A 115343-nucleotide genomic window follows, 5' to 3' on the forward strand; every position below is an offset into this window, starting at 1 on the left:
CATTACAAACTAATTCGTCGACTATGACACACTGTTGAGTTCTCAAGAATCAGACGCACACCGTGATCCGGGCTTTTCGGCCCTTTTCTGCGGCGACTGGTCAAACTTAGCGGATTCCATTTCCCGGTGCAAACCCGGGGCTTTTCGTCCGGTTCTCGGCACGACAAAAGTTCCGCCGATTTCTGTGGCCGCTGTTGCGCACACACATGGATCGGGGAGATGACGTGCCGAGAGGTGGTCTGCCTGGGGCCGGTGGCCCGACCTCGCGGTCTTGCCTCCCGCCGCTCCCTGGCGACTCGGAGAACATTATGGGACTGGGGCGCAGAGTTCAAATCGACTAAACGTGACCCCGGCCACAACAGCGTTTGCGCAGGTCAGAGGCGGTTTGCCTGCGACACGGCGGTGAGCCCACGCGTGTCGGCGGCGGTCCGGCACCCGGCCAGCCGCAGCGCCTCGACGGTCTGGGCGAGCAGCGCGCCGTGCCAGCGCGTCACGCCCGGGGCGCCGTCCACGAGCGCGAGCAAGGGTGACCGGCCGAAGAAGACGGCGTCGGCGCCGAGCGCCAGCGCGGCCAGGACGTCGAGACCCGAGCGCACTCCCCCGTCGACGTACACCTGAGCCCGGTCGCCGACGGCGGCGGCGACCGACGGCAGGCACGACGCCGTGCTCGCGGCGCGGTCGAGCTGGCGGCCGCCGTGGTTCGAGACCCACACCGCGGCCGCGCCGGCCTGCACCGCGCGCAGGGCGTCCTCCGAGCGGAGCACCCCCTTCACCACCACCGGCAGGCCGGTGCGGTCGGCGAGCCAGCCGATGTCGTGCGGGCCGAGGTCGAGCGCCTTCTCGGCGCCGGGCTGGGCGTCGTACCCGGGATCGAAGTTCACACGGAGCAGCGCGGGGTCGACGGTGTCCCACACGACGTCGGTGCCGGGGGTGGCGTACTTCGTGCCGACGACGGGGGTGTCGACGGTGAGGACGACGGCGCCCGCACCGGCCGCGACAGCGCGCTCCAGCAGGGGCTCGGCCAGGGTGCGGTCCGCGGGGAGGTAGACCTGCAGCCACCAGTGGGCGCCGGTCTCGGCGATCTCCGAGAAGGGCGTGCCCGCGTTGCTCGAGACGACCATGACGGTGCCGGCATCCGCAACCGCCCGGGCCATGGCCACCTCGCCGTCGGGATGGACCGCGCGCTGCAGGGTGGTGGGCGCGATGCCCCAGGGGACCTCGACGGTGCGGCCGAGGAGGTCCAGCGAGAGGTCGACGTGGGTGACGTCGTGCAGGACGCGAGGCCGGAACCGGACCGAGCGCCAGGCGGCCGTCGCCTCGCCGGTGCTCACCGAGTCACGCGCACCCTGGACGAGGTACTCGAGGACCGGGGCGGGCAGGACGCCGCGCGCCCGCTCCTCGAGGGAGTCCAGCCAGCGTGCGTCGGCCCCGCTCATCGAGTCAGCGGACCTCGACGCCCGCGAAGTTCTTCTTGCCGCGGCGCAGCACGAGCCAGGAGCCACCGATCAGGTCATCCTCGGTGGGCACCTGCTCGGGGTCCTCGACCCGCACGTTGTTGAGGTAGGCGCCGCCTTCGGCGACCGTGCGCCGCGCCTCGCCCTTGCTCTTCGCCAGGCCGGTCGCGACCAGGAGGTCGACGACGCTCGGGAGGTCCTCGTCGCCGTCGACGACGGTCGAGCCGGCCTCGCGCAGCGCGGCGCCGAGCGTCGCGGTGCTCAGCCCGGTCAGGTCGCCGCCGCCGAACAGGGCCGCGGAGGCCTCCTTGATGCGCTCGGTCTCCTCCGCGCCGTGCACGAGCGTGGTCACCTGCTCGGCGAGGGCACGCTGGCCAGCCCGGAGGAACGGTTTCTCGGCGTGCTGCGCCTCGAGCTCCTCGATCTCCTCGCGGCTGAGGAACGTGAAGATGCGCAGCAGCTCGCCGACCTTCTCGTCCTCGACGTTCAGCCAGAACTGGAAGAAGGCGTACGGCGACATCATCTCGGGGTCGAGCCACAAGGCCCCTCCCTCGGTCTTGCCGTACTTGGTGCCGTCGGTCTTGGTGACCAGCGGGGTGGCGAACGCGTGCGCCTTGCCGCCGTCCGAGCGCCGGATCAGCTCGACGCCGCCGGTGAGGTTGCCCCACTGGTCGGAGCCGCCGAACTGCAGCGTGACGCCGTGGTCGCGGTAGAGGTTGAGGAAGTCCATCGACTGCAGCAGCACGTAGCTGAACTCGGTGTAGCTGATGCCGGCCTCGAGGCGGCTCTTCACCACGTCGCGCGCGAGCATCCGGTTGACCGGGAAGTGCTTGCCGATGTCGCGCAGGAAGTCGATCGTCGACAGGCTGGCGGTCCAGTCGTAGTTGTTGACCATGGTCGCGGCGTTCTCGCCCTCGAAGGACAGGAACGGCTCGATCTGGCGGCGTACCCGCTCGACCCAGTCCTTGACGGTGTCGAGGGTGTTGAGGCTGCGCTCCCCCGAGTCCTTCGGGTCACCGATCATGCCGGTCGCGCCACCCACCAGGGCGTACGGCGTGTGGCCGGCGTTCTGCAGCCGCTTGGCCGTGAGGATCTGGACCAGGTTGCCCATGTGCAGGCTGGGCGCGGTCGGGTCGAAGCCCACATAGAACCGGACGCTCCCCCCAGCCAGCGCCTCGCGCAGCGCGTCGAGGTCCGTCGAGTGCGCGATGAGGCCGCGCCACTCGAGGTCGTCGAGGAGGGTGGGGTCGACGGTCACGTTGTGCCTTTCGGGTACGGATGAGCGAGACCAAGCCTGCCATGGTGGTCACGGACTAGGCGCAGCGGATTGTGGGAAGAGACGAGAAGTGATCGGAGAGAGGTACACGCTCGACCGGGAGATCGGGCGTGGCGGGATGGGAGCCGTCTGGCTCGGCCACGACCAGGTGCTCGGTCGCGAGGTCGCGCTCAAGCAGGTCGGCATGACGCCGGGCGCCAGCACTCCCGACCTCGAGCGCGCCGAGCGGGAGGCCCGGCTCGCCGCCCGCCTCAACCATCCCCACGTGGTGGCGGTCTACGACCTGGTCACCGAGGGGACCGAGCAGTGGCTCGTCATGGAGTACGTCGAGGGCAGCACGCTGGCCGGGCTCGTGCGGGACCGCGGCCCGCTGGCGCCGGACCGGGCGTCGGCGATCCTGCTGCAGGTCGCCGACGCTCTCGCGGCCGCCCATGCGGCCGGGATCGTGCACCGTGACGTGAAGCCGTCGAACATCCTGGTCAGTCCTGCGGGGCAGGTGAAGCTGTCCGACTTCGGGATCGCCCGCGCGGAGGCGGACGCGTCACTGACCCAGACCGGGCTGGTGACCGGATCTCCGGCGTACCTCTCCCCCGAGGTCGCGTCGGGCCAGTTCGCGACCGACGCCAGCGACGTCTGGTCGCTCGGCGCCACCCTGTTCCACGCGCTGTCCGGCCACCCGCCGTACGAGGTCGGTGGGAACGTGCTCGGCGCGATGTACCGGATCGTGCACGAGGAGCCGCCGCGGCTGAGCACCGCCGGCTGGCTGGCGCCGCTGCTGGACGCGACGATGTGTCGGGAGCCGGAGGGGCGCTGGTCGATGGCGCAGGTCCGGGACTTCCTCGCGACCGGGCCGGTCGCGCCGGAACCGCGACCGGACCCGGAGCCGACCGAGCTGCTGGCGCCGGTCGCACCCGTCGCCGCGGATCCCGTCGGGCCGGTCGCACCGGTCGCACCGGCGGACCCGGCGGGGCCGGACCAGCCGCGCCGTGCGCTGCCGGTCGTCCTGGTCGTCGGCGCCGTGGTCCTCGTCGCCCTTCTCGGCTGGCTCGCGTACGACATCGGGCGGGGTGACGACGGCGAGCCGGCGGCCGACCCCCGGAACTCGCCGAGCCAGGACCGGTCGCCGTCCGGCCCCTCCACCTCGGCCTCGTCGGAGCCGGCCCCGGAGGTCACGGCGGCCGGCATGGAGCAGTTCATCCGCGACTACCTCGCGATGGTGACCTCGGACACCAGGGCGGCCTTCGAGGAGCTGACGCCGGAGTTCCAGGCGGCGAGCGGCAACTACGGCGGCTACCAGGGCTTCTGGCGGACCATCAAAAACGCTCAGGTTTTGTCCGTAAATGCCGATCCGGACACCAGGCAAGTCACGTACACCGTGGAGTACGTGCGCGACGACGGATCCTCCACGACCGACGAGGTCACGCTCCAGCTCGAGGGCACCGACGGGGCGTACCTCATCTCCGACGAGGCCTGACGGCCGGGCAAATTATCGTGGGGGCGGGAGGGTTGTTCCATGGAGCTGGCTGCTCTGTACCGGGACATCGTCGAGAAGTCCCCGGACGCGATGTGGGTCTACGACCACGACGGTCGCACCATCTACGCCAACCCCGCCCTGCGCCGCCTCTTCGGGGTCGACGACGAGGAGGAGATGAAGCACCTCACGGTCTTCGACTCCCTCGACGACGCCGGCAAGGTCCACTTCGCCGCGCACCTCGCCGACCTGCGGGAGGGCCGGATCAACGAGGGCGACGTCGAGACCCAGTTCGTGCGCCGCGACGGCTCGATCGTGTGGGTGCTCATCAGCGAGAGCGAGCTGCGCGGTCCGGACGGTGAGTTCATCGGCATCCTCAACCGGCTCAGCGACTACAGCGACCGGAGGGCCAACCTCGACAACCTGACCAGCGCCCGGCGCCGGCTCGACGAGGCGCAGCGGATCGCGCGCATCGGCAGCTGGGAGTGGGAGCTCGACCTCGACCGGATCTGGGGATCCAAGGGGCTGATGGCGCTCTACGGGCTCGGCCCGGAGTCGTTCCCGGTGACGTACGGCGAGTTCCTGGAGCTCGTGCACGAGGACGACCGCTCGACGATCGACACGGTCGTGCGCGAGGCGATCGCCGGCGCGCGCGAGTTCAAGGTGGCGGGCCGGATCCTGACCACGAGCGGCACCTGGGTCTGGACCCGGATCCGCGGGGAGTGCCAGACCGACGAGACCGGGCGGGTCGTGAGCCTGTCCGGGACCCACCAGGACATCACCGAGACGAAGCTCGCGGACCTCGCCCTCGAGGACCAGGTCCGGCAGAACGCGCTGCTGCAGGCGATCGCCAGCGCGGCGAACGAGGCGACCACCCTGAAGGAGGTGTTGAGCGCCGCCCGCGACCTCGCGCTGGTCCACGACGACTGGAGGCGTGCGCGCGGCTTCGTGCCGAACGACTCGCACGACGGCGTCGTGGCCCTCTACACGACCGAGACCGACCGGGCCGAGGACCTGGAGACGCCGGAGGAGACCGCGCGGGAGCACGCGCTCGCCGAACACGCCTACCGCACCGGTGACCTGGTCTGGGACGACGACAAGCTCACGATCGCGTTCCCGGTCACCTACGCCGGCCGGATCTACGGGGTCTGCACGATCACCTCCGCTCCCCCGCTGTACCGCTACGAGCTGATCGAGACGATGGTGCGCCAGGTCGCCGTCCAGCTCGGCCGGGTCGCCGAGCGCGAACAGGCGCAGCGCGAGCTCGCGGACGCCCGCGACGGAGCGATGGAGGCGTCGCGGCAGAAGTCGGAGTTCCTCGCGACCATGAGCCACGAGATCCGCACGCCGCTCAACGGCGTGATCGGCCTCAACGACCTGCTCCTGCGCAGCGACCTCGACCCCGACCAGTACCGCCTCGCCTCCGGGGTGCAGGTCGCCAGCCGCGCCCTGCTGAGCCTCATCAACGACGTCCTCGACTTCTCCAAGATCGAGGCCGGGAAGCTCGAGCTGGAGCGGCTGGACTTCGAGATTCGGCCGGTGTTCGACCAGGTCGCGAGCGTGCTCGCCGAGGCCGCCCGCGCCAAGGACATCGAGCTGATCGTCTCCTGCCACCCCGACGTGCCCGAGATGCTCGCCGGGGACCCGACGCGACTGGCCCAGGTGATCACCAACCTCGGCTCGAACGCCGTGAAGTTCACCCCGGAGGGCGAGGTCTTCATCCGCGCCACGGCCGACCGGGTCGAGGACGGCCGCACCCGCCTGCACGTGAGCGTCGCCGACACCGGCGTGGGCGTGCCCGAGGTCGACGTCGACCTGCTGTTCCAGGCGTTCACCCAGGCCGATGCCTCGACGACGCGCAAGTACGGCGGCACCGGCCTCGGGCTGGCGATCTGCCGTGAGATCGTCGAGGCCCTCGGCGGCGAGATCGGCCTCGAGCCGAACCCCGCCGGCGGCAGCGTCTTCTGGTTCACCGCCTGCTTCGACGCGCCGTCCGGGGTGGCCACCGACCCGGACGACGAGCACGCCCGTCAGCATCTCGCCGGGCGTCGACTGCTCGTGGTCGACGACAACGAGCACAACCGCCTGACCTTGCAGGAGCAGCTGGCGTGGTGGGGCGTGCGCTCGGAGGCGGTCGCGAGCGCCGACGCGGCCGAGGGCGCCCTGCTCGCCGCGACCGCCGCCGGCGACCCGTTCGACGCCGTCCTGCTCGACATGTCCATGCCCTACCGAGACGGCCTCCAACTCGCGCGGACGTTGCACGCGCAGCCGGCGTACGACGGCCTGACCCTGGTGATGCTGACCTCGGCGACCGTGCCCGACGCCGAGACCCTCCGCGCGGCGGGCGTCGCCGCGTGCGTCACGAAGCCGGTGCTCTCCGGCGACCTGCGCGGCGTGCTCCTGCGCCACGTCGCCGGGGTCGAGCCGCGCGCGGCGGTGCGGCCGGCGGCCGCGGAGCCCGACGTGGCCGGGCGGGTGCTGGTCGTCGAGGACAACCCGGTCAACCAGCTGGTCGCGGTCGGGCTCCTCGAGGCGATGGGGTACGACGCGACGACCGCGGACGACGGCGTCGAGGCGTTGGAGATCCTGGAGGAGGAGAGCTTCGACGTCGTGCTGATGGACGTGCAGATGCCGCGCCTGGACGGGTACGCCACCACCGAGGCGATCCGGGCGCGGGAGACCGACGACGTACGCCTTCCGGTGATCGCGATGACCGCGGCCGCCGTCGAGGGTGAGCGTGACCGCTGCCTGGCGGCGGGCATGGACGACTTCCTGACCAAACCGGTCAACCCCGGTGCGCTGGCCGCGATGGTCTCGCACTGGATCGGCGACGAAACCACCGAAGGAACCCGTAGCGTGATGACTGTGGACACCCCCAACAGCGGCGACGAGCGGCTGGCGCGCCTGGCCCTGGAGCGGCTCGACGAGCTGCGCGACCTCGACCCCGGCAACACGACCTACCTCGACCGGGCGATCGGCAACTTCCTCGCCAACACGCCCGGCACCCTCGAGTCGATCCGCGCCGCCGCCGCGTCCGGGGATGCCGAGACGCTCAAGCAGGTCGTCCACAAGCTCGCCGGTGGCGCGCTCAACCTCGGCGTCCAGGACGCCGGACGGACCGCCCAGGAGATCGAGCTGATCGCCGACACCGGCACGACGGAGGGCACCGCGGCGCTGCTCGACCAGCTCGAGTCCGAGCTCGAGCTGGGACGTGAGTCCCTGCGGGCCTACCAGGAGACGTACTCGTCCGGCTCACCGGGCTGAGGTTCCTCCGCCCCCGATGCGGGGTAAGGATCCCGGCATGAAGAGCATCCTCGCGATCATCGTCATCGCCTGGCTCGTGATCGGTGCGGCCGCTGCCTACCAGCGCGGCTACTTCGGCGACGACCGCGACGTGAACTGCAAGACCGCAGGCGACACCGTGCTGACGATCCTGGCCGGCCCGCTCAACTACGTCGGCGCGAACCCGAAGGTCGACTGCGAGGTGAACGTGCCCGAGCCGTCGAAGTAGGCCCGGCGGACCGGCGCGCGAACGCTGGTGGGGCGGGTGGGGCTCGAACCCACGACCCAAGGATTATGAGTCCTCTGCTCTGACCGACTGAGCTACCGCCCCTCGTGCGCGCCCGAGCCTACTGAGAGGACGCTCAGGTCCAGACCGAGGTGGCCGATCGGGGGGTCGATGAGCCCTCTGCTGCCGTTCCTGAGACGACGTCCCCTCCTCGCACCTACCCTCGCCAGAGTGGGGACGCGAGGGACCCGATCGCGCCTGGCCGTCGGTCTGACGGCCTGCGCCGCGCTGGTCGGCACGATGCTGGCGACGACCGCGCCCGGCGGCGCCGCTGCCGAGGACCGACGGGCACAGCGGGGGCTCGGCGACCTCCTGGTGACCCCCGGCTCGTCGTACGTCGCGGGGCAGCAGCTGACGTTCGAGGGCGACCTCGGCGTCAACGGCGTGCGCACCATCCACCTCGAGCAGAACATGGGCCGGATCGGCGACACCTGGGGTGTCATCGAGGGCTTCCGCGCCAAGACCAAGTCCGACGGCTCGTTCAGGTTCACCTACCCGGCGCCGTCGATGATCGACATCTCCATGCGCGTGGCCGCCCCGGGCGCCGTCACCTCGTCCTGGCGGTTCGAGCCGAAGGCGCAGGACCTCACGCTGGCGACGCCGAAGCTGCCCGGACTGGACCCGAACGAGGTCCTGATGGGTGTCCCGTTCACGATCCTCGTCGACACCACGCCCACCCTCGTCGGCAGGCCCGACCTCCCGCCCCCGCCCCTGCCCGGTCGCAAGCTCACCCTGCAGCGCCGCGTGAACGGCGATGCCTGGGAGACCCTGGCCACGTCGGTCACCGGCCTGCTCGGCAACGGCACGTTCCTGCAGACGGTCACCGAGCCGGGCCCGGTCACCTACCGGGTCCGCGAGGAGGACTGGAACCTCGGCGGCGACCGGATCGGCTGGTACCCGTCGTTCCCGTTCACGATCCGCGTCGTCGACCCGCTGGACCCCGACGCCGGGCGGCCCCGGATCGACACCGCTCCGTCGCACCCCGTCGGTCGCGACGGCCAGGCGCCGACGACCCGCGGCGGCCAGACCGCGGCGAAGATCAACAAGTGGGGCGTCTCGCTGTGGGACTTCGCCTGGGCCTACGGCGAGTCGCTGACCAGCAAGCCCGCCCGCGGCACCGACCGTCGGGGCTGGTGGCTCGACGCGTCCGACGGCACGGGGCGGACCGCCAAGCTCAACGGCCAGATCGTGCTCGACAGCGGCCGCAACTTCCGGGGAGACGGTGACTACGGCACCACCCGCGCCACGCTCCACGGGAATCCGGCGACGTACGGCCGCTGGGAGACGGCGTTCCGCATCAAGCGGTTCGAGACCGGGGCGGACGACTACCACGCGGTGCTCGAGCTGGTCCCCGACCGCGCGAGCGACTACCGCTGCGGCACCCGCAACATCACGGTCGCCGACATCGACGCCGGCGGCAAGACGCTCGACATCGGCGTCCGCACCGCCCAGGGCCTGCAGTGGAAGGCCACCCGCGGGATCGACATCGGCACCCGCTCCGCCGCCATCGGCATCGAGCTCGGCAAGCGGCACATCACCTGGTTCGTCGACGGCAAGACCGTCGGCGTGGTCCGCTCGCGCACGGCTGTCCCGCGGGTCCCGATGACCCTGCGCCTCAGCCTGGTCGGCAAGGGCACCCAGGAGATGAACCACACCCAGCTGCTCTCCGACTGGGAGCGCGGCTGGTCGCTGGACCGCGGCAAGCAGGTCACCAAGGGCGCCCCGCTCAAGAAGAGCTCGTACGACGCCGGCTGCTGAGAGCAGCCGACTCGGCTAGGCGGTCGGCGGCGCCAGCACCCGCAGCTGCAGCATCGCGACGAAGCGCGCCTCGGGGTCCCCGAGGTTGATCTCGCCGACCTCGGCGACCCGGCGCAGCCGGTAGCGGAACGTGTTCGGGTGGACGTAGAGCGCCTCGGCGGCCGCGATCACGTCGCCGAACGCGTCCAGCCAGGCCTGGAGGGTCTGCACGAGGAAGCTGTTGTGCTGGCGGTCGTACTCCATCAGCTTGGCCAGCGCGCCGGTCGGCTTGTCGCCGCGGGCGGCGACCATGTCGCGCAGCTCGAGCATCATCGCCTCGACCTGGATGTCGGAGAGACGCGCGACCCGGCGCTCGCCGCGGCCGCCGCGCAGCACCCGCAGCGCGCGGTCCGCGCTGGCCCGCGAGAACGCCAGTCCGGCGAGGTCGTGGGCGACCGGGCCGATCCCGAGCACCGGCCGGTGCCGGTCCCCCACCCGGTCGAGGAAGTCGTGGGCGATGCGGACCGCGCGCTCCTCGCCGTCCTCGGCGGGACCGCTGACCGGCACCAGGCCGTAGGTGACACCGCCGACCAGCGCGGCCGCCGACCGTGGGTGGACCGCACTGAGGTGCATGGCGAACGCGTCGCTGAGCCGCTGCCGCTCGTGCTCGGACGCGGCGCCGTCACCGCTCTCGTCGTCCGCGTCGGAGACCACCACGCCGAAGACCAGCAGCGGCTGCCCGGCGAGGCCGAGGCGCTCGAGCGCCTCGCGTCCTCCGGCGCCTCCCTCGAGCGCGGAGCTCAGCAGGTCGGCTCGGAGCCGGCGCTGGACGTCGGCGCCGGCGCGGACCCGGAGCAGGTGCAGGGCGACCAGCTTCGCGGCGTCGCACAGCGCCTCGGTCCGCTCGTCGCTGAGCGGGCCCGGAACGGCGGCCCAGATGGAGCCGAGCACCTCGTCACCGGCGCGGACGGCGACCGCGACCCGCGGCATCGAGAACGCGTCGGTCCCCTCGCCAGCCGGCTCGATGAAGATCGGGCGGTCGGTGCGGTGGAGGTCACGGAACACCCCACGCTCGTTGAGGATCCGGGAGTACCGCTCCGGCACCTGCCGGCCCAGGATCGTCTCGACCCGCGACGGGTCGGCCTCGTCCTGGCGGCCGGAGAAGGCGAGCACCCGCGAGCTGCGGTCCTCGATCGTGATCGGGGCGTCCAGCAGCGAGGCGATCGCGTTCGCGACCGCGAACAGGTCCCCCGAGGGCAGCCCGCCCAGGGACTCCGGCTCGGCCACACCGACGTCGCCCTCCGCGAGCAGCGAGCGCAGCATCGCGGCCAGGTGCGCCCACGGCGCCCCGCGGCTCAGCCCCAGCAGCGCCACCCGGGCGTGGTCGGCGGCGGCGCGGACCTCCGGGGTCAGCGGGACCGGCGCGCGCAGCACCAGACCGGCGGCGTGCTGCTGGCCGAGCTCCACGAGCAGCTCGACGACCCGCTCGGGGTCGTCGACGCCCACGCCGAGGACCAGCGCGTCCCGCGGCAGCACGGGCGCGTCGACGGGATCGTGGATGACCACGCCACCGATGTCCTCGACCCGGTCGGGGTCACCGTGCACCAGGTCGAGCAGGGTGGCCCCGAGGTCGTCGAGGACCCGGCCGAGGCTGGCGCGCGGCCGCGAGTTCGGGGCCTGGGTCATGGTGGTCAGCACGCTCCGACGGTAGGCGGGACGTCGCCAGCCTACTTCGTCCCGCACGACCAGTTCAGGACCGGCGTTCGTGCCGCACGACAGCGTCTACGCGAGGGGCAGCCACTCCGAGGAGGTGGTGACCGCGGCGAGCCGGTCCGGGTCCGGCAGCACGCCGAGGCCGGCGCCGGTCGGCACCGACAGGTGCCCGTCGACGACCACGAACGGCTCGGTGATGTCCTCCTGGTAGTACCGGCCCGAGCCCGACGTGTCGCCCGGCAGCGTGAAGCCCGGCAGGGCCGCGAGCGCGACGTTGGCGGCCCGCCCGAGGCCGGTCTCCAGCATGCCGCCGCACCACACCGGGACGCCGTTCGCGACACACACGTCGTGGATCCTGCGTGCCTCGAGGTAGCCACCGACGCGCCCGGGCTTGATGTTCACGATCGAGGTCGCGCCGAGCCGGATGGCGGCCGCCGCCGCCTGCGCCGAGACGATCGACTCGTCCAGGCAGACCGGCGTGCTGATCAGCTTCGCGAGGTCGGCGTGACCGAGCACGTCCTCCTCCTCGAGCGGCTGCTCGATCAGCAGGAGGTCGAAGGGGTCGAGCTTGGCGAGGTGCCGCGCGTCGGCGAGCGTGTACGCCGTGTTCGCGTCCACCTGGAGCAGCACGTCGTCGCCGTACGTCTCCCGGACCGCGCGGACCGGCTCGACGTCCCAGCCGGGCTCGATCTTGAGCTTGATCCGGACGTAGCCCTCGTCGAGGTAGCCCCCGACCGCGTCGAGCAGCGCCGGGATGCTGTCCATGATCCCGACCGAGACGCCGCACGGGACCCGGTCGTGCACCGCGCCCAGCTCGCGGGCGAACGAACGGCCCTGGGTGCGCAGCTCGGCGTCGAGGACGCCCATCTCGAGCGCGGACTTGGCCATCCGGTGGCCCTTGAACGGGTGCAGTACCTGGGCGACGGCGTTCGCGTCGATCGGACCCGCGGCGGCCAGCGCCGGCACGAGGAAGCGGCGCAGCACGTCGGCTGCGGCGTCGTTGTACTCCGAGGAGTACAACGGGTCGGCCATCGCGACGCACTCGCCCCAGCCCTCGGCCTCGTCGGTGACGATGCGCAGCAGCATCAGCTCGCGGGCGGTCTGGGTCCCGAACGACGTGCGGAACGGCGACACCAGCGGCATCGACACGCGGCGGAGCTCGACTCCGGTCAACTTCATGAAGGCACTCCACTCACAGGGGTCCGGCGGACGACGTACCAACCGTCGCGGTCGAACCCGCTGATCCGGGCGCCGTCGGCGACCAGCTCGGCGAGGACGTCGCGGACCGCGATGCGCCACTGCTGGGCGAGCGCGGGGTCGGAGAGGCGCAGCGCCGCGATGTCGGGCGGCACGGCGACGAGCGAGGTGGCGGCGTCCAGGCGCCCGGGCACCGGCCGGCCGTCGGCCGAGGCACCGAGCGCGACGGCTCCCCCGGCGGCCAGCTCGTCGGCGACGTGCGCCGCGGTGCCGCCGCCGTCGCAGGCCAGGACGACCGCGGGGTCCAGCAGCCGCCACTTGATCAGCAGCCGGTCCGAGTCGTCGTCACCGTTGATGGAGTCGAGCATCGGGCCGTAGAAGTTCGGCAGGTACTCCGCCGGACGCGCGCCGAGCTTCACGATGTTGAAGTAGGCGTTGCGGCTGACCAGCGGGTCGAAGGTCCAGGCGATCTCCGAGACGCCCCGCAGCAGCGCCCACGCGCGCTGGTGGAGCTTGAGCGCGAACCCGACGTGGCGGCCCATCCCGCGCGACGAGACGCCCGCGATGTGGCTGTGCAGCGCGTCCTCGGACGGAGCGTGGAAGAACCCGACGCACGCACCGACCATGGTGCCGTCCTCGTCGAACGCACCGCCGACGTAGTTGCCGGCCTTGGAGAACGCGCGCAGCAGCTCGATGCTGACCGGCGGGTTGCCGCCGCGACCCCAGATCGTCGCGTAGAGGTGGACCACGGCGTTCAGCTCGGCCAGGTCGGTGACCTCGCGCACCGAGACGCCGGCCGCGAGCGCGGCGGCGTCGGCGGCCTGGACGGCGCGGTCCAGGTCGCCGTCGAGGCGCGTGCTGGTCAGGTTGCTCACGACACCCATGCTGGTGCGGATCTCACGGCCCGTCATGGTCGGTGCGCACCAGTCGGCTGCGGGGTGTTCGTCCCCGGCAACGGGTCGGCCAGCAGGTCGGCGACGAGCGCCGCGAGCAGCAGCGTGCGGCCCGGGAGCTCCTCGACGAGGACGTGCTCGGTCGCGGCGTGGGCGCCGCCGCCGACGGCGCCGAGACCGTCCAGCGTCGGGGTGCCGACGCCGGCGGTGAAGTTGCCGTCCGACGCGCCACCGACGGCCGCGGAGCCCGGTACCTCCTGACCGAGGCGCACGGCGAGGCGGCCGACCCGCTCGTACAGCGCGGCCGAGGCCGCGGCCTCCAACGGCGGACGGTTGGGCCCGCCGTGGATCTCGACCTCGGCGCCCGGGAGCACCGGGCGCAGCGACCGCATCGCCGCATCCACCCGGTCCTGCTCGGCGATGCTGCGCACGCGCACGTCGACCGCGAACGAGCCGGAGGCCGGCACGGTGTTGGTGGTGGTGCCGGTGCCCGAGGCGGTCGGGGTCACGGTGGTGCCGAGGTCGTGCCGGCCGAGCGCCGCGACGTCCAGCACCTGGTGGGCGAGCTCGACGGTCGCGTTGACGCCGAGCTCGGGATCCAGCCCGGCGTGCGCGGCGCGGCCGACGAGCCGTACGTCGTACAGGGAGACGCCCTTGCGCTCGGTCTTGAGCAGCCCGCCGCCGGCGGACGCCTCGAGCACCAGCGCGGCCTCCAGGCCGCGAGCCTCGTCCTCGATCAGCCCGCGCGAGGTCGGCGAGCCGAGCTCCTCGTCACCGGTGACCAGGATCGTGACGCCGTCCGCGCTCTCCAGCGAGGCGATCGCGTGGAACGCCATCACCAGGCCGGCCTTCATGTCGAAGCAGCCCGGTCCCCGCAGCACGCCGCCGTCGACGGAGAACGGGTGCGTCTCCAGCGAGCCCAGCGGCCACACCGTGTCGTGGTGGCCGAGCACCAGGACCCGGGCGGGCCCGTGCCCGAGCCGCCACCGCAGGTGCGTGACGCCGTCGAGGACGATCCGCTCCGGCTCGGCACCGAGCCGGGCGGCGCCGATCCGGGCCACGACCTCGGCGGAGCGCGCCACCGCAGCGTGGTCGGACGACGGCGACTCGCACTCGACCAGCTCGCGCAGGTCGGCGAGCAGCAGGGTCAGGTCCATCAGTCCACCCGTGGAGTCGCGCGCACGCCGAAGTGCACGTAGCGCTCGCCGGTCGGCAGCTCGTAGAACGTGACGGGCGCCCAGGTCTCCGCCTCCGGCGGCTTCACCGCGAACAGCGCAGGTCCGACGGGGACCATCGGGTACTCGTCGACCGGGTCGGGGACCATCTCGGCGAGCGGGCCGAGGACCGTGGTCCGCAGCACGGGTCCCTCGTCGCCGGCGAGCACCTCCATGCGCACCGACGAGCGCGCGTAGGTGCCGAGGTACGGCGTCACGTCGACCTCGACGGGCTCGGCCGGCGGGGCGAACGGCGTGGACATCTCGATGCCGGCGACCTCCCAGAAGATCTCGCGGTAGAGGTCCTGGTAGAGGTCGCGGGTGTTGCCCCCGTTGCAGAGCAGGGCGACCGCGACGCCCTGGTCGGGTGCGATGCGCAGGAAGCCGGCCTGCCCCAGGGTGTTGCCGTCGTGGCCGATGAGCCGCGTGCCGTTCCAGCCGAAGCGGATCCAGCCCAGGCCCCAGGAGTCGCCGAGGATGTACTTGTCCGGGAGGTCGGCGTGGTGCTGTGCCATCGCCTCGACCGACTCGGCCGACAGGACCCGGATGCCGTCGGGCGCCAGCCCGCCGGAGAGGTGCAGCTTCGCGAAGCCGAGGACGTCGCGCGTCGTCGACTTGATCAGCCCGGCCGGGCCGGTCGAGCGCGGCAGGTCCCAGACCGGCGTGGGGACCTGCTCGCCGTTCGCCTCGACGTGGCCGACGGCGGCGCCGAACAGGATCGCCTCCTCGGCGAGCGTGCAGGTGCTGTCGAGACCGAGCGGCGTGAACAGCATGTCCTTCATCGCCTGGTCCCACGTCTTGTCGGTCAGCTTCTCGATCACCCGGCCGAGCAGCGACCAGCCCGAGTTGCAGTAGGACCAGGTGGCGCCCAGCGGGTGGTTCTGCGCGACGTCCGCGAGCAGCGCGGTGTACTTCTCCAGGTTGTCGTCGCCGCGGCCGGTGTCGGTGAAGACGTCGCCGTCGATGCCGCTGGTGTGCGTGAGCAGGTGCCAGATCGTCAGCTGCTTGGTGACGTCGGGGTCGGACAGCTGGAGCTCCGGGATCACCTCCACGACCGGCGTGTCCAACGCGACCTTGCCCTCGTCGACCAGCTGCATGACGACGGTCGCCGTCCAGACCTTGCTGATCGAGCCGATCTGGAACACAGACTCTGGGGTGGCCGGCTGGCCGGTGCGCTTGTTCAGCGTGCCGTACGCCGCCTCGACGATCTGGTCGCCGGCGAGGATGCCGAGCTGCGCTCCGGGAACCTTGTGCTTCTCGGCGAGCACCTCCAGGCGCTCCTGCCAGTGGGCGAGGTCGAGGGTGTTCTTGGCCATCAGATGCTCCTGTTTCCGGGTATGGCGGCGAGCAGAGTGCGGGTGTAGTCGTGGTCGGGTTCGGAGAGCACCTGCCCGGTCGGGCCCTGCTCGACGATCCGGCCGTGGTGCATCACCGCGACGTGGGATGCCACGTAGCGGACGACGGCGAGGTTGTGGGAGATGAAGAGGATCGTGAGGCCGAGCTCGCGCTGGAGCTCGCGCACCAGGTTGAGGACCGCGCCCTGGATGGAGACGTCGAGGGCGGAGGTGATCTCGTCGGCGACGATCACCTCCGGCTTCCCGGCGAGCGCCCGGGCGAGCGCGACCCGCTGGCGCTGACCGCCGGAGAGCCCGGCCGGGCGCATCGCGACGCGGTCGGGGTCGAGGTGCACGAGCTCGAGCAGCCGCTCGACCTCGGCGCGACGCTCCGCTCGGGACGAGCCCGGCGGGATGGCCTCGGCGACGCTCTCACCGATGCTCATCCGCGGGTCGAGAGAGGAGTACGGGTCCTGGAACACCATCTGCAGCGGGCGGCGGCGACCCCGGGTCGGGACCGGCTTGCCGTCGAGCAGGATCGTGCCGGAGTCGACCGGCGCGAGCCCGACGGCGGCGCGGGCGAGGGTGGACTTGCCGGAGCCCGACTCCCCCACCAGCCCGAGCACCTGGCCGGACGGGACGGTCAGGCTGACGTCGTCGACGGCGGTCGTGCTGCCGTAGCGGACGGTGACGTTGTCGAAACGGAGCTCGCTCACGAGGCCTCCACCTCCTCCAGCTCGCGGTCCACGACCTCGATGTCGATGGGCTCGCCGGCGTGCCAGCACGCGACGCCGTCCACCAGGGCCGGCTCCTCGGTGCGGCAGCGCGCCGAGGCCAGCGGGCACCGGGCGGCGTACGCGCAGCCCTGGGGCACGTCGGACGGGTCGACCGGCCGGCCCGGGATCACCGCGAGCGGCTCGTCGAGGTCGGTGTGCATGTCCGGGACGGCGGCCATCAGCGCCCGCGTGTACGGGTGCTGGGCGGCGGAGAGCTCACCTGCCGGGAGGTCCTCGACGATGCGGCCGGCGTACATCACCAGCACGCGGTCGCAGACCTCACCGACGACCGTGACGTCGTGGCTGATCAGGATCAGCGCGACGTCGTCGGCCTCACGGATCGACGCGAGCAGGTCGAGCACCTGCTGCTGGACCGTGACGTCGAGCGCGGTGGTCGGCTCGTCGGCCACGATCAGCGCCGGCGTCCCCATCAGGCCCATGCCGATCATGGCGCGCTGGCGCATGCCGCCCGAGAACTCGTGCGGGTACTGGTGCGCGCGCTTCTCGGGCTCGGTGATGCGGACGGAGCGGAGCCGGTCGACGGCCCGGGAGAGGGCGTCCTTCTTGCTCAGCCCCTGGTGGTGGCGCGCCGACTCGGCGAGCTGGCCACCCATCCGCTGGGTCGGGTTGAACGACGTCATCGGGTCCTGGAAGACCATGGCCATCGAGGTGCCGAGCAGCTGGCGCTGGGCCTTGGAGTCCGCGGCGCGCAGGTCGGTTCCGAGCAGGTCGAGCCGGTCGGCCTCGACGCGGCCGGAGTCGTCCACGAGCCGCGAGACCGCGAGCGCGGTCAGGGACTTGCCGGAGCCCGACTCCCCCACGACGCCGACCGCTTCGCCACGCCGTACGGCGAACGAGATGCCGCGGACCGGGCGGATCGGGCCGCGCGGGCCGGGGAACGTGACCCGCAGGTTGCGGACGTCGAGCACGACGTCGTCGACGTCCTCCGCCGGCCGGCGGGACGCGTCGACCGGCGCCACGTCCTCGAGGTGCGCCGACACCGACGGGAGCTCCGGGATGCCGCCGACCACACCGACGCCCAGCGCCTTGGCGACGGACTCGCCGAACAGGTTGAACGCCAGGCCGGCGACGATCACCGCGGTGCCCGGCACCAGCGCGGCCCAGGGGTTCACGTAGATCGAGCTGATGCCGTCGTACAGCAGCCGGCCCCAGTCGTACTTGGGCTGCTGGACGCCGAGGCCGAGGAACGACAGGCCCGCGAACGCGAGCAGCGCGCTGCCGGCGCTGATGGTGGCGTTGACGACCAGCGGCTCGGCGATGTTCGGCAGCACGTGGCGGAACAGCGAGCGGAACCGGCCGACGCCGGCAACGCGGGCCGCGGCGACGAAGTCACGGGAGGCGATGCCGGCGACCAGCGTCTGGGTGAGGCGGCCGAACGCCGGCGCCCCCGCCATGCCGATCGCCAGCACCGCACCCGTCGCCCCCACGCCGAAGATCACCGCGAAGAAGAGTGCGAGGAGGATGCCCGGGAACGCGACGGCGATGTTGATGCCGGCGTTCACGAACCGGCCGGCGCGCCGGCCGAGCAGGAACGACGCCGTCCCGAGGACCAGGCCGACGACGACCGCGATCACCGTCGCCGACAGCGCCAGCTCGACGGAGAGCCGGGTCGCGACCAGGGTCCGGTAGAAGATGTCGCGACCCAGGTTGTCCGTGCCCGCCCAGTGCTCGCTCGACGGCGGGGCGAGGATGTTGCTGGTGTCGATCGCGTCGGCGTCGTCGGTCCACAGGATCGGCGCGATCACAGCCATCACCAGCACACCGACGGTGAGCAGGGTCGCGGTCAGCCCGAGCGGCGTGCGCAGCACGCGCATCCAGCGACGCATCAGTCCTCCCGGATCATCGAGCGGGGGTCGAGCAGCGCGAGCGCCACGTCGACGGCGGTGTTCACGAGCAGGACGGCGACGCCGTACACGATCACGATGGCCTGCACGACCTGGTAGTCCTTGTTCAGGATCGACGACACGATCGTGCTGCCCAGGCCGGGCCAGGCGAAGACGTTCTCGACCAGGACGGTGCCGGCGACCATCGAGCCGAGGATCAGCCCACCCAGGGTCAGCGACGCGGTGAGCGCGTTCGGCAAGGCGTGACCGAGGTAGACCGAGCGGTTCGGGATCCGCTTGGCGCGGGCGGTGCGGACGAAGTCGGCCTCCAGCACCGCGACCATCTCGACCCGGATGATCCTGGACAGGATCGCGGCCGGGCCGACCATCAGCGCCAGCACCGGCAGGACGTACGACGACGGGGTGTCGTTGCCGGCCACCGGGAGCCAGCCCAGGTTGACGCCGAACACGTAGACGAGGCCGACCGCGATGAGGAAGTCGGGGATGATGCCGATGATCACGCTGGTGGTCGTGAAGGCCAGCTCGGTGCGGCGGCCGTGGCCGCGCCGGGTGAGCACGCCCATCGTGACGCCGAGCGGAACCGCGACCAGGACCGCGACCACGAAGGCGAGCACCGCGAGCTGGAGGGTCGCGGGGAGCCGCTGGGAGACGATGTCGGAGACCGGCAGCTGCGAGGTGATCGACGTGCCGAGGTCGCCGGTGAACAGGTTCTGCAGGTAGTGCCAGTACTGCACCAGGATCGGGTCGTCGAGGCCCATCTCCTCGCGCTTCGCCGCGACCAGGGCGGCCGGTGCGGTCGGCCCGAGGGCCGCCCGCACCGGGTCACCCGGGATCAGGTGGATCATCAGGAACGACGCGGTGATCAGCACCCAGAGGGACACCAGCAGGCGGCCGAGGCGTCGTACCCCGAACCGGACCCACGGGTGAGCGGTGACGCCCACCCGTGGAGCCGGGGCGACCGAGCTCGCCAAGGACATGCGCTACTCCGAATCCACTAGGGGTTTCACTCCGCCAGCATGCGGATGCTGGTGGGGGCGAAAGTGCCGGGGTACTCGAACTCCGCGCCGTTGCCGAACGTCTTCACGACGTTGTTGGCGAACGGGATGATGTCGGCGGCGGCCACCAGCGCCGACTCGGCCTCGAGCCACGTGTCGCAGCCCTCGGTGCCGTTCATGGCGTTGGCCGCTTCGACACCGGCGGCGTAGTCGGCGTTGTCGATGCCGGAGAAGTTCGTGCCACCGTCGGCCATGCCGGGACCGGACAGGAACGGGACCAGCTGGTCGGGGCTGCTGACGTTGAGCGGGACCCACGCGATGTCCCAGTCACCGGTGCCGAAGATCGCGCCCTGCAGCGCGGTCTCGTCGACGCCCTTGGCGGTCACCTCGGCGCCGGCCGCCTCCCACTGCTGAACGGCGAGCTCGGCGGCTGCGGACACCGCGGCGCCCGCGGCGCTGGAGTAGAGGAACGTGAACTTCTTGCCGTCGAGCACGGCGGAGGCCGCGTCGACGTCCTGGGCCGGGAGCGCGCCCGAGATCGAGTCACCCGGGCAGGAGGCCGGCGCCAGCGAGGCGAACGTCGTGGCGAGGTGGCCCTCACCGGCGGTCGACACCGAAGCCAGCTCGGTGAAGTCCAGCGCCTGCGTCAGCGCCATCCGCACCTCGGCGTCCGAGGTCTCGTGGCCCTCGTTGTGGTTGTACCACTGCTCCCCGACCATCGCCTCGGTCTCGGTGTGGAACAGGCCTTGCGCGTCGAGACGCTTGGCGTCGGGGCCCTGGATCATCGCGGCGTTGATGTCACCGGAGAGCAGCAGGTTCGCGGCCGTGCCCTCGTTCTCGACGATCTTCATCACGACGGTGTCGGGCATGCCCTCCTCGGCCGTGGTGGCGCCGTCCGGGCCCCAGGTGTACCCGTCGCGGATCTGGTACGTGTAATGGTCGCCGGGCGCCGCCTCGGTGAGCTCGTAGGGGCCGCTGCCGAGCGTGGAGTCGGCCAGCGAGGCGCGGTCCTTCATGCCGGCGTCGCAGACGATCGGGAGGCTGGCGAGACCGTTCAGCACGAACGGCGCGGGCGCGGCCAGCGTGATCGTGACGGTGCCGGCGGCGTCGTCGGCCTCGGCGGTCGCGCCGGCCGGGACGAACGTGCCGAGGTACGGGCTCTTGTTCTTCGGGTCGCCGACGTAGGCGAGGTTGTCCGCGACGGTCGTCGCCGTGAGCGGGCTGCCGTCGGAGCAGGTCACACCCTCGTTCAGGGTCACGTTGACCGTGGTGCCGTCGACGGTCCACTCCTTGGCCAGCTGGGGGCCGATCTCGCCGGACTCGCCGTCGACGAAGAACAGCGTGTCGTAGGCGAGCTGGTTCACGGCGAACAGCTGGCTGCTCGCCGACGACTGCGGGTCGAGCTTGCCGGGGTCCCCGGCCAGCGACATCGTGAACGTGCCGCCGTCGACGTACTGGCTGTCGCTGTCGCCGGTGGGATCGGAGTCGCTGTCACCGCCGCAGGCGGCGAGGAAGGCGGCGGTCACGCAGAGGACTGCTGCGGATCGACCGAGGACGGTCAACTTCATGGCGGTTCCTGTCTCGTCGCGTTGGTGTGGCTGGGTCGTGCTGGTGGTGCTGGGCGGTTCCGGTGGTGCAGGGAAGCTCAGGCGCCGGCGCGCCGGACGGCGCGGCCGACGTGGAGGTAGAGCGCGCGGCCCTCGCCGTCGTCGCCGAGGAACACGTGCGGCAGGTGCATGCCGTGCTCGGGCACGAGCGGGATCAGGCTCCCGTCGCGGAACGGCACCAGCTCCTTGCGGTCCGGCTTCTCCCCGAGCTCCTCGAACATGCCCTTCGGGACCTGCTCGATCCAGATCCGGCCGTCGTCGTCCTGGCTGATCGTCATGTCGGCGATCTCGGTGGAGTAGGTGCCGGCGTACCGGCTCGCGTCGATGCGCTCGGGGTCGGCCGGCGGCACCGGCAGCGCCGGCATCTCGATGCCGGTGAGCTTCTCGATGATCGGAGTGACCAGGTCCTCGTAGAAGGAGATGATGTCGCCGCCGTTGGTCAGCAGGACGATCGCGACGCCGGCTTCCGGGATGATCCGCAGGAACGCGTTCTGGCCGATGGTGCTGCCGTCGTGGCCGACGATCGCGCCACTTGGGAGGTCGAACCGCTCGAAGCCGAGACCCCACGAGGATCCCATGATCCCGAGGTACGGGACGTCGACGGCGTGCGCCTGCATCCGGGCGGCGGTGCCGGGAGCGAGCACCTGGGTGCCGTCCTCGGCCCTGCCGTCGGCCATGTGCATCGCGGCGAACTTCAGCAGGTCGCGCGGACGCATCGCGAGCATCGAGCCGGCCGGGGCGTTGGACCGGGCGAACGTCCAGACCGGTGCGGGCTGGTAGCCGGTCCCCGGCTCGAGCTGGACGTGGCCCATCGCGGCGCGGAACATGATCGCCTCGTACGGGTTGGTGGCCGCGTGGGTGAGGCCGAGCGGTGCGAACAGGTGGTCGCGCAGGCAGGCGTCGTAGTGCTTCTCGCGCAGCACCTCGACCAGGCGGCCGAGCACGCAGTAGCCCGCGTTGTTGTAGGAGAACATCTCCCCCGCCGGGAACAGCTGCGGGACCTCGCCGAGCACCCCGAGGTACTTCTCGACGCAGTCGTCGCCGACCCCGGTGTCGGTGAAGATGTCACCTTCGAAGCCGGCGGTGTGGTTGAGCAGCATCCGCGTGGTGATCCGGGAGGCCGCGGCCTCGTCCCCGATCACGAACTCGGGCAGGTACGTGCGGATCGGGACGTCGAGGTCGACCTTGCCCTCGTCGACCAGCTGCATGACCAGGGTGCTGGTCCAGAGCTTGGTGATGGACCCGATCTGGAAGAGCGAGTCCGTCGTGGACTCGACCCCCGTGTTCCGGTTCAGGACCCCGGCCGCGCTGTCGATCACCTCGCCGCCCGCCAGGACGCCCACGGCAGCGCCGGGAACGTCGTACTTCTCGATCAGGGCAGGGAGCTGCTCGGTGATCCAGGCCTCGACCTCGCGCAGGGTGCTCATGCCGACACGTTAGGAACGAGGGCGCGGTCGCAGTTCGTCGTCCCACACAAGGCGGACGGGGCGGGTCCGTTCGCACGGACAGTCCCAGATCACAGCCGGGTAACGGACGCTCCTCGACCGACCCCGCGCGGGCGCTCGGCCGTCAGGCCGTCTTTCCGTCAGGCCGTCTCCCCGTCGTGGTCGACCCGGACCACCAGCGCGTCCGGCTGCAGCACGAACCGGAGGCTCGACGCCTCGGTGAGGACGTCGCCGTCCACCTCGCACAGCTGCGGCGGGTCGACGGCGAGCCTGACGTCGCGGCCACTGGTCCGCTCGAGCGCCGGGCCGTCGTCGCGGTTGGCGAGGACCCGAGCCGCGACGCCGACCCACTGGGTCAGGCTCTCCGGGCTGACCGTGGCGACGTCCAGCTCCCCGTCGTCGAGGAGCGCGTCGGGCAGGAGCACCATCCCGCCGGTCAGCTCGCCGCAGTTGCCGACGACCACGGTGCGCGCCTTCTTGGAGTTGGTGGGCTCCCCGTCGACGACGAGGTCGAGCGCGAACGGCGGGTCGGTCAGGTGCTTGCCGCCGCTGGCGACGTACGCCGCCCAGCCCACCTTGCCCTTCACGCCTTCGGGAGCGTCGGCCATCATCTGGGCGTCGAACCCGACCCCGGCCATGACCGTGAAGCAGTGCACGTTCTCGGCGGCCGCAGGCAGCCCCTCCAGCTGGTCGGGCGTCGGGTCGAGGACCAGCCAGCCGACGTCGATGGTGCGGTCCCTCCCGGTGAAGGCCACCCGCGCGGCGTCCTCCATCGGGTCGACGTGACCGCCCACGTTGCGGGCCAGCAGGTTGCCGGTGCCACCGGGCAGGAGCCCGATCGGCACCCCGGTGCCGACCAGCTCCTGGGCGACGGCCCGGACCGTGCCGTCTCCCCCGAGCGCACACACCAGGCTCGCGCCACGGGCGACCGCGTCGCGGGTCTGGCCGAAGCCCGGGTCGTCCTCGGTGGTCTCGACGAAGGTCGGCTCGGGGAGGCCGGCGGCCCTGGCCACCTCCGACAGGGTCTCGCGGACGTCGTCGAGGTCGACCTTCGTCGGGTTGACGACGACCGTGATGCCCGCGGAGGCGTCAGAGCCGGGCATAGCGGGCCCGAGCGAAGGAGTAGACGCCGTACGCCGCGAAGCCGAGCGCGATGCCGATCAGCAGGACCGGGCCCGCGGGCAGGTCACGCAGGGACTTCAGGCCGCCGTCGAGGCCGGTGACCTCTCCGGCCGTCTGCTGGATGGCAGCGGTGATGAACAGCAGGCCGACCGCGACGAGCGCGATGCCCTTGCCGATGTAGCCGACCCGCGCGGCGACGACGGCCGCGCGTCCGGGGTGCTCCTCCAGGTCGTCGAGGAACTTCTGCTTCCAGCCCTTGTAGACGTGGTAGAGCGCGATGCCGATGATCGCGACACCGACCAGCCCGACGAGCACCCGGCCCGCGGGGGCCTCCATGAGCGTGCGGGTGAAGTCCTTGGTCTGCTTGTTGCTCGACGTGTGCCCGCCCATCGCGAACACACCCGCGGTCCAGGCGAGCGCGGCGTACATGACCGCCTTGCCACCCGCCTTCGCCTTGTCGAAGGCCTCGCTGGACGCGAACACCTCCGTCACCTGCCACAGCGCCAGCAGCGCGAACCCGACGACCAGCACCCAGAGCAGGAACTGCCCGAAGGGCTGCTTCGCGACCGCCGACACGGCGCCGGACTGGCTCGCGTGCGCTCCGGCGCCGATCGCGACCTGCACGATCAGCCAGGCGAGGACGAGGTGCAGCACACCACTGGCGGCATAGCCGAGACGAGCTCCCCACTCCACGACCGGGTGGTCCCCGGCCTTGCCCGCGGCTCCCTTGGCGGCCGTGGTCGCGCGTCCCACCGACATGTTCTGTTGTGACATGGTCTCCCTCATTTTCCGTCCCCGTAGTGACTTACCCGGCGCGGGGTGCCGCTAAGCGCGGGTCTGGTCCAAGGGCCGCTCTGCTGCGGTCGGCTCGTCCCCCGCCGGGTCGCGGCGGAGCCAGTTCCACGCGAGCAGGCAGGCGACCAGGCCGTTGACGATCGCCACGATCACGTCGCTGAGGTGGTGCATGCCGCGGTAGAGCCGGGCCGACGCCACGGCGAACGGCATCAGCACGCAGACCGTCATCACGGCCGCGCGCAGTCCGGGGTGCCGGATGCGCAGCGCCATCAGGGCGAGCGTGAAGTAGAGGCCGGTGGCCGCGCCGGTGTGACCGCTCGGGAAGCTGGACGTCGGCGGCGAGTCGTCGAGCTTCTCCACGTCGGGCCGCTCCCGGTCGATGAGCAGCGTGGTGAAGAAGAAGACCAGCGCCTGCGCCGAGATCGCGATCAGCGGGATCACGGCGTACCACCACTGCTTGGTGCGCCACCACACCAGGCCGACCACGACCAGGCAGATGCCGATGATGCTGACGGTCGCCCCAGCCCAGGAGAAGACCAACGTGATGTTGTCGAACAGCGTGGTGCGCGACGACTCGAGCGACCGGTTGAGCTTCTCCTCCGAGATCCCGTAGTCCTTCAGCGGGCCGTCGGCCAGGGACCAGCCGATCGCGAGGACGATGAGCCACCACGCGACGAGCGGGAGGAAGACCCGGACCGCGAGGTCGCGTCCGGCCTCCTTCAGCGTCGGTCGGGACTGGTCGTCATGCCACCTGGTGAGCATCGTCATCAGTGGACTCCTTCGAGGTGAGGTCGGACGGCTCCGGCGGGCTCCAGCCCACGTAGCCGGCGTACGACGCGACACACAGGCCGACCCCGAGCACAACACCCGCGGTCACGTCAGAGAGGTAGTGCGCGCCCATGAAGAGCCGGTCCGCACTGGTGAGGAGGATCCAGGCCGCCCCGATCGCCAGGAGCAGGCGCCGCGCCGTGACACCCAGGACCGGGCGCAGCAGCAACAGCACGACCGTCACGATGATCGCGTTGTTCGTGGCGTGCCCCGACGGGAACGAGTACCCGTGGTGCACGGCCAACGGCTCCTCGATCACCGGCCGCGACCGCTGCACCAGGAGCTTCAGCAGCACGGCCACGAGCCAGCCGGTGGCCATCGTGGCGACCGCCCACATCGCGCGGGTACGCAGGTTCAGGCGGAACCAGGCCAGCAGGCACAGCGGCACGCCGATCACGGCGTACACGACCCACGGCTGGGTGACCATCTCCCAGACCTCCGCTGTCGAGCGGATCCACTCGTGCGACCGGGCGGCGTCCGTCGCGGCAACGCTCAGCTCACGGTCGAGCGCGGTGAGCGGGCCGAAGTCGGTGCGGACCAGGAGCGCGAGCAGGGCGATCGGGATCGCCACGACCACCGCGTAGACGATCGCACGCGCCAGACGGCGCGCTCGACTCGGATGTACCTCCATCCCTCCCATGCAACGCATCCTGCGCCGTGGCCGTCGCGCCCAAACCCGCTCAACGGCTGAGGTTTGAGCGCAGCAGGTGTGAGAAGGATTGCTCCGTGGATGTGAGGGAGTGGCTGCTGGTCAGCGAGGAGAGGGAGAATCCGCACACCGCGATCGACGCGCTGCGCGAGGACGGGACGGCGTGGACCGCCGGCAACACCGTCCGGGCGCTGGTGCACGGGCGCGACTACTTCGCGGAGCTGTACGAACGGATCTGCGCGCTCGGGCCGGGCGACCGGTTCTACTTCGCGGACTGGCAGGGTGACCCCGACCAGCAGCTGACCGACGACCCCAGGACGACGCTCAACAACACGCTGGTCGACGCCGTTCGCCGTGGCGTGGACGTCCGCGGGCTGCTGTGGCGATCCCACTGGCACCGACTCGGCTTCAGTGCGCACCGGCACCGCCAGCTCGGCGAGGAGATCGGTGAGGCCGGCGGGCAGTGCCTGCGCGACATGCGGGTCCGCACCCGGGGGGCCCACCACCAGAAGTTCGTCGTGATCCGCCATGCCGACGACCCGAGCCGGGACGTCGCGTACGTCGGCGGCATCGACCTCTGCAACGGGCGCCGGGACGACGCCAAGCACCAGGGCGATCGGCAGCCGGTGGACCTGGCGCGGGCCTACGGGCCGACGCCCGCCTGGCACGACGTCCAGGTCGCCGTGCAGGGACCCGCGGTCCACGACGTCGAGACGACGTTCCGCGAGCGCTGGGAGGACAGCACCCCGCTGACCCTCAACCCCGGCCGGTTGATGTCGAGCTTCTTCCACCGCGAGGACCTCACGCCCGAGCCGCTCGGCGAGCAGGCACCGCCCCCGCCGCCGCGGCCCGACGGCAACGAGGTCGTGCAGATCATCCGCACGTTCCCGGTGATCTACCCCAAGTCCTACGACTTCGCGCCCGAGGGCGAGCGCTCCGTCATGCTCGGCAACACCAAGGCGATCGCCCATGCCGAGCGGCTCGTGTACGTCGAGGACCAGTACCTCTGGTCCGAGGAGGTCGGCGAGCACTTCGCCAGCGCCCTGCGCGCCAAGCCCGACCTCCGGCTGGTCGTGGTGCTGCCGATCGTGCCCGACCGCGAGGGCGCCGCCGCGGAGGTCCCGCAGCTGTACGGGCGGTCGCTGGCGATGAAGAAGATCCTGGAGGCCGGCGGCGACCGGGTGGCCGTGTTCGGGCTGACCAACGACAGCGGCCTGCCGGTGTACGTCCACTCCAAGACCTGCATCATCGACCACCGCTGGGCGAGCGTGGGGTCGGACAACCTCAACCGCCGTTCGTGGACCAGCGACAGCGAGATCGCCTGCGCGGTCGTCGACGGGCGGGGCGAGGCGGGCGCACCGGCTCCGGCGGACTCGTTTCCCCGGGTCCTGCTGCGGACCCTGGTCGCCGAGCACCTCGACTGCCACCCCGACGACGTGCCGGAGGACCCGCACGAGCTGTTCGACGCCATGGTGGCCAGCGCCGCCGCGCTCGACGCGTGGTACGCCGGCCGTCCCGGTGGGACCGGGCTTCGCGACCGGCTCGCCGGACACCTCCCGCGCCGCCCGGTCCCGGTCCCGACGTCGGTGAGTCGCCACCTCCCGGGACACGCGCACCGACGCCGCCGGGTGCAGGACCGCGCGGCGCACTACGCGCTCGCCGGCCCCGACCAGCGGCCTCCCGGCCGGTTGCGCCGGCTGGCCACCCCCGAGCTCACCGCCGCCCAGCTCCGCTGGGCGCCGCGGCTGTACCACCTGCTGTTCGACCCGGACGGCCGGCCACGACCCGGAGAGGGCGACTGACATGGCGAAGAACCACGGGTGGCGCGACGACCCGCGCGAGCTGCTCCGGGCGGGCGAGGACTTCGACCTCGAGGGGATGGACCGCGGCGCGAAGCCCGGCTGGAAGGCCGGCAAGAAGGCGGCGGGCCGGTTCTGCCACGAGCGCGGTGACCTGCTCAGCGAGCTGCAGGAGCGGCTGTTCGCCGAGGGGCGCGCCGGCGGCAAGCGCTCGCTGCTCGTGGTCGTCCAGGGCCTCGACACCGCGGGCAAGGGCGGCGTCGCCCGCCACGTGATGAGCAAGGTCGACCCGCAGGGGGTGGCGCTGCGCTCGTTCGGCGCCCCCACCGACGAGGAGAAGAAGCACCACTTCCTCTGGCGGATCAAGAAGGCGCTGCCGGGTCCGGGACTCATCGGGGTCTTCGACCGCTCCCACTACGAGGACGTGCTGGTCGCCCGCGTCGACGAGCTCGTCCCCCGAAAGACCTGGGAGCAGCGCTACGACGAGATCAACGCGTTCGAGGCCGACCTCGTCGCCTCCGGGACGACCGTCCTCAAGCTCGGGCTCATGGTGAGTCACGACGAGCAGGGCCTGCGGCTGATGAAGCGGCTCGACCGGCCCGACAAGCACTGGAAGTACAGCAAGAACGACGTACCCACCCGCGCCCAGTGGGACGACTACCAGGCCGCGTACGGCGACGTCTTCCGGCGCACGTCGACCGAGGAGGCGCCCTGGTACGTCGTACCGGCCGACCACAAGTGGTACGCCCGGCTCGCGATCACCGAGATCCTCACGCAGACGCTGATCGACATGGACCCGGAGTGGCCGCAGGTCCGGTGGGACCCGGAGGTGCAGCGACGCAAGCTGGCCGCCACGATGAGCACTGCCGCGCTGCGAGCCTCCCTGAAGGAGACCGAGCGCCAGGTCAAGAAGGCCGTGAAGGCCGACCGCGAGGTCCAGGAGGAGGCCGCCCGGGCGCGCGAGGAGGTCGCGGGTTCCGACCCGATCGCCGCGGCCGAGGCCGAGGCACGGGAGGCCGAGGCGGTGGCGTCAGCCGCGACCGCCATGCTCGACCTCAAGCGGACCCGGAGGCAGAAGGCCGAGCTGCTGGAGGAGCGTTCGTAGCCGTACCGCGTCGTGCGGGGCGAAGCCCTTGGCGTCGTTGTCGAAGTAGACGACCACGTCGGCGTCCTCGGACCAGTCGCGGCAGCGCTCCGCCCAGCGCTCGAGCGCGGCGTCGGAGTAGCCACTCGTGTACAGCTCGGTGTCACCGTGCAGGCGCACGTAGACCAGGTCGCTGGTGACGGCCTCCGCCATCGGCCAGCGCCCCGCGCTGTCGGCGACCACGCACGCGATGTCGTGCTCGCGCAGCAGCGCGAACGCCTCGTCGGTGCAGTACGTCGCGCTGCGGAACTCGAGCGCGTGTCGCACCCGCGCTCCCGCCAGCCCTCGCGGCGCGCGCGTGCTGGCGCGGTCCTCGGGCAGCTTCGTGTCGTGGCGGCGCGCGAGCGCGGCGACCTCACCCACGGTGCGCGGCAGCAGGTCGAAGAAGTCGGCGAGCAAGCGGGCGTCGTACTCGAGCCGCTCGGGGAGCTGCCACAGGAACGGTCCCAGCGTGGGGCCGAGCTCGAGCACACCGGAGGCGAAGAAGTTCGCCAGCGGCGCCTCGACGTCCCGCAACCGCTTGAGGTGGGTGACGTAGCGGCCGCCCTTCACCGCGAAGCAGAAGTCGTCAGGGACCTGCGCGCGCCAGGAGCGGTACGACGTCGGCCGCTGCAGCGAGTAGAACGACCCGTTGATCTCGACGCTGTCCAGCCGCTCGGCGGCGTAGGCCAGCTCACGCCGTTGCGGCAGCCCCTTCGGGTAGAAGTCGCCGCGCCAGCCGGCGTACGTCCACCCCGAGATGCCGACCCGGATCTCACCCATGCCAGGGCGGTACCCACCTACCCGTGGTCGACCGGGGGCGCGTCGCTCAGCGACCCGAGCCAGGCGCCGGCCGAGCTCCCCCACTGGTCGAGCTCGGCGTCGTTCATCGGCGCCGTGCAGCGGATCCACGACTCCACCCGGGCGAGGCGGGCGAGCTGGAGCGCTGCGGGGAGCGCCGCGCGGAGCTCGGCGGCCGGGGCGTAGTCGGTCCAGGTCTCGAGCGCGGCGTCGGCCACCCGGCGCCGGTCGCGCTCGTCGCCGTCGAGCAGGTGCAGCGGGATCAGCAGCGCGGCCAGCGGCTCGGTGACCATCGCGTCCGCGAAGTCGAAGAACCGCAGCTCGCCCCCGACGTCGAACACGTTGTGGCCGTGCAGGTCGTTGTGGCACAGCGTCAGCGGCAGCCCGAGCGCGCCGACCTGGTCGGCCCATCCGGCGATCTCCGGCAGCCGGGCCCGTACGCCGGCGAGCGCCGCGGGCGCGGGCGCCCGTGGGTCGCCGTCGGGAAGGGCGGCGAACTCGTCGAGCCGGCGCTCGACGTACTCGACCGCGTCACCCGGCGCGAGCACGGTCAGTCCCGCCTCGACCAGCCGGTCGGCGTACCGCGACACCTCGACCTGGAGCTGGGCTCCGGCCGCGGCGACCCGGCACCACGTGTCCACGTCGTCGACTCCGGCGTCGCCGAGCGTGCGGCCGAGGTCCGGGGTGAGGAACAGGCCACGCCCGATGTCGGCACCGGTGAGCGGGACGACATGGCGGTGGGCCAGGTCGTTGAGCGCGACGACCACGGCGGCCTCGTAGGCCTGGGTCGCGCAGTTCTGCTTCGCGAAGAACACGCCGCTGGCGGTCTCGGCCCGCCATACCGTCGCCCAGGCCCGGGTCTTCACCGGCTCGAGCGCGCTGGGCTCCCCCACCACCGAGGCCACCCAGCCGCGCAGCTCGTCGCGGAAGGCGCCGCTCGACCAGCGCTCGCTCGCCGACGGCAGCTGGAGCGTCAGGTCGGCCCACCGCGTCATGGGCGCCAGCCTGTCATGCTCAGGGAATGGAGATCGAGAAGCTGGAGCCGCTGCCGGAGGACTGGGACCGCGCACTGTGCGTCGTGGCGCACCCCGATGACCTGGAGTTCGGCGCCGCGGCCGCGATCGCGCGCTGGACCGGCCAGGGCAAGACCGTCACCTACTGCATGGTGACCAGCGGCGAGGCCGGCATCGACGGCCTCGCCCCCGACGAGTGCCGGACCGTCCGCGAGGCCGAGCAGGTGGAGTCCGCCCGGATCGTCGGCGTCTCCGAGGTCGAGTTCCTGCACCAGCCCGACGGGATCCTCGAGTACGGCGTCCCGCTGCGCCGCGAGATCGCTCACGTCGTACGCCGCCACCGCCCCGACATCGTGATCACCGGCAACTTCCGCGACACCTGGGGCGGGGTGAACCTCAACCAGGCCGACCACATCGCGACCGGCCGGGCCGTGGTGGACGCCGTCCGCGACGCGGGCAACCGCTGGGTGTTCGCCGAGCAGCTGACCGACGGGCTCGAGCCGTGGGGCGGGGTGCGCGCGGTCTGGGCGGCCGGCTCCCCCGTCGCGGGACACGCGGTCGACACCACCGACACGTTCGACGCCGGGGTCGCCTCCCTCGAGGCGCACCGCGCCTACATCGACGGGCTGGGCTGGGAGAACTGGGACCCCCGCGAGTTCCTCGAGGGATTCGCCCGGCAGACCGGCCAGCGGCTCGGCGTCGCGTTCGCCGCGGCGTTCGAGGTGTTCCCGATGGGCTGGGGCGAGTAGCTGCGCCACCAGGAAGACCAGAAGGGCCTGACGGTGATCGTCAGGCCCTTCTCTCTGCTCCCCCGGTTGGACTCGAACCAACAACCCTCCGGTTAACAGCCGAATGCTCTGCCAGTTGAGCTACAGGGGATCGGTGCAGCCCGCACAGATTAGCAATCGGCATCGCGGAGGAAAAATCGAGGTCCTCCCCGGCGTTTCTAGACGGTGCCGACCTCGAGCTGCGCCGCGGCCAGGGCCTCGGCGGCCGCGGCGCGGACGGCGGGGTCGTCCGGGTCGACGCCCTCGTCGTACTCGTAGATCCAGCGCACCGGGTCGCGCCCGTGGGGCGCGCGCCGTGCGATCACGCGCACGCCGCGCTTGCCGGCGATCGGGACGTGGCGCTGCAGCACGATGCTCGCGGTGACCCGCTCACGGACCAGCTGCAGCAGCAGTCCGGGCTCGGTGAGGGCGAAGATGTGGACCGGGCGGACCTCGCCCCAGGACCCGACCTCGCTGACCCGCAGGACGCCCTCGTCGGTGTCCCAGTCGGCGGCCTGGACATCCTCCCAGGGGATCCGGACGGTCTCCTCGAGCCCGAGCGAGCCGGCACCGAGGCCGCGGACGACGTACAGCGCGTCCCGGGTGCCGCCGACCATCGCATCCTCGGCGGCGGCGTGGGCCAGCAGCCGCTCACCGCGCTCGACGCGGATCGGCGGGCGCTCGCGCTTGAAGAGGCTCACTGCGCCGGCCCCGCCAGGCGGTCGCGCAGCATCCGGCGGTGCGCCTCGAGCGCCGCCAGCTCCCCGAACATCTTGTTGAACTCCTCGGCCTGCTCCACCGGGTTCGTGCGCTGGAGCTTGGACTTGATCGCGTTGATCCGGCGGGCGGTCGTCAGCTCCATCAGGGCGAAGACGTGCTGGGCGACGTAGGCCGCGTCCGGCTCCTTCTTCAGCGGCTCGACGGCGAGCTCGCTGACCGCCGAGGACACGGCCGGCTCCCCCGCGGCGTCGCGCAGCCGGGTGACCCAGCCCGGGTCGTTCGCGCCGGCACCGGGGCCACCGGCTCCGGCGACCAGCTCCCAGACGGCCCGGTAGGTCGGGTGGGTGAAGTCGTTCGGACCGATCTCGGACGTGGCGCGGCCGATGGTCATCGGGTGCTGGACGACGAGCTTCAGCGTCTCCCGCTCGAGCGAGAAGCGCGGGTCGCGCAGGTCGGGTACGGCGGACCGCGGCGCGGCGGGCTGCTCCGCGGCCGCCGCGCGCGGGTCCTGCCCGGGCTTCCGGTTGGCGGCCCGGCGGACCTCTGCTCGCGCCTCGTCGACGTCGACGCCGACCATCCCGGCGATCTCGCGCGCGAAGGCGTCGACCTTGGAGCGGTCCCGGATGCTCGAGACCAGGCGGGCGCTCTCGCGCAGCGCGTCGATGCGGCAGTCGGCCCGGTCGAGGTCGTACTTGCTGACGATGTTGGCGAGCACGAAGCGGTACAGCGGGACCCGGCGCGCGACCAGCTCGCGCACGGCGGCGTCGCCCTTCTTGATCCGCAGGTCGCACGGGTCCAGGCCGTCCGGCTCGACCGCGACGTAGGTCTGCGAGACGAAGTTCTGGTCGCCCCCGAACGCGCGGATCGCCGCCTTCTGCCCGGCGGCGTCCCCGTCGAAGGTGAAGATCACCTCGCCACGGAACTCCTCGTGGTCGTGCAGGAACCGGCGCAGCACCCGCGCGTGGTCGTCCCCGAACGCCGTGCCACAGGTGGCGACCGCCGTCCCGACGCCGGAGAGGTGGCACGCCATCACGTCGGTGTAGCCCTCGACGATCACCGCCTGGGAGGAGCGCGCGATCTCGCGGCGGGCCAGGTCGATGCCGTACAGGACCTGGCTCTTCTTGTAGATCTTGGTCTCGGGGGTGTTGAGGTACTTGGCCTCGATCCGGTCGTCCTCGAAGATCCGGCGCGCTCCGAAGCCGATCGTGTCGCCCGGCGCGTCCCGGATCGGCCACAGCAGCCGGCCGCGGAACCGGTCGTACGCCGAGCGCCCGATCGCCACCAGGCCGGCCTCGACGGTCTCCTCCTGGGTGAACCCGCGGCCCTTGAGGTGCTTGAACAGCGCCTCGCCGTCGCGCGGGGCGAAGCCGATGCCGAACGTCGCCGCCGCGGTCTGGTCGAACCCGCGCTCGGACAGGAACTGCCGCGCGGCCAGCGCTTCCGGGGTCGCGAGCTGCTCGGCGTAGAACTCCTGCGCGACCCGGTTGGCCTCGATGAGGCGCTGCCGCTGCGGCCCCTTCGGACGCTCGTCGCGGGCGTCGCCCTCCTCGCGGCGCAGCATCACCCCGGCCTTCTCGGCCAGCCGCTCGACGGTCTCGGTGAACGTGAGGCCGTCGATCTTCATCAGGAAGCTGATGACGTCGCCGCTCTCGCCGCAGCCGAAGCAGTGGAAGAAGCCGCGGGCCGGCGTGACGTGGAACGACGGCGACTTCTCGTCGTGGAACGGGCAGAGCCCCTTCTGCGAGCCGCCGCCGGCGTTGCGGAGCGTGACGTACTGCGAGACGACGTCGTCGATGCGCGTCTTCTCGCGCACCTCGGCGATGTCCTCCTCGCGGATCCGGCCTGCCACGTCGCGGAGTCTACGGTCCGCTCAGTAGGCGCCGGACATGACGTTCACAAGTTCCTCGCCGGCGGCGTAGCGGTGCAGCTGGTCACGCACCAGACGGTGCGCCCGCGGCCACATCGCGCTGCTCGCGCCCCCGACGTGCGGGGAGATCAGCAGGTTCGGCGCCTCCCACAGCGGGTGGTCCGCCGGGAGCGGCTCGACCTCGGCGACGTCGGTCGCCGCGGAGATCCGGCCGGCGTGCAGCGCGGCGACGAGGGCGTCGGTGTCCACGACGGCGCCCCGGGCGACGTTGACCAGCAGCGCGCCCTCCTTCATGGCGCCGAGGAACGCCGCGTCGACCAGGCCGCGGGTCTCGTCGGTGAGGGGCACGACGAGGACCACGACGTCCGCGTGCGGCAGCAGCGCGGGCAGCTCGCCGATCGGGTGCACGCCGTCACGGGCGCTGCGCGCGACCTTGACCACCTCGACCTCGAACGGCAGCAGCCGGCGCTCGATGGCCTCGCCGACCGCGCCGTACCCGACCAGGAGGACCCGCTTGTCGGCGAGCGCGGGGTGCCAGCCGGTGTTCCACGCGTGCCGGTCCTGGTCGCGCACGAACCCGGGGACACCGCGCAGGCTGGCGAGCGTCAGGGTGACCGCGAGCTCGGCGGTCGACGTGTCGTGGATGCCCCGGCCGTTGCACAGCAGCACGCCGTCGGGGACGTGGGCGCGGACGTTGTCGACGCCGGCGGTCAGCGTCTGCACGACCTCGAGGCTGCTCATCCGCGGCAGCACCTCCGCCACCCGCGGCCCGACCTGGTACGGCGGCACGTAGAACCGCACGTCGCCCACGCTGTCCGGCACGTGCTCGGTCGGGTCGACCACCTCGTAGCGCAGGCCCTCCGGCGGGTCGCCGAGCAGCGCGGGGTCGAACGGCAGCCAGACGAGACGGTCGGTCACGGGCAGAGCCTAGAGTGCCGCTCGACCGCACTCTGGTCGGTCAGCGACGCGACCTGGTCGAGGACGACCCGCAGCCGGGCGCTGTCGTCGGCCGCGGCGTGCCAGTCGTCGGCGAACTGGCGGTCCAGCGCGTCGGGGCCGCGGTCGGCGAGAACCGCCACCAGCTCGGCCAGCAGCTCGCGCTGCCGCTCCATCAGCGCGACGCGGTCGTCGGCCTGCATGACGTAGTGCGCGGCGATGCCTTTCAGCACGGCCATCTCGAGCCGGGTCTGCTCGGGCACCACGAGGTCGGCGGCGTACCGCACGAACGGGCCCTCGCTGGCCGCGAACGTCGCGTGCTGGACGGCCCCGCAGAACCGGCCGATCAGGTCGCTGGTGAGGTTCTTCAGCGCGGCCAGCGAGCGACGGGTGCCGTCGTACGACGCCTGCGGCCAGCTCTCGACGGCCCGCAGCCCGGCCAGGGTGGCGTCGAGCTGGTCGTCGGAGGCGGCCGGGAGGTACCACTCGCGCACGGTCTCCCAGACCGCGGCGGGGTCGAACGTCGTCAGGTCGACGCGGTGCGCGACCACGCCGTCCTCGACGTCGTGCACGGAGTAGGCGACGTCGTCGGCGAGGTCCATCACCTGCGCCTCGAGGCACTGCCGGGAGCCGATCGCGCCCTGCCGCATCCACGTGAAGACCGGCAGGTCGTCGACGTACACGCCGAACTTCGGCGTGACCTCGTTGCGCAGCCACGGGTACTTCGTGCAGGCGTCCAGCGTCGCGCGGGTGAGGTTCAGCCCGGCGCCCTCGGTCTTGGCCTCGAGACGGGTCAGGATCCGCAGGGTCTGTGCGTTGCCCTCGAAGCCGCCGCACGCGTCGCCGACCTCGGCCAGCACCCGCTCGCCGTTGTGGCCGAACGGCGGGTGTCCGAGGTCGTGCGCCAGCGCCGCCGTCTCGGCGATGTCGGGCTGGCTGCCGAGCGCGCGGGACAGGTCCCGCGCGACCTGGGCGACCTCGAGGCTGTGCGTGAGCCGGTTGCGCACGAAGTCGTCGCTCTGCGGGCCGACCACCTGGGTCTTCGCGGCCAGCCGCCGCGACGACGCGGCGTGCACCAGCCGGGCCCGGTCGCGCTCGAACGGCGTGCGCACGGGCGCGTCCACCCGCTTCGGCGGCTCGGGGACGAGGCGCTCGCGGGCGGCGTCGTCGTACAGGTCGTCCATCGGGGCAGACTCTAGGCGTGCGGATCGACACGGCAACCAGCGCCGGTCACCCCGGGCGGCCCAACGAGGACTTCGTGGGGTGCGCGCCGGGCGCCGTCGTGGTCCTCGACGGCGCCGGCATCCGCGGCGCCGAGCACCTCTGCCGCGGGACCGCCTGGTACGCCGAGACCCTGGGGACCGCCCTCCTCGCCCGGCTGGCGCCCGACTCCCCCGCCGATACCCCCGCCGATACCCCCGCTGCTGCCCTGGCCGACGCGATCGAGCACGTCGCCGGGCTCCACCGAGGCACCTGCGACCTGGCCGACCCGAGCAGCCCGCAGGCGACCGTCGCGGTCGCGCGGTTCAGCGACGAGCACGTCGACTACCTGGTCCTGGGCGACACGTACGTGCTCCTCGGTGAGCAGGTCGTCACGGACCCGCGCGAGGTCGACGTGCGCACTGAGTGTCTGACGTCGTACGACGACCGCGCCGACCAGGTCGCGGCGTTCCGGGCCCGCGGGCTCCGGACGACGCGACCGTGGCGTTCTGCGACCTTCTCGCCTGACCTCTCCGGCCCCGCCGGCGCTCACTGGTACGTCGGGTCCGCCCACGGGCCGAGGCTGCGCGAGCGCACCGGCTGGACCGGTCGCGGCGCGGCACTGTGCGGGTAGCCCTCGCCCCAGTTGGTGGGCGTGCCGAGCATCTCGATGCGCGCGTCGTCGGTGTACCAGTCGACGAGGTCGCTGTCGGAGCGCAGGATCCAGGTGCAGCCGAGCTCGGCGTCGGCGGTGAAGTCGCCGTGCCGGACCAGCGGCGGGCGCCAGAAGTAGGTGCCCGGCCACATCTTGCCGAAGCTGTAGTCGAAGCCGCCCTCGAGGCAGTACGCCTCCTCGCTGCACGGGTGGTGTGCGAGCGGGTGCTCGACCCAGCCCGGCTTGGCCTTGATCAGCCGCGTGTAGAACCCGGTCTTCTCGTCGCGGTGCAGCAGCTTGATGTAGAGACCGGGGACCGGCGTGCCGCCGAGGTCGAAGCGCATCGGGCTGCCGTCGACCACGTCGATCCACGGCATCGCCGCGACGTCGAGCACGATCAGCCTCTTGTCCTCGCGCACCACCGGAAGCTGCTCGTCGCCCTCGCCGCACGGCGTGAACGTCCAGTCGCCGTACTCGCGGAACAGCAGCACGACGGTGCCGTCGGCCACCTCGAGCTCCGGGGTCCAGACGCCGGCCGCTGCGTGCCAGTAGCCCTCCGCGCCGAGGACGGTGTCGCCGATGCGCACCTCGCCCTCGAGGACGTACCACTCCGTGTCCGCGGCGTGGAAGCCCGCGGGACGCGACCACGGGCTGGTGAAGTGCACCTTGAGCGAGGCCGAGCCGTCCTCCTCGTCGTAGCAGAGGTTGCGCTGCTTGGCGGTGCCGGTGGCGTGCTCGAACTCCGCGACGTGCCAGATCAGGTCACGCTCGTCGACGGTTTCGACATGGGGGCGCATGGGGCTCCTCGGGTAGTTGACTTACCGATACAAGATGTATTGCTATCACATTGCCGGTACATCTTGTATCGTTTTCAACGTGACGAGGACAGGACGGCCCGCGGGCCCGGCGAGCGACACCACCGCGACCGTGCTCACCGCCGCGCTCGACCTGCTCCTCGCCGAGGGGGCCGGGGCGCTGACCGCGCAGCGCCTCCACCAGGTCACCGGCGTCTCCCGCTCGACGATCTACCGGCACTGGCCGACGCCGAACGACGTCCTCGCCGCCCTCATCGACGTGGCGCCGAGCCCGCGGCGCCAGCCGTCCGGCGACCTCGCCCAGGACCTGCACGCCGAGATCGACGCGCTCTGCGACCGGCTGCGCGACAAGCCGGTGGCCGCGTTCCTCCGAGCCCTGGTCGCGGCCGACGCCGGGCTCCGCCACCGCTACGTCGAGGACCTCCTGGCGCCGGTGCAGGCCGTGCTCCGCGACGCCGGCACACCCCGGGCCGCGGCCGAGGACGCGGTCGCCGCGATCGTCTCCCCCCTGCTCGTCGACGCCCTGCTCCTCGACCGGCCGACGGCCCGCGCCCGCGCGCACCGCGCGGTCGACCTGTACCTGACGGAGGCCGCGCGATGACGAACGTCGTCGGACCCCGCGCCGTGTTCGGCGTGGTCGTGCCCAGCACCAACACCGTCGTCGAGCACGACTACTGGCGCGCCGGGATCGACGGCGTCGCGTTCCGGGCAGGATCGATGTACATCGAGAACCCGACGATGGACGGCGACGCCGGCTTCGAGGCGCTGCTCGTGCAGATCCGGGCGTCCATCGACGACGCCGTGCGCGACGTGCTGACCGCGGAGCCGGACCGGATGGTCATGGGCATGTCGGCGGAGACCTTCTGGGGCGGCGTCGAGGGCAATGCGGCGTTCGAGCGACGGCTCGAGGGGCGCACCGGCCTCCCGGTGACGACCGGCGCCAGCGCGTGCCGCGCCGCGCTGCAGACCCTGGGGGTACGGCGGATCGCGGTGTTCTCGCCGTACCAGCCCGTCGCCGACGTCGAGGTCGGCCGGTTCTTCACCGAGGCCGGGTTCGACGTCGCCGCGATCACCGGGCTGCGCTGCCCCACCGCCATGGACATCGCCCGGGTCGACGAGGCGCGACTGGACGCCCTGGTCGCCGAGCTCGACGGACCCGACGTCGAGGCGATCGTGCAGGTCGGCACGAACCTGTCCTTCGTCGGCCAGGCAGACCGGCTCGAGGCCGCCCTCGGCAAGCCGGTGGTCGCGATCAACGCGGCCACGCTCTGGCACGCCCTGCGCGAGCACGGCATCGCCGACCAGGTCGGCGGCGCGGGCTCACTGCTGCGCGACCACTGAGGACGCTGGGCGTCAGTACGTCGTGACGTGCACGTGGTCGTAGTGGTTGGCCGTCGCCGAGCCGCGGTCGGACATGCCCCGCCAGCCCTCGCCGCCGCGCTCCACCGACCAGATGCTCTGCGCGTAGATCAGGTACGAGACGCCGAGCTCCGCGTAGTTCGCACGGATGAACTCCGCGACCTCCCAGCCCCGGTCGCCGCTGACCATGATGTCGACCGCGATGCCCTGGGAGTGCTCGCCGTCCCCACGGAACGTGCCGTAGGTCGTGATCTCGGGGAACCGCGCGCAGACCGCCTCGTGCACCTTCACGATGTTGGGGCTCACGCCCGACGGCACGCTGGTGCCGTTGGTGCAGTCGCCACCGACCGGCTCGTCCTCGGACAGGTAGCCCTCGGTGACCCACCGGGACTCGCCGTCGACGACGATCTCGACCCGGCCGTCGGCCTTGCGGCCGGTGACGAGCACGGGCTTGCCGGCGGCGATCTCGCCGCGCTGGACGGCGTCCTTGCCCGAGTCGGACCAGAGGTTGAGCGGGGCCGTGGTCCAGAGCTTGGTCTCGGCCTTCTTCACCGCCGCGGCGGTGGCGGTGAGCTCGGCGTTCTCGTCGAAGGCCTTCTGCAGTGCCTTGCGCTCGACCCGGGAGTCGGAGCGGGAGACGGTGTCGCGGGCCATGAGGCCGGCGGAGAGGTCGGAGGCGGCGTCCTGGGCGACCAGGTCACGGGCCTCGGGGTCCGCGGCCAGGACACCGAGGGTCACGGCTGAGACGGTCGCCATCACGGCGAGCGGTCCGGCGACGAGTGCGGCGCGCGGCTTTCGGCGGGCAGTGGTTTCCCGCTTGTGGCGATGTTCTGCCACAGCGCTGATCCTTTGCTGTTGCGTACGGGGGTGCGCCGCCGCCGGATGACCTCCCGAAAGGTCACGAAATGGCAACGACCGGGCCGAGTCAACCACACCCAAAGTCGACGGGGAGAATCGACAATGGTTAAAAGGCTGTGGTTCCGCTCACCCGCCGGTGGTCTCGTCCGCGTCTTCCTGCAGGTGGGAGCCGCTGCCGTCGGCGTCGTCGAGCCAGCCCTCCGGGAGCACGACACGCGCGCGGGGCGAGCCCTGCCGGCCCCGGGGAGAGCCCAGCTCGCTGGCGGGGAACGGCTCGTCCGGATCGAGGTCGGCGAGCAACGCGTCGAGCGCCGCGAGGCTGTCGACCAGCCCGAGCGAACGACGCATCTCACCGCCGGCGGCGAAGCCCTTGAGGTACCAGGAGACGTGCTTGCGGAACTCCTTGCAGCCGCGCTCCTCCCCCATGTGCTGGCACAGCAGCTCGGCGTGTCGCCGCATCATCGCGGCCACCTCACCCAGCGTCGGCAGCGTGGCGACCTCCTCGCCGCGGAACGCGGCGGCCAGGTCGCGGAACAGCCAGGGGCGGCCCAGGCAGCCGCGGCCGACCACGACACCCGCGGCACCGGTCTGCTCGACCATCCGCAGCGCGTCCGCGGCCTCCCAGATGTCGCCGTTGCCGAGCACGGGGATGTCGACGTGCTCGACCAGCGCCGCGATCGCGTCCCAGTCGGCCTCACCGGAGTACGCCTGCGCGACCGTGCGGCCGTGCAGCGCGATCGCCGCACACCCCGACTCCTGCGCGATCCGGCCGGCGTCCAGGTAGGTCAGGTGGTCGTCGTCGATGCCCTTGCGGGTCTTCATCGTCACCGGCACGTCGTACGGCGTGGCCGCGGCCACCGCGTGCTCGAGGATCTCGCCGAGCAGCCCGCGCTTCCACGGCAGCGCGCCGCCCCCACCCTTGCGGGTCACCTTCGGGACCGGGCAGCCGAAGTTCAGGTCGATGTGCGCGACGCCGTACTCGGCGCAGAGGATCTCGGCCGCCTTGCCGACGTACACCGGGTCCGTGCCGTAGAGCTGGACCGAGCGGACGGTCTCGAGCTCGTCGAACACCAGCATGTCCTTGGTGTGCTGGTCACCCTCCACCAGGCCGCGGCTGGTGATCATCTCGCATACGTACAACCCGGCGCCCTGCTCGGCGCAGAGCCGGCGGTACGCCGCGTTGGTGATGCCGGCCATGGGGGCGAGCACCACCGGCACGTCGACCGTCAGGGGACCCAGCGTGAGCATGACCCCTATTGTCTAGGGCTTCTCCGACTTCTTCGAATCCTTGGACTTCTTCGGCTTGTCGGGCTTCGGCGCGACGTACTTCTCCACCTCGCCGGTCCAGGTGATCGGGTTGAACGTCTCCTCGGGGCGGAAGCTCACCGCCTCCAGCTCGCCCCGGTCGGGAGCGAGGTAGACCAGGCACACCTTCGCCGTGTCGCCCGGGGCGAACGGGTCCGGGAACGGCGTGCTCGGGCACGGCTTGAACGAGCTCGCGAACGGCGTGGCCTCGAGCAGGACGTCGTCCTCGTTCACGACGTACAGCGGGACCGGCCGGCCACCGAGGTCGGACTCGCCGACGTTCTCGATCGTGGCGCGCACGTAGTACGGCGTGGACGCCTTCTGCGCGTCGCTCAGCTGCCAGGCCGAGAACGCCTCGATCTTGGTCGTCTCGAGCTTCGTGACCGTGATGTCGAGCGCGCCGACCTGCTCCTGGCGCGGCTCGTAGGCGACCACGGCCGCGTCACCGACCGAGAGCTGGCTGCCCGGCGGGGTCAGGGTGACCCCCGCCGGGACCGGCAGGTACGGCGTCGCGCTGGTGGCGACCGTCGCCGAGGGCGACGGGTCGGCCGAGTCCGAGCCGCCGTCGTCCGTGCAGCCCCCGAGCACGAGGACCGCACAGACCGCCAGGCCGATCGCGGGCGCCTTCATCAGCAGCCGAGGAGGCGCTCGGCGAAGTACGACGTGACGCCGTCGAGCGAGATCCGCTCCTGCGCCATGGTGTCGCGCTCGCGGACCGTGACCGCGTTGTCCTCGAGCGTTTCGAAGTCGACGGTCACGCAGTACGGCGTGCCGATCTCGTCCTGGCGCCGGTAGCGGCGGCCGATCGCGCCGGAGTCGTCGAAGTCGACGTTCCAGCCGGCACTGCGCAGCGCCATCGAGAGGTCCTTGGCCTTGGGCGACAGGTCGGCGTTGCGCGAGAGCGGCAGCACCGCGACCTTGACCGGCGCGAGGCGCGGGTCGAGCCGCAGCACCGTGCGCTTGTCGACGCCGCCCTTGGTGTTGGGCGCCTCGTCCTCGGTGTAGGCGTCGACGAGGAACGTCATCAGGCTGCGCGAGAGCCCGGCGGCCGGCTCGATGACGTACGGCGTGTAACGCTCGTTGTTGGCCTGGTCGAAGTACGACAGGTCCTGGCCGGAGTGCTTGGCGTGCGTCGACAGGTCGAAGTCCGTGCGGTTCGCGATGCCCTCGAGCTCACCCCACTCGGAGCCGGCGAAGCGGAAGCGGTACTCGATGTCCACGGTGCGCTTGGAGTAGTGGCTGAGCTTCTCCTGGGCGTGCTCGTAGTGGCGCAGGTTGTCGGCGTCGATGCCGAGGTCGACGTACCACTTGGTCCGCTCGTCGATCCAGTACTGGTGCCACTCCTCGTCCTCACCCGGCTTGACGAAGAACTCCATCTCCATCTGCTCGAACTCGCGGGTGCGGAAGATGAAGTTGCCCGGCGTGATCTCGTTGCGGAAGCTCTTGCCGATCTGCGCGATGCCGAACGGCGGCTTCTGCCGGCTCGACGTCACGACGTTGGCGAAGTTGATGAAGATGCCCTGCGCGGTCTCGGGCCGCAGGTAGTGCAGGCCCTCCTCGTTCTCGATCACGCCGAGGTAGGTCTTGAGCAGGCCGGAGAACTGGCGCGGCTCGGTCCAGGCGCCGCGGGTGCCGCAGTTGGGACACGCGACGGTCGCCATGTCGACGTCGTCGGGGTTCGCGATGTCCTTCTTCTCCGCGACCTCCTCCTGGAGGTGGTCGGCGCGGAACCGCTTGTGGCAGGACTGGCACTCGGTCAGCGGGTCGGTGAACGTGTCGACGTGGCCGCTGGCCTCCCACACCTGGCGGGGCAGGATGATCGAGGAGTCGAGGCCGACCATGTCGTCGCGCATGGTGACCATGGACCGCCACCACTGGCGCTTGATGTTCTCCTTGAGCTCGACGCCCAGCGGACCGTAGTCCCAGGCGGAGCGGGTGCCCCCGTAGATCTCCCCGCACGGGTACACGAAGCCCCGGCGCTTGGCGAGGGAGACGACCTGGTCGACAGTGGACGGCGGCGGCTTGGCCACGGGTGAGCTCCTAGGTTCTCGGCCGGCTGGCTGCCGGTCGGTTCGAAGGTCTCAGCCTAACGAGCGGACGTCGGTGATGTTGAGATCGGCCCCCGGCTCGGCGGACTCGTACGCCGACGGCTCCTCGATCGCCCGGCTCAAGCAGGCCACGGCGCGCAGCTTCACGTCGTACGACGACAGGGCGCGCCGGTAGCTGCCGACGTTCTCCCACCGCGTGGTGAGCACCCACAGCTCCGGGTCGTCGATGTTGCGCCCGATCTCGCCGCCGACGTAGCCCCGGCACGCCGCCAGCGCCTCGCGCGCGGTCGTGAGGTCGGCGCGGAACGCCGCGCCGTCCGCCACCGCCACCCGGAACCTGTTCACGACGATCACGCCGCCCAGCGTAGTGAGGGGTGTGCCGCGGCCTGGCGGGGCGTGCCGCTGGTGCCCGCCCGAATTGACAATCGTTCTCAACTTCTCTGAGAATCGTTCTCATGAAGATCTACGCCGTCGCGGCCCTGGGGGCCGCCTTCTCCCTCAGTGCGACGTTGAGCGGCTGCTCGGCGTTCGACGACTCCGCCACCTCCGCCGACGGGGTCGAGGTCGCGACGGCGTTCTACCCGTTGCAGTACGTCGCGGAGCGGGTCGGCGGGGACCACGCGAGCGTCGAGAACCTCACCGCTCCCGGCGGCGAGCCGCACGACCTCGAGCTGACCGTGAAGGAGACCGCCCAGGTCGCCGAGGCCGACCTGGGCGTCTACCTGCACGGCTTCCAGCCCTCGGTCGACGACGCCGTCGACACCACCGCCGAGGGCGAGACGTTCGACGTCTCCGAGGCCGTCGAGCTGCGTCCGGCGGGCGAGTCCGACCACGAGCACGAGGACGAGGAGCACGCCGAGGAGGAGCACGCCGAGGAGGAGCACGACCACGGCGACACCGACCCGCACTTCTGGCAGGACCCGCTGCTGATGGCCGACCTCGCCGACGAGCTCGCCGAGCGGCTCGCCGAGATCGACCCGGACCACGCCGACGACTTCAGCGCCAACGCTGCCGACCTGCGCAGCGACCTCGAGACGCTCGACGCGGCGTACACCGACGGCCTGGCCGAGTGCGAGCGGCACACGGTCGTCGTGGCGCACGACGCGTTCGGCTACCTCGGCCGCTACGGCCTGGAGTTCGAGCCGATCGCCGGTCTCTCCCCCGACGCCGAGCCGACCCCGGCCGACCTGGCGCACCTCCAGGAGGTCATCGAGGAGGAGGGCGTGACGACCGTGTTCTACGAGTCGCTGGTCAGTCCCGCGATCGCCGAGCAGCTCGCCAACGACACCGGCGCGCAGGTCGCCGTGCTCGATCCGGTCGAGGGCCTGACCGACGAGACCATCGACGAGGACTACCTTTCCCTCATGGAGGCAAACCTCACCGCCCTGGAGGAGGCGAACGGCTGTTGAGCAGTGTCGTCGAGCTGGAGAACGGCGCCGTCTCGATCGCCGGCCGCCCGATCCTTCGGCACATCGACCTGACCGTGCGATCCGGTGAGTTCGTCGCGCTGATGGGCGCGAACGGCTCCGGGAAGTCCACGCTGGTGCGGGCGCTGACCGGGCTCTGGCCGCTGACGACCGGCTCGCTCAGCCTGTTCGGCACACCGTTCGGGTCGTTCCACGACTGGCAGCGCGTCGGCTTCGTGCCGCAGCGCGGCGGCGCCGCCTCCGGCGTACCGGCCTCGGTCTGGGAGGTCGTCGCCTCCGGCCGGCTGACCCGGCGCAAGCTGCTGCGCCCGCTCGGGCGCGCCGACCGGGCCGCGATCGCCGACGCCCTCGACGTGGTCGGGCTCGCCCACCGCGCACGGGAGAGCGTGTCCTCGCTGTCCGGCGGCCAGCAGCAGCGGGTGCTCATCGCCCGGGCGCTGGCCGGCGAGCCGGACCTGTTCTTCCTCGACGAGCCGACCGCCGGCGTCGACCTGCCGAACCAGCAGGTGCTCGCCGACACGCTGCGCACGATGTCCGGGCGCGGCGCCACGATCGTGCTGGTCGCCCACGAGCTCGGCCCGATGGCGCCGTTGATCGACCGCGCCGTGGTGATGCGTGACGGCCGGATCGCGTACGACGGCTCGCCGCTGGCCAGCGAGCAGGTCGCCACCGCCCACCTCGACGGGCACCACCACCATCACCACCACGAGCCGGACCACCACGACCACGCTCCGCACGTCTCGTCGCTGCTGGAGGGAGACCGGTGAGCGAGTACGTCGACCTCCTCTCGATGGCGTTCATGCAGCGCGCGCTGCTGGCCGCCGTCTTCACCGGCCTGGCCGCCCCGGCGATCGGGACGTACCTCGTCCAGCGCCGGATGGCGCTGATGGGTGACGGCATCGGCCACGTCGCCGTCACCGGTGTCGCCATCGGGCTGTTCACCGGCGCCTCCCCCACCTGGACCGCGGTGATCGTCGCGATCGCCGGAGCCATCGCGATCGAGGTGATCCGCGAGCGTGGGCACGCGAACGGCGACGTCGCGCTCGCGCTGCTCTTCTACGGCGGTCTGGCCGGCGGAGTGCTGATCACCGGTCTCGCGAACGAGAGCGGTGCCCGGCTCAACCAGTTCCTCTTCGGCTCGATCACCACGATCTCGGACACCGATGTGATCGTCACGATGGTCCTCGCGGCCGTGGTCGTGCTCATCTGTGTGGGTCTGGCGCCGCAGCTCTTCGCGGTGGCCCAGGACCAGGAGTTCGCCCGCGTCGCCGGGCTCAACATCCGCGCCTACAACCTGCTGGTCGCGGTGCTCGCGGCCGTGACCGTGACGGTCGCGATGCGCACGGTCGGGCTCCTGCTGGTCTCCGCCCTCATGGTCGTCCCCGTTGCCACCTCCCAGCAGCTGAGCCGCTCCTTCCGCACCACGCTGGGCGCGGCGATGGCACTCGGCACCGCGGCGTCCGTGGGCGGTCTGCTCCTCTCGGCGTACCTCTCCTTCGAGGCCCGCGTGGCGCCGGGCCCGACGATCGTGCTGCTCGCGCTGGCGGGCTTCGTCAGCGCCTGGCCGGTGGGGATCTGGCTGCGACGGCGACGCCGGCTCCGGCAGCCGTTCCCGGTCGTCCCGGTCGTCGCGCACCAGGAGACCGACGAGCACCCGCACCAGCACGGCGAGGACTGCGGCCACGTGGCCGTGCCCCACGGCGACCACGTCGACTACGTGCACGACGGGCACCGGCACGCACCCCATGGGAAGCACTATGACGAGCACTGACCAGACGCCACCGCTTCGGCCCACCAGGCAGCGCAAGGCCGTCGCCGAGGCGCTGGAGTCGTTCGCGGACTTCCGCTCCGCGCAGGAGATCCACGACCTGCTCGGGCAGCGCGGCGAGACCGTCGGGCTGGCCACCGTCTACCGCACCTTGCAACGGCTCGCGGAAGCCGGCGAGGTCGACCTGCTGCGCACCGAGGACGGCGAGGCGATCTACCGCCGCTGCTCCGACTCGCACCACCACCACCTGGTCTGCCGCACCTGCGGCGCGACCGTGGAGGTGGAGGGGCCCGCGGTCGAGCGGTGGACCCGCGCGATCGCGGCCGAGCACGGCTACGACGACGTCAGCCACACCCTGGAGATCTTCGGCACCTGCCGCAGCTGCAGCTAGGCGCCCGCCGGGAGCCGCACCCGGAACACGCTGCCCTGACCGAGCTCGCTCTCGACCTCGATCCGGCCGCCGTGGCCCTCCACGATGTCCTTGGCGATGGAGAGGCCCAGCCCGGCGCCGGCGATCGCCCGGCTCTCAGCCTCCCGGCTGCGGAAGAACCGGTTGAAGAGCTGCGCCACGTCGCTGGGGTGGATCCCCAGGCCGGTGTCGGCGACCTCGAGCACCGCCTGGCCGTCGTCAGCCGCCAACCGCACCTGGACCGCGCCGCCGGACAGGGTGTACTTCACGGCGTTCGACACCAGGTTGTCGACGACCTGGGCGATCCGCTGGCCGTCCCCCACGACCACCATCGTCTCCGGGAGGGCCGCGCTCATCGCCACGCCGGCCTCCTCGGCCGTGCGCTCCACGGCCTCGACGGTGTCGCGGACGACGGCGACCAGGTCGATCGGGTCCCGGGCGAACCCGACGGCTCCCGCGTCGTACTGGGCGACGTCGAGAAGGTCTGCCACGAGCCGGCGCAGCCGTTCGGCGTTGCGCTGGACCGCCGCGACCTGCCTGCGGGCGAGGTCCGACAGCTCCGCGTCGTCCTCGAGGAGCTGGGTGTAGCCGACGATCGAGGTGAGCGGGGTTCGCAGCTCGTGGGAGACCAGCGCGATGAACTCGTTCTTCACCTGGAGCGCGCGCATGAGGTCGGTGATGTCGGTGTAACCGAGCGCCGCTCCTCCGACCGCACCGCTCTCGGTGCGGACCGCCCGCGCGGAGACGGACAGGGCCCGCCGCGCCTCCGGGTCGCGGCCGATCCAGATCCGGAGGTCGTCGAACTCCTCCCCCAGCGAGGCACGATGGCTCGGCGACTGCTCGGGCGTGAGTCGGGTGCGGCCGTCGGCGCCGTACGCCTCGCCGACCTGGCCGGCCCGTCCGCTGTGCCCGTCGGGGAAGCCGATCTCCATGATCTCCTGGTGCCGGCGGTTCATGCCGGCGTACCGGCCGCGTGCGTCGAGGAGCAGCAGCCCGACGTCGACCGTGTCGAAGATGGCCTCGGACACGCGGCGCTGGTGGGCGATCCACTCCATGCTCTCCGCCATCACCAGGGCCGCGGCTCCCGCCACGACCGGGTAGAGGACCGCTCGTGCCGTCTCCACCGGCTCGAGACCGGAGTAGAGCATCGACGGGATCGACACGAGCAGCACGACCGACCCGACGCTGATCAGCACCCCGGTCCGCCCGGCGATGCGGCCCAGCCACAGCGCGGGCATCACGATGAGCAGACCGCTGCCGGGGTCGGGGTCGAGGCGGGCCATGCCGACCGCGGCGAGGTCGAGCACGGCCAGGACGATCGGGGCGTGGGCCGACCGGTCGGGACGCAGGAACGGGGTGAGGACCGCGAGGACCGCGAGGACCGCGAGGAGCAGCAGGGAGGCCATCGGCCAGGAGAGCCACGGCCACCGGGCCCCGAAGGCGAACCGCAGGCCCAGGTCGAGGAGGTACAGCGCGGTGAAGCCGAGCTGGAAGATCCGCGGATCGGTCATCGACGTCGACAGCCAGCGCTCCCTGGCGCTGCTGAGCGTGTCCATGCTCGCCTGTCCCACCTCAGACCAGTCGGCCGGCGAACGCGATGTCTTAGGTCTTCGCGTCAGCGTGGCAGCCGCACGCGAAAGACACTGCCCTGGCCGAGCTCGCTCTCGACCTCGATCCGGCCGCCGTGGCTCTCGACGATCGACTTCGTGATGCTCAGGCCGAGCCCCACGCCCTGGATCGAGCGCTCCTCGGCCTGGCGGGAGCGGAAGAACTGGTTGAACAGCCGGTCCCGGTCGGCCGACGAGATCCCGATCCCGCTGTCGATGACGCACAGCTCGACCCGGTCGACGTCGAGGCCGAGGGAGACCTGGACGAGACCACCGGGAAGGGAGTACTTCACGGCGTTCGAGACCAGGTTGTCGACGACCTGCGCCATCCGCTGCTGGTCGACCATCACCGTCAGCGTCTCCGGCACCGCCACCTGCACCGAGACACCGGCGCGGGCCGCCGCCGGCCCGGCCGCCTCCACGGAGTCGCGCACGACCGCGGCGAGGTCCGTGGGCGCCCGGACCACGTGCATGGGACCGGCTGCGGACTTCGCGGTGTGCAGCAGGTCGGCGACCAGCCGGTTGAGGCGGTCGGTGTTGCGCGCGACGACCTCGAGCTGCGCGACGACGTCGGGCGGCAGGTCCTCACGCTCGAGCAGGATGTTGACGTAGCCGACGATCGACGTGAGCGGCGTGCGCAGCTCGTGCGAGACCGATGCAACGAACTCGTCCTTGACCCGCAGCAGCCGCATGAAGTCGGTGACGTCGGTGTAGGCGAGCGCGGCGCCGGCGAACTCGCCGTGGGGCGAGGCCACCCGCCGCGCGGACACCGAGAGCGCCCGCCGGGTGAGCGGGTCTCCGCCGACCCACATCCGCACGTCGTCGTACTCCTCGCCCTGGCTGGCGCGGTACGTCGGCATCTGCTCGCGACCGAGCAGGGCGGTGCCGTTGGCGTCGTACACCTCGCCGGTCTGGCCGGCCCGGCCGAGGTGGCCGTCGGGGAACGCGAGCCGCATGAAGTCCTCGTGGCGACGGTTGATCCCGCGGTAGGTGCCGTCGGCGGCGAGCAGCACCAGGCCGACGTCGACGGTGTCGAGGATCGCGTCGGAGAACCGCCGTTCCGCCTCGAGGGTCGCGAGTGCGGCCTCGGCGGCGTCCCGGCTGGCCCGCAGCTTCTCCAGCGCGTAGGCGATCACCAGGGCAGCCCAGCCTGCGACCACGGCGATCAGCAGCGCACGCGACGCGGCCACGCCGCTCACGCCCTGGTAGACGATGTTCGGCACGGCCACCAGCACGGCCGCCCCGAGGACGGCGACCCCGGCCCCGCGGAGCCCGAACTGCCGGCCGAGCCACAGCGCGGGCACGACCGCGAGGATGCCGGCGCCACCGACGTCGTTCGACATCCGCGACATCCCGAGCGCGGCGAGATCGAGGACGGGGAGCACGCCGACCGCCCACGCCGGCAGCCGGTGCCAGGGCACGACCAGGGCGGCGACGCACGCGGCCAGGACCAGCCCGAGACCCGCCGCCGGCCACGACCCCGCGTCGACGGGCGTGCCACCGGCGGTGCGCAGCGTCAGGTCGAGCATGAACAGCAGGGCGAAGATGCCCTGCAGGATCGCGGTGTCCGGCTCGTCGGTGAACAGCAGCCGCTCGCGCAAGACCTGGATGCGCCGCCCGAGATGGCCCATGCGTGCGTCTCCTGTCAGCCCTCGGTCGGTACGGGGTTCGGCGCCGCACCGCCGTAGCGCCGGTCACGGCTGGCGAAGACCTCGATCGCGTGCCAGAGGTGGCGTCGGTCTACATCCGGCCACAGTATGTCGGTAAAGACCAGCTCCGAGTAGGCGGCTTGCCAGAGCATGAAGTTCGAGAGCCGCTGCTCCCCCGACGTGCGCCAGACCAGGTCGGCGTTCGCCTGCTCGGGGACGTACAGGTGCTTGGCGAAGGTCCGCTCGTCGATCCTCTCCGGATCGAGCCGGCCGGCCGCGACCTCACGGGCGATGCTGCGCGCGGTGTCGGCGAGCTCGGCGCGACCGCCGTAGTTCACGCACATCGTCAGCGTGAGCACGTCGTTGCCCCGGGTCAGCTCCTCGGCGACCTGCAGCTCCCGGATCACCGACTTCCAGAGCCGCGGCGCGCGGCCGGCCCACCGCACCCGAACGCCCAGCTCGTGCATCTCGTCGCGGCGGCGCCGGATCACGTCGCGGTTGAACCCCATCAGGAACTTCACCTCGTCGGGCGAGCGCGACCAGTTCTCGGTCGAGAACGCGTACGCCGAGACCGCCTTGACGCCGATCTCGATGGCACCCTCGACCACGTCGAACAGGGAGTGCTCGCCCTGCTCGTGGCCCTTGGTGCGGGGCAGCCCGCGCTCCTTGGCCCAACGGCCGTTGCCATCCATGACGATCGCGACGTGGCGCGGCACCAGCTCCTTCGGGATCGCCGGAGGGCGGGCACCGGACGGGTGCGGGGTCGGTGGACGGACGCTGCGCTTCACGGCGGCAGCCTACGGCCGGGTCAGGACGCGAGGCTGGCGGCAGGCAGGGGGAAGACGACCCGGAACTCGCTGCCGCGGCCGGGGGCGCTGTCGACCTCGATCCGTCCCTCGTGCCCCTCGACGATCGACTTGCTGAGCGAGAGGCCGAGCCCGGCGCCCTGGATCGCGCGCCGGTTCGCCTCGTAGGTGCGGAAGAACCGCGTGAAGAGGTGCGGCTGGTCCTCCGCCGAGATACCGATCCCGGTGTCGCAGACCCGGATCACGACCGCGCCGCCCTCGATGCCCGCGACCACGCGGGCCGTGCCGCCGGGCTCGTTGTACTTGAGCGCGTTGGACACCAGGTTGTCGACGAGCTGGGCGAGCCGCTGCGGGTCGCCGGTGAAGGCGAGCGTGTCCGGCAGGTCGGCGGCGAGCACGACGCCTGCCTCCTGGGCCTGGGTCCGGGCGGCGTCGACGCACTCACGGACGATCGACGCGAGGTCGGTGCCCTGCTTGCGCAGCGGCATCGGCCGACCGGAGTACTCGACCTCCTCGAGCAGGCCCTCGACCAGGCGCTCGAGCCGCTGGGCGTTGCGGAACACGATCTCGAGGTGCTTGCGCAGCATCGGCTGGAGGTCGTCCATCTCGAGGTCCATCGACACGTAGCCGATGATCGAGGTGAGGGGGGTGCGCAGCTCGTGGGAGACCAGCGCGATGAAGTCGTCCTTGACCTGCAGGGCGTTCATGAAGTCGGTGACGTCGGTGTAGGACACCGCGGCGCCCAGCCAGTTCCCGTCGGAGTCCTCGACGCGCCGCGACGAGACCGACATCGCGCGCCGGCAGCGCTCGTCCTCGCCGATCCACACGCGGACGTCGTCGAACTCCTCGCCACGCCGGGCCCGGGCGGTGGGGACCTCGTCGACGGACAGGTGGACCTGCCCGGTCTCGTCGTACACCCAGCTCTGCGCCAGGGCGGGGTCCGGGTAGGCGATCTTCGTGTACTCGATCAGCGGCTGGTTGATGAGGATGGCCTCGCCGTTGGTGTCCAGCAGGCACAGGCCGATGTCGACGGCCTCGAAGATCGCCTGCGCGGAGCGCCGGTTGCGCTCGATGGTCTTGAGGGCCAGCGCGAGCTCGGCCTCCCGCGCCTCCGCCCGCGTCTGCGCGGCCTGGGCCTTGGCGAGCGCGGCGCTGGTCGAGAACGCGCCGAAGGCGGCCAGGCCCACCAGGAGGAGAGCCCACTCGACGCTGAGCACGCTGACGCCGCGGTCGACGAGCATCGGAACGCTGACGAAGACGACGACCGAGCCGACCGCGACGGCGGCGCCGCGCATCCCCAGCTCGAGGCCGAGCCAGATCGACGGCAACAGGACCAGCATGGCCGCGAGACCGGCGTCCGACCCCGACACGATCATCCCGATCGCGGCGATGTGGACCACCGCGAGGGAGCGGGCCACGATCGTGATCCGGCGCGGGACCAGGAGGACGGCGATGCTGCCGGCCACACCGATGGCCAGGCCGGCCACGGGCCACGACACCCAGCCGATCGGCCCTTCGTCGATCCGGCGGACGACCAGGGCCGCGATCATCAGGAAGGCGAACGTCGACTGGAGGACGCGCGGATCGGGCTCACCACGGTTCCAGACCAGCTGGGTGACCAGCCATCTGGCGCGTTGAGTCCAGTCGGACACCGGGCCCTCCCTACGTCTCCTGTCGCAGACAGGATCGGCACCCTTTCGGGTGACCTGAGGGCGGGAGGAGAATTCAGCGTTCGACGTACTCGAGCGACTTGAGACCGCGCTCGAGGTGCCAGGCGAGGTACGCAGCGACGAGCGTGCTCGCCTCGCGCAGGTGCCGCGGCTCGGCGGCGTCGACGACGGCCCAGTCTCCCGCGAGCAGGGCACCGAGCAGCGTGAGGGTCTCGGCCGCCGGGCTCGCCGACCCGGGCACCCGGCAGGTGGCGCACAGCACGCCTCCCATCGACGGGTTGAACCAGCGGTGCTGCCCCTCGAGGCCGCACCGCGAGCAGCCCGCGAACGACGGGGCGTAGCCGGCCACCGACAGCGAGCGCAGCAGGTAGGAGTCCAGCACCTGGCCGGGACCGTGCTCCCCCGCCACCATCGCCCGGAGCCCACCGACCAGCAGCAGGAACTGCTGCACCGACGGCTGGCGCTCCTCCGCGACCAGCCGGTCGGCGGTCTCGAGCATCACCGTGCCGGCGGTGTAGCGGTCGTAGTCGAGCCCCAGGCCCTTGGAGTACGGCGTGAGCGTCTCCGCCTGGGTGACCGTGTCCAGGTTGCGGCCCTCGGCGAGCTGCAGGTCGACGTGCGTGAAGGGCTCGAGCCGCGAGCCGAAGCGCGACGTCGTGCGGCGGACCCCCTTCGCGACCGCCCGGACCCGGCCGTGGTTGCGGGTCAGCAGCGTGATGATGCGGTCGGCCTCACCCAGCTTGTGGGTGCGCAGCACGATCGCCTCGTCACGGTAGAGCACCCGCTCATTGTGCCTCGGTGGTCAGGCGCCGGTGCGTCGGCCGCGCCGGGGCGTCCTCCAGCAGCGCGTCGCGAGGTCGATCGCGGCCTGGTCGAGCCGGTCCGAGGCCAGTCGCCACTCCAGGACCGACCGCGCGCGCACCAGCGTGGCCTTCGGCAGCTCCTCGGCGACCATCTGGGCGTCGGCCATCGAGTGCAGCGGGTCGAACGGGTGGCCGACCACCAGCGCCGGGACCGCGATCCGGCGGCGCTCGCGCGCCGACGGGGCGGCCCGGCCGAAGAACAGCCCGTGCAGCAGCGCCGCGACCGATGCCGGTCGCTGGTCGAGCGCGTCGAGGGCGATCCCGGCCCAGAACGGCACGATGCCTCGCGGCACCGGCCTGGTGAGGCGGCGTACCGCCGTGATGCTCAGCGGGAGGAACCGGGCGGCGAGCAGCAGCGGGCCGAACGCCACCACGCCCGCCTCCACGCCGTTGTCGAGGATCGGCGCCTCCAGGATCAGCCCCCGGACCCGATCGGGCGCGATCGCGGCCGTCTCGAGGGCGACGTTGGCGCCCAGCGAGGTGCCACCGACCACCGCCTGGGCGGCCCCGAGGTGGTCGAGGAGCGCGACGACCTGCTCGGCAAATGCCGTGACTGAGTAAGCCTGGGGGTCTTCTGGCCGATCAGAACGTCCGTGACCCAGGAGATCGAGGCTGATCACGTGGAGCCCGGCGCTGGCCAGCACGCGCGCCAGCGGCTGTTGCGACCGCCGGGGCATCAGCTCGCCGGGGACCAGCACGACCCACGCGTCACCGGCGCCGTACTCGGTGAACTCGAGCCGGTCGCGGCTCGACTCGGTCTCGAAGAAGAACTGTCCGATCCGCTCCGACACCACCAACATGCCCACCAGCCTACGGCGACCGGCGGATCCCGCGTGGTGGCTCGCTCTGCGGGGGCAACCTGGCCCACACTGACCCGCATGTCGAGTTCGGGGCCGGGCAAGGTCGGGTGGCCGACCGCCGTCGGGGGCCTCCTGGCGGTCTACCTGGCCGGCGTGCTCGCGATCGCGATCCGGCCCGAGGACTCCAACATCGCCACCTGGTGGCCGGCGGCCGGCATCGGCGTGATCCTCCTGGCCCTGGCTCCGCGGCGGGCGTGGTGGCTCCTCGTCCCGGGCGTCGGCGTGGTGACGGCGGCTGCGAACCTCACCGGCGGCCAGGAGACCGACTTCTCGCTCTGGCTCGGTGTCGGCAACGCCGTCGAGGTGACGGTGGCGACGCTCGTGCTGATGCACGGCCGGACCCGCATCCCGCGCCTGGACTCGCTCCGGACGTTCGGCCGCCTGGTGGCCACTGCCCTCGCGGGCGGCGTCACCATCGCCATGTTCGTCTCGACCGGGTCCGCCCTGCTCGCCGGCGGGGACTGGGTGGTGACCTGGCGCACGGTCGTCACCTCCCACGCCTCCGCGATCTTGGTGGTCGTTCCCCTCGTGATGACCCCGCGGGCCGCGCGGAGCCGGGTCGCGGTCCGGGCCTGGGAGGTGCCGGCGCAGACGATCACGCTGACGCTGGCGACGTTCGCGGTGTTCTCACCCGACCAGACCCTGTCGATCGAGTTCCTCCCGCTGCCGTTCCTGGTCTGGGCGGCGCTGCGGTTCGACATGCGCACCGTCAGCTGGGAGCTCGTGGGCTTCAGCCTGGTCGCCACCTACCTGAGCACCCGTGGCCACGGCCCGATCGGCTACGACTTCAGCCGGGGTGGGCTCGACTCCGCCCAGCTGTCGAGCGTCGTCCACATCTACCTCCTGGCCGCCACGATGCTGACCCTGCCGTTGGCCATCGTCGTGGAGCAGCGCACCGCGGCGCTCGACCAGCTCAGCCGCAGCGAGCTGCTCTTCCGCCGCAACTTCACCGAGTCGCTGGTCGGCATGCTGCTGCTGCGCCGGGGCGAGGACACGCCGTTCGAGATCGTCGACCTCAACGACTCCGCCGCACGCCTGCTCGGCGGGCGCGGCTCCGCGGTCGGCCGTGGGCTGGCCGCGTACGTCGACGCCCGGGAGCCGCTCGACCTGATCCAGTCGCGCCTCGTCGACGGCCGCCTGGACGGCTGGAAGTCCCAGTGCGGCCTGAAGGACCGGCCCGGCGCTCGCCTGCACCTCGCGGTCTCCCTGCTCACCGCCGAGCCGGAGCCGACGTTCTCGGCCCAGCTCCAGGACATCAGCACGGAGTACGAGGCCCGCCGCCAGCTCGAGGCCGCGGAGAAGCTCACCAGCGCCACCCTCGACACCGTCGCCGCGATGGTGCTGGTGACCGACCTGTACGGCGAGGTGGTGCGGGTCAACGGCGCCACCACCGCACTGACCGGCTTCGACGAGTCCGAGTTGGTCGGCGTCGAGGTGTGGGACCTGCCGTTCGCGCCGCCCGGCGCCAGCGGCTACCCCGCTGGCCTGCCGGACGGTCCGTTCGCGCAGGTCGGTCGCGAGTCGGACGTCGTCACGAAGTCCGGCGTCCGATACCGCGTGCTGTGGAACACCGGCTACGTGCGCGACGAGCGCGACCGGCCGACGCACGTCGTGCTCACCGGCACGGACCTCACCGCCGAGCGGACCGCCGCGGGCCTCAACCGGCACATGCTCGAGGCCGCGGCCAGCACGGCGATGATCGGCATCGACCCGCACGGCTCGATCACGATCTTCAACACCGGCGCCGCGAACCTGCTCGGCCTCGACCAGCAGGACCAGATCGGTACGCCGTTCCTCGACCTGCTCGACCCCGCCCAGGTGGCCGAGCGCTGCCCGGGCGCCACCCCGGCCGAGCAGTTCGAGAAGCTGGTCGCCGGTCTCGAGACCGGCGGCGAGAGCAGCGCCCGCGACTGGACGTGGATCGGCGCCGACGGCCGGCCGCACACGGTCTCGATGACCCTCAGCGTCGCCGCCGACACGTTCGCGGCCCGGGTCGGCTACTTCTGCGTCGGTCGCGACGTCACCGAGGCGCGCGCGAGCCAGGAGATGCTGGTGTCCGCGCTGGAGAAGGAGCGGCTCGCCGTCGAGCGGATGCGCCGTCTCGACGAGGCCAAGAACGACTTCGTGTCGACCGTGAGCCACGAGCTGCGGACGCCGGTGACCAGCATCGTCGGGTACACCGAGATCCTCGAGGACGGCGACGTCGTCCGGCCGTCCCCCGAGCAGCTGCCGCTGCTCGAGAGCATCCAGCGCAACGGCCAGCGCCTGATCGCCCTCTGCGACGACCTGCTCACGCTCAGCGGCCTCGACTCCGGCGCGCTGCGGTTCGAGCGGGGTGCGATCGACCTGTCGGAGATCGTGCGGTCCACCGAGGAGGCGGTGCGTCCGCTGCTGCGCAACCGCGACCTCGAGGTCGGCTACCTCGGAAGTCCCGAGCCGGTCCTGGTCCTCGGCGACCGCGGCCAGCTCGAGCGGGTGCTGGTCAACCTGGTCGGCAACGCGATCAAGTTCACCGAGGACGGCGGGCGGGTCGACTGCCGGGTCAGCGTCCACGAGAACGAGGCCTGGCTGGAGGTCAGCGACACCGGCATCGGCATCCCGCTGGAGGAGCAGGCCGAGCTGTTCCAGCGCTTCTTCCGGTCCTCGACCGCCCAGCAGCGGGCGATCCAGGGCACCGGCCTGGGCCTGTCCATCGTGGCGGCGATCGTCGCGGCCCACGGTGGGCGGATCGACGTCCGCTCCGCCCACCTGGAAGGCACGACGTTCACGGTCAGGTTGCCACTGGCGCGCGGTTGACCGCGCTGATGACCGCCTTCAGCGAGGCGGTCACGATGTTCGCGTCGATGCCGACGCCCCAGTAGACCTGGTCGCGGACGAGGCACTCGACGTACGCCGCGGCGACCGCGTCACCGCCGGCCGACAGCGCGTGCTCGGCGTAGTCGAGGACACGGACGTCCCACGAGTGCGGGAGGTCGTTGATCGCGTTCACGAACGCCTCGATGGGGCCGTTGCCCTCGCCGTGCAGCGACTGCAGCGCGCCGTCGACGTAGACGTTCACGTCGAGGGCGTCCTTCTGGCCCGCCGCCGAGGAGGTGTGCACCGAGTTGAGCTTGAGCGGCGCCTCGCGGTCGAGGTACTCGCTGGAGAAGACGTTCCAGATCGCCTCCGGCGTCATCTCGCCGCCCTCGGCGTCGGTGCGCTCCTGGACCACGCGGCTGAACTCGATCTGCGCCCGCCGCGGCAGGTCGAGCTTGTGCTCGGCCTTGAGGATGTAGGCCACCCCGCCCTTGCCGGACTGGCTGTTGACCCGGATCACGGCCTCGTAGGAGCGGCCGACGTCCTTCGGGTCGATCGGCAGGTACGGCGCCTCCCAGGGCAGCTCCGAGACGGGGACACCCTGCTCGGCGGCCTGCCGGTCGAGGTCCTCGAGGCCCTTCTTGATCGCGTCCTGGTGCGAGCCGGAGAACGCCGTGTAGACGAGGTCGCCGGCGTACGGGTGCCGCGGGTGCACCGGCAGCTGGGTGCAGTACTCGACCGTGCGGCGGATCTCGTCGATGTCGGAGAAGTCGATCATCGGGTCGATGCCCTGGCTGAAGAGGTTCATCCCCAGCGTCACCAGGCACACGTTGCCGGTGCGCTCGCCGTGGCCGAACAGGCAGCCCTCGACGCGGTCGGCGCCGGCCATCATCGCGAGCTCGGTCGCGGCGACCGCCGTACCCCGGTCGTTGTGCGGGTGCAGGCTGATGACGGTGTTCTGCCGGCGCGTGAGCTGGCGGCTGAACCACTCGATCTGGTCGGCGTACACGTTCGGCGTCGCCGACTCGACGGTCGCCGGCAGGTTGAGGATGATCTCGCGGCCGTCCTCGGGCTGCCAGATGTCGGACACGGCCTCGCAGACCTCGAGGGAGTACGGCAGCTCGGTCGAGGTGAAGATCTCGGGGCTGTACTCGTAGCCGATCACGGTCGCGTCGAGGTAGCTCTCGACGTTCTTCATGACGATCTCGGTGCCGCGGGTCGCGATGTCCTTGATCTCGTCGTTGCTCGCGTGGAACACGACGCGGCGGAACAGTGGGGCGAGCGCGTTGTAGAGGTGGATGTTCGCGCGGGGCACGCCGACCAGCGACTGCACGCTGCGCTCGATGAGGTCCTCGCGGGCCTGCGTGAGCACCGAGATCGTGACGTCGTCGGGGATCCGGTCGCCCTCGATGAGCTGGCGGACGAAGGAGAAGTCGGTCTCGGAGGCGGCCGGGAAGCCGACCTCGATCTCCTTGTAGCCCATCTTCACGAGCAGGTCGAACATCTTCATCTTGCGGGCCGGGCTCATCGGGTCGATGAGGGCCTGGTTGCCGTCGCGCAGGTCGGTGGAGAGCCACCGCGGCGCCTGCGTGATCACGGCGTTCGGCCAGGTCCGGTCCGGCAGGTCGATCGGCGGGAAGGGGCGGTAGCGCTCGAAGGGCATCCCGCTGGGCTGCTGCTGGGGAATCGTCATGAGGTCCTCGCTGAGGTGGTCGGTGAGGTCCGGCGCACGCACTCACTCCGCAGCGAGGGGGTCCGGCTCTGGCTCAGACCTCGCTGCGGCAGCGAAGGAGGAGGCTGCGCATCATGATGGACTCACAGTAACGGATCCGCCGCGCGCCCGCAGGAAGCTGTCCGTTTGCGGAGACGCAGGCTCGGGTAGGCCCTGGGCGGAGGGCACATCGGAGGCACACCTCGGGATGGATCCGTACGACGAAGCGGCGCTCTCACGATGCGAGCGCGCCGAGCTCACCGCCCGGCTGCTGCGGGCCGCGTGGCACTGCGACGACCCCGAGGAGGCCGCCGACCTCCGCGAGCAGGTCGTCCTCGTCAACCGCGGAGTCGCCGAGGCGGTCGCGACGCGCTACCGCAACCGCGGCGTCGCGCAGGACGACCTGAACCAGGTCGCGTACGAAGGCCTCACCAAGGCGGTGCTCCGGTTCGACCCGACGCTGCGCAAGGACCTGCTGAGCTACGCCGTGCCCACCATCCGCGGCGAGCTGCAGCGCTACTTCCGCGACCTCGGGTGGGTGGTGCGCCCGCCGCGGCGCATCCAGGAGCAGCAGTGGCAGGTCAGCCAGCTGGTCGAGGACCTCGCCCAGCAGCTCGGGACCGAGCCGACGCCCGAGGACGTCGCCGAGGCGCTGGGCGTCCCGGTCGAGGAGTACCTCGAGACGCAGTCCGCGTTCGGCTGCTTCCAGCCCGCCTCGCTCGACCAGCCGACACCCGGCGGTGCGACGGTCGCGGACCTGCTCGTCGCCGACGACCGCGACGGCGAGGCCGCGGACGCCCGCATGGCGCTCGCCCCGGCGGTGCGCAACCTCTCCGAGCGGGACCGGCTGGTGCTGTACCTGCGCTACTTCGAGGACCGCACGCAGGAGGAGATCGGCCACGACCTCGGCGTGACGCAGATGCAGGTCTCGCGGCTGCTGACCCGGATCCACGAGACGCTGCGCGAGGAGCTGGTGGCAACCTGAGGCCATGGCTCGGCTCGTCATCGTCCACCACTCCCCGACCGACACCGTCCGCGCGCTGACCGGCGCCGTGGTCGCCGGGGCGCACGACGACGCCATCGAGGGCGTCGAGGTGGTGGTCCGCCCGGCGCTCGAGGCGAGCGCGGCGGACGTGCTCGCCGCGGACGGCGTGCTGCTCGGGACCACCGCGAACTTCGGCTACATGAGCGGTGCCCTCAAGCACTTCTTCGACACGATCTTCCTCGAGGCCGGCGGGGCGCTGGTCGAGGACGGCTCGGCCGCGTCGACCGGTGGCGGCCGGATCCCGTTCGGGCTCTGGGTGCACGGTCGCTACGACACGACGGGCGCGGTCCGCTCGGTGCTGTCGATCGTCGGGGCGCTGCCGTGGACGCGTGCGGCCGACGTGCTGGAGGTGCTCGGCGAGGTCGGCGACGAGGAGCGCGCCGCGGCGTACGAGCTCGGGGGCACGCTGGCCGCGCTGCTGTCCGCCTAGAGGTACGATCGCGCGGTCCGCGACGGCAACGAGGAGGCAGGGTGCAGCGCAAGGCCGGTGTCCTGGCGCTCGTGCTGGCTCTCGCGCTCGCCGGTTGCGGCGAGAAGACCGACGACAGCGAGCCGGAGCAGACCCCGACGCTCGGCGCCTGCCGGGTGCTGACGCCCGAGGACGTCGCCCAGCCGAGCAACAACACCTCGGTCGTCGAGTGCGCCGAGCCGCACACCGCGGAGACGTTCGCGATCGGCGAGCTGCCGGCGACGTTCGACGACGCCGACTACGACGACCCGGACCTCGGCGCCTGGGCGTACAAGACCTGCTCCCGGGCGTTCATGAGCTTCCTCGGCGCCGACGAGAGCCTGGTGATGCGCACGGTCGTGAGCTGGGCGTGGTTCCGCCCGTCCGAGAAGGCGTGGGACGACGGCGCGCGGTGGTACCGCTGCGACGTCGTCGGCGGGGGCGAGCAGACCAAGGAGTACGTCGAGCTCCCCGAGACCGCCAAGGGCCTGCTGACCGGCCGGATCGGCGACCAGTGGATGGTCTGCGCCGACGGGCCGACCGTCTCGGGGTCGGTGAAGGTGCCGTGCACCGAGCCGCACGAGTGGCGCGCGGTCACCACGATCTCCATCGGTGACGAGAAGGACACCTACCCCGGCGACCGGCTGGTCGAGGTCACCACCCGCGACTACTGCTCCAAGTCGGTCTGGGCCTGGCTGAACTACCCGGTCGACTACGACTACGGCTACACGTGGTTCCACGAGGCCGAGTGGGACGCGGGCAACCGCCGGTCCGTCTGCTGGGCGAAGACCGACCTGTGACCCGGCTCGTCGCGCTCCTGCTGGCGCTCCTGGTCCTCACCGGGTGCTCGGGCGGGAGCGAGCCGGGGTCCGCGCCCACGCCGTCCTCCTCTCCCAGCGCGAGCGAGTCGACCGCCGTACCTCCCCCTCCGCCTCCGGGCGAGCGGGCCTGCTACCTGCTGCGGTACGACGCCGCGGTCGCCGACCACAACCACGCGGACCCGGTGAGCTGCCGGCGCGAGCACACGGCGGCGACGTACTACGTCGGTGACGTCCGGATCCCCACCGAGCAGCGCGCGGCCCAGCAGTGCCCGGCGCGTCTCGACGGCTATCTCGGCGGCGACGCCGAGGCCCGCGCGCTGACGATGCTGCGCCCGGTGTGGTTCACACCGACCCCCGAGGAGGTCGAGGCGGGCGCCCGCTGGTTCCGGTGTGACGTCGTCGCCCTCGCCGCCGACGGGAGGCTGGCCCCGCTCACCGGTCCTGTCGAGGGCGCCCTCGACCGGCCCGAGACCCGTGATCAGTACGCGATGTGCGGCACCGCCGAGCCCGGGAGCCGCGACTTCCGCCGCGTCATCTGCGCGCGCACCCACACCTGGCGCGCGATCTCCGTCGTCCCGTTCTCCGCTCGCACCTACCCCGGCGAGGCCGCCGTGCGCGAAGCCGGCCAGGATCCCTGCCAGGCCGCCGGCGCCGCCGTCGCCGACGACTCGCTCGACTACCGCTGGGGCTACGAGTGGCCGACCCGCGACCAGTGGGACGCCGGCCAGCGCTACGGGCGGTGCTGGGCTCCGAACGCCTGATGGCCCGCGCGAGTGTCGGGAGGCTTGGCGGCCTGCGGGTCCGCCGTTGGTCCCGCTTCCTGGATCCTCGGCTAACGGGGTCACCGCAGTCTGTGGTCACCGGAAGGTGGTTGCGGCAGTCGCTCGGCTTGCGGGTCCGCTCGGGTCGACCGTCGTGGTCACCGTTGCCAGAAGAACACGACACATGCCCCGCCAGTCGAGACCGGCGGGGTGTGGGTCAGCGGATATGTCGGTCCGTCGTGACGACGTAGATCTGGCCCGTGGGGCTGGTCCAGGCGAAGGTCCGCGGACCGATCCGTTCGTAGGTCCAGGCGGTGAAGGTCTTGTAGCGGTGGTGTCCTCGGCACAAAGGGGCGAGGTTCCAGCTGTCGGTGTTCCCCCACGGCCATTCCTCGATGTGGTCAAGGTCCGCGCAGCGTGATCGGCGGGTGCAGTCGGGGAACACGCACTGCGGGAACGTCAGAACCGCTTGTTCCTGCTGCCGCTCGGTGGGGGCGTAGGAGTCGGTGGTGAGGTTCTCGTTGAGGTCGATCACCGGCTTCACGGTCACCTTCGTGCCGGCGGCTTCGCACCACTCCTGGATCTGCTCGGGTGTCACCACGGTGCGGGTGTTCTCGACCTCGACCATCGTCTGGTCGGCCTGGACGTGGGCGTAGATGACGACCTCGCGCTCGTTCCCTCCGCCGAGCATGCCGGCGGCGATGGAGCGGCGCACGTCGATGGGGAGTGCGGGATCGAGGGTGGCGGCCTTGGCCGTGAGGGTCTCGTCCAAGGCGACGGCGTCAGCGATGTCGAGCAGTCCGGCGACCGGGACCTGTCCATCACAGGTGAGGTGGTTCCAGTACAAGGTCAGGTGCCGCTTCTCCGCTGCCGCAACCCGACGCTCCTCAGCAACGACCGGGTCGAACTCCGCACGCGCGGCTTCGACGGTCCGCTCGATCTGCGCAAACGAACAACTCTGCAGCACCGGCGCCAACGCCCGGTCCACGAACGCCGCCGCATCCACCGGGAGGGACTTGGTCTGCTGGGCGAGCTTCCTCGCCTTCCACACCGGCACCTCGGCATCCATCATGCGAGCCCAGAGGCGCGGGAGCCGGTGGCACAGCTCGACCGCGTCCCCGATGTACACCCGACCGGCATCGGTCGACATCCCGACCGCGAGCGAGAACTCCGCGATGGAGAACTCCGCGACCGTCGGCGCACCGTCCCCAGCGACCTCGAGGTCGCGCTCCTCCCACGACCGGGTCTCGTCGACGACGTCGCCGGGGTTCAGCTCGGCCCACTCGACGGCGAGCTGGAGCTTGTCGATCTCCGCTTTCACCGCTGCCTCGTGACGATTGCGGGCAGCCTTCAGCACCTGCTCACGAGTGAGGGTGCTGGTCGTTGTCATGGTTCAACCCAATCACCGACCACCGACAGTCAAGGGCCCAGAACCCTTGTTTTGACCAGGATTCGGACACTTTCGCGAAGTAGTCCGGGAGATCTCTCGGTGGTGGCTTCGAGGCTCGCTAGCGCTCGCATCTCAACCACCGACGAATGCGGCCGGAAAGCCGGGAAGCAGCGCCAGCCCGAACCCGCCGTACCCGCGTAAATGCCCTATCGGCGACCGACCACCGCATGCCCGCAAGCTGCCGACGGTCCGGGTGGTTTCGAGGCTCGCTAGCGCTCGCACCTCGACCACCGACGAATGCGGCCGGAAAGCCGGGAAGCAGCGCCAGCCGAACCCGCCGTACCCGCGTAAATGCCCTGTCGGCGGCCAAACCGAGCGAACCCGCAGGCCACCCACAGTCGAGGGTGGTTTCGAGGCTCGCTCCGCTCGCACCTCAACCACCGGTCACCCCAGCTCCGCGGCCATCTTCTCCATCAACGTCGTGAGGCCCTTGAACGGGCGGACCATCACGGCGAAGTCGGTGAGCCGGTCGTCGGGGCCCCAGGTGAGCATGTCGACGCCGTGGATCGTCAGCCCTTCCAGGGTCGCCTCGAACTCGAGCACGGCCGAGTCCTCGCCGTACCACTCGCGGACATACGTGAGCGTGGGACCGAGCACCACCAGAGCGGCGGTGAGGTAGGCCGTGGTTATGGCCTTGCCCTCCTGGGGTGTGTGCACGGCCGGCGACCGGAACACGCACGAGTCGGCGAGGAGGCCGTCGAGGAGCGAGGCGTCGCGGCGCGCAGCGACCTCGTGCCAGGCGGCGACCGCAGCGGGAACGGACATCAGAAGCCGAGCTTCCGCAGCTGGCGCGGGTCGCGCTGCCAGTCCTTGGCGACCTTCACGTGGAGGTCGAGGTAGACCGGTGTGCCGAGCAGCGCCTCGATCTGCTGGCGCGAGCGCGAGCCGATCGACTTCAGGCGCGAGCCCTTGGGGCCGATGATGATGCCCTTCTGGGAGTCGCGCTCGACGTAGACGTTCGCGTGGATGTCGAGCAGCGGCTTGTCCTCGGGCCGGTCGGGGCGCAGGTTCATCTCCTCGACGACCACGGCGACCGAGTGCGGGAGCTCGTCGCGCAGACCGTCGAGCGCGGCCTCGCGGATCAGCTCGGCGGCGAGGATCTCCTCGGGGGCGTCGGTGAGGTCGCCGTCCGGGTAGAGCTGCGGCCCCTCGGGCAGCAGCCCGACGAGCAGGTCGGCCAGCAGCGCGATCTGGTCGCCGGCCTGGGCCGAGACCGGCACGATCTCCTGCCACTCCACGCCGATCTCCGCGCCGAGCGCCTGGATGTCCAGCAGGTGCGCGCCGATCTGCTCAGGAGTCGCGAGGTCGGTCTTGGTGGCGATCGCGACCTTCTTGGTGCGCTTGATCTTCGCCATCTCGGTGGCGATGAACTTGTCGCCCGGACCGATCTTCTCGTTCGCCGGGAAGCACACGGCGACCACGTCGACCTCGGCCAGCGTGGTGGCGACCAGGTCGTTGAGCCGCTCGCCGAGCAGCGTGCGCGGCCGGTGCAGCCCGGGGGTGTCGACGAGGATCAGCTGCGCGTCCTCGCGGTGCACGATGCCGCGCACGACGGTCCGCGTGGTCTGCGGCTTGTCGGAGGTGATCACGACCTTCTGACCGACCAGGGCGTTGGTCAGGGTGGACTTGCCGGCGTTCGGGCGCCCGACGAACGAGACGAACCCACTTCTGTGCTCGCTCATGTGTCCCTCGCTTCGTCGTACTCGGCCCAGATCTGCTCGTCGCTCTTGCCGGCCGCCTTGCCGGCCCGCCAGATCGGGCCGGGGTCGACAGCGCGCGGCTGGCGCTGGGCGACGCCGCGCCAGTAGCCCATCACGTCGTACGCCGTGCTCGGCAGCCTACGGTCTCGCATCAGGTGCTTGCGGATCGCCCGCATCTGCGCGGACTCCCCCGCCATCCAGAAGTAGCCCTCGCCCGCCGGCCAGTCGATCGACTCGACGACCTCCGCGAGCGCGCTCTGCCCCTCGCCCGGCGGGGTCAGCCAGGTGACGTCACCGGTGAGGTACGACGCCAGGTCGTCGGGCACCTCGGCCCAGATCCGGGTCGGCACGTCGACCTCGGAGGCGATCCGCGCCATCGCCGGCATCGCGGTCAGGTCCCCGACCAGCAGCAGCCACTGCGCACCGGCCGGCATCGCGAACGAGCCCTTCGGCTCGGTGATCGTCACGGTCTGGCCGACCACGTCGAGCTGGGCCCACTCGGTGACCAGGCCGACCTCGTGCACCACGACGTCGAGCACGAGCTCACCGCCGGACCACGAGCGCACCGTGTAGTAGCGGCTCTGGAACTGTCCGGGCACCACCAGCCCGACCCACTCGTCGGGGATGCCCGTGGACGCGAAGCCCGCGAGACCGGGGCCGCCGAGGGTGAGCCGGACCAGGTGCGCCGAGACCTGCTCTCGGCGGAGTACCTGTGCGTCGTACTGCTGGGCCCGCGTGCTCACCGGCCAAGGCTAGAACGTGTGACGCAGCGGGTAACCGCTGACCCCGTTCTCGTCGGTCCTGGTCGCGAGCACGTGGTGGAGCTGGATCTCGTTGCGCTCGAAGCCGATGCGCGAGCCGGCCATGTAGAGGCCCCAGATCCGCGCGGTGCCCTCCCCGACCTCCTCGACGCAGGCGTCCCAGTTCTCCACGAGGTTGCGGCACCAGCCGGCGAGCGTCTTGGCGTAGTGCACGCGGATGTTCTCCTCGTGCTGCACCTCGAGCCCGGCGTCCTGCACCTCGCTGATGATCGTGCCGGAGCCGATCAGCTCGCCGTCGGGGAAGACGTAGCGGTCGATGAACGCCCCGGTGCTGCGCGGCTTGTTGTCGTGGCGCGTGATGCAGTGGTTGAGCAGCCGGCCCTGCGGCTTGAGGTGGTCGCGGATCCAGCCGAAGTACGCCGGGTAGTTCTTCACGCCGATGTGCTCGGTGAGACCGATCGAGGAGATCGCGTCGAAGCCGGACTCCTCGACGTGGCGGTAGTCCATGAACCGCACCTCGGCGAGGTGGTCGAGGCCCTCCTCCTTGATCGCGCGCTGCGCCCACGACGCCTGCTCGCGCGACAGGGTCACGCCGAGCGCGTGCACGCCGTACTCGCGCGCCGCGTGCCGGACCATGCCGCCCCAGCCACAGCCGAGGTCGAGCAGGCGCTGCCCGGGCTGGAGGTCGAGCTTGCGCGCGACCAGGTCGTACTTGGCGCGCTGCGCCTCCTCGAGGGTGGCGTCCTCGGTCGGGAAGACCGCGCAGGTGTAGGTCATCGACGGCCCGAGGACGTATTCGTAGAACTCGTTGGACACGTCGTAGTGGTGGTGGATCACCTCGGCGTCGCGCGACTCGGAGTGCCGCAGGCCCTCGACCACCCGGCGCCAGCGCGGCAGGTGCTCCTGCGGGGGCGGCGGCGGGGGCTTGAGGTTCGCGATGCCCAGGCTGCGCACGATCGCGAGGACCTCGGAGGGCGACGGCCGGCGGAACTTCGTGTGGTTCTGCAGCAGCTGCATCACCGGGTACGGGTCGCCCGGGTGCACGCCGGTCAGCTCGAGGTCGCCGGCCGCGTAGGCGCGGGCGAGGCCGAGGTCGCCGGGCGCGGTCATGATGTAGGCCAGCCCGCGCTCGTTGAGCAGCGTCATCCCGTACGGCGCGTCGACCGGGCCGGCCGCGCTGCCGTCGTACGCCGTGAACCGCAGCGGCATGCCGTCCTTCAACAGCGACTCCATCGCCTCGCCGATGGTGTAGGTCCTGCTCATCGCCTCTTCACCGCCTTGTCGTACAGGCTTGTCAGCCGTTCCTGTGGGTCGTAGCGCCGCTTCACGGCGGCGAGGTTGGCGCCGTCGTAGAGCTCGTCGAAGGTCGCGCGGTCGTAGAACGCCTCGCTGTAGAGCGACTTGTGCCCGCCGAGCTCGTGCACCTTCGCCTCGATCGCGCGGTTGCGCGGGCCGTTCGGCGCGTCCGGGCCGACGTGCACCGTGCCCCAGAAGCCGACGTTGACGTAGGTCTCCCCCGGCTCCAGCGGGTAGGAGGGCCAGGCGCGCTTCGCCACGAGAGGGCACAGCCACACCGGTCGCATGCCGACCGCCTCGTCGAACCATTCGAGGAACTCCCCGAGCCGCTCCACCGGCACCTCGACGTCCTGGATCACCCGCTCGCGCAGGGGCCGGCCGGCACGCCGGTCGAGCCGGTCGGCGATCGAGAAGCGCCGGTCGAGGCCGAGCAGCCTCATGTACACGTCCGAGCGGCGCCAGCGTCGCGGCCACACCCGGCGCAGTGTCGGGTTCTGGGCGCCGAACGCGCCCGAGCACCAGAACCAGTCGGTGTCCCAGCGCCACAGGTAGTCGTACATCGTGAGCAGGTCGGTCTCGCGCTGCTCGATCGACCGGTAGTAGATCTGCTGGCCGGCGTAGTCGCTGGTCGCGCCGCCGGACTCGCTCCACGTCGCGAGCGTCAGGTAGTACTCCCCCGGTGCGAACGCCACCCCGTCGAGCCCGTCGACGCGGGTGCCGGCGTACGCCCCGGTCTCGGTGATGTCCGCGATCGACTTCGCGAGCAGGCCGAGGTCGTCGAAGCGCACGTGACGCAGCGCGACGTGGCCGGGCACGGGCTCGAGCTCGATCTTCAGCCGGGTGGCGTAGCCGAGGGAGCCGTAGGAGTTGGGGAACGTGTCGAACAGGTCCTCGCCCGGCACGGTCGTGACGACCTCACCGCCGCCGGTGAAGACGTCCATCTCCAGCACCGACTCGTGCGGCAGACCGTTGCGGAAGCTCGTGGACTCGATGCCGAGCCCGGTGACCGCGCCGCCGAGCGTGATCGTGCGCAGCTGCGGGACGACGTAAGGGATCAGGCCGTACGGCAGGGTCGCGTCGACGAGGTCCTCGTAGGTGCACATGCCCTGCACGTCCGCGGTGCGCGCCTCGGTGTCGACCGCGATCACGCCGTCGAGGCCCGAGACGTCCAGGCCGGGCGCGTTGGTCGCGGCGCGGGGACGGAACAGGTTGGACGTCTTCTTGGCCAGCCGCACCGGCGCACCGGGCGGGATCGCGGCGTAGGACGCTCGCAGCCGGCCCACCGCCTGCTCGTGCGCCGCCCAGCCTTTGGGACTCACGAGACCAAAGGTATCGGGCGAGCGGCGGCTCAGTCCACGAGGTTGCTGGCGAGCACGGTTCCCCGCGTGTCACCGCGGTGCACCACGACACCCGCTCCGCCGAGGTCGCGCAGGGCCGAGAGGTCGTCGGGGCTGACGGCGTCGGCGTCCGTGAGCACGACCGCGGCCTCCAGCCCCTTCGCGCCGGACGCGACGGCCATCGCGACGCAGACGCCGAGCGCCGAGACCTGCAGCGAGGGCAGCGCGACGGTCGCGCCGGCGTAGGTGCGGCCGTCGGCGTCGCGCACGGCGGCGCCCTCGGCCGCGTTGGTGCGGGCCCGCGTCGCGCGGGCCAGGGTCACGAGCTTCTGATCCTCCGCGGACAGGTCACTCATCGTCGTCCTCCCTCTCCTCGTCGTCGGCCGGGACCGGGGCGATCAGCACGGTGCCGATCCGGTTGCGGCGGCCGGTGGCGGCCTCGGCCTCGAAGCGCAGCCCGTGCGCCTCGACGACCGACCCGGGGATCGGCACCCGGCCGAGGTGCTTGGCCATCAGGCCGCCGACGCTGTCGACGTCCTCCTCCTCGACCTCGAAGCCGAACAGCTCGTCGAGGTCGTCGATCGGGTAGCGCGAGGACACCCGCAGCCGGCCATCCTCCAGCGTCTCGACCTCGACCTGCTCCTCGTCGTACTCGTCGGTGATCTCGCCGACGATCTCCTCGAGCACGTCCTCGATGGTGACGATGCCCGCCGTGCCGCCGTACTCGTCGACCACGACCGCGATGTGCTGACGGTTGGCCTGCATCTCCGACAGCAGTGCGTCGACGGGCTTGGACTCGGGGACCCAGTACGCCGGCCGCATCACCTCGTCGATGCGCTGGGTGAACTCCACGTCGGGAGCCTCGAAGTCGCGGCGGACGATGTCCTTGAGGTAGGCGAACCCGACGATCGTGTCGAGGTTGTCGTCGATCACCGGCACCCGCGAGAAGCCGCTGCGCAGGAACAGCGACATCGTCTGGCGCAGGTTCTTGTAGCGCTCGATGTAGACCACGTCGTTGCGCGGGACCATCACCTCGCGCGTGCTGGTGTCGCCGAGCTCGAAGACCGAGTGGATCATCTTGCGCTCGCCGGACTCGATGACCGCCGACGCCTCGGCCAGGTCGACCAGCTCGCGCAGCTCGGTCTCGGTCGAGAACGGGCCCTCGCGGAATCCCTTGCCCGGCGTCAGCGCGTTGCCGACCAGGATCAGCAGCCGCGGGATCGGGCCGAGCACCGCGGTCACGGTCGCGATCGGCGCGGCCGACAGCAGCGCGATCCGCTCGGAGTGCTGGCGGCCGACGGTCCGGGGGCCGACGCCGATCGCGACGAAGGAGATCACCAGCATCACGCCGATCGCGGTCAGCACGGCCGGCCAGAACGCGTCGTACGCGATCTGCAGCTGGACCGCGACGATCACGATCGCCGCGATCTCGCACAGCAGCCGCAGCAGCAGCGCGGTGTTCAGGTAGCGCGGCGGGTCGTCCAGCACGGCCAGCAGCCGCCGCGAGCCCGGCTTGCCCTCGGCCACCAGCTCCTCGGCGCGGGCGCGCGAGAAAGACCCGAGGGCGGCGTCGGCCGCGGAGAACAGCCCGGCGAGTACGACGAGTGCGGCCGCGACGAGCAGCAGCCAGACGTCGCCGCTAGTCACCGGCGGAGCCCGGCGACCGCCAGGCGGCGAGGAGCTCGTCCTGGAGACCGAACATCTCCTTGTGCTCCTCGGGCTCCGCGTGGTCGTAGCCGAGCAGGTGCAGGATGCCGTGCACGGTCAGCAGCTCGATCTCGGCCTCGGTCCCGTGGCCGGCGGTCTCGCCCTGGCGGGCGGCGACGTCGGGGCACAGCACCAGGTCGCCGAGCACGCCCTCCTCGGGCTCCTCGTTGACCAGGCCGGGACGCAGCTCGTCCATCGGGAAGGCCAGCACGTCGGTCGGGCCCTCCTTCTCCATCCACTGCTCGTTGAGCTGGGCGATGGTCGCCTCGTCGACGGCCTTGATGCACAGCTCCGCCTGCGGGTGCACGCGCATCCGGTCCATCACGAACCGGCTGAGCTCCGACAGCCGGCGCACGTCGAGCTCACGGCCGGACTCGTTGAGGATCTCGATCGTCACCGGGGTCCCCTCGAAGTTGCGCGCGGAGGGAGCGCAGCGGAAGGAGCGTGGAACTTCGTGGGGTGGTTCACGGGTTGCCGACCTGCTTGGGCCCGCGGTTCGTGCGCTCGTCGAACTCGTCGTACGCCGCGACGATCCGCCCGACCAGCTTGTGGCGTACGACGTCGTGGCTGGTGAGCCGGTTGAACGAGATGTCCTCGACGCCGGTGAGGATCTCCTCGATCACGCGCAGGCCGGACTTCGTGCCGCTGGGCAGGTCGACCTGGGTGACGTCACCGGTGACCACGATCTTGGAGCCGAAGCCGAGCCGGGTCAGGAACATCTTCATCTGCTCCGGCGAGGTGTTCTGCGCCTCGTCGAGGATGATGAAGGAGTCGTTGAGCGAGCGGCCGCGCATGTAGGCCAACGGCGCGACCTCGATGGTGCCGGCGGCCAGCAGCTTCGGGATCGAGTCGGGGTCGATCATGTCGTGCAGCGCGTCGTAGAGCGGGCGCAGGTACGGGTCGATCTTCTCGCTCAGGGTGCCGGGCAGGAAGCCGAGCCGCTCGCCCGCCTCGACGGCCGGGCGGGTCAGGATGATCCGGTTGACGTTCTTGGACTGCAGGGCCTGCACGGCCTTGGCCATCGCCAGGTACGTCTTGCCGGTGCCGGCCGGGCCGATGCCGAACGTGATCGTGTGCTTGTCGATGGAGTCGACGTAGCGCTTCTGGTTCAGCGTCTTCGGGCGGATGGAGCGGCCGCGGTTGCTCAGGATGTTGAGGCTCAGCACGTCGGCCGGACGCTCGGTGGTCTCCGCGCGCAGCATGGTGTGCACGCGCTCGACGGTCTCGGACGTGATGCCCTGGCCGGTGCGGATGATCGTCACCAGCTCGTCGAGCAGCCGCTCGGCCAGCGCGACCTCGCCGGGCTCGCCGTACAGCGTGATGCGGTTGCCTCGGACGTGGACCTCGGCGTCGAACGCGCCCTCGATGATCCCGAGGTACTCGTCGCCAGGACCCAGCAGGCTGACCATGTTGATGCTGTTGGGGACCACCACGGTGTGCCGGGTGGCGTGAGCGGTGCGGTCCCCTGTGTGGTTGCTGTCAGTCATGGATGCCCGGACGGGCTGCCTTTCGCGTGGGTGGAGGTGCCTCTCCATGCTACGGGAGCACCGGAGCGCGGCCCAGCGAGTAACGTGACGCCATGGAGAGGGAGTCGGAGCAGGTCGCCGCGCCGTACTGGTTCGCCGGAGCGCACCTCCCCGACGACGCCCGGAGCATGGGCCTCACCCATCACGTGCCGGACGGCGCGCTGCTGGACTTCGCGGGCTCCCTCGACCCGGCCAAGCCGCGGCACCTGATCACCGCTTGGGTGATGCTGCTGGTGTTCGGCCTGCCGGTCGTGCTGATGGCGCTGCGGGTCGCGTTCCTGCTCTAGCTCTCGTCGTCGAAGGCGACCGAGAGCGAGCCGAGGCACATCTCGTCGGTACTGCCCTCGGCCCAGAGGATGTAGCGGTCCTCGCGCTGCTCCTCGAACGCCGGCAGGACGTCGCGCAGCCACTGCACGTGGGTGCAGGTGACCTTGACCGTGTCACCCGCGTCGAGGTGCAGGGGCTCCTTCAGCGGCCTGGACCCCTGGTTGTCGAAGTCCCAGATGGGGACGTCGAGGATCGTCCTCGCCTCCGGCGTCCCCGGGTTCGTCTCGATCGAGATCTTGCGGCCCAGCAGGTGCATGTGGCCGGCGACGCCGAGGATCGTCATGCCGCGGTTGACGTTGCGCACGCAGCTCGTGGTCTGCACGGCCTCGATCGGGCTGTCGCACAGCAGGTGCAGCAGGTTGTGGGTGTTCTGGTCCTCGCCGAAGCGGGCGCGGATGTCGGCCTCGGCGTTGAAGCGGTTGCACAGCGGGCTGCCGCTGTGGTCGGGACGGCAGGGCAGCTCGACCGGCGCCGGCAGCTGGTAGGTGTGCAGCGGCGTCAGGCCGGCGTCGCCCGACATCCAGCGCAGCTGGGTGCTGGAGACGTCGGGGGCCGCACCCTGGAGCAGGTTGTAGTGGACCTGCATGACGATCTGGGAGCCGGCGCGCAGCGGAGTGCCGTAGCCGTCGCGGGTCATGGTCTCGTCGCCGCCGGGCGCCCAGGCGGCCAGCCAGTTCGCGTCGTCGACGTTCGCGAACTCGCCCTTCAGGCCGGTCCCGCCGAAGCAGGTCCAGCCCGGGTCCTGGGTCTCGGCGTCGAGCGCCTTCGCCTCACCGACCTGCTCGGGGTCGACGCGGAACAGGATCACGTGGTGCACGACCTGCGGGTTTCCCGGCAGCACCTGGTTGCCGGTGAGGAACACGTCCTTCTTCAGCTTCGGGTCGAGCAGGAAGCACCGGTAGTCGTCGGTCCCGACCCCGGTCGGCGCGGACGGGGTGTACGCCGCCGCCATCTTGACCGTCATCCGCTGCTCGCCGTCGCGCAGCGGGAGCTGCTTGCCGGGCTTGATCGCGGCGAGCTGGGAGGCCTGGACCTCCGGCGGGTCCTGCTGCTTCAGGACCTCCGCGGGAGGACCGGTGCGCCGGTCCTGGCCCTCGGTGACGCACCCCGCGAGCGGGCCGAGGGCCACCGCCACGAGAGCGGCGGCCAGGCCGAGGCGGCGCATCATCCGGGCGGCCAGGTCAGGGGGCGGCCCGCGAGCACGTGCAGGTGGGTGTGGAAGACGCTCTGTCCCGCACCCGCACCGGTGTTGTAGACGAGCCGGTAGTCGTCGTACCCCTCCGCGGTCGCGACCGCGGCAGCGGTGAGCACCAGCTCGGCCGAGGCCTGCGGGTCGGCGGCCGCGAGCTCGGCGGCGTTCGCGTGGTGGGCCTTGGGCACCACCAGCACGTGGGTGGGCGCCTGCGCGTTGATGTCGCGGAACGCGACCGTGCGCTCGGTGGTGTGCACGACCTCCCCGGGGATCTCCCCCGAGACGATCTTGCAGAACAAGCAGTCCTCCACGTGTGACCTCCTTCACCGAATCCTCGCACGGCCCAGGTCGACCGTCGGGTAAACCGGTCGGCCCACCTGGGCGTCCCACTAGCGTGACGACAATGACCGAGCGGGTGGTGTGGAGCGCCGACGAGGCGCTCGAGCAGCTCTACGCCGCGCACTGGAGGTCGCTGGTGCGCCTGTCGGTGCTGCTCGTCCGCGACCAGGGCGTCGCCGAGGAGGTCGTGCAGGACGCGTTCGTCGCGGTGCACGCCCGCTGGGCCCGGCTGCGCGACCCGGGCCGGGCGCTCGCCTACCTGCGCCAGACCGTGGTGAACCGCTCCCGCTCGGCGCTGCGGCACCGCGCCGTCGTCGAGCGGCACGCCGCCACGCTCCGCACCGTCGACTCCCCCGACTCCACGCCCGACTCCGACCGGCGCGAGGTCGTGCTCGACGCGCTGCGGGCGCTGCCCCAGCGGCAGCGCGAGGTGCTCGCGCTGCGCTACTACCTCGACCTGTCCGAGGCCGACATCGCCGACGCGCTCGGGATCAGTCGCGGCGCGGTGAAGAGCCACGCCTCGCGTGGCGCCGCCGCCCTGCGTGAGCTCCTCCAGGAGGACCAATGAACATCTCGGAGCTGCTGCACGACGCGGTCGACGGGATCGAGCCCGCCGACCGGCTCCAGGACATCCGGGAGCGCACGGCGAACCCGCAGCGGGCTGCCGCGCGCCCGTGGTTCTACGCCGCGGGGGCGACGGTGCTCGCCACCGCCGCGGCGGTGACTGCGTTCGCCGTGCTCGGCGACGACTCGGCGACCGACCCGGGACCGGCCCACGACGGCCACGGCCAGGAGACCTTCCTGGTGCCGGCGTACTTCGTCGGCGACACACCCCGGGGCGAGCGGCTGTACCGCGAGTTCGACGAGGCCGAGGGCCACGACGCGCTCGACGCCGCGCTCGACCGCATCCAGCAGCCGCCGTCCGACCCGGACTACACCACGCCATGGCCGGAGGGCTCGTTCGGCGACGTCACCGTCCGCGACGACGGGATCCATGTCGACCTGCTCGAGGGGGACCTGACCGACGAGCTCGCCGTGCAACAGGTCGTCTACACCCTCCAGGGCGCAGCTGGCGAACCGCTCCCCGTCTGGTTCTGGCGCGAGGGCCAGCGCGGGAGCTCACCGGTCAGCGCCCTGCCCCAGAACGACGTGCTGAGCCTGATGAGCATCAGCGACCCGGCGGAGGGCAACGCGTACGAGGGCTCGATGATCGCCCGCGGCCGGGCGAACGCCTACGAGGCCACGGTGGTGTGGGAGGTCCGGCGCCCGGACGGCGAGACCGTGCGCGAGGGGTACACGACCGCGACCGGCACCGGCGACAAGCTGTACGGCTGGGAGACCGAGGTCGACCTGAGCGGCCTCGCGCCCGGCGAGTACCTGTTCGTCGCCGTGAACCCCGACCCCTCCGGTGGCGCCGAGCAGAGCCTGCTGTTCACCGACACGCGAACGATCACCGTCCGATAGCCGATCCGGAACGGGAGGATGGACCCATGAAGCGCACGCGTCTCGCCGCCCTGCTGGTCACCACCGCCCTCGCGGCGACGGCGTGCGGCAACGACACCACCCCGACCGCAGCGGACCCGAAGCCCGGGAACGGGTCCGGCAAGCAGCAGGACGACAGCTCGTCGCCCGCCTCCGGCGAATCGGACTCGGGCAGTTCCGCGACGACGACGGTGCCGGTCTACTTCGTCGGCGACGCCCCGAACGGCGAGGTCCTGTTCCGCGAGTTCCGCAAGGTCGAGGCCGACAACCCGGCCGTCGAGGCGCTGGCGCTGATGACGGCCGGCGACGCGCTCGACCCCGACTACCGGACGGCGTACGCCGTCGACGGCTCGTTCACCGACGTGCAGGTCGACGACGACGCGATCGAGGTCAGCCTCCCCGACGAGTCCTGGACCACCCTGCCCGACGGCATGTCCGAGCAGGACGCCCGGCTGGCCGCCCAGCAGCTCGTCTACACGGTGCAGGGCATCGCGCAGTCCCGGCTCCCGGTCGAGATCGTGCTCGACGGCGAGCCCGCTGACCTGTTCGGCTTCGGCGGCCAGATCGGCAACGAGCCGGAGCTCCAGGTGCGCTCGATGGTGAACGTCACCTCGCCCGAGGAGGGCGCGAGCGTGTCCGGCACGTTCACGGCCAGTGGCGTCTCGAGCTCCTTCGAGGCGACCACGCCGTGGGAGATCCGCGACGCCTCGGGCGCCGTGGTGAAGGACGGGTTCGCGACCGCCGAGGGCTGGATGGACAAGCTCTACCCCTGGGAGACCGAGGTCGACGTGTCCGACCTGGAGCCAGGCACCTACACGTTCGTGGCGATGACCGACGACCCCTCCGGGGGCGCCGAGGGCAACGGCCCCGCCGAGGACTCCAAGACCATCGTCGTCGGCTGAGCCCCGCGGGATGAGGCTGACCGCCCGGCAGCTCAACCGCACGCTGCTGCACCGGCAGTACCTGCTCGAGCGGGTCGACGCGACGCCGGTCGCGATGTCCCGGCACCTGCTCGGGCTGCAGGCGCAGGAGACCCTGCCGCCGTACCTCTCGCTGCACGCGCGGCTCACCGCGTTCGACCCGGAGGACGTCACAAGCGCGCTCGAGGAGCGGACGCTGGTGCGACTGCTGACGATGCGCGGCACCATCCACCTGCTCACGCCCGAGGACGCCCTCGAGCTGCGGCCGTGGACCCAGGTGGTGATGGACAAGGTGCAGCGCAACCACGCCGAGCCGGTCCCCCAGTTCCAGCAGGCGCTGGTCCAGAAGCCGCCGCGCGGGACGTGGCGCGGATCGGGCAAGGTCGACTACGCGCCGCTCGAGGAGTGGGTCGGCGCCCCGCTGCGCGAGCCGGACGTGCCCGAGATCGTGCGCCGCTACCTGCGCGCGTTCGGCCCCGCCTCGACCGCCGACGTCACCGCCTGGTCCGGCGTCACCCGGCTCGGGCCCGTGCTCGCGGGGATGGCCGACCTGGTCCGTCACGAGGACGAGCACGGCAAGGTGCTGTACGACGTCCCGGGCGGCGAGATCGTCGAGGCGGACGCGCCGGCACCGGTGCGGCTGTTCGGCACCTACGACAACCTGTGGCTCGCGCACGCCGGCCGCGACCGGGTCACCTCCCCGGAGAACCGCCGCCGCTGGATGGGCCCGAACGGCGGCCTCGGCATGGTGGTGCTGGTCGACGGCATGCTGGAGGGGCTCTGGAGGGCCGACGGCGAGGTCGAGCTGTTCCGGGCGCTCACCAAGCGGGAGCGGTCCGAGCTCGACCAGGAGCTGGAGGTCGTCGCGGACCTGCTGAAGAGTCGCTGACCGAGGCAACCATCCGCGGGGCACTGGTCTCTGTACGGGTGTGAGATCGGAGAGCCATGGGACGACCTAGCCGCGAGGACGCCTTCACCGCTTGGGTGGGCGACACCCAGCACCAGCTCTACCGCAAGGCGTACCTGCTGACCGGCGAGCGCGAGAGCGCCCGTGACCTGGTGCAGCAGGTGCTGCTCAGCACCTACCTGGCCTGGAGGCGCGTCGACCACCCCACGGCGTACGCCACGACCTCCCTGGTGCGCGCGTTCTTCAAGGTCGCAGCCCATCGGCGCCGGGAGCTCCTGTCCGACGACGTCATCGACGTCGCCGCACCGCACCGCGCTCCCGACGACACGCTGACCCTGCTGGGGGCGCTCGCGGAGCTGCCACCGCGGATGCGAGCGACCGTGATGCTCAGGTTCTGGGACGACCTGTCGGTCCGGGACACCGCCGGCGTCCTGGGCTGCTCCGAGGGCACGGTCAAGTCCACCACCAGCAAGGCCCTCGCTCACCTCCGCGACCGACTCGGCGAGGAGTTCACCGGCCTCGACGCCACCACTGCCACAGGAGCCACCCGATGACGACGGACCTTCGAGACCGCCTGGCCACCGAGCTCGACCACCTCGAGCCGCTGGACGACCTCACCCACCACGTCCTCAGCCGCGGACGCGCCACCGTGCGGCGACGGCGGGCAGCCGCGGGCGCCCTCGTCGCTGCCGTCGTCGTCGCCGGAACCGCGTGGGCGAGCGCCGGCCACGGCGGGTCAGGCACTGTCGACGCCGCCGACCAGCGCCAGGCGTCCGTGCGCGCCGAGTGGTCCGAGCGGATGGCGCAGGTCTTCGCCGACCATCTTCCCGAGGGGTTCGCCCCGGGCGTGACCGCAACGGGTGGCGACGACCGGCAGGCGCTCGAGTTCGTCGCGTCCGGCCCCCAGGGCGAGGTCCGGCTCAACGCGACCGTCTACCTCGCCGAGGGCCTGCCGGTCCCCGCGTGCGCCGCGACCACGCCGCGGTGCCAGGTCCTCACCACGCCGTCCGGCCCGGCCACCGTGCTGACGAAGGTCTACCAGGATGACCGGTTGTCCCACGCCTCGCAGATCTGGATCCAGGGCGACGGCGTCCAGACGATCGTGAACGTCGTCGAGTCGGGCCCGCGGGCCGACCAGTTCTCGATGAGCGACCTCACCGGGCTCGCGTCCGACGTGGCGCTCCGCGACGCCATCCTCTTCGCGAGCGCCCACGACGGTGAGCTGCTGGGCTACGCCACCACCTAGGCCCAGCGTGCGGTGCGGGACAGCAGGGCGGAGACCGCCGCGACGCCCGCGGTCGAGGTGCGCAGCACCTCGGCGCCGAGGCGCACCGAGACCGCGCCGGCGGTGACGAACGCCGTCACCTCGTCCTCGGACAGTCCGCCCTCCGGGCCCACGACGACCACGATCCGGCCGGAGGCCGGGACGTCGAGCGCAGCCAGCGACGACGTCGCCTCCTCGTGCAGCACGACGGCGAGGTCGGCAGCGCCGACCAGCGCGGCCACGTCGGCGGTGCTCGCCATCTCGGCGACCTCCGGGTGCCAGGAGCGGCGCGCCTGCTTGGCCGCCTCGCGGGCCGTCGAGCGCCAGCGGGCGAGCGACTTCGCGGCGCGCTCGCCCTTCCAGACGGCGACGCTGCGCGCGGCGGCCCACGGCACGACCGACGCGACGCCGACCTCGGTCAGCACCTCCACGGCGAGCTCTCCGCGGTCGCCCTTCGGGATCGCCTGGACCACGACCACCTCGGGCTCGGGACGCTCGTGCCGGGTGACCTGCTCGGCCTCGACCGCGAACACCCGCTTGCCGGTCGACGTGACCGACCCGCGCAGCGACGTGCCGCGGCCGTCGGTCAGCACGACCTGCTCGCCGACGCGCAGGCGGCGTACGGCGACCGCGTGGTGCGCTTCGTCGCCCTCCACCGTGACCTCGTCCCCGACGGCGACCCCGTCGAGGCCGGGCACCAGGTGGACGGGCAGCGACATCAGTGGTTGAAGGCGTCGCGGAGGCGGCCGAAGACGCCCTTCTGGCCGGGACGCACCTGGCCGGAGGGGGCCTCCTCGTCGCGGATCGCCGCGAGCTCGCGGAGGAGCTCCTCCTGGCGCGCGTCGAGCTTGGTCGGCGTCTCGACGATGATCGTGACGACCAGGTCGCCGCGCCCGCCCCGCAGGCCGGGCACGCCGAGCCCCCGCAGGATCCGGTCGGCCCCGGACTGGGTGCCGGGACGGACCTCGAGCTCGAACGACGTCTGCAGCTCCGGGTCGCCGCCGTCCTCGCCGACGACGTCCGCCTCGAGGGTGGGCAGCGTGAGCGTGGTGCCGAGCGCGGCCGCGGTCATCGGCAGCGTCACCGTGCAGTGCAGGTCGTTGCCGTGCCGGGTGAAGGTGGGGTGCGGCGCGATGGTGATCTCGACGTACAGGTCACCGGCCGGGCCGCCGCCCGGGCCGACCTCGCCCTCGCCGGCGAGCTGGACGCGGGTGCCGGTGTCGACGCCCGCCGGGATCTTCACGGTGAGCGTGCGGCGCGAGCGGACCCGGCCGTCGCCGGAGCACTCGCGGCACGGCTCGGGGATGATGCTGCCGAAGCCGCGGCACGCCGCGCACGGGCGCAGGGTGCGGATCTCGCCGAGGAACGAGCGCTGCACGTGCGCGACCTCGCCGGCACCGTGACAGGTCTCGCACGGGATCGGGTGGGTGCCGGCCGCCGTCCCCTCACCGTGGCAGGTGCTGCAGAGCACCGCGGTGTCCACCTTGAGCTCGCGGGTGACACCGAACGCCGCCTCGGAGAGGTCCACCTCGAGCCGGATCAGGGCGTCCTGGCCGCGCCGCTCGCGCGGGCGCGGGCCGCGGCCGGCGGACGCCGCCCCGCCGCCGCCGAAGAACGCGTCCATGATGTCGGTGAACGAGAAGCCCGCGCCCTGGCCGAACCCGCCGGCGCCACCGAACGGGTCGCCGCCGCGGTCGTACGACGCGCGCTTCTGCGGGTCCGAGAGCACCTCGTAGGCGAGCGAGATCTCCTTGAACCGCTCTTGCGCCTCGGGGTCGGGGTTCACGTCGGGGTGGTACTGCCGGGCGAGCCGACGGTAGGCCTTCTTGATGGCGTCGCCGTCCGCGTCGCGGGCGACACCGAGGAGCTCGTACAGGTCCTGACTCAACTGCGTTCCTTGTATCTCTGGGGTTCTGGAGGCTCAGGCCTCGTCGAGGATGCGCGAGACGTAGCGCGCCACGGCACGCACCGCGGCCATCGAGCCTGGGTAGTCCATGCGGGTGGGGCCGACGATGCCGAGCCGGGCGAGCGACTCGTCGCCCGGGCCGTACCCGGTCGCGACCACGCTCGTGGACGCGAGCTCCTGGTAGGGGCCCTCGTGGCCGATGCGGACGGTCAGCAGCTCGCCGGTCGAGGCCTCGCCGAGCAGCTTGAGCAGCACGACGTGCTCCTCGAGCGCCTCGAGCAGCGGGCGGACGGCGGAGTCGAAGTTGTCGCCGTACCGCGCCAGGTTCGCCGCGCCACCGACCACGATCCGCTCGTCCGAGCGGTGGTCGGACATCGCGTCCACGAGGGTCTCGGCCACCGAGCCGAGCGGGGTGCTCTCCCCGGACGGCACGAGTGCGCGCAGGGACGTCACCGCCTCGGCGATGACCTCGCCGGTCGCGGCGCGGTTGACCTGCTGGCGCAGGTCGGCGAGGTCGTCCTCGGCGAGGTCGACGCCGAGCTCGACCAGCCGTTGCTCGACCCGGCCGGTGCTGAGGATCAGCACGACCAGCAGCCGGTTCGGCGCGAGCGCGACCAGCTCGACGTGGCGGACCGTCGAGCGCGAGAGCGTGGGGTACTGCACGACGGCGACCTGGCGGGTCAGCTGCGCGAGCAGCCGCACCGAGCGGTTCACGACGTCGTCGAGGTCGACCGCCCCGTCCAAGATGGTGGCGATCGCGCGCTTCTCGGCGGCGCTCATCGGCTTGACGGTGGTCAGGCGGTCGACGAACAGCCGGTAGCCCTTGTCGGTCGGCACGCGGCCCGCGCTGGTGTGCGGCTGGGTGATGTAGCCCTCGTCCTCGAGCGCGGCCATGTCGTTGCGGACGGTGGCCGGCGAGACGCCGAGGCCGTGCCGCTCGACGAGCGCCTTGGAGCCGACGGGTTCCTCGGTGGAGACGTAGTCCTCGACGATGGCGCGGAGCACGGCGAGCCGACGTTCCTCCTGCATCCCGCCTCCTCACTGGCACTCGAATGTCCGGAGTGCCAAGCCTACAGCGGGTGTCACGCGGGGGCGCACCCATCGACGCGTGGCGTCGACGTAGGTTAGGCTTACCTAACTTCTCTAACCTGATTGCCAGGAGGATCCGTGCTCCCGTCCGACTCGCGGCGGCTCGCCGCCGACGCCCGCAGCATCCTGGCCTGCCCCGCCTCCGCGAGCCTGGTGGTCGAGGGCGAGCCGAACGCCATCGAGGACCGGCTCGAGCTCTGCGACGACGGAGGTACGCCGGCGCTGTACTGCCCGCCGGACTCCCCCGTCGCCCGGGCCGCCGCCCGCCGCGCGAGCGCGCTGCTGACCCTCACCAGCGGGCTCGGCCCGCGCACCGGGCCCGACCGCGCCGACACGCTGACCCTGGGCGGCCGCCTCCAGCCCACGCACGGCGAGGCGATCGTGCTGCACCTGAACTTCGTGCTGCTGGCACGGGACGACCGGCAGCACAAGATCTCCCTGGAGGACTTCCGCAGCCCGGAGCACCGGATGAACCGGGGGCACCTGCAGCGCTCGACCGAGCACGCCAACGAGTGCCACCAGGACGAGCTGCGGCGTGCGGTCTCACTCGGCACCGGCACCCGGCCCACCGAGATCCTCGGCGTCCAGATCTCGCGGCTGTCGCCCGAGGGCGTCGAGGTGCAGTGGGTCGACGAGCAGGGTGCGCACCAGCAGGTGCTCCGGTTCCCCCGGCCCGCCCACGACATCGCCGACCTCGGCGAGCTGCTGCGCCGCGGGCTGTACGCGGGATTGCGCCTCTAGGGTGATCCGGTGGCTTTCACCGAGATCGCCGACCGGGTCTGGGTCGCGCGCTACGAGCAGTACGACGTCAACGTGACCCTGGTGGGCGGCTCCTCCGGGCTGCTCGTCGTCGACACGCACGGATCGGCCGCCGCGGCGCGGGAGGTGATCGAGGACGTCCGCGCGCTCGGCGCCGGCGACGTGACCGGGATCGTCAACACGCACTGGCACTTCGACCACACCTACGGCAACGGCGCGTTCCGCACGGCGTACGGCGACGTGCCGATCGTCGCGCACGAGATCGCGGTCGAGGAGCTCGAGCGGTGGGGCGACTCCGACGTGGTCGTGCTGCCCGACCGGACGTTCTCCAGCGCCCTGGTCCTCGACCTCGGGGACCGGCAGGTCGAGCTCGTGTACCCCGGGCGGGGGCACACCGCCGGAGACCTGGTGCTGCGCGTCCCCGACGCCGACGTGCTGCTCGCCGGCGACCTCGTCGAGGAGTCCGCTCCCCCGTCGTTCAACGACGACTCGTGGCCGATGGACTGGCCGCTGAGCCTCGACGTCGTGCTCGGCCTCAGCACGCCGGGCACGGTGGTCGTGCCCGGCCACGGCGCCCCGGTCGGCCGCGACTTCGTGGAGGAGCAGCGCAACACCATCGGCATCGTCGCCGAGACGATCCGCGACCTGGCGGGCCGCGGCGTGCCGGTGGACCAGGCGCTCGACGCCGGCGAGTGGCCGTGGGAGCGCGAGCGGCTCGCGGTCGCCGTCCGCCGCGGCTACGAGCAGCTCCCGAACAGCCAGAAGCGGTTGCCGCTGATCTGAGGCGGGTACGACTCGGCCATGAGCGAGAACACCGGCATCGAGGACGAGGACCTCCCCGAGGACCTGCAGCCGACCGAGGACAACCCGCTGGCGCAGGATCTCGACGAGGACGAGGCGAAGTCGCCCGACGAGCTCGACATGGGCGGCGGCAAGGCGCCGGTGGAGTCCGAGAAGTCCGACGAGACCGACGACACGGACGACTCCGAGGACTGACGGCGTGCCCTCCCCGGCACTGTCGGTGGCGCGACCTACGGTCGTCGGGTGAGCAGCGATCGTTACGGCACCGACGTCCTGGCCACCGACTGGCGCGCCCCGAAGCGCGGCCGCGCGACCGAGGCGCCGGCCGAGCTCGGCGCCGTGGTCGAGGAGGTGACGACGGACTGGTGCGGCGAGATCGTGGCAGTCGACCGCGACCTCCACACGCTGACGCTGGAGGACCGCCGCGGCAAGCGACGCACGTTCCCGCTCGGGCCAGGGTTCCTGCTCGAGGGCAGGCCGGTGATCCTGGTCGCGCCGCCCCGCGGCGGCGCCCCGGCCGCGCCGACGCGCACCGCCTCCGGGTCGATCGCGGTGGCCGGTGCGAAGGCGCGGGTCGCGCGGGCCAGCCGGATCTTCGTCGAGGGCCGGCACGACGCCGAGCTCGTCGAGAAGGTCTGGGGCGACGACCTGCGGATCGAGGGCGTGGTCGTCGAGTACCTCGGCGGCGTCGACGACCTCGCCGACCACCTGCGTGACTTCAAGCCCGGCCCGGAGCGGAAGGTCGGCGTGCTGGTCGACCACCTGGTGCGCGGCTCCAAGGAGAGCCGGATCGCCGACGCGATCGCGAAGTCGCCGGCCGGCAGGGACGTGCTGATCGTCGGGCACCCGTTCATCGACATCTGGGCGGCGGTGAAGCCCGAGCGGCTCGGCCTGCAGAAGTGGCCGGACGTCCCGCGCAGCATCGAGTGGAAGAAGGGCGTCTGCCAGCAGCTGGGCTGGCCGCACCGCGACCAGGCCGACATCGCCCGCGCCTGGAAGCACATCCTCGGCAAGGTCTCGTCGTACAACGACCTCGACCCGGCCCTGCTGGGCCGGGTCGAGGAGCTCATCGATTTCGTGACGGCTTGACCGCGAGCCGCGCCACCAGCAGCACGGCGACGGCCTGCAGCAGGCCACCGGCGACGCTGAAGGCGACCGGGAACTCGCCCGAGCCGAGGACGAACCCCACCAGGTAGAGCGGGCCGGCCCAGACGGTGACCTCGGACCGGGCCCGGATCAGCGCGACGCCCGCGAGCAGGCTGCCGAGGATCGTCATCGCCAGCAGCGGGGTGAGGACGTTGAACACCGGGCCGGTCTGGAGCCGCTCCCAGATCTCGACGGCGCCGGGGGTCACCTCGCCGTCGTCGACGAAGGAGCAGGCCGCGAGCCGGAGCCCGGCGAAGCCGGCGCCGCCGATCGCGGCGAGCGTGAGCATGGTCGCGGTGGTCGCGGCGAGCTTCGGCATCCGGTCTCGCAGCGCCGCGAACAGCGTCAGCGCCCAGGCGACGAGCGTGATGATGCCGAGCAGGAAGACCACGGTCGACGCCAGGTACTGACCGGGCTCGGCCGCGATCGCGGACAGCAGCGCCTCCGGGTTGTCGCGCGGCAGCATCCCCGTCGGATCGAGCGCGTACTGCGCCGACAGCGCGAGCGGGGACACGACGGCTGCCACCGCGAGCAGCCGGCGCCGGAGCGGGACCGCGCCGGACAGGACCGGGGCGGTGGGGGTGGGCTTCGGGTCCAGCACGCCGGCACCCAGACGGATCTCGTTCACTTCATCTCCTCAGTCGATCGGTTGATGACGAGAACCCTCCGGCGGCGGACGTCCCGCCGGCATCTGCTCGATGTCCCGACCACGACACGGGACATCGAACCCGCTCCCCCGGGACGCACTCGCTGCGAGGATGACCGCACCATGAGGACCCGGATGATCAGCGCAGGCGCCGCCGCCGGCGGGCTGCTGTGCGTCGCGCTCGCGGTGGCGGTCGCGGCCGACCTCGCCGTCAACGAGCACTACCGCCCCGAGGTCGACCAGCTGCTGCGCGGCGTGACCGCCGGCATCGCGTACGGCGGGCTCGGCGGCTTCCTCGCCGCCCGCCGCCCCCGGCTGCCGGTCGGCTGGGTGATGCTGCTGATCGGGTTCAGCAACGCCTTCTCGGCGGCGATGGGCGTGCTCGCCGACCGCAGTCTCGATGACGGCTCCTCGGTGACCGGCTGGGCGTTCTGGCTGTCCAGCTGGTCGTGGGTGCCGGGCTACGTGCTGGTGCCGACGGTGCTGCTGCTGATCCTCCCGAACGGCCGTCCCTACGGGCGGTACGGCCGCGCGCTGGTCGCGGTGGGCAGCGTCGGGACCGCGCTGGTCACGCTGGCGTGGGCGCTGACGCCGTACGACCAGCAGGACTACGCCCTGCCGGACCGGTACGCCCACCTGACGAACCCGATCGGCGTCGACGGCACCGGCGTGCTGCTGCCGATCTCGCTGGCCGCCGTCCTCGTCGGCATGGTGGCCGGCCTGGTGACCCTCGCGCTGCGGGTGCGCACCTCACGCGGCCGGGAGCGGGAGCAGGTCTACTGGGTGCTCGCGGGAGCCGTGCTCACCGCGGTGCTGCTCGTGGGCGCGTTCGGGTTCCCCGACAGCAGCGACACGATCATCGCGGTCGCGATGCTGCCGCTGCCGGCCGCGATCACCTGGTCGTCGGTACGCCGCCGCCTCTGGGACCTCGATCTCGTCGTCAACAAGACGCTGGTGCTGGGCGTCCTCGGCGCGGTCGGCGCCGTCCTCGGTGGGCTGCTCCCGGTGCCGGCCGGCCTGGCCGCAGCGATCGCCGTCGCGGTCGCGCTGCCGCTGCTCGGACCGGTGCAGCAGCTGGTCAACCGGTTCCTCTACCGCGACGCGACGGAGCCCGGTGAAGCCGTGCACCGGCTCGGTGAGCAGGTCGGCGCGGCCACCTCGCCGCTCGACGCGCTGCCGCACGTGCTCGCCGTGGTCGCGAGCACCCTCGGCACCGCGCACGCCGAGATCCGCCTGGCCGACGGCACGACCGTCCGCCAGGGCGGGCCGTCCGGGGCGCTCGAGACGGTGCCGCTGGTGCACCACCGGGTGCCGGTCGGCGAGCTCACGATCTCCGCGCCTCCCGGCGGGCTGGGCACGCGGGGCGAGGCCCTTCTCGCCGACCTGGCCCGGCACGCCGCGGTCGTGGCGCACGCGGTCGCGCTGCAGGACGCCGTCCAGCAGTCGCGCGAGCAGGTCGTCGTCGCGCGCGAGGAGGAGCGCCGGCGGATCCGCAACGACCTGCACGACGACCTCGGCCCGCGGCTGGCCGCGACCGCGCTCCAGCTCGAGAACGCCGTCGAGCTGGTCGCCGAGGAACCGGGCCGGGCGGTGCAGGTGCTCGAGCGCGCCACCGGCTACCTGCGCGAAGGCGTCGCGGACGTGCGCCGGATCGTCGACGACCTGCGGCCCGCGGCGCTCGACGACCTCGGGCTGGTGCAGGCGGTGCGCGAGCAGGCCGCGCGGCTCGGGGAACACGGCCTCGCGGTGTCCGTGTCGACCGACGGCGACCTGACCGCCCTGCCCGCCGCGGCCGAGGTGGCGGCATACCGGATCACGGCCGAGGCGATGACGAACGTCGCCCGGCACGCCGATGCCCGGCACCTGCGGGTGCGGCTGGCGCGCGGTGCCGACGGCATCGTCATCGAGGTCGCCGACGACGGCCGGGGGCTGCCCGACGACCTGGTGCCGGGCGTCGGGCTCGGCTCGATGCACCAGCGCGCGGCGGAGCTCGGCGGCACCTGCGTGGTGCGCGGCGAGCCCGGCTCGGGTACGAGAGTGGAGGCGACGATCCCGGTGGGAGCACGATGAGCGAGCAGGCGCAGCTGACGGTGCTGGTCGTCGACGACCACCCGATGTTCCGCGAGGGGCTGACCGCGGTCGTCGACAGCCTGCCGTGGGCGACGGTGGTGGGCGAGGCCGGCGATGGGGACGCCGCGGTCGCCGAGGCGCTGCGCACCCGCCCCGACGTCGTCCTCATGGACCTGCAGATGCCCGGCACGAACGGGCTGGAGGCGACCCGCCGGCTGACCGCCGAGCTGCCGGAGACCGCGGTCGTCGTGCTGACGATGGTCGAGAACGACGAGGCCGTCGCGGCCGCGCTGCGGGCCGGGGCGCGCGGCTACCTGGTGAAGGGCGCGAGCAAGCAGGAGATCACCCGGGCGCTCGAGGCCGCCGGGCACGGCGAGGTGATCCTCGGCGCCGGGGTCGGCGCCGGGGTGCTGTCGCGGCTGGTGACGCGGGGCGACGCGCTGGCGCCGTTCCAGCAGCTGAGCGACCGGGAGCGTGAGGTGCTCGACCTGGTCGCGCGGGGGCTCGGCAACGGCGACATTGCGCGGGAGCTCTACCTGTCGGAGAAGACCGTGCGCAACGTCGTCTCGTCGATCCTCACCAAGCTGCCAGCCGCATCCCGCGCCGAGGCGGTCGCCCGGGCGCGGGACGCGGGACTGGGTGGAGCGTCGGTCTAGCTGGTGCGCAGGGGTCGGCCCTGGGCGTCCTTGCTGTCGGTCGCGAGGATCATGATGCCGTCGATGAACGGCCACAGCGCGCCGATGCCGCAGGTGAGGATCGTGACGACGAGCTGCCACACGCCGGTCTTGGTGTCGCCGATGTAGAAGCGGCCGATGCCGAGCGGGATCAGGATCTGCAGCAGGCCCGCCACCAGCTTGGTCTTGTCGGAGTACGGGACGCCGGTGACCGGGTGCACGCCGTACGGCGCGGCCGGGTTCGGGGCGGCGAAGCCGCCGGCCGGCGGGGCGTAGCCGCCCTGCGGCTGGCCGTACGGCGGCGGGGTGGGCTGGGCGGGCTGCTCGTAGGGCGGCGGCGGGGGCGCCGAGCCCTCCGGCTGCTGGTTCGGGTCGGGAGTCTCAGGACCTTGGGTCATGGTCGACAGACTAGGGGTCCGCGATGGCCTATGGCAGCAGGTCGCGCACGATCGCGTCGGCCAGCAGCCGACCGGTGCGGGTCGGCACCAGCCGGGCGCCGTGCTCGATGAGCAGCCCGCGCTCGACCAAACCCGGGACCGCGGCGCGTCCGTGCGCGTCGAGGGCGTCGGCCGGCAGCCCGTCGCGCAGCCGCAGCTCCAGCAGCACCCGCTCGATGCGGCGGCTGTCCTCGTCGAGGAGCTCGCGGGCGTGCGCCGGGCTGCGATCGGCGCCGATCCGGTCGGCGTACGCCGCGGGGTGCTTGACGTTCCACCACCGCACGCCGCCGACGTGGCTGTGCGCGCCGGGGCCGACGCCCCACCAGTCGCCGCCGGTCCAGTAGAGGAGGTTGTGGCGGCACCGGCTGGCGTCGTCCTTGGCCCAGTTCGAGACCTCGTACCAGCTCAGCCCCGCAGCCTCGAGTCGCTCGTCGACCAGCACGTACTTGTCGGCGAGGTCGTCCTCGTCGGGCATCGGCAGCTCGCCACGCTTGACCCGTCGGGCGAGCGCGGTGCCCTCCTCGACGATGAGGGAGTACGCCGACACGTGGTCGGGGCTGCTCGCCAGCGCGGTGTCGACGCTGGTCGCCCAGTCCTCGATGCTCTCCCCCGGCGTGCCGTAGATGAGGTCGAGGCTGATGCTTCCGCCCCCGGCTTGCTCGAAGCCCGCCTGCCGCGCCCAGTCGACGACCTGCGGCACCCGCAGCGGGTCGTGGGTGCGGTCGAGGACGGCGAGCACGTGCGGCACCGCGGACTGCATCCCGAACGACAGCCGGTTGAACCCGCCCGCCCGCAAGGCCTCCAGCGCGACCAGGTCGACGCTGTCGGGGTTGGACTCCGTGGTGACCTCCGCGCCGGGGGCGAGCCCGAACTCGTGGTCGATCGCCCGCACGATGTTGCTCAGGTCGGCCGGGTCGAGCAGCGTCGGCGTACCGCCCCCGAAGAACACGGTGCTGACCGGCACGTCGACGTCGCCGAGCACCTGCCTGGCGCGTCGTACCTCCGCGATCGCGGTGTCGGCGTACGACGCCCGGCTCGCCCCGGGCCCGAGCTCGTCGGCGGTGTAGGTGTTGAAGTCGCAGTAGCCGCACCGCACCGTGCAGAACGGCACGTGCACGTAGAACCCGAACGGCCTGCTGCCCACCCCCGCCAGCGCGCTGTCCGGAAGGCCGCCGTCCTCGGGAACAGGATCACCAGCGGGCAGGGCAGACGGCATGCCCACCAGTCTCCCCCACCCCCCGCGTTGGCGGGTCGTCCGCCTCTCGGCTTGCTAGAGGCCCGTGTGGTGCGGACGACCCGATGCCCTGTGGAGAGCGAGCCCCGCGATTCGAGATACGGGGAACTCTGTCGCCCATGACAGGCAACGCTCCGCGATGGGTGCTGGTGGCACAGCGGCAGGCTGGGTTGGTCACCCGGCGCCAGCTCAGGCAGCTCGGTCTCACCAGCAACTACGTCGACGCCCAGCTCAGTGGACGTCGGTGGCAGGAGATCAGCAGCACCGTCCTCGCCACCACGACCGGTGCACTGACGCGACCACAGCTCATGTGGGCCGGGGTCCTGCATGCAGGACCGCGGAGCGCGATCGGTGGGCTGACCGCGCTGGAGGTGCACGGCCTCGACAACTGGCACCGCGACGAGATCACCGTGCTGATCCCGAAGTCCCACCACCTCGAGAGGATCAAGGGCATCAAGTTCGTCGAGACGCGGCGACCGATCCAGCTGATGACCTCCTCCAAGGCGCTGCCGACCTGGCGGGTCGAGCCTGCTGCCCTGCACTGGGCGGCGTACACCCCGGTCACGCGATCGGCCTACGGCGTGCTGGCAGCGTGTGTGCAGCAGTCGCTGACCTCGCCGTACCGGCTCGACGGCTGGATCACCCGGATGCGCCCGCTGCGTCGCGCGAAGCCGTTCCGGCGCGTGCTCGGCGAGATCGCGGAGGGGAGCCAGTCCGTGGCCGAGCTCGACGTCCTGAGGATGTGCGACCGGTTCGGGCTGCCGCGGCCGCGGCGGCAGACCAGGCGCCTGGACTCAGCGGGGCGGGCTCGGTACACGGACGCCGAATGGTCACTGACCGACGGTCGAACCCTCGTGCTGGAGGTCGACGGAGGCTTCCACATGACGGTCAAGCACTGGGGCGCCGACCTCGAACGTGAGCGTCAGCTCGTCGCCACCGGCCTTGTCGTCGTGCGCTGCACCGCGATCCAGCTCAGGGACGATCCCGAGCGCATCGTCCGGGACCTGCTGCGCATCGGCCTGCTCGGGTCGTCCGCCTGACGCCTTGCTATAGGCAGCCGAGAGGCGGACGACCCGGTCACACCGGCACGTTGAGGGTGATGGTGTAGCCGGTGTCGACGGAGCCGGTGACGGTGGCCATCTGGAGCGAGTGGCCGTCGGAGAAGACGCCGTCGCTGTCGAGGCTGACCGCGGCGAGGTTGGCGACCGAGGCGTCGTAGCCCTCGGTGGCGTAGACGGTCTCGCAGACGTCCTGCGGGAGCGCGAGCTGGGAGGTGCGCAGCTTGTTCGCGTACGACGTGGCGTCGTCCAGCGACTGGTAGACCTCGAAGTGCATGTGCGGCCAGCGGCCGTCGTAGCAGGCGGGGAAGATCGAGGTGAACTCCACGCGGCCGTCGGCACCGGTCTCCTGCACCCCGCGCAGGTAGTTCTCGTCGGCGATCTCCTCGTCGTACATCGAGTACCGACCCTCCCGGTCGCAGTGCCACAGGTAGACCGCCGCACCGGCCATCGCGGTGGCGTCCTCCCCGTTGAGGTCGAGGACCTTGAGCCGGATGGTGACCGGGATGCCCTCGGCGACCCCGGACGCCGAGCCGAACGACGTGGTGAGGTCGCTCCGGACGACCCCCGACTCCGTGAGCACGTTCACGCCGTTCGACCCGTCGCCCGGGTACGGGCCGGCGGTCTCCTCGGGGATCTCGCCGTCCGCGACCTGCACCGACGTCTCCCCGCCAGCAGGGGCGCCGCCGGGCGGGGTACCACCGGCGGGAGGACCGCCCTGGGTGCTGGAGGACGTGACGGTCTCGGGTTCGTCGGTCCCACAGCTCACTGCCAGAGCGGCCACTCCCGCGGCGCCGAAGACCGCGAGCATCCCTCGCCGGCCCATCCGCTTGTTGCGCTCGACGATGCGAGGCAGGTCGTGGGAGAGGCCGAGGTCGTGGTCTTCGCGTTCTTCCATGTCCCCAGAAGACCCCGCGTGCCTGTGTGATTGCTGTGCGACCGCAGTGAGCCGTCAGTGGAAGTCGCGCGACCGGTGCCGCGCCTGGAGCGCCTGACCGGCCTGCGCGTGCACGGTCTCGATCGCGGAGAGCCGGTCGGCGAGCAGGTTGGTGACGCCGTCGCGCCGCTCGAGGATGCCGCGGATCACCATGCCGGCGGCGCTGTTGGCGACGTTGCGGTAGCGCCGCCACACCCCGACCGTGCAGATCACGTTGAGCATCCCGGTCTCGTCCTCGAGGTTGAGGAACGTGACCCCCTGCGCGGTGCCCGGCCGCTGCCGGTGCGTGACCAGCCCCGCGACGTGCACCCGCCCGGGCTCGGTGACGAAGCAGTCGGCGACCGACTTGATCCCGACCGCGCGCAGCCGGTCCCGCAGGTGCTCGAACGGGTGCGCCCCGGGTGTGATGCCGGTCGCCCACATGTCCGCCATCGTGATCTCGACGTCGTCCATCTCCGGCAGCATCGGCGCCGCCCCGGAGACGCGGATCCCCTCGAGGTGCTCCTCGGTCTCGGTCCAGCCGGCGTTCCACAGCGCCTGCCGCCGGGTGAGACCGGTCCCCTCGAAGACCCCGGCGGTCGCCAGCGCCTCCAGCTGCCGCGCGTCGAGCCCGGCCCGCCGCGACAGGTCCGCCTGGTCGGCGAACGGCCGCTCCGCACGCGCCGCCACGATCCGCTCCGCGACGGTGGTGCTGATGCCGCGCACGGAGTCCAGCCCGAGACGTACGGCGTACGACGTGTCGCGCCGATGCTCGGGGGTCGGGTCGGGCGTGTTCGGGACCCACGGCGCCCACTCCCCGTCGGAGAGGCACGCGTCGAGTCCGGTGGGACCGGGAGGACCAGCGAGCTCGAGGTCGGCGGTCGCGCGGGACAGTGCGAGGTCGGGGCGGCGCACCTCCACGCCGTGCCGGCGCGCGTCGTGCACCAGGGACTGTGGCGAGTAGAACCCCATCGGCTGCGCACGCAGCAGTGCTGCGAGGAACGCGCCCGGGTAGTGCAGCTTGCACCACGAGCTGGCGTAGACGAGCTTCGCGAACGACAGTGCGTGGCTCTCGGCGAAGCCGAAGTTCGCGAACGACAGGATCTGCAGGTAGATCGCGTCCGCTTGCGCGCCGGTGATGCCCTTGTCGGCCATCCCGGACATCAACTTCGCCTTCACCGACTCGATCCGCTCGACGCCGCGCTTCGAGCCCATCGCCCGGCGCAGCAGGTCGGCCTCGTCGCGGTTGCAGTCGCCGAGGACCCGCGCCATGTCCATCAGCTGCTCCTGGAACAGCGGCACGCCCTTGGTGCGCTCGAGGACCGGGATCAGCAGCGGGTGGGCGAACTCGACCGGGTCGACGCCGGTCGCGCGGCGTACGTAGGGGTGCACTGCCCCGCCCTGGATCGGACCGGGCCGGATCAGCGCGATCTCGATCGCGAGGTCGTAGAACTCCCGCGGCTGCAGCCGCGGCAGCGTGCCGATCTGGGCGCGGCTCTCGACCTGGAAGACGCCCACCGAGTCGGCGCGGCAGAGCATGTCGTAGACCGCGGACTCCTCCTTGGGGATCGACGCGAGCGTCCAGTCCTCACGCAGGTGCTCGCGCACGATCACCATCATGTGGTCGAGCGCGCTGAGCATCCCGAGCCCGAGCAGGTCGAACTTCACCAGCCCCATGAACTCGCAGGCGTCCTTGTCCCACTGCAGCACGGTGCGCTTCTCCATCCGCGCCCGCTCGATCGGCACCACCTCACCGATCGGCCGCTCGGTGAGCACCATCCCGCCCGAGTGGATGCCGAGGTGGCGCGGCGCCCCGAGGAAGCCGTTGGCGAGGTCCACGACCGGAGGGGGTACGTCGTGCTCGCCACCCTCGCGCACGGCGACCTCGGTCCACGACGTGACCTGCTTCGACCAGGCGTCCTGCTGGCCCGGCGAGTGGCCGAGCGCCTTCGCGGCGTCACGGACGGCCATCTTGGGCCGGTAGCCGACGACGTTCGCCACCTGGGCGGCGTTGTGCCGGCCGTACTTCTCGTAGACCCACTGGATGACCTGCTCCCGCTTGTCGGAGTCGAAGTCGACGTCGATGTCGGGCTCCTCCTCGCGGTGCTGCGAGATGAACCGCTCGAACGGGAGCCGGTAGAAGACCGGGTCGATCGCGGTGATGCCGAGCGCGTAGCAGACCGCCGAGCTGGCCGCGGATCCCCTGCCCTGGCAGAGGATCCCGCGCTCGCGGGCGAACTCCACGATGTCGTGGACGATCACGAAGTAGCCGTCGAAGTCCTTCTCCGCGATCACCTTCAGCTCGTGCTCGACCCGCTCGCGGGCCTCGCGGGCATGGGGCTCGTGGGCGTAGCGGATCGCGAAGCCGCGCTCGGTCAGCTCGCGCAGCCAGCCCGCCGGTGTCCACCCGTCGGGGACGAACTTCGGCAGCCGCGGGCTGGCCTTCTGGAGGTCGAACGCGACCTCGTCGGCGAGCACGACGCTGCGCTCGACCGCGCCCGGGTAGCGCGCGAACCGGCGCGCCATCTCCGCACCCGAGCGCAGGCTGGCCAGCCCCGACGCCGGCAGCCAGCCGTCCATCTCGGCCAGGCTGCGACGGGCGCGGACGGCGGCCATCGCCCCGGCGAGCCGGTGCTGCTCGGGCCGGGCGTAGTGCACGTTGTTGGTGGCGACGTACGGCAGCCCGTGGTCGCGCGCCAGCCGGGCGAGCGCGTCGTTGTCGGCGCTGTCGGTCGGGTGCCCGTGATCGATCAGCTCGACGGCGACGTTCTCGTGACCGAACAGCGCAGTCAGCCGGTCCAGCTCGGTCGCGGCGTACGACGGGCCGCGGGTCAGTGCCTGACGCACGGCGCCCTTGCGGCAGCCGGTGAGCACCAGCCAGTGCCCGCGCCCGCGCTCGGCGAGCTCGCGCAGGTCGTAGACCGGCTTGCCCTTCTCGTCGCCGCGCAGCTGGGCGTCGGTGATCGCGCCGGCCAGCCGGTGGTAGCCCTCGACCCCGCGCGCGAGGACCAGCAGGTGACCACCCTCGGGGTCGGGCACGCCGTTCTGCGGCTTGGTCAGCCCCAGCGATAGCTCGGCGCCGTAGATCGTCTTCAGGCCACCGTGCAATTGCGCCGTTTCCGCAAGGAGCGGCGCGCCGTAGAACCCGTCGTGGTCGGTGATCGCCAGCGCGTGCAGCCCGAGCCGGAGCGCCTCGAGCACCAGGTGGTCGGGGCCGCTGGCGCCGTCGAGGAAGCTGAAGTTCGAGTGGCAGTGCAGCTCGGCGTACGGCGTGACCGGGCCGGTCGGCCGCTCGATGTCGACGCGCTGCTGCTTGCGCTTGCGCTGCGAGATCGGCGCCTCGGGGTCCTGGGGCGTGTTGACCCGCCCGGAGAGCCGCTTCTCCAGCTCGCCCCAGGAGATCGCGGGGTTGTTCCAGCCCATCAGTCGGCCCTGCTAGTCATAGGCGGCTTCCGTGAACCAGACCCCGGCGTCCCACGTCATCAGCCACGCGCGGCCGTCGACGCCGACCACCTGGAAGCGGGCGACGCGTCGTGGGCTCGACTCCCACCACAGCTCCTCCACCGGCCACGGTCCGGCCCACGCGGCGACCGGCTGCCAGTCGCCGGAGGGACCGGGACGGAACTGTTCGGGCTCGCACGTCACCCCGCCGCGCTCGTCGACGCCGACGGTGTGCCCACCAGCGCCGATCATCGCGGCCGCCCAGGGGCTGGCCAGCACGCGCGACGGCGCGGGCGGCGGGATGCTGCCCGGCCATGGCGGGCCGACCGGCCGCAGCCCGGTGGGCCGCTCGCCCCACGGCACCAGCACCTGCCGGTCCGCGGGCGCCCGGCCGCCCTGCAGCACCGGTCGCACCACGGCCTCGTGGCCGAGCATCCCCTGCACCCGCGCGATGCCGCGCTCGACCCGCTCGTCGGTGCCGCCCCAGAGCCCGTCCGCGTGCACGGCGTCGGGGACGACGGTGAGTGGTGTGATCAGCACCCGGTCGACCGGCGCGCGGATGTCGCCGGCCCGGAACCCACCCTGCAGCTGCCAGTGCAGCCGGTCGACGAGATCGGCGGCGGTGAACCAGCGCGGGTGCAGCCAGACCCGCGCGGACGCGGGCTCGGACGAGCCCTCGCAGCGCGCCTCGATGAGCACCTCGGTGCACACCAGCCCGAGGCGGGCCAGCTGGTCGACGACCCGGTCGGCGGTCTGGCGGACGCTGAAGCTGATCGTCTCGGCATTGTCGAGCGGCGGCTCGAAGTCGACGTGGCAGGCGAGGTCGGGCGGCGGGGTGCGCGGTGCGAGCGCCTCGGCGCCGTCGCCGCTGACCACCCGGTGCACCCACGCGACCTGCCGGCCGAACCGGTCGCGTACGTCGACGGCGGACAGGTCGGCCAGGTCGCCGAGCGTGCGCAGCCCGAGCCGCTTCATCAGGCTGACCGCGTCGAGGTCCTCGATCACCTGGATGGGCAGGCCGCGCAGGAACGGCACCGACTCCCCCGGCTCGACGACCAGGCAGTCCTGCCGCTCGGCGTGCCGTGCGGCGTGCTCGGCGGTGAACAGCTCGTCAGCGACGCCGAAGCGGCAGTCCCACACGCCGAGCCCGACCAGCCGCTCGGCGAGCAGCGCGGCGCCGGCCGGCTCGCCACCATGGAACCGGCCCGGCGCGCGCACCGCCAGCAGTCCCGGCCGCAGCGGCGTCACGCCCGGGCGGATCTCCTCGACCGCGGCGAGCACCGGCTCGAACGCGCGCACGTCGCGGTCCGGGGTGGCGGCGTACACCTTGAGCTCGGGGCAGCGGCCCTGGGCGTCACGGCGGCGCATCCCGCGGCGGACACCGGAGGTGCGGGCGGCGGCGTTGCTCGCGACCACCCGGTTGGCGTGGAAGACCGCGGCCGGGAGGTGGGTGGGCAGCCCGTCCTCGGCCAGGGCCGCGACCACCGGCCAGTCCGGGCACCAGGTGACCATGACGCGCACTAGCTCGCCGCCTCCACGGCGGGTACGGCGACCAGCTCGTCGGCACGTCGGTACGTCATGTCCTCGGCCGGGAACCACAGCGCCCCGCGCCGCGGCGGTGCCGAGCCGCGGTGCGCCTCGACCAGGATCCGGCGGGCGCGCAGGTGGCCGTGGCCGGCGCCGACGCCGCTCCAGGCGGGCGAGCGGGTGGTCAGCCGCACCTCGGCGCGGGGCCAGTCGCCGAGGACGACCAGCGCGGCGGACCGCTTGCGCAGCCGGGCGCCGAGCTTGGCCGCGACCTGCTCGGGGACCCGGCCGGGCGGCTTCACCAGCACCACGGTCACGACGTCGACCAGCGCGCCAACCACCTCGAGCCACTGCTCCCCCGGGTCGGGCACCAGCACCGTGCGGTCCAGGTCGACCCCCAGCGCGCGGGCGGCCTCAGCGCCGAAGTCGCTCACCCCGACCGCGGCCGCCCAGCTGCCGGCCCTGGACGGGCCGGCCACCAGCGCCAGCGCCAGGCTGGCGCTGTCGACCGCGTAGCTCCCGCCGGCGCGCAGCTGGACCAGCCCGGCCAGCGCCGGGTGGGTCTCCAGCGGGAGGCGGGGCATGCCGTCCTGCATGCCCGCCATCCGGCTGCGCAGCTGCGCGATGGTGTCGAGGGTGGCGGGTGCGGGAGTCACACCCCATCTTCGAACATCTGTTCGAATGAGTCAATCGGGTCGTCCGCCTCTCGGCTGCCTAGGACAAGCCGAGAGGCGGACGACCCGATCAGATCAGCTGTAGAACGCGTCGATGCGGGCCTTGTTGTTGCCCTCGACGACGTTGCGCTTGACCTTCATCGAGGGGGTCAGCTCGCCGGACTCGATGGTCAGGTCGTGGTCGAGGATCTCCCACTTCTTGATGGTCTCCCAGCGGTTCAGGCGGGAGTTCAGCTCGTCGACGTAGCCGCCGACCATCGTCTTGACCGCGTCCGAGGTGACGATCTCGGTGTACGACTTGCCGGCCATGCCGTTCTCCTCCGCCCAGGCCGCCATGGCGTCCGGGTCGAGGGTGATCAGCGCGACCACGAAGTTGCGCTCGCTGCCGAACACCAGGAACTGGCTGGTGTAGGGGCAGATCGCCTTGAACTTCGACTCGATCGCGGTCGGGGCGACGTACTTGCCGCCCGAGGTCTTGAAGAGGTCCTTGATCCGGCCGGTGATCGTGAGGAAGCCGTCGGCGTCGAGGCTGCCCTTGTCGCCCGTGTGCAGCCAGCCGTCGGAGGTCAGCGTCTTCGCGGTCTCCTCCGGCAGGTTGTGGTAGCCGGCCATGATGTGCGGCCCGCGGAGCATGACCTCGTCGTTCTCACCGATCTTCACCTCGCTGCCGGGCAGCGCGTGGCCGACGGAGCCGATCTTGTAGCGGCTCGGGTGGTTGACCGTGGCGCCGGCGGAGTTCTCGGTCATGCCGTAGCCCTCGAGGATGAGGATGCCGGCGGCGTGGAAGAACTCGGCGATCTCGGAGTTCAGCGCGGCGGAGCCGGAGATGAAGAACCGGACCCGGCCACCGAAGCGGGCGCGCACCTTGCTGAACACCAGCTTGTCGAAGAGGCCGTGCTGGAGGTTCAGCATGAACGGCACCGACTTGCCCTCGAGCTTGAGCTTGTCGACCTTGATGCCGACCTCGAAGGCCTTGTTGAAGATCTTCTCCTTGGCGCCGCCCTCGGCGGCCTGCATCATCACGATCCGGCTGTGCGCCTTCTCGAAGATGCGCGGCGCCGCACCCATGAACGTCGGCTTCACGATCGCGCAGTTGTCCACGATCTTCTCGACCCGGCCGTCCACGGCGGTCGCGAAGCCGCACGCGAGCTGGGCGGAGAGCAGCACCTTGCCGAACGAGTGCGCCATCGGCAGCCAGAGGAACTGCAGGTCGTCCTCGTGCAGGATGTCCTGCACCTGGATCGCGGTGCCCTCGTAGACCCACGAGCGGTGCAGCAGCCGCACGCCCTTCGGGCGACCGGTGGTCCCGGAGGTGTAGATCAGGGTGGCGAGCTGGTCCGGCGCGATCGAGCGCGCGGTCTCCTCGACGACGCCGGCGTGGTCGGCGAGGTAGGCCTCGCCGAGCTTGGCGAGGTCGTCGAGGCCGATCACCCAGTCACCGTCGACGGTGCCGTCGAACGTCACGACCTTGCCGACGTGCGGCAGCTCGGCCTTGTGCTCCTTGAGCTTGGCGATCTGCTCGTCGTCCTCGGCGAAGACGACCTTGCTCTCGGAGTCACCGAGGATGTACGCCGTGTCCTCGGAGTTCGTCGACGGGTAGACCGTGGTCGTCGCGCCGGCGGCGCACATGATCGCGAGGTCGGCGAGGATCCACTCGTAGCGGGTCCCGGACACGATGCCGACGCGCTGCTCCGACTGCAGCCCGAGCGACAGCAGGCCGGCCGCGAGCTTCTCCACCAGGTCGCCCACTTGGCTCCACGTGACCGACTCCCACGCCTCACCGCGCGGGTAGCGGAACGCCTCCTTGGAGCCGGAGGTGGCGACGCGGTCCAGGAACTGGACCGCGACGTTCGGGGTCAGGTTGTCCACGAAGGACGGGTCGAAGTTGGGCGCCTGGCTGGCCTGGGCGGTCATGGTCACTCCTGCGAGGTGGCCGAGAGGAACGGGGTTGCGGAGTAACCTAGATCACGAACCCAACTCACGGGTAGCAAGTCCCCCAGGTCAGCGTGCCGCCATCCGCTGGCGGAACATCGCGGTCACCGTGAGCCCGTGCCCAGGGCGGTGCAGGACCTCGATCCCGTCGCCGGCCGCGAGCTCCCCCTCACGCACGACGCGCAGGTAGGGACCGGGCCGACCGGCGGCCGTGAAGCGCGCGGCCCAGCCCCGGTTGTCGAGGCCCGAGACCCGCAGCCAGGAGCTGAACGTCTGGCACGGCGTGCGGATGCCGGCGACCTCGAGCTCCGCGGAGCCGATCCGCCAGCGCTCGCCGATCTCGGCCTCGTTGACGTCGATGCCGGCGGTCGTGAGGTTCTCGCCGAAGAACCCGTCGGGCAGGGTGCTGCCGAGCTCGTCACCCCAGCGGTCGAGGTCCTCGCGGGCGAAGGCGTAGACCGCCTTGTCCACTCCCCCGTGGTGCTTGCGGTTCGAGACCTGGTCGCCGTCGAGCCCGAGCGCGCGCACGGCCACCGGCCCGGTGACCGGGCGCTTCTCGATGGCGGTACGCCGACCGCGGGTCCAGGAAACCTGCTGCGGCGTACCGACGTTGACGGATGCGACGACGGGGGCGGACGCTGTCACGCCCCCATCGTCGCAGGCCGGTCAGGGCGCCGTGGTGACCGTGACGAGCGGGTCGGCGGCGTCGCCGGTGCTCGTGACGTACGTCGCCGCCGCCGCGTCACCGAGCTGGGCGCGCAGCCAGAGCGCGGCCCACCGGGCCGCCTCGTCGATCGACTGCGACTGCGACAGCGACTGCGGTCCGACCTCGGGGTCGGCGCCCGACGGGTTCTGGGTGTTGGTGATCCCGTAGTGGTTGGCGCCGCTCAGCCGCACGATCTGCTTCGGGCCGTTCTGGATCTTCGAGAACGTCGTCTCCGCCTGCGCGGGCTCGGCGACGCCGTCCTCCTGGCCCTGGACCAGCTGGACCGGGATCTTGTTGTTCACGTTCGCGTACGAGCCGAGGAACTCGTTGTGCGTGCCGTAGAACGAACCCGCCTTGACCTGGCTCGGGAGCGTGAACGTGAGCCCGGTGCAGAACGGGATGGAGCACTTGCTCTCGGCGATCGACAGGCCGGTCGCGCCCCCGAAGGAGTGGCCGAGCAGCACCAGCGTGCTCGTGTCGATGTGGCCCTTGAGCGGCGACGTGGCCAGCGCGTTCTCGGTGGACATCCAGCTGAGCGTCTCGCCGATCTGGCTGGTCGAGGTGTAGTAGTCGAGGCTGAAGAAGTTCAGGCGGCGGTGGTTCGGCGTCACGACGACGAAGCCGTACGACGCGACCTCCGCGGCGTACTCCGCGTAGTGCATCCGGTGCACCTTGCCGCCCTGGAGCAGCAGCGCGACCGGCAGCGTCCCGGTCGGGTTCGTCGGGTAGTAGACGTTGGTGCCGTCGTTGGTGATCTGCGAGTGGTACGTCGAGACCGCGACCTGCGAGACCGGCGAGACCGGGTCGGCCTGGGCGGCGAGCGGGGCGGCCACCGGCACGGCGAGGCCGGTGAACGCGAGGGCCAGGGCTGCGAGGAGCGAGCGTCGGCGGGGGGACCGAATCATGCTGTGCACCTTTCCTAGATGATATATCGTGCACAGATTGGCGAATGGGCCGGCCGACTGCCCAGCACCGGTCTCGCAGGCCGGACGGGTCAGTCCTGGACCGACTTCGCGATCGACACGTAGCGCGAGGTCCGATCCGCATCGCCGGCCGCGCGGACGACCGCTCGGAGGACCACCCAGTCGCGGGCCCGCTCCTCGTCGAGCCCGGCCGCGTCGATCGCGGCGTGGAAACGCGCCCGCACGCCCCGGCGGATGTCCCCCGCCAGCTCGTCCCAGCGGTTCCAGAGCAGCGGCGCGACCTCGTAGTGCGGGTCTCCGCTGAGCGGCTTCGGGCCGATCGCCAACCACGGCTCGCGGTCGCCGGCGAGCACGTTCGCGTAGTGCAGGTCGGTGTGGACCATCCGGCCGTCGGTGTCCGGGTCGGTCGCGAACGAGCGGCCGAGCGACACCGCCTGCTCCACCAGGCGACGCGGCAGCGGGGCGTCGGCGAGCCCGCCGACCCAGCCGAGCACCTCCTCCGAGAGGCGCGGCAGCTGCGGCGGCGCCGCGATGTGCAGGCGCGCGTAGAGACCGGCGACGACCTCGCACGCCTCGACGTCCCAATGGTCCGCGAGGTCCTCGCGGTGCAGTCGCTCGAGGAGCAGCGCGTACCGGTGCGGGTCGGCCCGCAGCAGCTGGACGGCGCCGCGCCCGTGCCAGTGCTGGAGCGCGAGGTGCTCGTGCTCGGTCGCCCTGTGCGGCCAGCCCACCTTGAGCGCCGCCGGGCGGCCGCTCCCGGTGCGCACCGGGACGACGACCGCGCAGGACCCGTGCGCCGGCTCACCGTCGACGGCCAGCTCCCACTCGTCGACGAGGTCGCGCAGCAGCGCCGGGAGCCGGTCGAGCCAGGCCGCGAACTCCGGGCCGCGTGCGGCGTACGCCAGGAACGACTCGGGCAGCTGCACTACTTCTTGGTCTTCTCCGTCGGCTGGGTGGTGGCGAGCGCGGCGACGAAGGCCTCCGGCGGCACCTCGACGGTCCCGATGTTCTTCATCCGCTTCTTGCCGGCCTTCTGCTTCTCGAGCAGCTTGCGCTTGCGGGTGATGTCGCCGCCGTAGCACTTGGCGAGCACGTCCTTGCGGATCGCGCGGATGTTCTCGCGGGCGATCACCCGGGCGCCGATGGCGGCCTGGATCGGCACCTCGAACTGCTGCCTCGGGATCAGCTCCTTGAGCTTCCCGGCCATCATCACGCCGTAGGCGTACGCCGCGTCCTTGTGCACGATCGCCGAGAAGGCGTCGACGGGCTCGCCCTGGAGCAGCACGTCGACCTTGACCAGGTCGGCGGCCTGCTCGCCGGAGCGCTCGTAGTCGAGGGAGGCGTAGCCCTTGGTGCGCGACTTCAGCTGGTCGAAGAAGTCGAAGACGATCTCGCCCATCGGCAGCGTGTAGCGCATCTCGACCCGGTCCTCGGACAGGTAGTCCATGCCCTGCAGGGTGCCGCGCTTGGTCTGGCAGAGCTCCATGATCGTGCCGATGTAGTCGGACGGGCTGAGGATCGTGGCGCGGACCACGGGCTCGCGCACCTCGGAGATCTTGCCGTCGGGGAACTCGCTCGGGTTGGTGACCTGCACCTCCGAGCCGTCCTCCATCGCGACCTCGTAGACGACGTTCGGCGCGGTCGAGATCAGGTCGAGGCCGAACTCGCGCTCGAGCCGGTCGCGGGTGATCTCCATGTGCAGCAGGCCGAGGAAGCCGCAGCGGAAGCCGAAGCCGAGCGCGCCGGAGGTCTCGGGCTCGTAGGTGAGCGCGGCGTCGTTGAGCTGGAGCTTCTCCAGGGCCTCGCGCAGGTCGCCGAACTGGTCGCCGTCGATCGGGTAGAGACCGGCGTAGACCATCGGGTTCGGGTGCTTGTAGCCGCCGAGCGCCTCGGTGGCGCCACCGTGCTGCACGGTGACGGTGTCACCGACCCGGGACTGGCGGACGTCCTTCACGCCGGTGATGAGGTAGCCGACCTCGCCCACGCCGATCTCGCCGGCCTTGACCTGCTCGGGGCTGATCACGCCGAGCTCGAGGAGCTCGTGGGTGGCGCCGGTCGACATCATCTTGATGCGGTCGCGGTGGGTGAGCTTGCCGTCGACGACCCGGACGTAGGTGATCACGCCCCGGTAGGTGTCGTAGACCGAGTCGAAGATCAGGGCCCGGGCCGGCTTGTCGGCCTCGCCGACCGGCGGCGGGGTCTCGTTGACGATGTGGTTGAGCAGCGCCTCCACACCGAGACCGGTCTTCGCGCTGACCTGGAGCACGTCGCTGGGGTCGCACCCGACCAGCCCGGCGAGCTCCGCGGCGTACTTCTCCGGGTTCGCGCTCGGCAGGTCGATCTTGTTGAGCACCGGGATGATGTGCAGGTCCGCGCCCATGGCGAGGTAGAGGTTCGCCAGCGTCTGCGCCTCGATGCCCTGGGCCGCGTCGACCAGCAGGATCGCGGCCTCGCAGGCCTCGAGCGACCGGGAGACCTCGTAGGTGAAGTCGACGTGCCCGGGGGTGTCGATCATGTTGAGCACGTAGGTGCCCGGCTCCGCGCCCTCGGCGTTGCCCTCCGGCACCGTCCAGGGCATCCGGACGGCCTGGCTCTTGATCGTGATGCCGCGCTCGCGCTCGATGTCCATCCGGTCGAGGTACTGCGCCCGCGCAGCCCGCTCGTCGACGACGCCGGTCAGCTGCAGCATCCGGTCGGCCAGGGTCGACTTGCCGTGGTCGATGTGGGCGATGATGCAGAAGTTCCGGATGATCGCCGGTTCGGTCTGCCCCGGCTGGGGGGCGCGTGGGTCAGGCATGGTGCCCCCATTGTCACCTGTCGGGGGTGGCCGCGACCAATCGGATGACAAGAGCCGACAACCGACTCGCCCTCGGGGCCGCGTGCAGGGAGGATGCTCGCGTGACCGCCGCCGTCCCCATCCCGACCACCATCCCGCACGGGAGGACCGCTCGTCGCCTCGAGTGGCCGCACCTGCCGCCCCAGATCCGCGCGGCCATCGAGCGCCGCTGCGGGTCGCCGGTGAGCGCGGCGGCGTCGCAGGGAGCGGGCTTCACGCCGGGGTTCGCGTCCGTGCTGACCTGCGAGGACGGGTCGCGGCACTTCGTGAAGGCGGCCTCGCTGAAGGCGCAGCGGGCGTTCGCCGAGGCCTACCGCGAGGAGGCCGCGAAGCTCGCGACCCTCCCCGAGGGCGCCCCGGCCCCGCGGCTGTTGTGGACCCACGACGCCGACGACTGGATGGTGCTCGCCACCGAGTACGTCGAGGCGACGCAGCCGCGGCGCCCGTGGCGCGCCGCCGACCTCGACCGCGCGGTCGCGATGACCACGGCGATGGCCGAGGTCCTCACCCCGGCGCCCGCGACGCTGGAGCTGCCGACCTTCGCCGAGGAGTACGGCGACTGGCCGGCGTTCTGGGACCGGCTGCGCGCGGACCCGCCCGCCCTGCCTGCGCTGGAGGAGCACCTGGACGAGGCGGCCGCCCTGGCCGGCCGGTTCGCCGAGGTCACCGCCGGGTCGACGGTCGTGCACATGGACATCCGCGACGACAACATCCTGCTGGCGGCCGACGGGCGGGTGCTGCTGTGTGACTGGAACTTCCCCGTGGCCGGCGCGGCCTGGCTCGACACCGCGTTCTTGATGATCGGGCCGCGCGGCGACGGACACGACGTGGACGCGCTGCTGGCCGCGTCGCCGCTCACCCGGGACCTGCCGGCCGAGTCCCTCGATGTCGTGATCGCGCTGGTCACGGGCTACTTTCTGTACTCGGCCACGCAGCCGGTGCCGCCCACCTCGCCGCACGTGCGGGACGCGCAGCGCTGGCAGGGCGAGGTGTGCTGGACCTGGCTGGCCGAGCGGCGCGGCTGGGCCTGAGGCTCGATTTGGGCGGCGCAGCGGGCCTGCGCTAACCTTTTACGTCGCGTGTCTGGCTGTCCGCACGCCGTACGCACCACAGACATTTCCCTAACCACACCGACGACGAAGGCTCATCAAGTGGCGAACATCAAGTCCCAGATCAAGCGGAACAAGCAGAACGAGAAGCGTCACGAGCGCAACAAGGCCGTCAAGACCGGCCTGAAGTCCGCCGTCCGCAAGTTCCGTGAGGCCGCGGAGGCCGGCGACAAGGAGGCCGCGGTCACCCTCGGTCGCGACGCCGCCAAGAAGCTCGACAAGGCCGCCTCGAAGGGCGTCATCCACAAGAACCAGGCCGCGAACCGCAAGTCCGCGATCGCCAAGAAGGCCGCCGCTCTCTGAGCCGGCCCTCCGATCGGCCCGTCAGGACACTCGTCCTGGCGGGCCGTTTCGTATGTCGGCCCTGCCGCTCTCGGCCGTGCTTCAGCGGGGGTCGCGCAGCTCGGTGATCGTGAGGACCAGCCGCTCCAGCGTGTACGCCGGGTCGCTGGCCGCGCCCTTGATGTCGGCGTCGGCCGCGGCGATCGCGCGGATCGCGCGGGCGATGCCGCCGTCAGACCAGCCCCGGGACTGGTCGCGGATCGTGCGCAGCTTCCACGGCGGCACCCCGACCTCGCGGGCGAGGTCCGCCTCGCGCATGCCCCGCGGCGCGGACTTGTAGCGAGCCACCCCGCGCGCGCCGCCGGCGAAGGCCGAGGTGACCAGCACCGGCGCCGTACCGCCGTCGAGCGCCCAGCGCAGCTCCTCGAGGGCGGCCGTGCGCCGGCCCCAGAACGCCGCGTCGGCGACCGCGAAGGACTTGGCCTCCGCGCGACCGCCGAAGTACTGCTTCACCCGCGCCTCGGTCAGCGGCTGGCCCGGGAAGTCGTTGGCGAGCTGGTGGGCCGCCGCGGCCAGCGAGCGGAGGTCCTGCCCGACCGCCTGCACGAGGGTGTCGGCCGCCTCCTGCTCGATCGTGGCGCCGTAGCGGCGCACCTCCGCGGCCACGAACCCGGGGAACTCCGAGGGCCGCAGCTCGCCCGACTTCGACTCGGTGACGGCCGGGAGCTTGCGGAGCTTGGTGAGCGTGCCGGAGCCCTTCTGACCACCGCCGTGCACGAGCACGAGCGCGACCTCCTCGGCGGGCGCGGCGGCGTAGCCGAGCAGCCCCTCGACGGACTCGTCGGGGAGGTTCTCCAGGTTGCGCACCACCACGCAGCGGATGCTCGAGAACAGCGACGGCGCCGAGAGCTCGCCGAGGGTGGCCAGCGAGAGCTCGGAGGCCGAGGTCTCCGAGAACTCCGACTCGGCATCGTGGTGCCGCACGGCGTCACGGACCGCCGCGACGGTGCGCTCGTTGAGGAACTCCTCCTTGCCGGTCACCAGGGTGACCCGGCCGAGGACGTCTGCCGCGCGGGGTGAGCCTGCCATGGTGCGGCAACCCTAACGGGTGCCCACCGACAGCCCGTCGCCGTCCTCGATGACCGCGACGTCGCCGTCCAGGTCGGTGCGCAGCACCCGGGCCCCGGTGTCCTCGAGCGGCTCCAGCGTGCTGGCCGCGGGGTGGCCGTAGTCGTTGTCCTCCCCCACCGAGACCAGCGCGATGCGGGCGCCGAGGGACAGCAGCCAGTCCTGGTCCTGGTAGCGGCTGCCGTGGTGGGGCACCTTCAGCACGTCGACGCTCAGGCCGGGGTACGCCCGCGCCAGCGCGGCCTGGCCCGCGGGCTCCAGGTCGCCGGTCAGCAGGATCCGCACCCCCTGGACCTCGACGAGCAGCACCACGCTCGCGTCGTTGGCGGTGCTGCCGTCGCCGGGACCTGTGGTCGGTGAGTCCGGCGGCGGCCAGAGCGCCTGGAGCGACACCTGGCCGACCTGCCGGACGCTGCCGTACGGCGCGGGCGCCGGGTCGGCGAGCGCCTCGACCCGGGCAACGCCCGCGGGCGGATCCTGCAACCGGGTGCTCTCGACCGTGCCGACCGTGCGGCCGTCGAGCACGCCGGCGGTCCCGTCGACGTGATCGGCGTGGAAGTGGGTGAGCACCAGCAGCGGCACCGTGGTGATCTCCAGCCGGTCCAGGCAGGCGTCCACCGCCGCGGGGTCGGGGCCGGCGTCGACCACGACCGCCGCGTGCGCCCCGGCGTTCAGCACCAGCGCGTCACCCTGCCCGACGTCGCACGCGACCAGCAGCCAGCCGTCCGGCGGCCAGCCCGGCGTGGGCGGGCGGACCAGGACGCCGACGACCAGCACCGCGCAGCAGGCCAGCCCGGTGGCGGGGCGGCGGAGCAGGTAGGGCCCGACGCCCGCGATCACCACGACCACGACGGTCAGGACCGCGAGCGCGGCGGCGCTCGTGCCCCACCCGATCGCCGCCGTCGGCAGGTCGGCGCACCGGGTCGCCACCGCGACGATCCAGGCGACGCACCAGCCCGCGAGCGTGCCGAGGAGGCGCCCGCCGCCCGGCCAGACCAGGCCGACCAGGCCGCCGGTGAGACCGAGGACCGTCGCCGGCGCGACCGCCGGCGCGGCCGCCAGGTTGGCGGCGACCGCCACCAGGCTGACCTGCCCGGAGATCGCGGCCACGACCGGCGTGCAGGCGAGCTGGGCGGCGGCCGGGATCGCGATCGCCTCGGCGGCCCAGCGCGGCAGCCACCGCGCCATCGCGTCGCGCCAGCCCGGGGCGAGCAGCAGGATGCCGGCGGTCGCGAGCACGGAGAGCGCGAACCCGGCCGAGGCCGCGAGCCCCGGCTGCACCAGCAGCAGCACGACCACGGCCACCCCGAGGGCGCGCGTCCCGCGCCGGCGGCCGTCGGTGCCCATCGCGAACAGCGCCACCGTGCCCATGACCGCCGCCCGCAGCACGCTCGGCTCCGTGCGGGCGAGCAGCACGAACCCGACGATGCCCGCCGCGCCGACGACGTACAGCCACCGGCCCCGGACCCGGCACCACCGCGCCAGGATCAGCAGGAAGCCGACCACCAGGGTGAGGTTCGTCCCCGAGACGGCGAGCAGGTGCGTGAGGCCGGCCGTCCTGAAGTCGTCGGCCAGCGCCGGGTCCAGCCCGGTGTCGTCACCGTCGACGAGAGCCGGGACCAGCGCTCGCTGGGCGTCCGGGCGGTGCTCGACCGAGGCGCGGACCGACGCCCGCACCGCGGCAGCGCCGCGCCACCACACGTCGGGCGCGGCCAGCTCCTCGGGCGGCCCGCGCGCGCTCAGCACGGCGCCCAGGTCGTCGCCGTCGGACGGGGACAGCCGGCCGGAGGCCGCCACCGTGGCGCCCAGCCGGGCCGACTCCCAGGCGGGGTCGGCGAGCACCAGCACCGGGGACGACAGCGCGTAGGTGGCGCCCCGCCCGGTGACCTCCGTGACGTCGAGCCGGACCACGACGACCGGACCGTAGCGGCCTTCCGTCCGGCGCGGGTCCGAGGAGACCGTGCCGACCAGCTGGACCGCGGCGCCCTCGGCGGCCAGCCCGGCGACCGGGCTGCGCTCGAGCTGCTCGGTCCGCAGCGTGGTCACGGCGGCGACCGCGGCCAGCACCAGCGCAGCACCGAGCGCCGTACGGAGCCGGTCCTCGCGCCGCGCCCCGGCGGCGGCCAGGACGAGCGCGACCCCGATCGCGAGGCCGGGCACCCACCAGCCGCCCCACCGCGCCCCGAGCGCGCCGGCCCAGGCCGCCACCGCCAGCAACGGCATCCGCAGGTCCGGCACCGGAGGTCACACCGTGACATGAGGAGCCACCTGCGCGAGGGTCGCGTCACCGATGCCGACCACCTCGAGCAGCTCGTCGACCGCGGTGAAGCCACCGTGCTCGTCTCGCCAGGCGAGGATCGCCTGGGCGGTCACCGGCCCCACCTCGGGCAGCGCCTCCAGGTCCTCCTGGGTCGCGGTGTTGAGGTTCACCAGCGTGCCGCCGGGGTCACCGGTGGCCGCGGCGGCCGCGACACCCGCCGGCGGCACCACCCCGACGAGCACCTGCTCGCCGTCCACCAGCAGCCGCGCCAGGTTGAGGCTGGACAGGTCGACGCCGGGTCGCGCTCCCCCGGCCGCCTCGATCGCGTCGACCACCCGCGCGCCGCTGTCGAGCACGACGATGCCGGGGCGGCGGACCTTCCCCGCGACGTCGACCGTGACGCCGGCGGGCGACGGACTCGCGGTCACCGCGCCGGCCGCCGCGGGGCTCGCCTCCGCGAGCGGGCCCCCGGCCGCGGCTGCCGTGACCGGGCTCAGCGCGGGCGCCTCGATCTGCTCGGCGTCGCCGCGCACGACCCACCAGCAGGTGATCGCGAGCCCGGCGGCCACCAGGACCGCGACCACGGCCAGCTGCGCCGGACCGAGCGCGACCCGGCCGGCGGCGTGCCGGCCGGGCACGGGGACCGGTGGAGGTGGCTCGTGCCCGAGCTCGGCGCTCAGCAGCGCGAGCCGGCGGGAGACGGCTTCCTGGTGCTCGGGATGAGGGCGACGAAGGGGCATGCGAGCGACGCTAGGCAGCGCCGCCGACCGGGGGCGGAGCGCGACGGGACGCCTGTGGAGACCGGCGCTCGGAGGTGCGTTGTGGAGGGATTCAGGTCCGCGGCGCGACGCAGACCGCGATCATGCCCGGCCCCACGTGGGCGCCGAGCACGGCACCGAGCTCGCCGCACCAGACCTCGCGTCCGTCGAGGTTCGCCTCCAGCCGCTGGGCGAGCCGCTCGGTGAGCGCCCCGGCCCGCTCCGGGTTCGCCAGGTGCGCGACGCACACGTCGACCTGCTGCTCCCCGGCCGCCTGCACGGCGAGCTCCTCCAGCCGGGCGAGCGCCCGCCCGGACGTCCGCACCCGCTCGAGCGAGGCGACCTTGCCGTCCTCGATCTTCAGCAGCGGCTTCACCGACAACGCCCCACCGAGCAGCGCGGCTGCTGCGCCGATCCGGCCACCGCGGCGCAGGTACTCCAGCGTGTCGACGTAGAACAGCGACGACGCCGCGTCCGCCCGCGCGCGCGCCGCCTCGGCGGCCTCCTCCGCGCTCCCGCCCGCCTCGATCACGTCGGCCGCAGCGAGCGCGGCGTACCCCGTCGCGACCCCCACCTGCCGGGTGTCGACGGGCAGCACCGGCACCGACGCGTCGCGGGCCGCGAGCTGCGCGGACTCGAACGTCCCGCTCATGTCGCCGGACAGGTGGACCGACACGATCGCGGTGGCGCCGTCGGCGGCGGCCTTCTCGTAGACCTCCAGCAGCGCTGCCGGGCCGGGTCGCGAGGTGCTGACCGGCCTCCACTCCTTGAGCGCGGCCGCCACCAGCTCCGGGGTCGCGCCGTCCGCGCCCTCGTCGTACACGGTCGCGCCGATGACGACCTGCAGCGGCACGACCACGATCCCGCGCTCGGCCGCCACCTCCGGAGGGAGGCTGGCGGTCGAGTCCGTGACGATCACCACCGGCATGCGCAGAGATTAGACGACGACGTTGACCAGCTTCGGCGCGCGGACGATCACCTTGCGGACCTCGCGGCCGTCGATCGCCTTGATCACGCCCTCGTCGGCCAGCGCCAGCTGCTCCAGGTCGGCCTCGGAGATGTCGGGGGCAACCTCCAGGCGGGCCTTGACCTTGCCCTGGATCTGCACCACCGCGGTCACCGACTCCTCGACCAGCAACGCGGGGTCCACCGCCGGCCAGCCGGCGCGGGCGACGGTCGGCTGGTGGCCCAGCCGCTCCCACATCTCCTCGGCGGTGTACGGCGCGACCAGCGACAGCAGGATCGCCACGGCCTCCGCGGCCTCGCGCACGGCGGGGTCCTCCGGGCCGCAGCCCGAGTCGATGGCCTTGCGGGTCGCGTTCACCAGCTCCATGACGCGGGCGATCATCACGTTGAAGCGGTACGCCTCGACCAGCTCGGCCGCGTCGTGCACGGTCCGCGCGGTGACCCGGCGCAGCGCGACGTCGCCGCCCTCGCCCGGCGTGCCCGCCGGCGAGGTGACGTCGCCGGACAGCCGCCAGGCGCGCTGCAGGAAGCGCAGCGAACCGGCCGGCGACATCTCGGCCCAGTCGATGTCGTCCTCGGGCGGCCCGGCGAAGACCAGGGTCAGACGTACGGCGTCCACTCCGAACTCCGCAAGTTGGTCCCCCAGACTGACGCCGTTGCCCAGCGACTTGCTCATCTTCTTGCCGCGGTTGATGACGAAGCCCTGGTTCAGCTGGGCGGCGAACGGCTCGCCGACCTCCAGCATCCCCATGTCGCGCAGCACCTTGGTGAAGAAGCGCGCGTACAGCAGGTGCAGCACCGCGTGCTCCACACCGCCGACGTAGATGTCGGCCGGCATCCACGTCTTGGCCTTCTCGACGTCGAACGGGCCCTCGGTGTAGCCCGGCGAGCAGTAGCGCAGGAAGTACCACGACGAGTCGACGAACGTGTCCATCGTGTCGCTGTCGCGCCTGGCGGGACCGCCGCAGGTGGGGCACTCCACGTTGACCCAGTCCTCGGCCGCGGCCAGCGGCGACACGCCCTTGGGCTTCAGGTCGGCCCCGCGCAGCTCCGGCAGCTCCAGCGGCAGCTGGTCGTAGGGAACCGGGACCTCGCCGTCCTTCTCGCAGTGGATCACCGGGATCGGCACGCCCCAGTAGCGCTGCCGGCTCAGCAGCCAGTCGCGCAGCCGGAAGTTGACCGTGCCCTCGCCGGCGCCGTCGGCCTGCAGCCGCTCGATGATCGCGTGGATCCCGGCGGCCTTGTCGGTCAGCCCGTCCAGCGGGCCGGAGTTCACGTAGACGCCGTTGCCGGTGGTGGCCTCGTAGGTCTCCTCCGGGTTCGGCTCGCCGGTGTCGACGACGCGGCGGACCGGCAGGTCGAACTTCTTGGCGAAGTCCAGGTCACGCTGGTCGTGCGCGGGCACCGCCATGATCGCGCCGGTGCCGTAGTCGGCCAGCACGTAGTCGGCCGCCCACACCGGGATCCGCTCGCCGTTGACCGGGTTCACCGCGTGCACGCCCAGGAACACACCGGTCTTGGGACGGTCGGTCGACAGCCGGTCGACCTCGGTCGACTTACGCACCTCGGTCAGGTACTCGTCCAGCGCCGCGCGCTGCTCGTCGCTGACCAGGTCCGCGGCCAGCTTCGCGTCGGCGGCGACGACCATGAAGGTCGCGCCGTACAGCGTGTCCGGGCGCGTCGTGTAGACGGTGATCGGCTCGTCGCGGCCCTCGACCGCGAAAGCGACGTGCGCGCCCTCCGAGCGGCCGATCCAGTTGCGCTGCGCGGTGACGACGCGCGCCGGCCAGGTGGCCTCCAGGTCGTCCAGGCAGTCCAGCAGCTCCTGGGCGTACTCGGTGATCTTGAAGTACCACTGGGTCAGCTCGCGCTTGGTGACCTCGGCGCCGCAGCGCTCGCACTTGCCGTCGACGACCTGCTCGTTGGCCAGCACGGTCTGGTCGTTGGGGCACCAGTTCACCGGGCTGTTCTTGCGGTAGGCCAGCCCGCGCTCGCGGAACTTCAGGAACAGCCACTGCGTCCAGCGGTAGTACTCCGGGTCGGAGGTGTGCAGCCGGCGCGACCAGTCGAACGAGATGCCGTACCGCTTGAAGGACTCGTACTGCGTCTCGATGTTCGCGTAGGTGTACGTCGCCGGGTGCTCGTTGTTGCGGATCGCGGCGTTCTCCGCGGGCAGGCCGAACGAGTCCCAGCCCATCGGGTTCAGGACCTCGAAGCCGCGCTGCCACCAGTAGCGCGCGATCACGTCGTGCAGCGCGGTCACCTCGGCGTGACCCATGTGCAGGTCACCGCTGGGGTACGGGAACATGGTCAGCGCGTACTTCTTCTCGCGGGGCGAGTCGTCGTCGGCGCGGAACGGCTGCAGCTCGTCCCACACGGGCAGCCACTTCTGCTGCACCTGCTCGACGTCGTACGTCTCCTGCTCGCTCATTCTCGTCTCTCTCGTCTGTGGCGGGTTCGGCTCTGCTGACCTGGAGGCACAAAAAAGCCCCTCGGGCACGAGGGGCAGCCGCGTCGAACGTGCGTCTCGACGCGGCTAGGTAAGGAGCGAGTTCAACCGCATACGCGTCATGCTACCTCTCATGACGCTCACAGACATGTTCCGCCTCGACGGCAAGGTCGCCGTCGTCACCGGCGCCTCGAGCGGCCTCGGTGTCGCGTTCGCCCAGGGCCTGGCCGAGGCGGGTGCCGACCTCGCGCTGGGCGCCCGCCGTGTCGACCGCCTGGCCGACACCGCCGCGCTCGTCGAGGGAGCCGGACGCCGGGCGCTCAACGTCGAGACCGACGTTGCCGACCCGGACGCGTGCACGAACCTGGTCGCGCTGGCGATGGAGGAGTTCGGGCGGGTCGACATCCTGGTCAACAACGCCGGCATCGGCACGGCGGTCCCGGCGACCCGCGAGACCCCGGAGCAGTTCCGGCAGGTCATCGACGTCAACCTCAACGGCTGCTACTGGATGGCGCAGGCGTGCGGCCGGGTCATGCAGCCCGGCTCGAGCATCATCAACATCAGCTCGGTGCTCGGCATCACCACGGCCGGGCTCCCCCAGGCGGCGTACGCCGCGTCGAAGGCCGGGCTGATCGGGCTGACCCGCGACCTCGCCCAGCAGTGGACCGGGCGCAAGGGCATCCGCGTGAACTCGATCGCGCCGGGGTTCTTCGACTCCGAGATGACCGACCAGTACCCGCCGGGCTACCTCGAGTCCCAGGCGCCGCGGATCCCCACCGGCCGCAAGGGCGACCCGGCCGAGCTCGCGGCCGCCGTCGTCTTCCTCGCCTCCGACGCCGCCGGGTACATCACCGGTCAGACGATCGCCGTCGACGGTGGGCTGACGATCACGTGAGGTCTGTTGACAGGTTCACCAGCGAGGGCGCCTCCGCCGAGGTCAGCGCTGGCGGTAGGCGACGACCACCGACGGGCGCGGGAAGTCGTCGGTGTGCGGCCAGGTGCTGGCCTGGTTCTCGAACGTCGCGCCGTCGATCTCACCGGGGTGCTGGACGGCGAAGAACAGCGACCGGCTGTCGTCGGCGATCAGCGGGCCGCAGGCCTCGGCGCCGCGCGGCATGGTGACGAACTGCAGCACCTGGCCGCGGTTCGGGCCGGCGACCGGCACCCGGAAGATGCCATCGTTGGAGCCGAGCACGTTGCCGTCGGTCGAGACCCACAGGTTGCCGTCGTCGTCGAACGCGACGTTGTCGGGGCAGCTGATCGGGCTGACCTTCGACTTGTCGAAGCCGCCGAAGTAGGTCTCGGCCGCGGCCGGGTCGCCACAGACGAGCATCAGGTCCCAGCCGAACGTGGTCCCGGCGTGGTCGTCCGGCGTGATCTCGAGGACGTAGCCGTTGCGGTTGCCGCTCGCCGAGGTCAGCGGGGCGCCGAGCTTCGAGCGCACCATCGACGACGCGACCGGGTTGGCCTCGTCGACCGGGAGGGACTGCGAGCCGCGGCTCGAGTTGTTGGTCAAGGCGGCGTACACCTTGCCGTTGACCGGGTTCACCTCGACGTCCTCGGGCCGGTCCATCTTGGTCGGGCCGACCTTGTCCGCCGCGAGGCGGGTGAAGATCAGCACGTCCGCGACCGACATGCCCTCGACGAACGACTCGGTGTCGGAGCACAGCGGGATCCACTCGCCGGTGCCGTCGTACACGTTGTCCTCGGAGCCGTCACCGGTGAACTTCGCGACGTACAGCGTGCCCTGGCTCAGCAGCTTCTTGTTCTTCGTGCGAGCCGCCCGGCTGCTGCCCTTGGCGACCTTGTTCTTCGACACGAACTTGTAGATGTAGTCGCCGCGCTCGTCGTCGCCCATGTAGGCCACGACCTGGCCGCTGTCGGCGATGGCGACGTTCGCGCCCTCGTGCTTGAAGCGGCCGAGCATCGTGTGCTTGACCGGCGCGGAGTCGGGCTCGAACGGGTCGACCTCGACGATCCACCCGAACCGGTGCGGCTCGTGCGGCTCCTGAGTGAGGTCGAAGCGGAAGTCGACGTCCTTCCAGCCCTTGGTGCCGGTGCCGGTGATGCCGTAGCGCGCGTACTGCGCGGTGTAGCGCGGGTCGAGCGCCCCGGACTTGTCGAAGTACTGGTTGAAGTTCTCCTCGCCCGACAGCACGGTTCCCCAGGGCGTCGTCCCGCCGGCGCAGTTGTTGAGGGTGCCGAGGACGCTCTTGCCGGTCGGGTCCGACGACGTCTTCAGGCGGTCGTCGCCCGCGGCGGGCCCGTCGAGCACGAAGCGGGTTCGGATGTGGATCCGGCGGTTGTACGGCGTCGCATCCAGCTTGGACTCCTGGTACCACGAGCCCGGCACCAGGCCACGCCGGATCGCCACGACCGACAGGCCGTGGTTGAACATCGCGATCGACTTGATCTCGTCCGCGCTGTAGCGGCTGGCCGGGAACATCAGGTTCTCGTCGGTGTACTCGTGGTTGACCACCAGCAGCGCGCGCTTCGGGTCGCCCTCGATCGGCAGCACGCCGACGTAGTCGCAGTTGTAGCCGAACTGCTTCATCGCAGCCTGCGCCGACTGGTTGTGGACGTCGAACGCCGGGGCGCCCGGGACCACGGGGTCGCCCCAGCGGATCACGACGCTGTGGTCGAAGCCGGCCGCCGTCGTCACGGCGTCGCGCTTGTTCGGCTGCACCGGGGAGAACGCCGCCCGGCCGAGGTGGCCGCTGGAGGCGCCGCCGCCCGGGCGGCCGGCGGGAGCGCCGGAGGCCGCCGCGGCCGGGGCCGCCGTACCAAGGACGCTGCCGACCAGCAGCGCGCCGGAGGTCGCGGCCGCGCCCTTCAGGACGGCGCGGCGCTGGACCGCCTTGGCCACCTGGTCCTGGATGTGACCGTGCTCGGTCGGGTTGGGCTCGGGGTGGTCGCAGGCGTTGCCGCAGCGGAAGAAGCAGGTCATGTAGCTGCGGGAGCCGTGCCGAGCTCCGGTCGACAGCAGCGGGAGTGGGGCACGGCCCTCGGGCGCAGGTGCGATCGTCATGGTCCGGAAGGTAGGGACGGCAGGTGGTGCGCAGGCGATCCCCACATGGCGGACACGTGAACGGCGGACGGCGTCGTACTCCCGGTATGTTCTGCCCATGGCAGTCCGTGTGGTCGTCATCGGTGCTGGGTTCGGCGGTCTCGGCGTGGCGCGCGCGCTGCGCGAGGCGGGGATCCGTGACATCACCATCCTCGAGCGCGCCGACGACGTCGGCGGGGTGTGGCGCGACAACACCTACCCCGGCGCCGCCTGCGACGTGCCGTCGCCGCTGTACTCCTGGTCCTGGGCCACCAACCCCAGCTGGGGACGGCGCTACTCCGGCCAGGCCGAGATCCTCGACTACATCCAGCGCACCGCGGAGGCCGAGGGGCTGCGCGAGCTCGTGCGCACCGGCACCACCGTCACCTCGCTGGAGTACGTCGACGACGCGTGGCGGGTCACCACCGACTCCGGCGTCCTCGAGGCCGACCTCGTCGTGTGCGCGACCGGGCAGCTCTCGAACCCCGTCGTGCCGGCGATACCGGGCGCGGACTC

At 71.9% G+C, this 115343-nt stretch carries 105 protein-coding genes and 2 tRNA genes (1 of these 107 running past the window's edge); 37 read left to right on the plus strand and 70 right to left on the minus strand.

From position 1 onward, the window contains the following. Positions 1–374 precede the first annotated feature (374 nt). Positions 375–1436, minus strand: coding sequence for an alpha-hydroxy acid oxidase (locus ABD875_RS08360; protein ID WP_345173294.1), 1062 nt, complete (start codon positions 1434–1436; stop codon positions 375–377). Between the two features lie 4 nt (positions 1437–1440). After that, positions 1441–2712, minus strand: coding sequence for a tyrosine--tRNA ligase (tyrS, locus tag ABD875_RS08365; RefSeq protein ID WP_345173297.1), 1272 nt, complete (start codon positions 2710–2712; stop codon positions 1441–1443). Between the two features lie 88 nt (positions 2713–2800). Between tyrS and ABD875_RS08370 the strand changes: the two genes are divergently transcribed. From ABD875_RS08370 to ABD875_RS08380, 3 genes are read left to right on the plus strand one after another with little or no spacing between them, the layout of a single operon-like run. Beyond that, positions 2801–4204: a serine/threonine-protein kinase gene (locus ABD875_RS08370; RefSeq protein ID WP_345173299.1), complete on the plus strand. Its 1404-nt coding sequence runs from the start codon at positions 2801–2803 to the stop codon at positions 4202–4204. Between the two features lie 39 nt (positions 4205–4243). Beyond that, positions 4244–7465, plus strand: coding sequence for a response regulator (locus ABD875_RS08375; RefSeq protein WP_345173301.1), 3222 nt, complete (start codon positions 4244–4246; stop codon positions 7463–7465). A gap of 37 nt (positions 7466–7502) precedes the next feature. Beyond that, a complete protein-coding gene (locus tag ABD875_RS08380; protein ID WP_345173304.1) occupies positions 7503–7712 on the plus strand; it encodes a hypothetical protein in 210 nt (69 codons plus the stop codon). A gap of 25 nt (positions 7713–7737) precedes the next feature. Here ABD875_RS08380 and ABD875_RS08385 read toward each other — a convergent pair. Then, positions 7738–7814: transfer RNA gene (locus ABD875_RS08385), tRNA-Ile, on the minus strand. A 126-nt stretch (positions 7815–7940) separates the two neighbouring features. Here ABD875_RS08385 and ABD875_RS08390 point away from each other — a divergent pair. Beyond that, a complete protein-coding gene (locus ABD875_RS08390) occupies positions 7941–9527 on the plus strand; it encodes a hypothetical protein (protein WP_345173306.1) in 1587 nt (528 codons plus the stop codon). Positions 9528–9542: 15 nt separating this feature from the next. Here ABD875_RS08390 and ABD875_RS08395 read toward each other — a convergent pair whose 3' ends face one another. The 14 genes from ABD875_RS08395 to ABD875_RS08460 form a co-directional block, all read right to left on the minus strand. Beyond that, positions 9543–11204: a PucR family transcriptional regulator gene (locus ABD875_RS08395; protein ID WP_345173309.1), complete on the minus strand. Its 1662-nt coding sequence runs from the start codon at positions 11202–11204 to the stop codon at positions 9543–9545. Positions 11205–11288: 84 nt separating this feature from the next. Continuing rightward, positions 11289–12398 carry an o-succinylbenzoate synthase gene (gene menC / locus ABD875_RS08400; RefSeq protein WP_345173311.1) on the minus strand — a complete coding sequence of 370 codons (1110 nt, stop codon included), beginning with the start codon at positions 12396–12398 and terminating at the stop codon, positions 11289–11291. Beyond that, the gene (locus ABD875_RS08405) at positions 12395–13291 is read right to left on the minus strand and encodes a GNAT family N-acetyltransferase (RefSeq protein WP_345173314.1); all 897 of its coding nucleotides are present in this window, start codon (positions 13289–13291) and stop codon (positions 12395–12397) included. Before ABD875_RS08405 ends, menC begins: the two co-directional genes overlap by 4 nt. Before the next feature lie 32 nt (positions 13292–13323). Next, entirely contained in the window at positions 13324–14466 is a 1143-nt protein-coding gene (locus ABD875_RS08410) for a M20/M25/M40 family metallo-hydrolase (protein WP_345173317.1), read from the minus strand. Next, positions 14466–15839 (minus strand): serine hydrolase domain-containing protein, encoded by a 1374-nt coding sequence (locus ABD875_RS08415; protein ID WP_345173320.1) that lies wholly within the window; start codon positions 15837–15839, stop codon positions 14466–14468. Before ABD875_RS08415 ends, ABD875_RS08410 begins: the two co-directional genes overlap by 1 nt. Then, positions 15839–16573, minus strand: coding sequence for an ABC transporter ATP-binding protein (locus ABD875_RS08420; RefSeq protein ID WP_345173323.1), 735 nt, complete (start codon positions 16571–16573; stop codon positions 15839–15841). The genes ABD875_RS08415 and ABD875_RS08420 overlap by 1 nt, the downstream gene beginning before the upstream one ends. Beyond that, positions 16570–18480, minus strand: coding sequence for a dipeptide/oligopeptide/nickel ABC transporter permease/ATP-binding protein (locus ABD875_RS08425; RefSeq protein WP_345173326.1), 1911 nt, complete (start codon positions 18478–18480; stop codon positions 16570–16572). Before ABD875_RS08425 ends, ABD875_RS08420 begins: the two co-directional genes overlap by 4 nt. Continuing rightward, positions 18480–19475, minus strand: a complete 996-nt coding sequence (locus tag ABD875_RS08430; protein WP_345173329.1) for an ABC transporter permease — start codon at positions 19473–19475, stop codon at positions 18480–18482. The genes ABD875_RS08425 and ABD875_RS08430 overlap by 1 nt, the downstream gene beginning before the upstream one ends. Before the next feature lie 26 nt (positions 19476–19501). Beyond that, entirely contained in the window at positions 19502–21061 is a 1560-nt protein-coding gene (locus ABD875_RS08435) for an ABC transporter substrate-binding protein (RefSeq protein ID WP_345173330.1), read from the minus strand. A 77-nt stretch (positions 21062–21138) separates the two neighbouring features. Next, entirely contained in the window at positions 21139–22527 is a 1389-nt protein-coding gene (locus ABD875_RS08440) for a serine hydrolase domain-containing protein (protein WP_345173332.1), read from the minus strand. A gap of 158 nt (positions 22528–22685) precedes the next feature. Then, complete coding sequence (locus tag ABD875_RS08445) at positions 22686–23648, minus strand: diacylglycerol/lipid kinase family protein (RefSeq protein WP_345173335.1); 963 nt, start codon at positions 23646–23648, stop codon at positions 22686–22688. Next, on the minus strand, positions 23635–24441 hold the full coding sequence (locus tag ABD875_RS08450; protein WP_345173338.1) for a DUF1206 domain-containing protein: 807 nt from the start codon (positions 24439–24441) through the stop codon (positions 23635–23637). Before ABD875_RS08450 ends, ABD875_RS08445 begins: the two co-directional genes overlap by 14 nt. 51 nt (positions 24442–24492) lie before the next feature. Next, on the minus strand, positions 24493–25230 hold the full coding sequence (locus ABD875_RS08455) for a phosphatase PAP2 family protein (protein WP_345173341.1): 738 nt from the start codon (positions 25228–25230) through the stop codon (positions 24493–24495). Continuing rightward, the gene (locus tag ABD875_RS08460; protein WP_345173343.1) at positions 25205–25921 is read right to left on the minus strand and encodes a phosphatase PAP2 family protein; all 717 of its coding nucleotides are present in this window, start codon (positions 25919–25921) and stop codon (positions 25205–25207) included. The genes ABD875_RS08455 and ABD875_RS08460 overlap by 26 nt, the downstream gene beginning before the upstream one ends. 95 nt (positions 25922–26016) lie before the next feature. On the opposite strand from ABD875_RS08460, the gene ABD875_RS08465 reads away from it, so the two are divergent. Then, positions 26017–27741: a phospholipase D family protein gene (locus ABD875_RS08465; RefSeq protein ID WP_345173346.1), complete on the plus strand. Its 1725-nt coding sequence runs from the start codon at positions 26017–26019 to the stop codon at positions 27739–27741. Position 27742: 1 nt separating this feature from the next. Then, the gene (locus ABD875_RS08470) at positions 27743–28843 is read left to right on the plus strand and encodes a PPK2 family polyphosphate kinase (protein ID WP_345173351.1); all 1101 of its coding nucleotides are present in this window, start codon (positions 27743–27745) and stop codon (positions 28841–28843) included. Here the strand turns inward: ABD875_RS08470 and ABD875_RS08475 are convergent. Further along, positions 28769–29644, minus strand: coding sequence for a DUF72 domain-containing protein (locus tag ABD875_RS08475; RefSeq protein WP_345173353.1), 876 nt, complete (start codon positions 29642–29644; stop codon positions 28769–28771). The genes ABD875_RS08470 and ABD875_RS08475 overlap by 75 nt on opposite strands. A 17-nt stretch (positions 29645–29661) precedes the next feature. After that, positions 29662–30657 (minus strand): phosphotransferase, encoded by a 996-nt coding sequence (locus ABD875_RS08480; RefSeq protein ID WP_345173356.1) that lies wholly within the window; start codon positions 30655–30657, stop codon positions 29662–29664. Positions 30658–30683: 26 nt separating this feature from the next. Between ABD875_RS08480 and ABD875_RS08485 the strand changes: the two genes are divergently transcribed. Continuing rightward, positions 30684–31424, plus strand: a complete 741-nt coding sequence (locus ABD875_RS08485) for a PIG-L deacetylase family protein (protein ID WP_345173359.1) — start codon at positions 30684–30686, stop codon at positions 31422–31424. Positions 31425–31481: 57 nt separating this feature from the next. On the opposite strand, the gene ABD875_RS08490 is transcribed toward ABD875_RS08485, so the two are convergent. The 5 genes from ABD875_RS08490 to ABD875_RS08510 all read right to left on the minus strand — a co-directional run bounded on the left by ABD875_RS08490 (position 31482) and on the right by ABD875_RS08510 (position 36149). Then, positions 31482–31554: transfer RNA gene (locus tag ABD875_RS08490), tRNA-Asn, on the minus strand. Between the two features lie 67 nt (positions 31555–31621). Further along, entirely contained in the window at positions 31622–32143 is a 522-nt protein-coding gene (locus tag ABD875_RS08495) for a hypothetical protein (RefSeq protein ID WP_345173362.1), read from the minus strand. Then, positions 32140–34011, minus strand: a complete 1872-nt coding sequence (gene dnaG / locus ABD875_RS08500; RefSeq protein ID WP_345173364.1) for a DNA primase — start codon at positions 34009–34011, stop codon at positions 32140–32142. Before dnaG ends, ABD875_RS08495 begins: the two co-directional genes overlap by 4 nt. A 21-nt stretch (positions 34012–34032) precedes the next feature. Then, complete coding sequence (locus tag ABD875_RS08505) at positions 34033–34947, minus strand: 2-hydroxyacid dehydrogenase (RefSeq protein ID WP_345173365.1); 915 nt, start codon at positions 34945–34947, stop codon at positions 34033–34035. Further along, positions 34944–36149, minus strand: a complete 1206-nt coding sequence (locus tag ABD875_RS08510; protein WP_345173368.1) for a deoxyguanosinetriphosphate triphosphohydrolase — start codon at positions 36147–36149, stop codon at positions 34944–34946. The genes ABD875_RS08505 and ABD875_RS08510 overlap by 4 nt, the downstream gene beginning before the upstream one ends. A 17-nt stretch (positions 36150–36166) precedes the next feature. Between ABD875_RS08510 and ABD875_RS08515 the strand changes: the two genes are divergently transcribed. Next, the gene (locus tag ABD875_RS08515) at positions 36167–36799 is read left to right on the plus strand and encodes a protein phosphatase 2C domain-containing protein (RefSeq protein WP_345173371.1); all 633 of its coding nucleotides are present in this window, start codon (positions 36167–36169) and stop codon (positions 36797–36799) included. Here ABD875_RS08515 and ABD875_RS08520 read toward each other — a convergent pair. Then, a complete protein-coding gene (locus tag ABD875_RS08520) occupies positions 36715–37617 on the minus strand; it encodes a DUF4437 domain-containing protein (protein ID WP_345173374.1) in 903 nt (300 codons plus the stop codon). The genes ABD875_RS08515 and ABD875_RS08520 overlap by 85 nt on opposite strands. Positions 37618–37696: 79 nt before the next feature. Between ABD875_RS08520 and ABD875_RS08525 the strand changes: the two genes are divergently transcribed. Together ABD875_RS08525 and ABD875_RS08530 are read left to right on the plus strand one after the other, a co-directional pair. Beyond that, positions 37697–38236 carry a TetR family transcriptional regulator gene (locus tag ABD875_RS08525; RefSeq protein ID WP_345173376.1) on the plus strand — a complete coding sequence of 180 codons (540 nt, stop codon included), beginning with the start codon at positions 37697–37699 and terminating at the stop codon, positions 38234–38236. Then, positions 38233–38976 carry a maleate cis-trans isomerase family protein gene (locus ABD875_RS08530; RefSeq protein WP_345173379.1) on the plus strand — a complete coding sequence of 248 codons (744 nt, stop codon included), beginning with the start codon at positions 38233–38235 and terminating at the stop codon, positions 38974–38976. The genes ABD875_RS08525 and ABD875_RS08530 overlap by 4 nt, the downstream gene beginning before the upstream one ends. Before the next feature lie 12 nt (positions 38977–38988). Here the strand turns inward: ABD875_RS08530 and ABD875_RS08535 are convergent, their stop codons facing one another. The 5 genes from ABD875_RS08535 to ABD875_RS08555 all read right to left on the minus strand — a co-directional run bounded on the left by ABD875_RS08535 (position 38989) and on the right by ABD875_RS08555 (position 43559). Further along, complete coding sequence (locus tag ABD875_RS08535; protein WP_345173382.1) at positions 38989–39831, minus strand: VldE C-terminal domain-containing protein; 843 nt, start codon at positions 39829–39831, stop codon at positions 38989–38991. Between the two features lie 147 nt (positions 39832–39978). Further along, entirely contained in the window at positions 39979–41100 is a 1122-nt protein-coding gene (gene dusB / locus ABD875_RS08540) for a tRNA dihydrouridine synthase DusB (RefSeq protein ID WP_345173385.1), read from the minus strand. Between the two features lie 12 nt (positions 41101–41112). Then, entirely contained in the window at positions 41113–41787 is a 675-nt protein-coding gene (locus ABD875_RS08545) for a DUF4352 domain-containing protein (RefSeq protein ID WP_345173387.1), read from the minus strand. Then, positions 41787–43187 (minus strand): glycine--tRNA ligase, encoded by a 1401-nt coding sequence (locus ABD875_RS08550; RefSeq protein WP_345173391.1) that lies wholly within the window; start codon positions 43185–43187, stop codon positions 41787–41789. The genes ABD875_RS08545 and ABD875_RS08550 overlap by 1 nt, the downstream gene beginning before the upstream one ends. A gap of 51 nt (positions 43188–43238) precedes the next feature. Then, positions 43239–43559, minus strand: coding sequence for an antibiotic biosynthesis monooxygenase family protein (locus tag ABD875_RS08555; RefSeq protein WP_345173393.1), 321 nt, complete (start codon positions 43557–43559; stop codon positions 43239–43241). Between the two features lie 101 nt (positions 43560–43660). Between ABD875_RS08555 and ABD875_RS08560 the strand changes: the two genes are divergently transcribed. The 4 genes from ABD875_RS08560 to ABD875_RS08575 are packed head-to-tail and all read left to right on the plus strand — an operon-like array spanning position 43661 to position 46791. Beyond that, on the plus strand, positions 43661–44614 hold the full coding sequence (locus ABD875_RS08560; protein ID WP_345173395.1) for a metal ABC transporter substrate-binding protein: 954 nt from the start codon (positions 43661–43663) through the stop codon (positions 44612–44614). Beyond that, on the plus strand, positions 44611–45399 hold the full coding sequence (locus ABD875_RS08565; RefSeq protein WP_345173398.1) for a metal ABC transporter ATP-binding protein: 789 nt from the start codon (positions 44611–44613) through the stop codon (positions 45397–45399). Before ABD875_RS08560 ends, ABD875_RS08565 begins: the two co-directional genes overlap by 4 nt. Continuing rightward, on the plus strand, positions 45396–46403 hold the full coding sequence (locus tag ABD875_RS08570; protein ID WP_345173401.1) for a metal ABC transporter permease: 1008 nt from the start codon (positions 45396–45398) through the stop codon (positions 46401–46403). The genes ABD875_RS08565 and ABD875_RS08570 overlap by 4 nt, the downstream gene beginning before the upstream one ends. Continuing rightward, a complete protein-coding gene (locus ABD875_RS08575) occupies positions 46390–46791 on the plus strand; it encodes a Fur family transcriptional regulator (RefSeq protein WP_345173404.1) in 402 nt (133 codons plus the stop codon). The genes ABD875_RS08570 and ABD875_RS08575 overlap by 14 nt, the downstream gene beginning before the upstream one ends. Here the strand turns inward: ABD875_RS08575 and ABD875_RS08580 are convergent. From ABD875_RS08580 to ABD875_RS08605, 6 genes are all read right to left on the minus strand, one after another. After that, the gene (locus ABD875_RS08580) at positions 46788–48365 is read right to left on the minus strand and encodes a sensor histidine kinase (RefSeq protein WP_345173407.1); all 1578 of its coding nucleotides are present in this window, start codon (positions 48363–48365) and stop codon (positions 46788–46790) included. The two genes, ABD875_RS08575 and ABD875_RS08580, sit on opposite strands and share 4 nt — an antisense overlap. Positions 48366–48424: 59 nt before the next feature. After that, on the minus strand, positions 48425–50047 hold the full coding sequence (locus ABD875_RS08585) for a sensor histidine kinase (protein ID WP_345173410.1): 1623 nt from the start codon (positions 50045–50047) through the stop codon (positions 48425–48427). A gap of 14 nt (positions 50048–50061) precedes the next feature. Beyond that, a complete protein-coding gene (locus ABD875_RS08590) occupies positions 50062–50853 on the minus strand; it encodes an isoprenyl transferase (protein ID WP_345173413.1) in 792 nt (263 codons plus the stop codon). A 20-nt stretch (positions 50854–50873) separates the two neighbouring features. Next, positions 50874–52523 (minus strand): sensor histidine kinase, encoded by a 1650-nt coding sequence (locus ABD875_RS08595; protein ID WP_345173416.1) that lies wholly within the window; start codon positions 52521–52523, stop codon positions 50874–50876. 73 nt (positions 52524–52596) lie between these two features. Next, a complete protein-coding gene (gene recO / locus ABD875_RS08600; RefSeq protein ID WP_345173419.1) occupies positions 52597–53322 on the minus strand; it encodes a DNA repair protein RecO in 726 nt (241 codons plus the stop codon). 21 nt (positions 53323–53343) lie between these two features. Continuing rightward, complete coding sequence (locus tag ABD875_RS08605; RefSeq protein ID WP_345173422.1) at positions 53344–54204, minus strand: alpha/beta fold hydrolase; 861 nt, start codon at positions 54202–54204, stop codon at positions 53344–53346. 78 nt (positions 54205–54282) lie between these two features. Here ABD875_RS08605 and ABD875_RS08610 point away from each other — a divergent pair, with 78 nt between their 5' ends. After that, entirely contained in the window at positions 54283–57060 is a 2778-nt protein-coding gene (locus ABD875_RS08610) for an ATP-binding protein (RefSeq protein WP_345173424.1), read from the plus strand. Here the strand turns inward: ABD875_RS08610 and leuA are convergent. After that, positions 57035–58753 (minus strand): 2-isopropylmalate synthase, encoded by a 1719-nt coding sequence (gene leuA / locus ABD875_RS08615; protein WP_345173427.1) that lies wholly within the window; start codon positions 58751–58753, stop codon positions 57035–57037. The two genes, ABD875_RS08610 and leuA, sit on opposite strands and share 26 nt — an antisense overlap. 226 nt (positions 58754–58979) lie before the next feature. Here leuA and ABD875_RS08620 point away from each other — a divergent pair, with 226 nt between their 5' ends. Genes ABD875_RS08620 through ABD875_RS08635 form a run of 4 tightly spaced genes read left to right on the plus strand, consistent with a single transcriptional unit; the run spans position 58980 to position 61846 of the window. Next, entirely contained in the window at positions 58980–59756 is a 777-nt protein-coding gene (locus ABD875_RS08620) for a sigma-70 family RNA polymerase sigma factor (protein ID WP_345173429.1), read from the plus strand. 4 nt (positions 59757–59760) lie between these two features. Next, complete coding sequence (locus tag ABD875_RS08625; RefSeq protein WP_345173431.1) at positions 59761–60246, plus strand: flavodoxin family protein; 486 nt, start codon at positions 59761–59763, stop codon at positions 60244–60246. Positions 60247–60287: 41 nt separating this feature from the next. Next, the gene (locus tag ABD875_RS08630) at positions 60288–61064 is read left to right on the plus strand and encodes a septum formation family protein (RefSeq protein WP_345173434.1); all 777 of its coding nucleotides are present in this window, start codon (positions 60288–60290) and stop codon (positions 61062–61064) included. Continuing rightward, positions 61061–61846 (plus strand): septum formation family protein, encoded by a 786-nt coding sequence (locus ABD875_RS08635; RefSeq protein ID WP_345173437.1) that lies wholly within the window; start codon positions 61061–61063, stop codon positions 61844–61846. The genes ABD875_RS08630 and ABD875_RS08635 overlap by 4 nt, the downstream gene beginning before the upstream one ends. Positions 61847–62063: 217 nt before the next feature. Here ABD875_RS08635 and ABD875_RS08640 read toward each other — a convergent pair whose 3' ends face one another. The 10 genes from ABD875_RS08640 to ABD875_RS08685 all read right to left on the minus strand — a co-directional run bounded on the left by ABD875_RS08640 (position 62064) and on the right by ABD875_RS08685 (position 71584). Next, positions 62064–63236, minus strand: coding sequence for an HNH endonuclease signature motif containing protein (locus tag ABD875_RS08640; protein ID WP_345173440.1), 1173 nt, complete (start codon positions 63234–63236; stop codon positions 62064–62066). A gap of 444 nt (positions 63237–63680) precedes the next feature. Next, complete coding sequence (locus ABD875_RS08645) at positions 63681–64061, minus strand: nuclear transport factor 2 family protein (protein ID WP_345173443.1); 381 nt, start codon at positions 64059–64061, stop codon at positions 63681–63683. Continuing rightward, positions 64061–64978: a GTPase Era gene (era, locus tag ABD875_RS08650; RefSeq protein WP_345173446.1), complete on the minus strand. Its 918-nt coding sequence runs from the start codon at positions 64976–64978 to the stop codon at positions 64061–64063. Before era ends, ABD875_RS08645 begins: the two co-directional genes overlap by 1 nt. Continuing rightward, a complete protein-coding gene (locus tag ABD875_RS08655; protein WP_345173449.1) occupies positions 64975–65739 on the minus strand; it encodes a siderophore-interacting protein in 765 nt (254 codons plus the stop codon). The genes era and ABD875_RS08655 overlap by 4 nt, the downstream gene beginning before the upstream one ends. Positions 65740–65748: 9 nt before the next feature. Continuing rightward, on the minus strand, positions 65749–67020 hold the full coding sequence (locus tag ABD875_RS08660; protein WP_345173451.1) for a class I SAM-dependent methyltransferase: 1272 nt from the start codon (positions 67018–67020) through the stop codon (positions 65749–65751). Then, the gene (locus ABD875_RS08665) at positions 67017–68372 is read right to left on the minus strand and encodes an FAD-binding oxidoreductase (protein ID WP_345173454.1); all 1356 of its coding nucleotides are present in this window, start codon (positions 68370–68372) and stop codon (positions 67017–67019) included. Before ABD875_RS08665 ends, ABD875_RS08660 begins: the two co-directional genes overlap by 4 nt. Before the next feature lie 29 nt (positions 68373–68401). Beyond that, a complete protein-coding gene (locus ABD875_RS08670) occupies positions 68402–68746 on the minus strand; it encodes a cytidine deaminase (protein ID WP_345173456.1) in 345 nt (114 codons plus the stop codon). Continuing rightward, positions 68739–70037, minus strand: a complete 1299-nt coding sequence (locus ABD875_RS08675) for a hemolysin family protein (RefSeq protein WP_345173457.1) — start codon at positions 70035–70037, stop codon at positions 68739–68741. Before ABD875_RS08675 ends, ABD875_RS08670 begins: the two co-directional genes overlap by 8 nt. Next, entirely contained in the window at positions 70030–70494 is a 465-nt protein-coding gene (gene ybeY, locus ABD875_RS08680) for an rRNA maturation RNase YbeY (RefSeq protein WP_345173459.1), read from the minus strand. Before ybeY ends, ABD875_RS08675 begins: the two co-directional genes overlap by 8 nt. Before the next feature lie 67 nt (positions 70495–70561). Then, entirely contained in the window at positions 70562–71584 is a 1023-nt protein-coding gene (locus ABD875_RS08685) for a PhoH family protein (RefSeq protein ID WP_345173461.1), read from the minus strand. A gap of 92 nt (positions 71585–71676) precedes the next feature. On the opposite strand from ABD875_RS08685, the gene ABD875_RS08690 reads away from it, so the two are divergent. After that, positions 71677–71910 (plus strand): hypothetical protein, encoded by a 234-nt coding sequence (locus ABD875_RS08690; RefSeq protein ID WP_345173464.1) that lies wholly within the window; start codon positions 71677–71679, stop codon positions 71908–71910. On the opposite strand, the gene ABD875_RS08695 is transcribed toward ABD875_RS08690, so the two are convergent. Both ABD875_RS08695 and ABD875_RS08700 read right to left on the minus strand, forming a co-directional pair. Continuing rightward, positions 71907–73118: a monooxygenase gene (locus ABD875_RS08695; protein ID WP_345173467.1), complete on the minus strand. Its 1212-nt coding sequence runs from the start codon at positions 73116–73118 to the stop codon at positions 71907–71909. The two genes, ABD875_RS08690 and ABD875_RS08695, sit on opposite strands and share 4 nt — an antisense overlap. Continuing rightward, positions 73115–73453 carry an HIT domain-containing protein gene (locus tag ABD875_RS08700; protein ID WP_345173470.1) on the minus strand — a complete coding sequence of 113 codons (339 nt, stop codon included), beginning with the start codon at positions 73451–73453 and terminating at the stop codon, positions 73115–73117. The genes ABD875_RS08695 and ABD875_RS08700 overlap by 4 nt, the downstream gene beginning before the upstream one ends. A gap of 92 nt (positions 73454–73545) precedes the next feature. On the opposite strand from ABD875_RS08700, the gene ABD875_RS08705 reads away from it, so the two are divergent. The 6 genes from ABD875_RS08705 to ABD875_RS08730 are packed head-to-tail and all read left to right on the plus strand — an operon-like array spanning position 73546 to position 78036. Then, positions 73546–74049 carry a SigE family RNA polymerase sigma factor gene (locus ABD875_RS08705; RefSeq protein WP_345173473.1) on the plus strand — a complete coding sequence of 168 codons (504 nt, stop codon included), beginning with the start codon at positions 73546–73548 and terminating at the stop codon, positions 74047–74049. Beyond that, positions 74046–74945, plus strand: a complete 900-nt coding sequence (locus ABD875_RS08710; RefSeq protein WP_345173476.1) for a Gmad2 immunoglobulin-like domain-containing protein — start codon at positions 74046–74048, stop codon at positions 74943–74945. The genes ABD875_RS08705 and ABD875_RS08710 overlap by 4 nt, the downstream gene beginning before the upstream one ends. Positions 74946–74971: 26 nt before the next feature. Next, entirely contained in the window at positions 74972–75865 is an 894-nt protein-coding gene (locus tag ABD875_RS08715; protein WP_345173478.1) for a Gmad2 immunoglobulin-like domain-containing protein, read from the plus strand. Positions 75866–75875: 10 nt separating this feature from the next. Next, positions 75876–76772 carry a winged helix DNA-binding domain-containing protein gene (locus ABD875_RS08720; protein ID WP_345173481.1) on the plus strand — a complete coding sequence of 299 codons (897 nt, stop codon included), beginning with the start codon at positions 75876–75878 and terminating at the stop codon, positions 76770–76772. Between the two features lie 56 nt (positions 76773–76828). Continuing rightward, the gene (locus ABD875_RS08725) at positions 76829–77344 is read left to right on the plus strand and encodes a SigE family RNA polymerase sigma factor (protein ID WP_345173484.1); all 516 of its coding nucleotides are present in this window, start codon (positions 76829–76831) and stop codon (positions 77342–77344) included. Further along, positions 77341–78036: a hypothetical protein gene (locus ABD875_RS08730; RefSeq protein ID WP_345173487.1), complete on the plus strand. Its 696-nt coding sequence runs from the start codon at positions 77341–77343 to the stop codon at positions 78034–78036. The genes ABD875_RS08725 and ABD875_RS08730 overlap by 4 nt, the downstream gene beginning before the upstream one ends. On the opposite strand, the gene ABD875_RS08735 is transcribed toward ABD875_RS08730, so the two are convergent. From ABD875_RS08735 to hrcA, 3 genes are read right to left on the minus strand one after another with little or no spacing between them, the layout of a single operon-like run. Next, positions 78033–78773: a 16S rRNA (uracil(1498)-N(3))-methyltransferase gene (locus tag ABD875_RS08735; protein WP_345173489.1), complete on the minus strand. Its 741-nt coding sequence runs from the start codon at positions 78771–78773 to the stop codon at positions 78033–78035. The two genes, ABD875_RS08730 and ABD875_RS08735, sit on opposite strands and share 4 nt — an antisense overlap. Beyond that, positions 78773–79942 carry a molecular chaperone DnaJ gene (dnaJ, locus tag ABD875_RS08740; protein ID WP_345173492.1) on the minus strand — a complete coding sequence of 390 codons (1170 nt, stop codon included), beginning with the start codon at positions 79940–79942 and terminating at the stop codon, positions 78773–78775. The genes ABD875_RS08735 and dnaJ overlap by 1 nt, the downstream gene beginning before the upstream one ends. A 33-nt stretch (positions 79943–79975) precedes the next feature. After that, a complete protein-coding gene (gene hrcA / locus ABD875_RS08745) occupies positions 79976–80989 on the minus strand; it encodes a heat-inducible transcriptional repressor HrcA (RefSeq protein WP_345173495.1) in 1014 nt (337 codons plus the stop codon). A gap of 138 nt (positions 80990–81127) precedes the next feature. On the opposite strand from hrcA, the gene ABD875_RS08750 reads away from it, so the two are divergent. The 4 genes from ABD875_RS08750 to ABD875_RS08765 are packed head-to-tail and all read left to right on the plus strand — an operon-like array spanning position 81128 to position 83698. Then, positions 81128–81790 (plus strand): hypothetical protein, encoded by a 663-nt coding sequence (locus tag ABD875_RS08750; RefSeq protein ID WP_345173496.1) that lies wholly within the window; start codon positions 81128–81130, stop codon positions 81788–81790. Between the two features lie 9 nt (positions 81791–81799). Further along, on the plus strand, positions 81800–82591 hold the full coding sequence (locus ABD875_RS08755; RefSeq protein ID WP_345173499.1) for an MBL fold metallo-hydrolase: 792 nt from the start codon (positions 81800–81802) through the stop codon (positions 82589–82591). Between the two features lie 18 nt (positions 82592–82609). Further along, positions 82610–82804, plus strand: a complete 195-nt coding sequence (locus tag ABD875_RS08760; protein ID WP_345173501.1) for a hypothetical protein — start codon at positions 82610–82612, stop codon at positions 82802–82804. A 48-nt stretch (positions 82805–82852) separates the two neighbouring features. After that, positions 82853–83698, plus strand: a complete 846-nt coding sequence (locus tag ABD875_RS08765; RefSeq protein ID WP_345173504.1) for a DUF3097 domain-containing protein — start codon at positions 82853–82855, stop codon at positions 83696–83698. On the opposite strand, the gene ABD875_RS08770 is transcribed toward ABD875_RS08765, so the two are convergent. Further along, positions 83676–84383: a hypothetical protein gene (locus tag ABD875_RS08770; protein WP_345173507.1), complete on the minus strand. Its 708-nt coding sequence runs from the start codon at positions 84381–84383 to the stop codon at positions 83676–83678. The two genes, ABD875_RS08765 and ABD875_RS08770, sit on opposite strands and share 23 nt — an antisense overlap. Before the next feature lie 141 nt (positions 84384–84524). On the opposite strand from ABD875_RS08770, the gene ABD875_RS08775 reads away from it, so the two are divergent. Beyond that, positions 84525–86471, plus strand: a complete 1947-nt coding sequence (locus tag ABD875_RS08775) for a sensor histidine kinase (RefSeq protein ID WP_345173509.1) — start codon at positions 84525–84527, stop codon at positions 86469–86471. Then, complete coding sequence (locus tag ABD875_RS08780; protein WP_345173511.1) at positions 86468–87127, plus strand: response regulator transcription factor; 660 nt, start codon at positions 86468–86470, stop codon at positions 87125–87127. Before ABD875_RS08775 ends, ABD875_RS08780 begins: the two co-directional genes overlap by 4 nt. Here ABD875_RS08780 and ABD875_RS08785 read toward each other — a convergent pair. Together ABD875_RS08785 and hemW are read right to left on the minus strand one after the other, a co-directional pair. Beyond that, positions 87124–87543, minus strand: coding sequence for a TM2 domain-containing protein (locus ABD875_RS08785; protein WP_345173514.1), 420 nt, complete (start codon positions 87541–87543; stop codon positions 87124–87126). The two genes, ABD875_RS08780 and ABD875_RS08785, sit on opposite strands and share 4 nt — an antisense overlap. Before the next feature lie 28 nt (positions 87544–87571). Then, positions 87572–88798, minus strand: a complete 1227-nt coding sequence (hemW, locus tag ABD875_RS08790) for a radical SAM family heme chaperone HemW (protein WP_345173517.1) — start codon at positions 88796–88798, stop codon at positions 87572–87574. Positions 88799–88935: 137 nt separating this feature from the next. Here hemW and ABD875_RS08795 point away from each other — a divergent pair, with 137 nt between their 5' ends. Continuing rightward, positions 88936–89856 carry a hypothetical protein gene (locus tag ABD875_RS08795; RefSeq protein WP_345173519.1) on the plus strand — a complete coding sequence of 307 codons (921 nt, stop codon included), beginning with the start codon at positions 88936–88938 and terminating at the stop codon, positions 89854–89856. Between the two features lie 37 nt (positions 89857–89893). On the opposite strand, the gene ABD875_RS08800 is transcribed toward ABD875_RS08795, so the two are convergent. The 9 genes from ABD875_RS08800 to lepA form a co-directional block, all read right to left on the minus strand. After that, a complete protein-coding gene (locus tag ABD875_RS08800; protein WP_345173521.1) occupies positions 89894–90772 on the minus strand; it encodes a dioxygenase family protein in 879 nt (292 codons plus the stop codon). A 54-nt stretch (positions 90773–90826) separates the two neighbouring features. Beyond that, complete coding sequence (locus ABD875_RS08805; RefSeq protein ID WP_345173524.1) at positions 90827–94213, minus strand: error-prone DNA polymerase; 3387 nt, start codon at positions 94211–94213, stop codon at positions 90827–90829. 12 nt (positions 94214–94225) lie between these two features. Next, a complete protein-coding gene (locus ABD875_RS08810; RefSeq protein WP_345176278.1) occupies positions 94226–95743 on the minus strand; it encodes a DNA polymerase Y family protein in 1518 nt (505 codons plus the stop codon). An 8-nt stretch (positions 95744–95751) separates the two neighbouring features. After that, positions 95752–96414, minus strand: coding sequence for a hypothetical protein (locus ABD875_RS08815; protein ID WP_345173527.1), 663 nt, complete (start codon positions 96412–96414; stop codon positions 95752–95754). 93 nt (positions 96415–96507) lie between these two features. Beyond that, positions 96508–98346: an AMP-dependent synthetase/ligase gene (locus ABD875_RS08820; RefSeq protein WP_345173530.1), complete on the minus strand. Its 1839-nt coding sequence runs from the start codon at positions 98344–98346 to the stop codon at positions 96508–96510. A gap of 87 nt (positions 98347–98433) precedes the next feature. Next, positions 98434–99009 (minus strand): MOSC domain-containing protein, encoded by a 576-nt coding sequence (locus tag ABD875_RS08825; protein WP_345173533.1) that lies wholly within the window; start codon positions 99007–99009, stop codon positions 98434–98436. Between the two features lie 21 nt (positions 99010–99030). Then, positions 99031–99975, minus strand: coding sequence for an alpha/beta hydrolase family protein (locus tag ABD875_RS08830; RefSeq protein ID WP_345173536.1), 945 nt, complete (start codon positions 99973–99975; stop codon positions 99031–99033). Between the two features lie 89 nt (positions 99976–100064). Continuing rightward, positions 100065–100919, minus strand: a complete 855-nt coding sequence (locus ABD875_RS08835; protein ID WP_345173539.1) for an aminoglycoside phosphotransferase family protein — start codon at positions 100917–100919, stop codon at positions 100065–100067. Next, complete coding sequence (gene lepA, locus ABD875_RS08840; protein ID WP_345173540.1) at positions 100919–102790, minus strand: translation elongation factor 4; 1872 nt, start codon at positions 102788–102790, stop codon at positions 100919–100921. The genes ABD875_RS08835 and lepA overlap by 1 nt, the downstream gene beginning before the upstream one ends. Positions 102791–102891: 101 nt before the next feature. Here lepA and ABD875_RS08845 point away from each other — a divergent pair, with 101 nt between their 5' ends. Then, positions 102892–103860 (plus strand): phosphotransferase family protein, encoded by a 969-nt coding sequence (locus ABD875_RS08845; protein ID WP_345173542.1) that lies wholly within the window; start codon positions 102892–102894, stop codon positions 103858–103860. A gap of 120 nt (positions 103861–103980) precedes the next feature. Then, positions 103981–104241: a 30S ribosomal protein S20 gene (gene rpsT, locus ABD875_RS08850; RefSeq protein ID WP_243060806.1), complete on the plus strand. Its 261-nt coding sequence runs from the start codon at positions 103981–103983 to the stop codon at positions 104239–104241. A gap of 81 nt (positions 104242–104322) precedes the next feature. Here the strand turns inward: rpsT and holA are convergent, their stop codons facing one another. The 5 genes from holA to leuS form a co-directional block, all read right to left on the minus strand. Then, complete coding sequence (holA, locus tag ABD875_RS08855) at positions 104323–105309, minus strand: DNA polymerase III subunit delta (protein WP_345173545.1); 987 nt, start codon at positions 105307–105309, stop codon at positions 104323–104325. 12 nt (positions 105310–105321) lie between these two features. After that, a complete protein-coding gene (locus ABD875_RS08860) occupies positions 105322–107586 on the minus strand; it encodes a ComEC/Rec2 family competence protein (protein WP_345173547.1) in 2265 nt (754 codons plus the stop codon). Positions 107587–107592: 6 nt separating this feature from the next. Beyond that, positions 107593–108348 (minus strand): helix-hairpin-helix domain-containing protein, encoded by a 756-nt coding sequence (locus ABD875_RS08865; protein WP_345173549.1) that lies wholly within the window; start codon positions 108346–108348, stop codon positions 107593–107595. 91 nt (positions 108349–108439) lie between these two features. Continuing rightward, a complete protein-coding gene (locus ABD875_RS08870; RefSeq protein ID WP_345173551.1) occupies positions 108440–109294 on the minus strand; it encodes a DegV family protein in 855 nt (284 codons plus the stop codon). A 9-nt stretch (positions 109295–109303) separates the two neighbouring features. After that, positions 109304–111763: a leucine--tRNA ligase gene (gene leuS / locus ABD875_RS08875; protein ID WP_345173552.1), complete on the minus strand. Its 2460-nt coding sequence runs from the start codon at positions 111761–111763 to the stop codon at positions 109304–109306. A 151-nt stretch (positions 111764–111914) separates the two neighbouring features. Here leuS and ABD875_RS08880 point away from each other — a divergent pair, with 151 nt between their 5' ends. Next, the gene (locus tag ABD875_RS08880; protein WP_345173554.1) at positions 111915–112676 is read left to right on the plus strand and encodes an SDR family NAD(P)-dependent oxidoreductase; all 762 of its coding nucleotides are present in this window, start codon (positions 111915–111917) and stop codon (positions 112674–112676) included. A 42-nt stretch (positions 112677–112718) separates the two neighbouring features. Here the strand turns inward: ABD875_RS08880 and ABD875_RS08885 are convergent, their stop codons facing one another. After that, positions 112719–114809: a PhoX family protein gene (locus tag ABD875_RS08885; protein ID WP_345173555.1), complete on the minus strand. Its 2091-nt coding sequence runs from the start codon at positions 114807–114809 to the stop codon at positions 112719–112721. A gap of 97 nt (positions 114810–114906) precedes the next feature. Here ABD875_RS08885 and ABD875_RS08890 point away from each other — a divergent pair, with 97 nt between their 5' ends. Then, positions 114907–115343, plus strand: the 5' end (the start) of a protein-coding gene (locus ABD875_RS08890) for a flavin-containing monooxygenase (RefSeq protein ID WP_345173557.1). The gene runs 1018 nt beyond the window's last position; 437 of the gene's 1455 nt are visible here — the first part of the coding sequence; it begins with the start codon at positions 114907–114909; its stop codon lies off the right edge, out of view.

The sequence above is a fragment of the Nocardioides caricicola genome (assembly GCF_039541135.1).
GTDB lineage: Bacteria > Actinomycetota > Actinomycetes > Propionibacteriales > Nocardioidaceae > Nocardioides > Nocardioides caricicola.

Bases quoted from the DNA above. Each gene is read 5' to 3' on its own strand.
- ABD875_RS08360 (WP_345173294.1), bottom strand. From the start codon at position 1,436: ATGAGCGGGGCCGACGCACGCTGGCTGGACTCCCTCGAGGAGCGGGCG.
- ABD875_RS08375 (WP_345173301.1), top strand. From the start codon at position 4,244: ATGGAGCTGGCTGCTCTGTACCGGGACATCGTCGAGAAGTCCCCGGAC.
- ABD875_RS08380 (WP_345173304.1), top strand. From the start codon at position 7,503: ATGAAGAGCATCCTCGCGATCATCGTCATCGCCTGGCTCGTGATCGGT.
- menC (WP_345173311.1), bottom strand. From the start codon at position 12,398: ATGAAGTTGACCGGAGTCGAGCTCCGCCGCGTGTCGATGCCGCTGGTG.
- ABD875_RS08410 (WP_345173317.1), bottom strand. From the start codon at position 14,466: ATGGACCTGACCCTGCTGCTCGCCGACCTGCGCGAGCTGGTCGAGTGC.
- ABD875_RS08415 (WP_345173320.1), bottom strand. From the start codon at position 15,839: ATGGCCAAGAACACCCTCGACCTCGCCCACTGGCAGGAGCGCCTGGAG.
- ABD875_RS08425 (WP_345173326.1), bottom strand. From the start codon at position 18,480: ATGCGTCGCTGGATGCGCGTGCTGCGCACGCCGCTCGGGCTGACCGCG.
- ABD875_RS08430 (WP_345173329.1), bottom strand. From the start codon at position 19,475: ATGTCCTTGGCGAGCTCGGTCGCCCCGGCTCCACGGGTGGGCGTCACC.
- ABD875_RS08435 (WP_345173330.1), bottom strand. From the start codon at position 21,061: ATGAAGTTGACCGTCCTCGGTCGATCCGCAGCAGTCCTCTGCGTGACC.
- ABD875_RS08440 (WP_345173332.1), bottom strand. From the start codon at position 22,527: ATGAGCACCCTGCGCGAGGTCGAGGCCTGGATCACCGAGCAGCTCCCT.
- ABD875_RS08445 (WP_345173335.1), bottom strand. From the start codon at position 23,648: ATGCCCGGCTCTGACGCCTCCGCGGGCATCACGGTCGTCGTCAACCCG.
- ABD875_RS08450 (WP_345173338.1), bottom strand. From the start codon at position 24,441: ATGTCACAACAGAACATGTCGGTGGGACGCGCGACCACGGCCGCCAAG.
- ABD875_RS08455 (WP_345173341.1), bottom strand. From the start codon at position 25,230: ATGACGATGCTCACCAGGTGGCATGACGACCAGTCCCGACCGACGCTG.
- ABD875_RS08460 (WP_345173343.1), bottom strand. From the start codon at position 25,921: ATGGAGGTACATCCGAGTCGAGCGCGCCGTCTGGCGCGTGCGATCGTC.
- ABD875_RS08470 (WP_345173351.1), top strand. From the start codon at position 27,743: ATGGCGAAGAACCACGGGTGGCGCGACGACCCGCGCGAGCTGCTCCGG.
- ABD875_RS08475 (WP_345173353.1), bottom strand. From the start codon at position 29,644: ATGGGTGAGATCCGGGTCGGCATCTCGGGGTGGACGTACGCCGGCTGG.
- ABD875_RS08480 (WP_345173356.1), bottom strand. From the start codon at position 30,657: ATGACGCGGTGGGCCGACCTGACGCTCCAGCTGCCGTCGGCGAGCGAG.
- ABD875_RS08485 (WP_345173359.1), top strand. From the start codon at position 30,684: ATGGAGATCGAGAAGCTGGAGCCGCTGCCGGAGGACTGGGACCGCGCA.
- ABD875_RS08510 (WP_345173368.1), bottom strand. From the start codon at position 36,149: ATGGACGACCTGTACGACGACGCCGCCCGCGAGCGCCTCGTCCCCGAG.
- ABD875_RS08520 (WP_345173374.1), bottom strand. From the start codon at position 37,617: ATGCGCCCCCATGTCGAAACCGTCGACGAGCGTGACCTGATCTGGCAC.
- ABD875_RS08530 (WP_345173379.1), top strand. From the start codon at position 38,233: ATGACGAACGTCGTCGGACCCCGCGCCGTGTTCGGCGTGGTCGTGCCC.
- dusB (WP_345173385.1), bottom strand. From the start codon at position 41,100: ATGCTCACGCTGGGTCCCCTGACGGTCGACGTGCCGGTGGTGCTCGCC.
- ABD875_RS08545 (WP_345173387.1), bottom strand. From the start codon at position 41,787: ATGAAGGCGCCCGCGATCGGCCTGGCGGTCTGTGCGGTCCTCGTGCTC.
- ABD875_RS08560 (WP_345173395.1), top strand. From the start codon at position 43,661: ATGAAGATCTACGCCGTCGCGGCCCTGGGGGCCGCCTTCTCCCTCAGT.
- ABD875_RS08575 (WP_345173404.1), top strand. From the start codon at position 46,390: ATGACGAGCACTGACCAGACGCCACCGCTTCGGCCCACCAGGCAGCGC.
- ABD875_RS08580 (WP_345173407.1), bottom strand. From the start codon at position 48,365: ATGGACACGCTCAGCAGCGCCAGGGAGCGCTGGCTGTCGACGTCGATG.
- ABD875_RS08585 (WP_345173410.1), bottom strand. From the start codon at position 50,047: ATGGGCCATCTCGGGCGGCGCATCCAGGTCTTGCGCGAGCGGCTGCTG.
- ABD875_RS08605 (WP_345173422.1), bottom strand. From the start codon at position 54,204: ATGTTGGTGGTGTCGGAGCGGATCGGACAGTTCTTCTTCGAGACCGAG.
- ABD875_RS08610 (WP_345173424.1), top strand. From the start codon at position 54,283: ATGTCGAGTTCGGGGCCGGGCAAGGTCGGGTGGCCGACCGCCGTCGGG.
- leuA (WP_345173427.1), bottom strand. From the start codon at position 58,753: ATGACGATTCCCCAGCAGCAGCCCAGCGGGATGCCCTTCGAGCGCTAC.
- ABD875_RS08620 (WP_345173429.1), top strand. From the start codon at position 58,980: ATGGATCCGTACGACGAAGCGGCGCTCTCACGATGCGAGCGCGCCGAG.
- ABD875_RS08625 (WP_345173431.1), top strand. From the start codon at position 59,761: ATGGCTCGGCTCGTCATCGTCCACCACTCCCCGACCGACACCGTCCGC.
- ABD875_RS08640 (WP_345173440.1), bottom strand. From the start codon at position 63,236: ATGACAACGACCAGCACCCTCACTCGTGAGCAGGTGCTGAAGGCTGCC.
- ABD875_RS08645 (WP_345173443.1), bottom strand. From the start codon at position 64,061: ATGTCCGTTCCCGCTGCGGTCGCCGCCTGGCACGAGGTCGCTGCGCGC.
- era (WP_345173446.1), bottom strand. From the start codon at position 64,978: ATGAGCGAGCACAGAAGTGGGTTCGTCTCGTTCGTCGGGCGCCCGAAC.
- ABD875_RS08660 (WP_345173451.1), bottom strand. From the start codon at position 67,020: ATGAGCAGGACCTACACCATCGGCGAGGCGATGGAGTCGCTGTTGAAG.
- ABD875_RS08670 (WP_345173456.1), bottom strand. From the start codon at position 68,746: ATGAGTGACCTGTCCGCGGAGGATCAGAAGCTCGTGACCCTGGCCCGC.
- ABD875_RS08685 (WP_345173461.1), bottom strand. From the start codon at position 71,584: ATGACTGACAGCAACCACACAGGGGACCGCACCGCTCACGCCACCCGG.
- ABD875_RS08690 (WP_345173464.1), top strand. From the start codon at position 71,677: ATGGAGAGGGAGTCGGAGCAGGTCGCCGCGCCGTACTGGTTCGCCGGA.
- ABD875_RS08695 (WP_345173467.1), bottom strand. From the start codon at position 73,118: ATGATGCGCCGCCTCGGCCTGGCCGCCGCTCTCGTGGCGGTGGCCCTC.
- ABD875_RS08705 (WP_345173473.1), top strand. From the start codon at position 73,546: ATGACCGAGCGGGTGGTGTGGAGCGCCGACGAGGCGCTCGAGCAGCTC.
- ABD875_RS08710 (WP_345173476.1), top strand. From the start codon at position 74,046: ATGAACATCTCGGAGCTGCTGCACGACGCGGTCGACGGGATCGAGCCC.
- ABD875_RS08715 (WP_345173478.1), top strand. From the start codon at position 74,972: ATGAAGCGCACGCGTCTCGCCGCCCTGCTGGTCACCACCGCCCTCGCG.
- ABD875_RS08720 (WP_345173481.1), top strand. From the start codon at position 75,876: ATGAGGCTGACCGCCCGGCAGCTCAACCGCACGCTGCTGCACCGGCAG.
- ABD875_RS08725 (WP_345173484.1), top strand. From the start codon at position 76,829: ATGGGACGACCTAGCCGCGAGGACGCCTTCACCGCTTGGGTGGGCGAC.
- ABD875_RS08730 (WP_345173487.1), top strand. From the start codon at position 77,341: ATGACGACGGACCTTCGAGACCGCCTGGCCACCGAGCTCGACCACCTC.
- ABD875_RS08735 (WP_345173489.1), bottom strand. From the start codon at position 78,773: ATGTCGCTGCCCGTCCACCTGGTGCCCGGCCTCGACGGGGTCGCCGTC.
- hrcA (WP_345173495.1), bottom strand. From the start codon at position 80,989: ATGCAGGAGGAACGTCGGCTCGCCGTGCTCCGCGCCATCGTCGAGGAC.
- ABD875_RS08760 (WP_345173501.1), top strand. From the start codon at position 82,610: ATGAGCGAGAACACCGGCATCGAGGACGAGGACCTCCCCGAGGACCTG.
- ABD875_RS08775 (WP_345173509.1), top strand. From the start codon at position 84,525: ATGAGGACCCGGATGATCAGCGCAGGCGCCGCCGCCGGCGGGCTGCTG.
- ABD875_RS08780 (WP_345173511.1), top strand. From the start codon at position 86,468: ATGAGCGAGCAGGCGCAGCTGACGGTGCTGGTCGTCGACGACCACCCG.
- ABD875_RS08785 (WP_345173514.1), bottom strand. From the start codon at position 87,543: ATGACCCAAGGTCCTGAGACTCCCGACCCGAACCAGCAGCCGGAGGGC.
- hemW (WP_345173517.1), bottom strand. From the start codon at position 88,798: ATGCCGTCTGCCCTGCCCGCTGGTGATCCTGTTCCCGAGGACGGCGGC.
- ABD875_RS08795 (WP_345173519.1), top strand. From the start codon at position 88,936: ATGACAGGCAACGCTCCGCGATGGGTGCTGGTGGCACAGCGGCAGGCT.
- ABD875_RS08800 (WP_345173521.1), bottom strand. From the start codon at position 90,772: ATGGAAGAACGCGAAGACCACGACCTCGGCCTCTCCCACGACCTGCCT.
- ABD875_RS08805 (WP_345173524.1), bottom strand. From the start codon at position 94,213: ATGGGCTGGAACAACCCCGCGATCTCCTGGGGCGAGCTGGAGAAGCGG.
- ABD875_RS08810 (WP_345176278.1), bottom strand. From the start codon at position 95,743: ATGGTCACCTGGTGCCCGGACTGGCCGGTGGTCGCGGCCCTGGCCGAG.
- ABD875_RS08820 (WP_345173530.1), bottom strand. From the start codon at position 98,346: ATGACCGCCCAGGCCAGCCAGGCGCCCAACTTCGACCCGTCCTTCGTG.
- ABD875_RS08830 (WP_345173536.1), bottom strand. From the start codon at position 99,975: ATGATTCGGTCCCCCCGCCGACGCTCGCTCCTCGCAGCCCTGGCCCTC.
- lepA (WP_345173540.1), bottom strand. From the start codon at position 102,790: ATGCCTGACCCACGCGCCCCCCAGCCGGGGCAGACCGAACCGGCGATC.
- holA (WP_345173545.1), bottom strand. From the start codon at position 105,309: ATGGCAGGCTCACCCCGCGCGGCAGACGTCCTCGGCCGGGTCACCCTG.
- ABD875_RS08865 (WP_345173549.1), bottom strand. From the start codon at position 108,348: ATGCCCCTTCGTCGCCCTCATCCCGAGCACCAGGAAGCCGTCTCCCGC.
- ABD875_RS08870 (WP_345173551.1), bottom strand. From the start codon at position 109,294: ATGCCGGTGGTGATCGTCACGGACTCGACCGCCAGCCTCCCTCCGGAG.
- leuS (WP_345173552.1), bottom strand. From the start codon at position 111,763: ATGAGCGAGCAGGAGACGTACGACGTCGAGCAGGTGCAGCAGAAGTGG.
- ABD875_RS08880 (WP_345173554.1), top strand. From the start codon at position 111,915: ATGACGCTCACAGACATGTTCCGCCTCGACGGCAAGGTCGCCGTCGTC.
- ABD875_RS08885 (WP_345173555.1), bottom strand. From the start codon at position 114,809: ATGACGATCGCACCTGCGCCCGAGGGCCGTGCCCCACTCCCGCTGCTG.